The following is a 101,207-nucleotide window of genomic DNA, read 5'->3' as shown; positions in this document are numbered from 1 at the left end:
TGAATTGCCCATAGGCCCGCGCCCCCGGCGTCTGGTTTCTCCCGAAAGGGATCGAGACCGGGTCCGGCTAAGCCTCAACAGGGCTGCCCACCGGACGCTGGCGGAAAACGACCGCGCGGAGCGATCGGCTTCGTCGAAACGGTATTTATCAAAGAACTCCGGACGTCGTCCGGCGCTCCGCGTCCCTTTCCATCCGCTCAGCGGCCTGCCGCGTGAGGGCGAGAGATCGTGCCGGTTATCACTTGCCCCCACCTGGCGGCTTCGCCGCCTGTCCGCCCCCAGAGGGGGCGGAGCCTTCGCACCGGCGCTCTTCCCCCTCCGGGGGAAGACGACCGCGTAGCGGTCCGTAGGGGGCAAGTGCGCCGCCGTACAACGCTTCCGTTTCCAGGCCCCACCTTCTATATCCAACCGCTCCTCGACTCCCCCGGAAGACCCATGGCCCGCATCCTGATCACCTCCGCCCTGCCGTACATCAACGGCATCAAGCACCTGGGCAATCTGGCGGGATCGATGCTGCCGGCCGACGTCTACGCCCGCTTCCAGCGGGCTCGGGGTCACGACACCCTCTATATCTGCGCCACCGACGAGCACGGCACCCCGGCCGAACTGGCCGCCGCCGCCGCCGGCCAGGACGTGGCCACCTATTGCGCCGAGCAGCACGTGCTGCAGCACGACGTCGGCCGAGCCTTCGGCCTGTCGTGGGACCATTTCGGCCGCTCATCCTCGCCGCAGAACCATCGCCTGACCCAGCACTTCTGCGAGGTGCTGGAAGCGCGCGGCCTGATCGAGGAACGCGTCGACCAGATGGTCTATTCCATCGACGACAAGCGCTTCCTGCCCGACCGCTACATCGAGGGGACGTGCCCGCACTGCGGCTTCGAGAAGGCTCGGGGCGACCAGTGCGACAACTGCGGCAACCTGCTGGACCCCACCGAACTGAAGAACCCCTATTCGGTGATCTCCGGCTCGCGGAACCTGGAGGTGCGCGACACCCGCCACCTGTACCTGCTGCAGACCAAGATGGCCGACAGGATCCGCGCCTGGATCGACGGCCATCCGGATTGGCAACTGCTGGCCAAGTCGATCGCCTATAAGCACCTGGACGAGGGCCTGATCGACCGGGGCATCACCCGCGACCTGTCGTGGGGCATCCCGGTGACCCAGGGCGAGTTCCCGCGTCCGGGTTTCGAGGACAAGGTCTTCTACGTCTGGTTCGACGCGCCGATCGAATACATCGCCGCCACCCAGGAATGGGCCGAGGCCGGCCCGGACCGCGACTGGAAGTCGTGGTGGCGCACCGACGAGGGCGCGGACGACGTCCGCTACGTCCAGTTCATGGGCAAGGACAACGTCGCCTTCCACACGGTCAGCTTCCCGGCCACGATCCTGGGCTCGCAAGAGCCGTGGAAGAGCGTCGACATGCTCAAGGCGTTCAACTGGCTGAACTGGTACGGCGGCAAGTTCTCGACCTCGAACAAGCGCGGCGTGTTCATGGACGCGGCCCTGGAGATCCTGCCGCCCGACCTGTGGCGCTGGTACCTGACCTCCAATTCGCCCGAGAGCAGCGACACGGCCTTCACCTGGGAGCAGTTCGCCAGCGCCGTGAACCGCGACCTGGCCGACGTGCTGGGCAATTTCGTCAACCGCATCCTGAAGTTCACCGAGAGCAAGTTCGACGGCGTGATCCCCGACGGCGGCGCGCCCGGCCCGCTGGAGGAGAAGCTCTACGCCGACGTCTCCGCCCGCCTGGCCGACCTGACCGAGCAGATGGACGCCATCGAGGTGCGCAAGAGCGCCCAGGCCCTGCGGGCCCTGTGGGTGGTCGGCAACGAGTACCTGCAGGAAGCCGCCCCGTGGACGGCGATCAAGACCGATCGCGACCGCGCCGCCGTGATCGTCCGCACCGCCCTGAACCTGGCGGCGCTGTACGCCCGCATCTCCGCGCCGTTCATCCCGTTCGCCGCCGAGAAGATCAGCGAGGCCTTCAGCCAGGCCTATCCCGGCGCCTGGCCGACCACCGACGCCGCCGCCGAGCTTTCGACCCTGCCGGTCGGCCTGCCGGTCCGCGCGCCCGAGGTGCTGTTCAGGAAGATCGAGGACGAGCAGATCGCCGAATGGACCGCGCGGTTCGGCGGGGCGGAGTAGGGTGACGAACCCGGTGGGGGCAGGGCGTTTTTCCGCCCAAGCCCGCCTGGGCCTGTTCTACGTCGTCTCCTATCTCGGCACCGGCGTCAGCCTGCCGTACATCGCCACCTATTTCCGATCGCGCGGCCTGACCGGCGCGGAGATCGGGATCATCCTGGCCATCCCCCTGCTGGCGCGGCCGTTCCTGGGGCCGGGGCTGGCGGTGTGGGCCGACGGCTTCACCCTGCGCCGCACGCCCCTGGCGCTGCTGGCCCTGGGAGCGGCGGCCGGCTATCTGGCCATGCTGGTCGCCCCGGGGTTCTGGGGGCTGCTGGCGTGCTGGCTGATCGGCATGACCTGCCTGACCACCCTGACCCCGCTGATCGACGTGATCACCCTGCGGCGCTCGCGCGTGGACGGCTTCAACTACGGCGTGCCGCGCGGCGCGGGCTCGGCGGCGTTCATTGTTGCCAACCTGGCCATGGGCGCAATCCTGGCGGTCATGGCGCCCAGCGTCATTGTCGCCTGGATCGGCGCGGCGGCGATCGGGGTGGCCGCCGTCTCGATCCTGGTCCTGCCACCCGATCGCGTCCACGAACATGGCGTCGCCAAGCTCGGCCCCGCCGAGCGCTGGAAAGGCCTGGGCGGCCTGCTGCGCGACCGGACCTTCGTGCTGGCCGTGGTCACCGCCGGCCTGATCCAGGGGGCGCACGCCTTCTATTACGGCTTCTCGGCCCTGCTCTGGCGCAAGCAGGGCGTTCCGGACCCGATGATCGGCGTGCTGTGGGGCGTGGGCGTGGCCGTCGAGGTCGGCTTCATGTGGTTCGCCGAGCCGTGGCGACGCAAGGTCGGGCCCGAGAGGCTGCTGGTGCTGGGCGGGGCGGCGGCGTTGCTGCGCTGGACCGCCTACGCCTTTGCTCCGCCCCTGTGGCTGCTGTTCCCGCTGCAGGCCCTGCACGCCCTGACCTTCGCGGCCAGCTTCATGGCTTCGCTGAGGCTGATCGAGCGCCTGGCCCCGCCGCAGAGCGCCTCGGCCGCCCAGGCGATCAACTCGGCCCTGTCGGCCGGCTTCATGCTGGGCGTCGGCACCCTGGCCTCGGGTCCGCTGTTCGACGCCTTCGGGACCCGGGGCTACCTGGTCATGGCGGCGATGGGCGGGCTGGGGCTGGTCGGGGCCTTGAGGCTGGCCAAGCGGAGGGGGCGTTAGATGGCCGGGGACAGGCGCATGCGCCTGTCCCCGCGCCGTGCGTCGTCAGATCTCGTAGTCGATCTCGCCTTCCAGCCAGGCGACGATGCGCTCGGCGGCCTGGACGGGATCGAGCTTGGTCGTGTCGATCCGCAGCTCCGGATGCTCCGGGGCCTCGTAGGGGCTGTCGATGCCGGTGAAGTTCTTCAACTGGCCGGCCCGGGCCTTCCTGTAGAGGCCCTTGACGTCGCGCTGCTCGGCCACCGCCAGCGGGGTGTCGATGAAGACCTCGACGAACTCGCCGTCCTGCAGGATCTCGCGGGCCAGCCGGCGCTCGGCCCGGAACGGCGAGATGAAGGCGGTCAGCACGATCAGCCCGGCGTCGACCATCAGCTTGGCGACCTCGGCCACCCGGCGGATGTTCTCGACCCGGTCCTCCTCGGTGAAGCCGAGGTCCTTGTTGAGGCCGTGGCGGACATTGTCGCCGTCCAGCAGATAGGTGTGGCGGCCCAGGGCGTGCAGGCGCTTCTCGACCAGGTTGGCGATCGTCGACTTGCCCGCGCCCGACAGGCCCGTCAGCCAGACGACCCGGCCGCGCTGGCCCTTCAGGGCCGCCCGCGAGGCCTTGCTGACGTCGGTGTGCTGCCAGTGGATGTTATCGGCCCGGCGCAGGGCGAAGTTCAGCAGGCCCGCCCCGACCGTGCGGTTGCTGATCCGGTCGATCAGGATGAAGCCGCCCAGGTCGCGGTTCTCGGCGTAGGGTGCGAACGGGATGGCCTGGTCCAGCGACAGGTTGACCAAGCCGATCTCGTTCAGCTCCAGCTTCTTGGCGGCCAGGTGCTCCAGCGTGTTGACGTTCACCCGGTGCTTGATCTCGGTGACGCTGGCCCCGACCATCCGCGTCCCGATCTTCAGCAGGTACGACCGGCCCGGCGGCAGGGGCTCGTCGTCCATCCAGACCACGGTGGCCTCGAACTGGCCGGCCACGGCGACCGGATCGTCGGCGGCCACCAGGACGTCGCCGCGGCTGACGTCGATCTCGTCGGCCAGGGTGATCGTCACCGACTGGCCGGCATAGGCCTCGGCCAGGTCGTCGGGCTTGGTGACGATCCGGGCGACGGTGCTTTCGCGGCCCGAGGGCAGGGATTTGACGCGGTCGCCCGGCTTGACCGTGCCGGCGGCGATCTGGCCGGAAAAGCCCCTGAAGTCGAGGTTCGGCCGGTTGACCCATTGCACGGGCATGCGGAACGACTGGCTGCGCAGGTCGTCCTCGACCTCCACGCCCTCCAGCCAGTCCATCAGGATCGGGCCGGAATACCAGGGCGAGTCCTCGCCGCGGGCGGCCATGTTGGCGCCGGTCAGGCCCGAGATCGGGATCGGGGTGAAGGTGTCCAGGCCGATCTGGTCGGCGAAGCCGCGATAGTCGGCGACGATCGCGTCGAAGGTCGCCTGATCCCAGCCGACCAGGTCCATCTTGTTCACCGCCAGCACGACGTGGCGGATGCCCAGCAGCTTGACGAGGTAGCTGTGGCGGCGGGTCTGGGTCAGCACGCCCTTGCGGGCGTCGATCAGGATCACGGCCGCGTCGGCGGTCGAGGCGCCGGTGACCATGTTGCGCGTGTACTGCTCGTGGCCGGGGGTGTCGGCGACGATGAACTTGCGCTTATCGGTGGCGAAGAAGCGGTAGGCGACGTCGATGGTGATGCCTTGCTCGCGCTCGGCGGCCAGGCCGTCGACCAGCAGGGCGAAGTCGATCGCCCCGCCCTGGGTGCCCACCCGCTTGGAGTCGGCCTCGAGGGCCGCCATCTGGTCCTCGAAGATCATCTTGCTGTCGTAGAGCAGCCGGCCGATCAGGGTCGACTTGCCGTCGTCCACCGACCCGCAGGTGATGAAGCGCAGCAGCGACTTGTGCTGGTGGGCGACCAGATAGGCGTCGATGTCGTCGGCGATCAGGTCGGAGGGCTTGTAGACCGTGGTCTTGTCGGCCGTGATGGGGGCGGCGGCGGTCATCTAGAAATAGCCCTCCTGCTTCTTCTTCTCCATCGAGGCGGACTGGTCATGGTCGATGACCCGGCCCTGGCGCTCGCTGGTGGTGGTCAGCAGCATCTCCTGGATGACCTGCGGCAAGGTGGCGGCCGTGCTCTCGACCGCCCCGGTCAGCGGGTAGCAGCCCAGGGTGCGGAACCGCACGCTCTTCATCTGCGGAACCTCGCCGGGCCGCAGCCGGAAGCGGTCGTCGTCGACCATGATCAGGCTGCCGTCCCGCTCGACGACCGGCCGCTCGGCCGCGAAATACAGCGGCACGATCGGGATGTTCTCCAGGTGGATGTATTGCCAGACGTCCAGCTCGGTCCAGTTGGAGATCGGGAAGACCCGCAGGCTTTCGCCCGGGTGCTTGCGGGTGTTGTAGAGCTTCCACAGCTCGGGCCGCTGGTCCTTGGGATCCCAGCGCTGCTCGGCGGTGCGGAAGCTGAAGACCCGTTCCTTGGCCCGGCTCTTCTCCTCGTCGCGGCGGGCGCCGCCGAAGGCCGCGTCGAAGCCGTACTTGGTCAGGGCCTGCTTGAGGCCCTCGGTCTTCCACAGGTCGGTGTGCAGGGCGCTGCCGTGGTCGAACGGATTGATGCCGCGCGCCTCGGCCTCGGGGTTCTTGTAGACCAGCAGATCGAAGCCCAGCTGCTTGGCGATGGTGTCGCGCAGCTCGTACATGGCCCGGAACTTCCAGGTCGTGTCGACGTGCAGCAGGGGGAAGGGGGGCTTGGAGGGGTAGAACGCCTTGGCCGCCAGGTGCAGCATCACCGCGCTGTCCTTGCCGATCGAGTACAGCATGACCGGGTTTTCGCACTCGGCCGCCACTTCGCGCAGGATGTGGATGCTCTCGGCTTCGAGGCGCTGAAGGTGCGTCAGGCGAGCCGGAGTCAGCGCAGTCATGGACAGGTCCGCAAAGGCGTCGTGCGACAGCGAAGCGACTTGGGTAGGGGGCAAAACGCGTATCCGCAAATGGAAAGCTCCGCCGACGCACGAAAGCGCGACGACGGGGCGGTGATCCTGAGCGTGGACCTAGGTCTCGCGAGGCCGGTCGGCAAGGCGGGGAAATCTGCAGGCGCTGTGAGCTTCGATGGAGCCTCCTGGAGCGCGGGGCGTCGCGAGCGGCGCCGTTTCATGACCAAAAGTTCATTCGCGCGGGGCGGCGAAGCATTGCATAACGCCGCTATCGGAAAATGGGCTTCCCGATGTCATCCCTGGCTGAATTCATCGCCGCGATCCTGCTCTGGCTTTCGTCGATGGCGCTTTGCCAGTTCGGCATGGCCGTCGAGCATCAGGCCAAGGCCCCACCCAAGGTCGAGCGGGTCATCGCCCGCACGCCCCGTCAGCAGGCTGTCCAGACCATCGAGCGCTGCCCGCGCCTGCACAGGACCGAGGTCAGCGCTTAAAGCCTTGCCGGGCCAAGCCCCGCGCCAGATGGGAAAACCGGTGGAACCCGCTATGCGGGCCGGCTTTTCGCCGCTAGGTTTATGCGTTGCGTGCGAGAGGGGCGTCCGCGCGGCGATGTTCATCCGGCCCCAAGCCGTTTCGCCCTGGGACTATGGCTGCGTATGAAGCCTAAGAAGCGCCAACCGCTTGATTTCACCGGCATTCCCGTGGAGCCGCCGGTCGAGGACGCTGGTCGCCCGGTCGAGGCGGAAGCTCAGCCTGATGCGGACGCGCCGGTCAGCGAACCAGACCTGGATCTAGATATCGCCGCCGTTCCTGACGTGTCGGCTCCGCCGATTCTCGGCCGCGGTCCGCTGGATCTCGGCCCCGAACCCGCGCCCGAGCCGCCCCCCGCGCCGGTTTCCGAGACCCCTCGCGCCAGCGCGCGGCGCGGTTTCTTCGGCGTGTCGAAGCCTCATCCCCAGCCTGTCGCCGAGCCCGTCGAGCCTCCGAAGACCGAGATCGCGGCCTCCGAACCCGAGGCCGTGATCGAACCTGTCCCGCCGCCGAAGTCGGATTTCAAGCCGCTCGAACCGGACGCCGATCCCGCCCCGTTCACGCCGGTTCGCGGCCGACGCAGCGCCCCGGTCGAAGCCGAACCCCTGGCGCCGCTGCCGTCGTTCCTGACCGCGCCCGTTGCGGCTCAGGCGGCCCAGCCGCCGGCGCCGGTGGTCGAGCCCGAACCGCCGGCCCCGTCAAAGCGGTTCGAGGCGGCGGTCTCCAAGCCACGCGAGACTCCGCTGGCCGAGCCGGCCGTCACCCCGTTGTACACGCCCCGCGAAGGCAAGAAGCCGATGCCCGCGCCGCTATTCTGGAGCCTGGCGGTCGCCGCCGCGGCGCTCTGGACGCTGGGTCCGATCGCCTTCGCACTCGGCTACGGCTCCGGCGTGCCGGCCCTGAAGGTCGACCAATTCGCCCTGATGGTGTTCGCCGCCCTGGCCGTCGGTCCGGCCGCCTTCACCCTGCTGGGCGCCTACATGCTGCGCCAGGCCATGGGGGTCTCGGCCGAGCTGAAGCACACGCGGATCATGACTGACCGCCTGGTCACTCCGGCGGCCCTGGCGGCGGCCGGCGTCGACGGCGTGGTCGAGCGCATTCGCGATCAGATCGACGCTGCGACCGCCGCCGCCGAGGAGGCCCGCGTCCGGGTCCAGCAATTGCGCGAAGCTCTGGCCGAGGAAACCCTCGCCCTGGCCCAGACCACCAGCGAGTCCGCACGGATGGTCCAGCAGTTGTCCGAGGGCTTGGGCCACGAGCGCCAGGCGATGCACGCGCTGTCGACCACGCTGGACGCCCAATCCACGGCGGTGGTCGACGCCATTGGCAGCCAGGCCCGCATGGTCGCCGAGGCCTCTGATCTGGCCGAGACCCAGTTGCGCGAGGCGGAGGCGGCGCTGGCCGCTCGCGCCGCCGACCTGGCCGCCGCCGCCGCCGAGGCGTCCGACGCTGCGCGGGTGGGGGCCGAGGACCTGTCGCGCCAGATCGCCCGCCTGGAAACCGCCGGCCAGGGGGTCGGCGACCAGATGGGCGCCGTCGAACGCAACCTGGCCGCCCAGCGCGCCGCCCTGGTCGCCGCGAGCCAGTCGCTGCGCACCGATCAGGAGGATTTCGCCGCCGAGAGCGAGACCCGCACCGCCCAGCTGACCGAGTTCATCGGCCACACCCGGGCCGGCGCCACCGAGATGAGCGACATGGCGGCCATGGGGGCCGAGGTGCTGCGCGGCCTGATCGGGGCCGCGGCTCAGCAGCTGCGCGAGGTCGCCGAGACCGCCCGCGCCGAGCGCGAGGCCCTGGCGGCCGAGACCTCCAGCGCCATCGCCGCCCTGGCCAGCGCCGCCGGCGGCCAGCGCTCCGACCTGGAAGGGGCCCTGACCCAGGCCATGAACGCCATGGCCGAGGCCGCCCGCAAGGCCAACGAAGGCGTCGAGCAGCGCGTCGAGGCCGCGCGGGTCCGCGTCGACCAGCTCAACGAGATCGCCTTCGCCGCCGGCCAGAAGGCCGACACGGTGTTCGAGTCCCGCATGGACGAAGCCCGCGACCTGATCGAGCAGTCGGCTCAGGTGGTCGAGCAGGCCGGCGCCCGCACGGCTCAGAAACTGGCTGAGAGCGTCGAGACCGCCCGCGCCACAATCGCCGAGATGGAGGCCATGCTGGCCGATGTCGGCCGTCGTACGGCGGACCTGCCGGCCGAAGCCCTGGCTCGCGCCAACGAGGTCCGGACCCAGATCGAGCAGGGCATCGAGGACCTGCGCAACTCGGCCCGTCGGACGGCCGAGGAGACGGCCGCGATCGACCAGGCGTTCCAGGAACGCGTGCGCCGCAACTACGACATGCTCAGCGAGGCGGTGGGCCGCATGAACGCCGCCCCGGCCGCCGCGACGCCGTCCCGCGCGCCGCCGCCGCTGAGCCGTCAGGTCCAGGCCGCGCCGCCCCCGCCGCCCATGCCGCCGCCTGCGCCGCCGCCGGCTCCCAGGCCCGCCAACGAACCCAGCGCCGAGGAGCCGGGCCTGCGTCCGCGCCTGCGCCTGACGCCCACCGCGACGGACGACGAGTTCCGCTCGGTGTTCGACGCGGCCGGCGGCCGCCACGCCGCGCCCGCGCCGCCGCCCGGCGAAAGGGCCGAGCCGCAGCCGCAAGGCGGCGGCCTGTCGTGGCGCAACCTGCTGTCGGGCCTGGAAAGCGCCGCGCCGGGCGACGCGGCCCTGGGCGAAAAGATGGCCGGCGAGATCCTGGCCATGGGCATCGACCCGACGGCCCTGCTGCCCCGCGCCCGCATCGACGAGATCGCCGCCACGATCCAGACCCACGACGAGAGCGGCGCGCGCGAGGTGGTCAAGAAGCTGGCCCCAGCCGCCATCCGCCGGCTGGTCCGCCGCCTGTTCTCCGACGCCCCGCTGCGGGCCGACGCCGAACGCTTCCTGCGCCGCTACGCCAGCATGATGGACGAGGCGGCCGAGCAGGATCGCGAGGGCTTCCTGGTGGCGGCCCTGCTGTCCTCCGACGCCGGCCGCGCCTATCTGCTGCTGGACGCCGCCTTCGGGGACTTGGCTTAAGAGAATGGGCCTAGGGTGAAGCGCCTGTTCGATGCGGCGGCGTCCGGGGCGGCGCTGCTGCTGCTGGCGATCCCGCTGCTGATCGTGGCGGCGGTCGTGCGCCTGACCTCGCCGGGACCGGTCTTGCACTGGTCCAAGCGGGTGGGGCGGAACAACGTCCTGTTCGCCATGCCCAAGTTTCGCACCATGCGGATCGACACGCCCCAGGTCGCCACCCACCTGCTGGAGGACGCCGATCGCTGGCTGACGCCGCCAGGCGCCTTCCTGCGCAGGGCCAGCCTCGACGAGCTGCCGCAGCTGTGGAGCGTGCTGGTCGGCGACATGAGTCTGGTCGGTCCGCGTCCGGCGCTGTTCAACCAGGACGACCTAGTGGCGCTGCGCACGGCGGCCGGCGTCGAGACGCTGCGGCCCGGCGTCACCGGCTGGGCGCAGATCAACGGCCGCGACGAGGTGTCGATCCCCGAGAAGGTGGCCCTTGATGCCGAATACCTGCGGCGTCGCAGCTTCTGGCTCGACCTGACGATCCTGTTGGCGACCGTACTGCCGGTGATGACCGGCAAGGGCGTGACGCGCTAGGGACCCGTGCGTCGAGAGGGACACGCGTATGCGCGTGTCCCCCGGCCGGGATCCTAGGCCAGCCCGTCGTACGCCTGCTCCAGCGCCGTCACGAATGTCGCGTTCCCCGCCAGGTCGCGGCTGAACACCGGCTCCAGCTGCAGGAACTGGGCGACGTCGGCCTTGGCGTCGCCGGTGCAGGCGGCCGCCGTTTCGATCAGCCGATCGGCCAGAGGGTCGACGATCTTGACGCCCTCGGCCGCGCGACGGCGGACGAAGCGCATCCAGGCGGCCAGGGGCAGGGCCAGGCGGTCGATGGGACGGCCGGCTTCCAGGGCGTCGGCGACCGTGCCCAGGATGCGGAACGGCAGCTTCTGTGAGCCGTCCCAGGCGATCTGGCTCAGCAGGTGGCGGATCTCGGGGTTGCGGAACCGACCCAGGATCGCCTGGCCGTAGGCGACGAGGTCCAGGCCGCGCGGCGCGGTCAGGGTCGGGATGATGTCCTGGACCATCAGATCCTCGGCGATCCTGGCCAGGTCCGGATCGCTGATCGCCTCGAACACCGTCTCATGGCCCTTCAGCAGGCCGGCATAGGCGATGGTCGAGTGGACGCCGTTCAAGAGCCTGAGTTTGGCGCGCTCGAAGCCGCGCACGTCGTCGGTCAGGGTGACGCCGACGCTGGCCAGGTCCGGGGCGTCCGGCCCCAGCACGTCCTCGACCACCCACTGGGTGAAGGCCTCGCGCTGGATCGGCCAGGCGTCGGTCAGGCCGGTGGCCGCCTCGACCCGGGCGCGCAGGGCGTCGTCGGTGGCGGGGGTGATGCTGTCGACCATGGTGCGAGGGAAGCGGCCCTCGGCCTGGATCCAGGCGGCCAGGGCCGGATCAATGCTTTCGGCGAAGGCCACGACCGCCGCCTTCAGCCGCCAGCCGTTGTCGGCGAGATTGTCGCAGGCCACCACGGCGTAGGGCGGCAGGCCGGCCTGCTGGCGGCGACGCAGGCCTTCGACGATGTAGCCGACCGCGCTGACCGGTTCGCGCGGATGGGCAAGGTCATGGACGATGTCGGGGTGGGCGGCGTCCAGCTTGCCGTCGCCGGTCAGGCAGTAGCCCTTCTCGGTGACGGTCAGCGTGACCATGCGGGTGGCCGGGGCGGCCAGACGGGCGAAGACCGAGGGCGGATCCTCGGGCGCGACCAGCACCTCCAGGATCGAGCCGACCACGCGGAAGGTGGTCTCGGCGTCCAGCTGGGCCAGGGTGTAGAGGCCGTCCTGCGGCTGCAGGGCGTCCCGGACGCCCGGGCTCTTCAGCGAAACGGCGCACAGGCCCCAGCGCGGATCCCGGGCCAGAAGCTGGTCGAAATAGAAGGCCTGGTGCGCGCGATGGAAGGCCCCCGGGCCGAAATGCACCACGCCGACCATGACCTTGTCGCGGTCATAGGCGGGCAGGGCCACGCCGGGGAGGGCGGCCGGATAGCTGGCGGCGTTGAGACGGAGGGGGCGGGAGAGGGTGTCGGTCAAAGGGTAACGCCTTGTTTCCAGATGGCGATTTCACGCTCGCCGTTGAGTTCGGCCTTGGTGAGCTGGCCCGAGGCCGTGGCCACGACCAGATCCATCAAGGAGTCGGCCGCCGCGTCCATGGTCTGGCCCGACAGCACGACGCCGGCGTCGAAGTCGATCCAGCCCGGCTTGCGGGCGGCCAGGGCCGAGTTCGAGGCGATCTTCAGGGTCGGGGCCGGGAAGCCCAGCGGCGTGCCGCGGCCGGTGGTGAACAGAATCACCGTCGCCCCGGCCGCCGTCAGGGCGGTGGACGAGACGGCGTCGTTGCCGGGCGCTTCCAGCAGGGTCAGGCCGTGCGGGCCGACCTGCTCGCCGTAGCGCAGCACCTCGACCAGCGGCGCGCGGCCGCCCTTCTGCACCGCGCCCAGCGACTTTTCCTCCAGCGTGGTGATGCCGCCGGCGATGTTGCCGGGCGAGGGGTTCTCGTAGATCGGCTGGTGGTTGTCGATGAAGTAGCGCTTGAAGTCGTCGATCACCCCGACGGCCGCGTCGAACACCTCCCGGGTGACGGCGCGGGCCAGCAGCACGCCCTCGGCCCCGAACACCTCGGGGATCTCGGTCAGCACCGGAGTGCCGCCGGCGTCGGAGACCTTGTCGGCGATGCGGCCGACCAGCGGATTGGCGGTGACGCCCGAAAAGCCGTCCGAGCCGCCGCACTTCAGGCCGACCACCAGTTCCGACAGCGGGGCGGGCTCACGGCGGTCGCGCTCGGCGATGGCGACCAGCGCCTCGACGGCCTCCAGCCCGTCCTCCAGTTCGTCCTCGACCATCTGGGTGGTGAAGGCGCGCAGGCGTTCCGGATCCAGGCCCGGAGCCGAGTCCAGCAGGGCCTTCAGCTGGTTGTTCTCGCAGCCCAGGCCCAGGATCAGCACGCCGCCGGCGTTGGGGTGGGCGGCCAGGCCGGCGATCAGCTTGCGGGTATGGGCCAAGTCGTCGCCCAGCTGCGAGCAGCCGAACGGGTGGGGGAAGGCGAAGACGCCGTCGACGCGTCCGGCGAAGCGGGCGTTGGCCTTCTCGGCGATCCGCCGGGCGGTGTTGGCCACGCAACCGACGGTGCACAGCACCCAGATCTCGTTGCGCGTGCCGACCCTGCCATTCCCGCGGCGATAACCCAGGAAGGTCCCGGGCGGGGGCGCCTCGTGCTGTTCGGGATGGGCGTCGGCATAGGCGAAGTCCTCGACGCCCGACAAGCGAGTCTCGACATTGTGGACGTGCACGTGGTCGCCGACCGCGATGTCGGCGGTGGCCCGGCCGATCGGCCAGCCGTATTTGAGCACGTCCTCGCCCTTGGCCACGGCGCGCACGGCGATCTTGTGGCCCTTGGGGATGTCGGCGCGGGCGACGATCGCCTGGCCATGCAGGTCCAGCGTCTCGCCGGCGGCGAGGTCGCGCAGCGCCGTCGCCACATGGTCGCGCGGATCGACGCCGTGGATCGATTCGTATGGGCTGCAGGAGGGGTCGTCTATCAAAGCCTTGGCCATTCGAACTTTTCGTGTTGCCATCCCCCGTCTGTACGGCGGGGGAACCGGTGTCACCATGGGGTAATGGCGCTCGACGGCGCATTTGTAGCGACGTCGTCGCCGGTAGAGTATGACAAAACACGACAACGATCGCCGTATGGAAACGCTTTGACCTCGTCCAAGACCCCTTTGCCGGACGCCAATGGCGTGGATATCGAGGCCGGCCTCGAAGGTGGTCGCAAGCGCGCGACCATCAACGACATCGCCCGCCTGGCCGGCGTGTCGAAAAAGACCGTCTCGCGGGTGATCAACCAGTCGCCGTTCGTGCGCGACGAAACCCGCGAGCGCATCGAGGCGGTGATCGCCGAGTGGGGCTACGCGCCCGATCCGCAGGCCCGGGGCTTGGCGTTCCGCCGCTCGTTCCTGATCGGCATGATCTACGACAACCCCAACCCGCAATATGTCGTGAATATGCAGCTGGGCCTGCTGGACGGCATTCGCGGGTCGGGTTTCGAGCTTGTGGTGCACCCGTGCGACCGCGGCAGCCCGACCTTTCTGCAGGACATCCGCACCTTCATCGAACGCCAGAAGCTGTTCGGCGTGGTGCTGCCGCCGTCGGTGTCGGAGGACGAGCGGGTCGCCAAGCTGCTGCGCGAGATCGGCTGCCAATACATCCGCATCGCCTCGGTCGAGCTGGACAAGCCTGAGCACATGATCGTCGGCCACGACCGCCAAGGCAGCGAGGCCATGGGGGCCTATCTGGTCGAGCTGGGCCATCGCGAGATCGGTTTCATCACCGGCCTGCCCAGTTTCCGCTCGTCGCATGAGCGGCGAGGGGGCTTCGAGGACGCCCTGAACAAGGCCGGGCTGGAGCTGAAGGCGGATTATGTGGTCCAGGGCGCCTATACCTTCGAATCCGGCCTGGCCTGCGGCGAGCAGCTGCTGGCCAAGACGCCGCGCCCCACGGCGATCTTCGCCGGCAACGACGAAATGGCCGCCGGCGTGCTGCAGGCCGCCCGCCGCGCCGGGCTGCAGGTGCCGGCCGACGTGACCGTGGTCGGTTTCGACGACTTCCAGATCGCCCAGGCCGTCTGGCCGCCCCTGACCACGATCCACATCCCGACCCGCGAAGTGGGCCGGATCGCGGCCGAGAAGCTGATCGGCGGGGAAGCCCGCAACAAGCGCGACCCCGGCAGCACGATTCCCTACCTCGTCGTCCGGGAGTCGTCGGGCACCCCGCCGGCAGGCTAGGCGCGACGGCGCTTCGGCTTGCGTGGCGCCTTGACACCGGTTACCAAGCGCGTCGACAGCGGCCCGTGCAGGCCCTCGGCGGAGTAGGGAGTAAGAGACGCCATGACCCGGCCCCTGGTATTTTCCGACGATCGCCTGTTTCCGGCCGACGAGCGCACGCGAGGCATCGCCCGGGCGCTGTACGACCAGGTCAAGGGTCTGCCGATCATCAGTCCGCACGGCCACACCGACCCGGCCTGGTTCGCGACCAACGCCCCGTTCGAGGACGCCACCGACCTGCTGCTGGCGCCCGACCACTACCTGTTCCGCATGCTCTACAGCCAGGGGATCAGCCTGGACGCCCTGAAGGTGCGATCCAAGGCCGGCGTGCCCGCCACCGACCCGCGCGAGGCCTGGCGGCTGCTGGCGACCAACTTCCACCTGTTCCGCGGCACGCCGTCGTGGCTGTGGCTCAACCACGTGTTCAGCCAGGTGTTCGGCCTGACGGTGTTCCTGGGCGCCGAGACCTCGGACCTCTATTTCGACACCATCAACGAGGCCCTCGCCACCGAAGCCTTCCGCCCCCGGGCCCTGTTCGACCGCTTCAACATCGAGACCCTGGCCACCACCGAGGGGCCGCAGGACAGTCTTCAGCATCACAAGGTCATCCGCGACAGCGGCTGGGGCGGCCACGTCGTCACCTCCTATCGTCCCGACGCCGTCATCGACTTCGAGGACGAGCGCTTCGGCCGCTCGTTCGAGCGTTTCGCCGAGGCTTCGGGCCAGGACGTCACGACCTGGAAGGGTTATCTCGAAGGCCACCGCGTTCGCCGCCAGGCCTTCATCGCGGCCGGCGCCACCTCGTCCGACCACGGCCATCCCACCGCCGCCACCGCCGATCTCTCCGAAGCCGAGGCGGAGGCCCTGTTCCACAGCCTGCTGAAGGGCGAGGTCACCCCCGCCAAGGCCGAGCTGTTCCGGGCCCAGATGCTGACCGAGATGGCCAAGATGAGCCTGGACGACGGGCTGGTCATGCAGATCCACCCCGGCTCGCATCGCAACCACAATGTCGGGCTTCTCGCCAGCCATGGCCGCGACAAGGGCGCCGACATCCCGATGCGCACCGAATATGTCGAGGCGCTGAAGCCGCTGCTGACGAAGTTCGGCAACGATCCGCGCCTGTCGATCATCCTGTTCACGCTGGACGAGACCGTCTACAGCCGCGAACTGGCCCCGCTGGCCGGCCACTATCCGGTGCTGAAGCTGGGCCCGTCCTGGTGGTTCCACGACAGCCCCGAGGGCATGATGCGGTTCCGCGAGCAGGTCACCGAAACCGCCGGCTTCTACAACACCGTCGGCTTCAACGACGACACCCGGGCGTTCCTGTCGATCCCGGCCCGCCACGACGTGGCCCGCCGCGTCGATAGCGCCTTCCTGGCCCGCATGGTCGCCGAGCACCGCATGGACGAGGTCGAGGCGGCCGAACTGATCGTCGACCTGACGTACAACCTGCCTAAGAAGGCCTACAAGCTGGACCAGCGGCCCAGCTGGGCGCGGCCGGTCCAGCCGATCAAGCACGCCGCCGAATAGATTTTCCGGAGTCTCCCGATGTTCACCAAGATCTACCACGCCACCCACCCGGACATGATGTTCGCGGTCAGCAACGACGACCTGCGCGATCGCTACCTGATGGATGGCCTGTTCGCGGTCGACGACATCGTGCTGCACTACAACCACGCCGAACGCTTCGTGGTCGGGGGCGTCGCGCCGGTGTCCAAGGGCGTGAAGCTGCCCGACCAGACCGAGCCCGCCTCGGCCGCCGGCCACCCGTTCCTGGAGCGCCGCGAACTGGGCGCGATCAATGTCGGCGGCGGCAAGGGCAAGGTCACGGTCGACGGCGTCGCCTACGACATCGAGCCGCGCGACGGCGTCTATGTGACCATGGGCGCCAAGGAGGTGGTGTTCGAAAGCGTCGACGCCGCCAACCCGGCCCGCTTCTACATCACTAGCCTGCCGGCCCATGCGGCGTTCGAGACCAAGAAGCTGGTGTTCGCCGACGCTATCCCGCTGGAGCGCGGCGCGCTGGAGACCTCCAACGAGCGCACCATCTACCAGTACATCGTGCCGACCACCTGCAAGTCGGCCCAGCTGCTGCTGGGCATGACGGTGCTGAAGCCGGGCAGCGTCTGGAACACCATGCCGCCCCACCTGCACGACCGCCGCTCGGAGGCCTATTTCTACTTCGGCCTGGGCGAGAACGACCGGGTCTTCCACTACATGGGCGAGCCGGATGAGATGCGGCACATCGTAATCGCCAACGAGGAGGCCGTGATGAGCCCGCCGTGGTCGATCCACATGGGCTCGGGCACCTCGAACTATACCTTCATCTGGGCGATGGGCGGGGAGAACCTCGACTATACCGACATGAACGTGCTGGACATCTGCCAGCTGAAATAGGGGCGGGGACCGCTCCGGTTCTCTTCGGCTGTCATCCCGGCCGTAGCGAAGCGAAGAGCCGGGACCGCCGGAAGCGCATGCGTTTGCGGCGGTCCCGGACCGGCCTTGCAGGCCGTCCGGGATGACAAGATTCAGGATCAGGAAGCACGCACCATGGCCAATCCGTTCAGCCTCGAAGGCAAGGTCGTCCTCGTCACCGGCGCCAATACCGGCCTGGGCCAGGCCGTGGCCGTGGCCCTGGCCGAAGCCGGCGCGGACATCGCCGCCGCCGGCCGCAGCGCTCCGACCGAGACGCAAGGCCTCGTGGAGGCCGCCGGCCGCAGGTTCCTGTCGATCAAGGCCGACTTCGGCTCGATCGAGCCGGTCCAGCGCGTGGTCGACGAGACCGTCGCCGCCTTCGGCAAGGTCGACATCCTGGTCAACAACGCCGGCATCATCCGCCGCGCCGACAGCATCGAGTTCTCCGAGGCCGACTGGGACGCGGTGATGGACACCAACCTGAAGGTCGTGTTCTTCCTGACCCAGGCCTTCGCCAAGCAAGTGATCAAGCAGGGCGGCGACCCCGCCAGCATCGGCAAGATCATCAACATCGCCAGCCTGCTGTCCTTCCAGGGCGGCATCCGCGTGCCGTCCTACACGGCCAGCAAGAGCGGCCTGGCGGGCCTGACCAAGATCCTGGCCAACGAGTGGGCGTCCAAGGGCATCAACGTCAACGCCATCGCGCCGGGCTATTTCGACACCAACAACACCGAGGCCCTGCGCAACGACGCCGACCGCAACGCCTCGATCCTGGCCCGCATCCCGGCCGGCCGCTGGGGTCAGCCGGGCGATCTGGGCGGGGCCGCCGTGTTCCTGGCCTCGCGGGCCGCCGACTATGTCCAGGGCATTACCTTGCCTGTCGATGGCGGCTGGCTGGCCCGCTAGAGGCAGGAATCTGCGCAGAAGCGAATTTGGTACCGCAACCATTGCGCCGGCCGCCTTTTCGCGGTCGGCAAAGCGCGGTAGAGGCGCCGCTGCGTCGGCCAGGGCCCAACGTCCGGCCGGCGTTTCGTACGTTTCCTTCCTGATGAACCGTCGCGCCTTCGCGGCGGTCGCGGAGCCTCGCCCATGCCTCTGTCCCTCGACGGTGATCGCCCCACCAGCCGCCATGTGCGACAGAACGCCAACCTGCTCAGCGACCTGCTGAACGAGGCCATCGCCTATCTGGACGGCGAGGACGCCGCCAAGCTGGTGGCCACGGCGCGCGCCGCCGCCTCGCAGGAGACGCCGGACGGCGAGGCCGCGCGGCTGGATCACCTGTTCGCCGATCTCTCCAGCGAGCAGGCGATCTTCCTGGCCCGCGCCTTGGCCAGCCACTCGATGCTGGCCAATATCGGCGAGGACGTCGCCGGCCGCCGCCGCCACGCCGAGGGCGACGCCAGGCCCGGCGACGCACGGCCCCGCACCCTGGTCGACGCGGTCAAGGCCCTGGTCGCCGAAGGCAAGTCGCCCGAAGAGCTGACCAAGGTCCTGGCCGCCATGAACGTGGTGCCGGTGCTGACCGCCCACCCGACCGAGGTGCGCCGCCGCAGCATGGTCGACCGCGAGACCGAGATCTCGCGCCTGATGGCCCTGCGCCGTCACCACCTGCCGCCGGACTTGGACGCCGACATCCGCGAGCGGCTGTTCCGCGAGATCGCCCTGATGTGGCGCACGCGGCTGTACCGTCCCGAGCGGATCACCGTGAAGGACGAGATCCGCAACGCCTTGTCGATCGTCCGCACCTCGATCCTGCCGGCGGTCATCGACCTCTATGCCGACTGGTCGCAGCAGATCGACCAGCACGGCCAGATGGCCCCGCTGCTGAAGATGGGCTCGTGGCTGGGCGGCGACCGCGACGGCCATCCCGGCGTCAACGGCGACACCCTGAAGCTGGCCCTGGCCTCCCAGGCCCGGGTGATCCTGGACTGGTACGCCGGCGAGGTGCGCAAGCTGTGGTCCAACCTGGCAGTCTCCACCGCCTATACGCCGGTGTCCGAAGAGGTGCTGGCCCTGGCGGCCCAGACCAAGGACCCGTCGGTGCACCGCCTGGACGAGCCCTACCGCCTGGCCCTGGAGCTGGTGTTCGACCGCCTGACCGCCGTCTCGCAGAGGCTGACCGGCCAGCCGGTGGCCTTCGCCAACGGCGACACCGACGTCGAGCCCTACGGCCATCCAGACGCCTTCGTCGCCGACCTGAAGATCGTCATCGACAGCCTGGAACGCAACGGCGGCGAGCGCCTGGTCGGCTCGGCCCTGCGCACCCTGGTCGAGGTGGCCCAGGCCTGCGGCTTCCACCTGATGAGCCTGGACCTGCGCCAGAACGCCGACGTTCACGAGCGGACGCTGCACGAGCTGTTCCAGCGGGCCGGCACGGGCGTGAAGTACCTGGACCTCGACGAGGCGGCGCGCTGCAAGTTGCTGATCGACGAACTGTCGCACCAACGGCCCCTGGTCTCGCCGTTCACCGCCTATGGCGAGGAGACGACCCGGGAGCTGGCGACCATGGAGGCGGCCGCCCAGATGGTCCGCGACTATGGCCACGGCTGCCTCGGCGCCTATGTGATCTCCAAGTCCGCCACCCTGTCCGACATCCTGGAGCCGCTGGTCCTGCTCAAGCAGGTGGGCCTGGTCTGGGGCGGGGCGGCGCCGCGCGCCTCGGTCAAGATCAGCCCGCTGTTCGAGACCATCGGCGACCTGGAGAACGGCCCCCGCGTGCTGCGCCAGTGGCTGGAGCTGCCGCTCAGCCGCACCATCCTCGGCGACCGGCCAGTGCAGGAGATCATGCTCGGCTATTCCGACAGCAACAAGGACGGCGGCTACGTGGCCAGCCGCCGGGGCGTGGCGCGCGGCGCCTCGGCCCTGGCGTTCGAGGCCGAGCGGATGGGCGTGGGCCTGCAGCTGTTCCACGGCCGGGGCGGCAGCGTCGGGCGGGGCGGGGGACCGGCCGCCGAGGCCGTGCTGGCCCAGCCGGCCGGCACGGTCCAGGGCCGCATCCGCATGACCGAGCAGGGCGAGATGATCGCCCGCCGGTTCGGCGACCAGCCCACCGCCCGCCGCAACCTCGACGGCCTGGCCGCCGCGGTGTTGATGGCCAGCGAGCGCGAGGCTCATCGTCCCGACCCCAAGGCCGACGCGGCCATGACCGACTTGGCGCAGGCTTCGTTCCACGGCTTCCGGGCCCTGGTGTACGACGACCCGGCGTTCGAGGACTTCTTCTGGTCGGCCACGCCGATCGGCGAGATCGTGGGCCTGAACATCGGCAGCCGCCCGGCCAGCCGGACCGCCAGCCGCAAGATCGAGGACCTGCGGGCCATCCCCTGGGTGTTCAGCTGGTCGCAGGCCCGCTTCATGCTGCCCGGCTGGTACGGCTTCGCCTCGGGCGTCGAGCGGGCCGGGCTGTCCACCGGCCAACTGCAGGACCTGGCCGGCGGCTTCGACTTCTTCGGGGCTCTGCTGTCGAACATGGAGCTGGCCCTGGCCCAGAGCCACATGGGCATCGCGGCCCGGTACAAGGACCTTTCCCCGAACAAGGCGGACGCCCAGCGGATCTTTGACGCCATCCAGCGCGAGCACGACAGCGCCCGCCGGATCGCCCTGGCGATCCGCGGCGGTTCGGCCCTGCTGGACAACCAGCCGGAACTGGCCGAGTCGGTGGCCTTGGCCGGACTGTCGGTCGATCCGCTGAACCACCTGCAGCTGGAGCTGCTGGCCCGCCGCCGGGCTGGCGACCAGGACGAGAACGTGCGTCTGGCCATCCAGCTGACCGTGGCCGGAATCGCGGCGGGCCTGCGCAATACGGGGTGAGGCTCCTTCTCCTCCCCCGCGAAACGGGGGAGGGGGACCGCGAAGCGGTGGAGGGGGCGTCCGCCGCCGCGACGCCCCCTCCGTCACGGCGCGTATTCGCGCCGCGCCACCTCCCCCGCTTTGCGGGTGAGGAGCATCCATTTTCGCCACCCTCGCCGGAACCGGAACAGCGTTCCGACCCCGCTTGCACAGGGCGCCGCTTCGGAGTAGGCTTCAGAATGACACCGGTGGCAAAGTGGCCTGGCCACTTAATCCCCGGTCTCCCTGACGTTTCGGGCCGCCCTATCCGGTCCCGGGCGTTCGCGGCTCTTTCCGAGTTCGCTCCTGCGCAGACTTCCGGGCGTCGGGCCTTGGTCCCGGCGCCCTTTATTTTGAGAGCCCGCGCGCGGGCCCGGCATGGCCGGGCCGCGCCAAGAGGACGTGGATGGAAACGAAGGACGACAGCCCAGCCAACAGGCGAGAACGCGAATTGACGTCGGGGGAGCCCTCCGGTGTGGCGTCGGCCCGCAACGCGGTCTAAACGGTCGCCCAGCGCCGGATGCGGCGAAATCTTCCACGCCGAGGCCCGCCAACGGGGCCGCACGCAAGATCGATCCTTTGAGGAGCAGTACAGATGGTGAAAGACCGCATGGCCGTTCTGACGGCGCTGATGGACCAGGGCGTCATCCCGGTTTTCTATCACCCCGACGTCGAGGTCTGTAAGAAGGTGATCCAGGCCTGCGCCGACGGCGGCGCGCCCTGCATCGAGTTCACCAACCGCGGCGACTTCGCCAGCCACGTCTTCTACGAAGTCACCCGTCACTTCGCCTCGGCCGACCCGCGGGTGATCATGGGCGTGGGCTCGATCGTCGACGCCCCGACCGCCGGCATCTACATCGCCAACGGCGCCAAGTTCGTGGTCGGCCCGATCCTCAACGCCGACGTCGCCAAGGTCTGCAACCGCCGCAAGATCCCCTATTCGCCGGGCTGCGGCTCGGCCTCGGAGATCTCCTACGCCGAAGAGCTGGGCTGCGAGATCGTCAAGGTGTTCCCCGGCTCGTCGGTCGGCGGCCCGGACTTCGTCAAGGCGGTGCTGGGCCCGATGCCCTGGACCCGCATCATGCCGACCGGCGGCGTCGATCCGGACGAGGCCTCGGTCAAGAAGTGGTTCGGCGCGGGCATCGTCGCCGCCGGCATGGGCTCCAAGCTGATCACCCAGGAGCTGCTGGACGCGGGCGACTACGCCGGCATCACCGCCAAGGTCCGTGAGACCGTCGATCTGATCAAGAAGGTTCGTGGGAAGGCCTAAATGACCGACAACATCCTCAACATCCGCCCGGCTTCGGAAACCAAGTGGGACTGCGCCTCCTTCGGTGAAGTGATGCTGCGCTTCGATCCCGGCTTCGGCCGGGTTCGCAACGCCCGTCAGTTCAACGTCTGGGAAGGCGGCGGCGAATACAACGTCGCCCGCGCCTTCCGGAAGTGCTGGGGCAAGCGCTCGACCGCCGTCACCGCCTTGCCGGTGAACGACCTGGGCTGGCTGGTCGAGGATCTGATGATGCAGGGCGGCGTCGACACCTCCCACATCATCTGGCGCGACTTCGACGGCCTGGGCCGCAACACCCGCGTCGGCCTGAACTTCACCGAAAAGGGCTTCGGCGTCCGCCCGGCCCTGGGCTGCAGCGACCGGGGCCACTCGGCCGCCTCGCAGATCCGTCCCGGCGAAGTGAACTGGGAAAAGCTGTTCGGCGAGGAAGGCGTGCGCTGGTTCCACACCGGCGGCATCTTCGCGGCCCTGGCGTCCAACACCGCCGAAGCCGTGATCGAGGCCGTCGAGGTGGCCCGCAAGTACGGCACGGTGATCTCCTATGACCTCAACTACCGCGCCAGCCTGTGGAAGTCGCAGGGCGGCAAGGAGGGGGCCCAGAAGGTCAACCGCCACATCGCCCAGTACGTGGACGTGATGATCGGCAACGAAGAGGACTTCACCGCCTGCCTGGGCTTCGAGGTCGAGGGCCTGGACGAGCACATCTCGTCGATCGATCCGGCCAACTTCAAGAAGATGATCCAGACGGCGGTGAAGGAGTTCCCGAACTTCAAGGTCGCCGCCACCACCCTGCGCAACGCCAAGACCGCCTCGGTCAACGACTGGTCGGCGATCCTGTACGCCGGCGGCGAGTTCTACGCCTCGATGATGCGCGAGAACCTGGAGATCTACGACCGCGTCGGCGGCGGCGACGGCTTCGCCTCCGGTCTCGCGTTCGGCTTCATGGAAGGCAAGGGTCCCCAGGCCGCCGTCGAGTACGGCGCGGCTCACGGCGCCCTGGCCATGACCACGCCGGGCGACACCTCGATGGTGCGCCAGGCCGAGGTCGAGGCCGTGATGAAGGGCAAGGGCGCGCGGGTCATCCGCTAGTCTTCCAAGCCGTCTGGCGCCTCATCGGCTGAACGAGCAGAGCCCCCGGTCGCAAGGCCGGGGGCTCTTTTCATGCTGAGGCCCAGGCGGCGTAAGTGGAGAGCCTCGAGCCTTCGGATGATTTCGCGTTCGAGCTTGTATCGCTGGCGGTAGGTGCCGCGGTCCTCCGGCGGAAGATAGGGGCGTGGCGTGCCTGGAGGGGGCGACGAGGACGATGGCGGCGGCGCGGGACGGGGTTGGCGAGGTCTGGGCATCGGGACTCCTGTCGGCTAATTGAGGGACGACCAAGCGCGCACGGCTTTGCCGCCACGCGCTTCCATCGCGAGGGTGGGGGAGGGCTGCGGAGCGCCGGGCCAGGCCCGGAAGCTTTGTAGTGAATACCGTTTCGACCAGGACCGACGCTCCGCGCGACCGTTTTCCGGGAGCGTCCGGCGGGTGGCCCTCTTAAGGCCTTACCGGACGAAGCCCCTGGCGGGCGGGCCAGGCCAACGAAGCCTGGTCCCGGACCGCGTGCGTATCCCCCGCACGCCTGTCGTTCTCGTCAGCCCTTCGGTCACACCGTTTCTGTCATCCATGCCCGGCAAGGCTCGAGACCGAAGATCGCGGCCGGCCTTGAGAGCCAACCGCCGCCGACGAGCGCTTCCCGCTCGACCGCACCCCAAGGCCGCGAAGGTCGCAGGCCTTAGCGCCCTCCCCATCGCCTCAAGGTGAGTTGATCATACGGGCGGCGCGGGAGGGGGAGGATAAGTGATTTCGAAGCGTTGTTTTTGTTGGGGAAACACGCCGGGAGCGATGGGGAGAAGTTTTTCGCCTGGCCTGAACCTCGATCTTCCTCGGCCCAGAGTCTTCGGTGCTCTTCCCTGGGCGTCACCGATTGCGGCCGAGGGGTTCCGCCAGTCCGATGAGAAGGCCTTCGGGGCCGCGGATGTAGCAGAGTCGATACACGTCCTCGTACTGCACCACTTGGCCGACCAGCTGCGCACCGTGCTGGCGGAGTCTGGCGAGGGTTTCGTCGATGTCGCTCACCGTGAACATGGCGCGCAGATAACCGAGGGCGTTCACCGGGGCGTTCCGGTGATCGGCGACCACGGACGGGGCGAGAAAACGCGAGAGTTCGAGGCGGCCGTGGCCGTCGGGCGTGACCATCATGGCGATCTCGACACGCTGATCGCCCAGTCCGGTGATGCGTCCGGCCCACTCTCCTTCGACCATGCCTCGCCCTTCGAGCGTCAGGCCAAGCTCGGTGAAGAAAGCGACGGTGTCATCGAGAGACTCCACCACGACGCCGACATTGTCCATTCGCAGCAACTTGCTCCTGGTCATGGTTCGGTCGTCTCCCTGGTGATGACGCCGCCGCCCGAGGCGCCCATACGCCCGATGGAAGGAGGGCGATCGCATGTGGGTTCGCTGCCAAAGAAGCTGTCATCCCGGACAAGCCCGGCGAAGCCGGGCGCAGATCCGGGACCACCGGAAGCGCTGAGGTCACGCCCCGGTCCCGGATCTTCGCGCTGCGCGCCACCCGCCGCCAGGCGGGTCGCTTGCGCGCCCCGAGGCCGGGATGACAGTCGTATTTAGACCTACGCGATAGCCCTGCCCGATGCAGGGAGGGCGGCTCCAATCCTGAGCGGGGAGGGGCGTCCATCTACCCGTCCTCCGCCGGCAATACGGATCTGGGGACGAATGAGTTGAGTTCAAGAATTGGCGAACGCCGTTTTATGGCTAGCTTCCTGAACCCTCACCGAAGAGGGCCTCAAGCCATGTCGTCATCGAACACCCCGCTCGCCACCGCGAGCGCGACCGAACTTGCCTGCGCCGTCCGCGCGAAGTCCGTCAGCGCCCTGGACCTGGCCGACGCGGCGATCGCCAGGATCGAGGCCCTGGACGGGCCGATCAACGCGGTGGTCGTGCGCGACTTCGACCGCGCCCGCGACCAGGCCCGGCGGGTCGACCAAGCGGTGGCGAACGGCGCCGACCTGCCGCTGGCCGGCGTGCCGATGACCGTCAAGGAGTGCTTCAACATCGCCGGCTTGCCGACCACGTTCGGCCGGGAGTCCGCGCGCCACTACCGGCCGACGCGGGACGCCGCGGCGGTCCGCCGCCTGAAGGACGCGGGGGCAGTCATCCTGGGCAAGACCAATGTCGCGGCCGGCCTGGCCGACTACCAGGTCGACAACCCGATCTATGGCCGGACCCGCAATCCCCACGACCTGGCGCGCTCGCCGGGCGGCTCGTCGGGCGGGTCCGCCGCCGCCCTGGCGGCGGGCATGGTGCCGCTGGAGCTGGGCGGCGACGCCGGCGGCTCGATCCGCATCCCGGCGGCGTTCTGCGGCGTCTACGGACACCTGTCGTCGTTCCCGCTGATCTCATTGGAGGGTCATGGGCCGCCTGGCGGCGGGATCGTCGTGGGACGGGCCTGGGCGGCCGCCGGACCGATGGCGCGCACCGCCGCCGACCTTGAGTTGGCGCTGAAGGTGCTGGCCGGTCCCGAGGGGCGCGACGCCGCGGCCTACCGCCTGGCCCTGCCGGCGCCGCGGCATGACCGGCTCTCGGGCTATCGCGTGTTCGTCCTGACCCGGCACCCGACGGCGGTCGCCGACGACGAGATCGTCGCCGCCATCGACGACCTGGCGACGGCGTTGGAAAAGGCCGGGGCCTCGGTGTCCCGCCAGAGCGAACTGCTGCCGTCCCTGGCCGACTCCCAGGCCCTGGTCGAAAAGTTCGCCTGGACCTACAAGACCGGCATGATCCCCGACGCGCCGGAGCCCCGGGCGACGATCAAGGACTATTACGACTGCCTGATCGCCCAGGAGGTCCTGCGTCGCGAGTGGGACGTTTTCTTCCGGTCCTTCGACCTGGTGATCGCGCCCTGCTACGCGACGGCGGCCTTTCCCCCGTTCCCGGAGTCCAACCCCTGGCCGGGGGCGAACCGGACGCTGCGGGTCAACGGCGCCGACGTGGCCTTCACGCCGCAGACCGCCTGGCCGTTGATCGCCGGCATGCCGCACCTGCCGGTCACCGCCGCCCCGATCGGCCGCACTCGCGACGGCCTGCCGATCGGCGCGCAGTTCATCGGGCCGTTCCTGGAGGACCTGACCCCGATCGCCTTCGCCGGCCAGGTGGCGGCGGCGTTTGGAATCACGGCGCAGATCGCCGCCCCGCGATGAGTCCGATTTCGAGAGTTGTTCGATAATCTCTCACAAAAGTTGTGAAGCGCCCATTTCCGTGGCAAGGTTCGACGGCAACAAGGAAAGGGCGTTTTCATGCGTATCTTCCTGTACATCCTGGGCTTTCTCGTCGCGGCGGCCGTGGCCGTGCTTCCCTGGATCCTGATCCAGCCGATCACCTTCATCACCGTCCTGGTCTCGCTGGCTGGCGTGGCGATGATCGTCCTGCTGATCGTCGGACTGGTGAAGGGCTGGGGCATCGGCCTCCAGGTCGGCGGCAGCACCTGATCGACCCTCCCCTCGCGGGGAGTCCCATATGCCCAGAACGGTTGTCATCCCGGCCTCGGGGCGCGCAAGCAGCCCGCCTAGCGGCGGGCGGCGCGCAGTGCGAAGATCCGGGATCGGGGCGTGAGCTCAGCACTTCCGGCGGTCCCGGATCCGCGCTTCTCTTGTCCGGGATGACAACCGTTTTTGGTCATATGCGTTAGCCATCCCCATCGGGGCGCCGCGCTTGAGCCTTCGAGCGTGCGAACCCTCGCCTCAGCCGCCAAACCGTCCTGGAGGAACGCGTGAAGTCTCTCACCCTGGCGCGGAACGCGATGAACCTGATCGTCGCCTATCTTCCCGCCAAGACCCTGAGCTACACCTCGTACTGCGCGGCCGTCGTCAAGCTGCAGAACGGCAACCGCGCGGTCCTGGTGACCGAGGCCGGCGCCAGCGCCAGCGGCATCAACGGCAAGATCATCGACCACCTGGAAAACACGCTGCACGTCCCCGTGTTCGGGGGCGCGGCGCCGACGCCCGGCCAGGGCACCTGGCACATGAACGACGCCGAACAGCAGGCGCTGACGACGCTCGCCGCCTCGGTCCAGGACGGGGGCGTCTGGCAGGGGGCCGTGCTCAAGGCGGTGGTCGCCAACCGGGCCATCTGCCCCAGCTGCACCTATACGCTGCAGCAAAGGGGCTTCGCCGTGAACGGGGCCGAGGCGGTGGCGCCGTAGGGCGGATCGGTATCCAGCTCCCGGGGGGGGCGAAAACCTCGTCCCTCGACAAGCTCCGGATGAGGTTTTCGACTGACGGGACCTGTCAACGGTCCTCATCCTGAGCCTGTCGAAGGACGAGGACCACGCGCGGCCTTGGATGCCGATCAGTCATAGGCGTCGTCGCTCTGAAGCCAAGGTCTCCGCACCGCCGATAGACCGGCCCCGCCGGCGGTCCGGAATTATTTTCAGCGACCCGGGCCAGACCCTTGACGACGGCCGGGGCGGGGCCACTCTGGGCGCAGATCAACTCCAGCGCGCGGCCATCCCCATCCCATGAATCTCCTGGCCGCCGCGACCTCGTCGCGCCGTCGAACGACGTCGCCTGACGCCGTCCCGCCGTCCGTCCCCGGGGCGGCGCGATGAGCGAGCCGGCGATCTTCTTTTCCGAGGTCAACGAGCGGCAGGGCATGTTCCACCGCCGCGCGTTCCTGATGGGCGGGCTGGCCGGGGCGGGCCTGCTGGCCTTGGGCGGCCGCCTGGCCCAGCTGCAGCTGATCGAGGCCCGGCGCTACCAGAAGCTTTCGGCCGGCAACCAATTCAACTATCGCCTGGTGTCGCCGCCGCGCGGGGTGATCTACGACCGCAACGGCGTGGCCCTGGCCTCCAACCGGCCGAACTTCCGGCTGCTGGTGACCAAGGACACGGGGTTCGACGCCGCGGCGACCCTGGACGAGCTGGCCCAACTGGTGCCCATCGACCCGGCCCGCCGCGCGCGCCTGCTCAAGGACCTGGCCCACGCGCCCAAGAAGGCCCCGGTGGCGGTGATGGAGGACATGACCTGGGAGGAGTTCTCGCGCGTCAACATTCGCGCGCCGGAACTGCCGGGCGTGACGGCGGACATGGGCGAGGTGCGGGTCTATCCGTTCGGCGGGGCCTTCGCCCACGTGATCGGCTACGTGGCCAAGGTCTCGGACCGCGACCTGGAGAAGGCCAAGGGCGATCCGACCCAGGACCAGGACCTGCTGCACCACCCCGGCTTCCGGATCGGCAAGCTGGGGGTCGAGAAAGCCTTCGACGGCGCTCTGCGCGGCCAGGCGGGGGCCAACAAGGCCGAGGTCGACGCCCAGGGCCGCACGGTGCGCCTGGACCCGGAGGGCGACATCCCGGCCAAGGCCGGGGCCGACATCCGCCTGACCCTGGACGCCGACATCCAGAACCGCGCCCTGGAGGTGATGGGCGATGAGAGCGGGGCGATCGTGGTCATGGACTGCCGCACCGGCGACCTGCTGGCCATGGCCTCGGCTCCCAGCTTCGACGCCAACCGCTTCGTCAAGGGCCTGTCGGGGCCGGAGTACAAGGCCCTGGCCGAGTACGAGCGCAAGCCGCTGCTGGACAAGGTGATGACCGGGACCTATCCGCCCGGCTCGACCTTCAAGCCGACCGTGGCCATGGCCGCCCTGACGGCGGGGGTGGATCCGAGCGAGCGGGTGGTCTGCACTGGCGGCTGGGCGTTCGGCGGCCGGGTCTGGCACTGCCACAAGAAGGGCGGCCACGGCGCGCAGGACATGCACGCCGCCATCAAGAACAGCTGCGACGTCTATTTCTACCAGATGGCCCTGCGCATCGGGCCGGATCCCATCGCCGCCGCGGCCAGGGCTTTCGGCTATGGCGGGACCTTCGACATCGGCATACCGGGCCAGAAGAAGGGCCTGGTCGGCTCGCGCGAGTGGAAGAAGACCGCCTTCAGGCGCGACCCGGTCTGGCATCCGGGCGACAGCGTGCCGTACGGGATCGGCCAGGGCTATATCAACGTCAACGCCCTGCAGCTGGCGGTGATGACCGCGCGGCTGGCCAATGGCAGGAAGGCGCTCAATCCGCGCCTCGTGAAGTCCGTGGGCGGGATCGAGCAGCCGCACGGCGACGCCGTGCCCGACCTGCCGTTCAGCCAGGCGCACCTGGAGATCGTGCGGGCCGGCATGGCGGCGGTGGCCAACGACCCGACCGGCGGGGCCTTCAAGCAGAGCCAGCTGGGCCTGGGCGACGTCAAGATGGCCGGAAAGACCGGCACCGCCCAGGTCCGCCAGTACGCGGCCGGGGCCTCGCGCAGCAACCAGGGGATCGCCTGGCGGCTGAAGGACCACAACCTGTTCATCGCCTTCGCGCCCTATGACGACCCCCGCTACGCCCTGTCGGTGATCATCGAGCACGGCGGCCAGTTCGGCTCCAGCGCCGCCGCGCCGCGGGCGCGCGAGGTGATGCGGGTGGCTTTGCTGAAGGACCCGGAGATCCGAGCGCGGATCGAGCGGCCGACGCCGCTGCCGGAGGCGTCGGACGAGGGGGAAGGGGATGTGGGAGCGGCTGATGCTCCGGTGGCGGAGGGGGATGCTGAGGGCTGAACCTGTCCTTTTTCACCGCTCATCCCGGCGAATGCCGGGATGAGCGGATTCCTCGACGGATTGCTAGCCCTTGAGCACCCGTTCCAGCACCTCGACCACCAGCCCATGATCCTCCACCTGCGGCAGGCCCGAGACCGTGATCGCGCCGATGCAGCCCAGGCCCGCCAGCGTCAGCGGGAACCCGCCGCCGTGGGCCGCGTGGTCGCGGGGCGAGAGGCCGTAGCGCTGCTCCAGGGTCTCGCCCGAGGCCTTCAGCTTCAGGCCGACGGCCAGGGTGCTGGTCGCCAGGGTCAGGACGGTGTTGCGCTTGCGGCGGACCCAGTCGGCGTTGTCGGGACCCGCGCCCGGCAGGGCGGCGTGGAACAGCGGGCGCTCGCGCAGGCTGATGTCGATGGCCACCGGCGCGGCCCGGGCCAGGGCGGCGTCGCGCAGGGCGGTTCCCAGGGTCCAGGCGTCCTCCAGGGTGAAGCGCGGGAACACCAGGGCCTTTTCCTGGGCGGCGATGGCGGCCAGCCGTTCCGCGTCGGTCACAGCGACAGCTCCCGGCCCTCGGCCGCGCTGCGCTGGGCCAGGTCGATCAGTTCCATGACCGCCAGGGCCTCCTCCGGCGGGACGGGATTGGCGCCGTGTCCCGACAGGGCGTCGCGGATGGCGGCGTAGTAGGCCAGGTAGTCGCCCGGGACGCCCGCGACCGCGCGGCTGGCGGTTCCCTCGCCGTCGGGGACGGTCAGGGTCCCCGGACGCGGATCGGCCCCCCAGCCCTCCGAGCCCGGGACGATGCCGGCCCTCAGGGCGTTCTCCTGCTCGTCCAGCCCCTGCTTGACGAAGCTGCCCCGGGTTCCGTGCACGGCCATTCGCAGGCGCGAGTCGAGGGTCATCTGGCTGGCGTGCAGCAGCACCCGCAGGCGCGGATAGCGCAGCACCAGGTGGAAATAGTCCGGGGCCTGGCCGCCGTCCTTCTGCACGGCGAGGTCGGCGTACACAGCTTGGGGCGAACCGAACAGCTGTAAAGCCTGGTCGATCAGGTGCGGGCCCAGGTCCAGCAGGGCGCCGGCCCCGGGCTTCTCGCGCCAGCGGTCGCGGACCACCGGGCGGAAGCGGTCGAAATGGCTCTCGTACTGCACCACCTCGCCCAGCGAGCCGTCGGCGATCAGGGCCTTGAGCGTGAGAAAGTCGCTGTCCCAGCGGCGGTTGTGGAAGATGCTGAGCAGCTTGCCGGCCCGCCGGGCGTGGTCGGCGACGGCGCGAGCCTCGTCCAGCGTGGCGGCGAACGGCTTGTCGATCACCACGGCCTTGCCGGCGTCCAGGGCCGCGTGGGCCTGGGACGCGTGCAGCGGGTCGGGGGTGGCGATCACCACCAGGTCGATCTCGGCGTCGGCCAGGGCGGCGGCGAGGTCGGGCGCGACCTTGACGCCCGGATGGTCGGCCAGGACCTTGGCGGGGTCGCTGGAGACCACCGTGTGCAGCAGCAGGCCGGGCGTGGCGACGATCAGCGGCGCGTGGAAGGTCTTGCCGACGAAGCCGTAGCCGACCAGGGCGACCTTGAAGGGGAGGGGGGAGGACATGGCGCGCTTATAGCCCTCTCCCGGCGGGAGAGGGAGGGTCTGCACCCGCCCAAAGAAAAAGCCCCCGATCTTTCGACCCGGGGGCTCTTCCCTAGTCAATTGTCCTCACGGTTGTCATCCCGGCCGAAGCGAAGCGTAGAGCCGGGATCCAGGTGAACCGCACCGTATCAGCCCAGTCCCCTGGGTCCCGGACAGCCTCTGCGAGGCTTCCGGGATGACAACTAGTTCTAGGCCGCTGATATCCTTTAGATAATCACCCCCAGGCGCTCGACGAAGACCTAGATCTTAACCGGCTCCATCTTGGGGCTCAGCAGGTGGATGACCAGCAGGGCGGTCAGATAGACGCTGCCGGCGACGATGAAGATCGGGGTGTAGGTGCCGATCGTCTCCAGCACCTGGCCGACATATTTGGAGAACACCATGCCGCCCACCGCGCCCAGCATGCCGCCGATGCCGACCACCGAGCCGACCGCGCCGCGCGGGAACACGTCCGACGGCAGGGTGTAGAGGTTGGCCGAGAAGCCCTGGTGGGCGGCGGTGGCGACGCCGATGATCAGCACCGCGCTCCATAGGTTGGAGACATTGGCCGCGAAGACCACGGGCAGGGCCAGCAGGGCGCAGACCAGCAGGGTGGTCTTGCGAGCCTTGTTGATGCTCCAGCCCCGCTTCATCAGGCTGGACGACAGCCAGCCGCCGCCCACGCTGCCGACGTCGCTCATCAGATAGACGACCACGATCGGCGGGCCGAAGGTCTTCAGGTCCAGGCCGTAGCGCTTGCCCAGGAAGTCGGGCAGCCAGAACAGGAACATCCACCAGATCGGATCGATCAGGAACTTGCCCAGGGCGAAGGCCCAGGTCTCCTTCTTGCCCAGCAGCTTGAGCCAGCCGATCTTCTCGACGGGATCGGCCGGGTCCTGCTCGATATGGGCCAGCTCGGCGGCCGACAGGCGCGTCTGCTCGCGCGGGCGGCGATAGACGATCAGCCACAGCGGCAGCCACAGCAGGCCGACCACGCCGGTGACGATGAAGGCCATCTGCCAGCCGAAGGTCAGGGCGATGCCCGGCACGACCAGCGGGGTGACGATGGCGCCGATATTGGTGCCGGCGTTGAAGATGCCGGTGGCCAGGGCGCGCTCGTTCTTGGGGAACCATTCGGCCACGGCCTTGATGCCGCCCGGGAAGCCGCCTGCCTCGCCGACGCCCAGGCCCATGCGGGCCAGCATGAAGCCGCGCAGGTGGCCGGCGCAGGCCGTGGCGATGTGGGCGATCTGCCAGATCAGGAAGGCGACGCCGAAGCCCCAGCGGGCCCCGATCTTGTCCATGATCTTGCCCCAGGCCAGGTAGGCGAGGGCGTAGGTCATCTGGAAATAGAACACCAGGTCGGCGTAGTCGGTCTCGGACCAGCCGAACTGCTTGCTCAGGTTGGGCTTGAGCAGGCTGATGGTCTGGCGGTCGACATAGTTGATCACCATCGCCAGGAACAGCAGGCCGACAATGACCCACCTGTACCGCCCGATCTTCGCAGACGGAGCCGGCATCGTTGGAGCGTCCATGGACGTCACATCCTCACCCTTGGGCTTGTAATTATTCCGACGCCCCCGCCGGTTTTCGATCTCTAGAGCGTTTTCGGGCGAAGGGGATACCGGTTCGCTCGAAGAAACGCGTCAAAACTCAAGTTTCCCGCAGCGCGTTCTCGCCCAAGGCCGGAACGGCGACGCAGGCGACGCTCCCCAGCGGGCCGAAGTCCACGCGGGCCGTCTCGCCGGCGGCGATGTCGTGGATCCCGGTGCTGGCCCCGGTGGTCACCAGCATGCCCTTCTTCAGCGGACGGCCGCGCGCGGCGACGTGGCCCAGCAGGAAGGCCAGGGCCGCCAGGGGCGAGCCGGGGATCGAGGCCGCGCCGCCCTTGCCGACGGACACGCCGTTGATGAAGGTCTCGGCCGGCATGTCCTCCCAGGCGATGTCGCGCCAGTTCTCGACCACGGGACCCAGGATCTGGCCGTCGTTGTTGCCGAAGTCCGAGGCGACGATGGGCGGACCCAGGGCGTTGATGGCGGCCAGCGGGCTGCCGGCGATCTCGATGCCCACCATCAACTCGCCCACATAGTCGGCGGCTTCCTCGGCGGTCCATTCGGTCTTGCCGGCCGGGGCGTCCTTGCCCAGGCGGATGACGAACTCGGCCTCGACGGCGGTGAAGCCGCCGGCGATGGCGCGGAACGGCGTGGGCGCCTCGTCCGCGTTCCAGATCTTGGTCCTGAAGATGCAGCCGGCCAGGCGCTCGGCGCCCAGGCGTTCGCGGTGCTGGGGGGGAACCAGGCCGACCTTCCAGCCCGCCAATTCGTCGGGCCACAGGTCGATGGCCAGGTCCTGGACCGCGTAGCCTTCGGCCATGGAGCTCGGCAGCACGCCGCCCGGATAGTCGGGAACCGACACGCCCTTCAGACGCGCCTCGACGAACTGGAATGCGATGGACGCCGGTGCGAACACCTCGCTCTCGGCCTCGGAAACGGTCACGCCGCGAATCCTCCCTCGCACTCAACTGTCCCGCTTGACGGGTTTCAATCGTGCATAATGGAAACCGGTGTCATTGACAATCGGCGCCAGGATGCCGGTGACGGGGGATTGTCATGCCCGTGTCGCGGGGTTTTCAGTGACGGTCATGGTCGATCTTGCCGAAATCCGGCGCGCGATGCTGGCCCTGCCCGAGGTCGAGGCGGGCGAAGCCGAGGATTCGCTGACGTTTTCGGTGCGCGGCAAGGGCCTGTCCTGGCCCTATCTGGCGCGCGCGACGCCCAGGGGACGGCGGGCGCCCGTGCCCGGCGTGCTGGCCGTGCGCTGCCGGCTGGAGCGGAAGGAACTGCTGCTGGAGGCGGCGCCCGAGGTCTTCTTGGACGACGACCACTATCGCGGCTATCCGGCCGTGCTGGTGCGGCTGGAGGCGATCGGGACGGCGGAACTGAGCGATCTCCTTCAAGACGCCTGGCGTCTGGTGGCGCCCAAAAGTCTGGTCAAGCGCGCGGAAGGCTAGGGAACCGCCCGCCCGCCGCGCGCCTTCATCCAGGCACGATACGGAGGCCCGCCATGGCCCAGGGACAGCTCGCCGAATACCGTCGCAAGCGCGACTTCAAAAAGACCGCCGAGCCCAGCGGCGACGCCGCCGTCGCGCCGGCGCCGCACGCCCGGTTCGTGATCCAAAAGCACGACGCCACCCGCCTGCACTACGACTTCCGGCTGGAGGTCGACGGGGTGCTGAAGTCGTGGGCGGTGACCAAGGGGCCGTCGCTGGATCCGGCCGACAAGCGGCTGTCGGTCGAGGTCGAGGACCATCCGCTGGACTATGGCGACTTCGAGGGGACGATCCCCCAGGGCCAGTACGGCGGCGGCACGGTGCAGCTGTGGGATCGCGGCTACTGGTCGCCCGAGCCCGGCTTCGAGGACGTGGCCAAGGCCTTGAAGAAGGGCGAGCTGAAGTTCGTGCTGGAGGGCGATCGGCTGCACGGCTCGTGGGTGTTGGTGCGGATGAACTGGGACCGCAACGCCAAGGACGGCCCCAAGCGACAAGAAGGGGGCAAGAGGTCCAACTGGCTGCTGATCAAGCACAACGACGAGGCGGCGCGGCCGGGCGAGGGGACGGCGGTGCTGGACGAGGACGCCTCGATCGCCTCGGGCCGCACCATGGCCGACATCGCGGCCGGCAAGGGCAAGGGGCCAAAGCCGTTCATCCTCAAGGCCAAGGGCAAGGGCGACGCGGTGTGGAGCTCGCGGACCAGGGCCGAGCGGGAGGCGCTGCAGCGGGAGGCCGAGGAGACGCGGACGTTCGCCCCCGCCGTGTCATCCCGGCCGAAGCGAAGCGCAGACCCGGGACCGACGCCTGAGCGCCGCGCTTCCGGAGGTCCCGGATCTTCGCGCTCCGCGCTCGTCCGGGATGACAGCAGGAAGGGCAAGGGAAAGCCCGCCGTCCTGCCCGACTTCATCGAACCCCAGCTGTGCAAGTCCCTGGACCGCCCGCCCGCCGGCCCCGGCTGGGCGCACGAGATCAAGTTCGACGGCTATCGCATGCAGCTGCGCGTCGAGGGCGGCCGCGCGACCCTGCGCACCCGCAAGGGCCTGGACTGGACCGAGAAGTTCGCGGCGATCGCCGAGGCCGCCGCCGACCTGCCCGACAGCATCCTGGACGGCGAGGTCGTGGTCCTGGACGCGGCCGGCCAGCCCGACTTCGCCGGCCTGCAGGCGGCCCTGTCGGACGGCGACAGCGGCGACCTGATCTTCTTCGCCTTCGACCTGCTGGCCCAGGAGGGCGAGGACCTGCGCGGCCTGCCGCTGCGCGAGCGCAAGGCGCGGCTGAAGGCGATGATGGGCGAGGACGAACCACGGCTGCGCTTCGTCGACCATTTCGAGACGGCCGGCGACGCGGTGCTGCTGTCGGCTTGCAAGCTGGAGCTGGAGGGGATCATCTCCAAGCGTCTGGACGCGCCCTACCGGTCGGGCCGCAGCGACACCTGGACCAAGGCCAAGTGCCGGGCGGGGCACGACGTGGTGATCGGCGGCTATACGACGACCGGCTCGGCGTTCCGCTCGCTGATCGCCGGCGTCATGCGCGACGGCAAACTGACCCATGTCGGCCGCATCGGCACGGGCTTCGGACGCGACAAGGTCGCCCAGCTGCTGCCGAGGCTGAAGGCCCTGGAGACCGACGTCTCGCCGTTCGAGGGCGAGGGCGCGCCGCGCAAGACGGCCAACATCCGTTGGGTCAGGCCGCAGCTGGTGGCCGAGATCGAATATGCCGGCTTCACCGGCGACGGCTCGATCCGCCAGGCGGCGTTCAAGGGCCTGCGCGAGGACATTCCCGCCGGCGAAGTCGCCGCCGAGGTCCCGGCCAAGGCCGAGACCGCCGAACTGGCGACGCCGACCCCGAAGGCCGGCGCCAAGGTCTCGCGGACGATCGTCACCGCCAAGGCGGACAGCGTCGTGCTAGGCGTGACGATCTCCAAGCCGGACAAGCCGCTGTGGCCCGACGTCGACGGCGCGCCGGCCAGCAAGATCGACCTGGCTCGCTACATGGCGGCGGTGGGCGAATGGATGCTGCCGCACGTCAAGGGCCGGCCGGCCTCGATCATCCGGGTTCCGGAGGGCGTCGGCGGCGAGACCTTCTTCCAGCGCCACGCCATGCGCGGGATGTCGTCGCTGATCACGCTGGTCAGCGTGAAGGGCGACAAGCAGCCCTACATCCAGTTCGACCGGGTCGAGGCCCTGGTCGCCGCCGCCCAGATCGCCGCCGTCGAAATCCATCCCTGGAACGGCCAGCCGGGCGATCCCGAGGTCGCGGGCCGCCTGGTGTTCGACCTGGACCCCGCGCCGGGCGTCACCTTCGAGGACGTGATCGCCGGGGCCCGCGAGGTCCGCGACCGGCTGGAGGAGCTGGGCCTGGCCAGCTTCTGCAAGACCACCGGCGGCAAGGGGCTGCACGTGGTCACGCCGCTGTCGGACAAGGTCCCGTGGGACGCCGCCAAGGCCTTCGCCCGCGAGGTCTGCGCCCGGATGGCCGCCGACGCGCCCGACCGCTATCTGATCACCATGAGCAAGGCGGCGCGGGAGGGGCGGATCTTCCTGGACTATCTGCGCAACGACCGCACCTCGACCGCCGTCGCGCCGCTGTCGGCCCGGGCGAGACCGGGGGCGACGGTGTCGATGCCGCTGAACTGGAGCCAAGTGAAGGCGGGGCTGGATCCTGCGACGTACACGATCCGCACCGCCCCCGCCCTGATCGCCAAAAGCTCGGCCTGGGAAGGCTATTTCGACGCCGCCAAGCCCCTGAAGGCGGCGATCAAGCGGCTGGGGTGAGGCCCAATTCACGTTGTCCTCCCGGAAAGCGCGCAGCGCTTGTCCGGGATGACAACGGATATTGAGCGACGGACAGATCTTCGATCCTAGGTCGGCCGTCGGGCCTCCTGGGCCAGGCGGTCGGCCTGGCGGTCCAGCTCGTCGGCCTGGGCCGGCAGGCGGCCGGCCAGGTCGCGCAGCTCGGCGTCGGTGACGACGTTGCCCCGGCCGCGGTTTTCCTCGATCCGCCGGGCGCGATAGGCGGGATCGCGCAGACGGGCGGCTTCCTCGCGCATCTCCTGAGCGCCCTCGCGCATCTGCACCGCGCCCTGGGCCATCTGGGCGCGGGCCTTGACCATCTGGCGGGCGGCCTCCTGGCGGGCCTGTTCGCCGATCCGGCGGGCCCATTCGCCGTCGGCCATGGCCCGGTCGGCCTCGGCGCGCGCCTGGTCGGCGGCGCGGCGGGCCTGGGCGCGCGCCTCATGGGCCTGGCGACGGGCCTCGGCGGCTTGAGCCCGAGCTTCGGCGGCCTGCGCCCGGGCCTCGATGGCCGCCTTGGCCTCCTCGGGCGTCGCGGACCGGAAAGAGCTGTAACCAAAGCCGACAGAAGGCTCGGGCAGCGGAGGCGGAGGCGGCGGTTCGGGCGGAGGCGGCGGTGCAGGGGGAGGCGGGGGCGGTGGCGGGACGAGCGCGGCCATCGCGATCGCTTCCGGCGCTGGAGGCGCTGGAGGCGCGGGGGGCGCTGGTGGAGCCGGGGGAGCCGGGGGAGCGGCCAGCGCCGGGACGGCGGGCGGCGCAGGCGGGACCGGCGGCGCGACCCAATCCTGCTGGGGGGCGGCTTGGCGGGTGACGGCCAGGGCGGCCAGGGGCGTGGCGACGGCGGCCAGGGCGGCGATGGCCAGGGCCACGGTGAGCGGCCGGCGGCGGGCGGAGGTGTCGGTCATGATGCAGGCGATCCTTGTCTTCAGCGTCCGGGCGTCGGCGGCCATGGCGGTCGCGGCGCCCAGGACGGGACGGGCGGGAGAGGCGGCCAGGCCGATCAGGGCCCGGGCGTAGAGGGCGCGGTCGACGGTCTGGACCGCGGCGGCGTCGGCGGCTTCCTCCGAGCGCTCGGCGAGCACGGCGTGCAGGCGCCAGACCAGCGGGTTGAACCAGAAGATCGCCAGGGCCAGCCGCGACAGGACCAGGAAGATCCAGTCGTGACGCCGCAGGTGGGCCAGTTCGTGGGCCAGGATGGCCGGGGCGGCGCGGGTCTGCACCAGGCTGGCCGGGTCGACGAGGATGGCGCCGGGCGCTACGCCCCAACTGAGCGGGCTGGCGATCCGGTCGCTGGACACCAGGACGGGGCGATCCTCCGGAGGCAGGGCTTCGAGCGGCGCCAGCCAGTCGCCGTCGGTCACCGGGCGTCCCTTGCGGGTCCAGCGGTCGAGGGTGCGCAGTCCCAGCAGCAGCCGGCCGGCGATGACGACGAAGCCGAGCCCCCACAGGCCGCCGACCAGGCCGAGCGGAGGCCAGGACGATGCGGGCGCCGTCGCCAGGCCGGGCGCCGGCTCGGCTGTCAGGGCGGGAAGCGGGGCGGGCGGCGGCGTCGCCGGCAGCAGGGCCAGGTCCAGAGCGGGCAGGACGTTCATGATCACCGGCAGGGCCAGCAGCAGGCAAACCGTGGCGCGCAGGATGTCCACCCGCTCGACCGGACGCCGGGTCAGGAACCGGGCGCAGGCCAGGCCGGCGCCGGCCACCAGGCTGGATTTGGCCAGCAGGGCGGCGAGCAAGGCCCAGGTCATGGCTTGCGCTCCACGGCTTGGTCGATCATCCGTTCGAGGGCGGCGGCCTCCTCGGGGGTCAGGCGCTGGCCCAGGCCCAGCAGGGCGGTGGCGGCGCTGGCCGCCGAGCCGGCGAAGAAAGTGTCGATCATCCGTCGCAGGGCCCCGGCGGCGACGGCCTCGGTGCGCTGCACGGGGCTGTAGAGGAAGCCGTCGGGACCAGGGGTCCGCTCGACCAGGTCCTTGGCCTCCAGGCGAGACAGCAGGGTGCGGACGGCGGAGTCGCTGAGCGGGTCGGACAGGGCGGCGCGGACGCCGGCGGCGGTGCCGGCCTCCAGGCGGCACAGGGTTTCGAACACCTCGCGTTCGCGTCTGGGCAGGGATTCGATCACGGCGGCCTCGGCTGAGAATGGCGTTACATTTGTAGCGTTACATGTGTAGCGAGCCAGGCGAAATGAATTCGCCGTAACCTCGCCATCGCCGCCCCGAAAGCCGTCCCGGCGCCCCACCTTCGCCCCGCCATGGTCAAGATTGGGGAGGATAGGAAAAGCATGAGCCCGCGCGCCCGCCTGCTGACCCTCGCCGCCGTCCTCGGCCTGGCCTTTGCCGGGGTCGCCGAGGCCGCCGTGGTCGCGCCGCGCCTGATCGAGACGCCGGCCGCCGCCCCGGGCGACGCCCTGGCCGTACTCTATTCGGGCGACGGGGGCTGGGGTCCTCTGGACGAGGGCGTGGCCAAGGTGCTGGCCGCCGACGGCGTGCCGGTGCTGGGCGTCAATTCGCTGCGCTATTTCCTGGCCAGGCGCCCGCCCCAGGCCGTGGCCGACGACCTGGCCGACCAGCTGCGCCGGCATCAGGCCCAGTGGGGCCGGCAGAAGATCGTGCTGATCGGCTATTCGTTCGGGGCCGACGCCCTGCCGGCCATCGTGCCGTTGCTGCCGGCCGACCTGCGCGGCCAAATCAAGGGGCTGGTGCTGATCGGGACCGGCCCGCACGGCGACCTGACCTTCCATCCCGCCAGCTGGCTGAACCGCGCGACGGCCGACTCTTTCGCCGTGGCCCCGGCGGTCGAGGCGCTGAAGGGCCTGCCGATGACCTGCATCTATGGCGACAAGGAGCGGCTGGACATCTGTCCGACCCTGCCGGCGGCCACGATCCGCCAGGTCCGGCTGCACGGCGGCCACCATTTCGACGGTGACTATGCGGGTCTGGGCCAGGCGGTGCTGAAGGCCGCCGCGCTCTAAGATTTTCAAGGGCGGCAGGCGTCCACGCACATCCGCGTGAGCGCATCGTGACTCCGCCCGGCCGCTTTCCAGGGGATCGAAACCCCGCCAACGCGCGTTTCAAAGGCCTGTAATCATCGGAGAGGGCCTTCTCGCCATGACCGCGTTCGGGTCAGTCGTTCGGCATGCGCCGAGCGATTTGCCGCCACCACCAGCCGCCTTGCCGCCTCGCGCGGCGCTGTTTCTCGATCTTGACGGAACCCTGGCCCCCATCATGCCCCGCCCCGAACAGGTGGGGCCCGACGCTCGCCGCGCGGCGCTGCTCGACGCCCTGTCGCGTGTGCTGGACGGCCGGCTGGCGGTGGTCAGCGGCCGCGCGCTGGAGGATGTCGACCGCATCCTGGAAGAGCGGGTGAAGTTCATCGCCGCCGTCCACGGCCTGGTGCGCCGCGGCGGCCATGGCGTCGACCGCGTCCAGCCGCATCCCGACCTCGACCACGCCCGCGACGTGCTGCGCGACCTGGCGCGCGGCGACAGGGGCCTGCTGTTCGAGGACAAGACCCTCAGCGTCGCCCTGCACTATCGCAACGCGCCCTCGGCCGCCGACGCGGTGATCGAGGCGGCCGAGCGGCTGGCGCGGTCCTCGGACCTGGCGCTGCAGCTGGGCGACATGGTCGCTGAGCTGCGCACGCCCGGCCAGGACAAGGGCAAGGCGGTTTCGGCCTTCCTGCGCGAGCCGCCGTTCGACGGCGCGATCCCGGTGTTCGTCGGCGACGACCTGACCGACGAGGACGGCTTCGCCGCCGCCGCCCGCCTGGGCGGCTACGGCGTGCTGGTCGGCCCGCCCCACCGTCCCACCCAGGCGTCCTATCGCCTGAACGACTGCAACGCCGTGCTCGACTGGTTGAGCGCCTCAATCGGAAGGGCCGCCGCATGAGTCGCCTGATCGTCGTCTCCAACCGCGTCAATCCGCCCACCGGCAAGGGCGAGGAGAGCGTCGGGGGCCTGGCCATGGCCCTGGCCGCCGCCCTGCGGGAATATTCCGGCATCTGGTTCGGCTGGAGCGGTAGGACCACCACCGAGTTCACCGGCCAGCTGAACATGCAGAAGGCCGACGGCGTCACCGTGGCCACGGTCGACCTCGAGGAGGGCGACTACCAGGAATATTACAACGGCTACGCCAACAAGACCCTGTGGCCGCTGTTCCACTATCGCGTCGATCTGACCGCCTACGACCGCTCGTTCGGCGAGGGCTACGACCGGGTCAACAGACGCTTCGCCGAGACCCTGCTGCCGCTGATCGAGCCCGACGACATCATCTGGGTGCACGACTACCACCTGATCCCGATGGCGCGGGAGCTGCGGCGGCTGGGCGTGACCAACCGCATCGGCTTCTTCCTGCACATCCCCTGGCCGGCCCACCAACTGGTCGTGACCCTGCCGCGCCACCGGCCCCTGGTCGAGGCGCTGTTCCACTACGATCTGGTCGGCTTCCAGACCGAGGAAAGCGTCCAGGCCTTCGAGGGCTATGTGTTCAACGAGGTGGGCGGCGAGCGCACCGAGGACGGGCGGCTGACCGCCTTCGGCCAGGTCACCAAGGTCGCGGCCTTCCCGATCGGCATCGACGCCGAGGACTTCGCCCGCATCAAGGACAGCGCCCGCGCCACCCGCGTCTATGACCGGCTGATGGCCCACAGCGTGTTCCGCAAGATGGTCGTGGGCGTCGACCGCCTGGACTATTCCAAGGGGCTGGAGGAGCGGCTGATCGGCTTCGAGCGCTTCCTGCACGACAATCCCGACGCGCGTCGCGAGGTCATGCTGCTGCAGATCGCTCCGATCTCGCGCGACGAGGTCGAGGCCTACCAGGACCTGCGCGCGCGGCTGGACGGCCTGATCGGCCGGATCAACGGCGCCTATGCCGACATGGACTACAACCCGATCCGCTACCTCAATCGCAGCTATCGCCGCGACGAGCTGGCCGGGGTCTATCGCGCCTCCAAGGCCGCCCTGGTCACGCCCCTGCGCGACGGCATGAACCTGGTGGCCAAGGAGTATGTCGCCTCGCAGGCCCCCTGGGATCCCGGCGTGCTGATCCTGTCGCGCTTCGCCGGCGCCGCGCGGCAGATGAAGGAGGCGCTGATCATCAACCCCAACAGCCCCGAAGAGATCTCCGACGCCCTGACCCGGGCGCTGAACATGGATGTCGACGAACGCCGGCGGCGCTTCGAGAGCCTGATCGACAACGTCACCCGCCAGGACGTCACGGCCTGGCGCGACGACTTCGTGGCCCACCTGCGCGAACCGACCCCGGCCCCGGCGCTGGCCCGGCCGACGTTCACCCTCCCGCCCGCCCTGACGGTTCGGGCCGGCGGGAGGGGGTAGGACTGGGCGGTTTTTAGGAAAGGGCATTCCCATGGCGGCGCGTCCCACTTGGCAAGGCCACTTGCGGCTGTCGCTCGTCACCTGCCCGGTGGCGATGTACACGGCCGTCAGTCCCGGCGGCGAGGTGCGGTTCAACCTGCTGCACCCCAAGACCCACAACCGCATCAAGATGGTGGCCACCGACCCGGACCTGGGTCCGGTCGACCGCGCCGACCTGGTCAAGGGCTACGAGTACGAGAAGGACCACTACGTGATCCTGACGCCCGAGGAGATCGAGAGCGTGCGGCTGGAAAGCACCCGCACCATCGACATCGAGCGCTTCGTCGACGCTGACGACATCGACCGATTGTACTGGGACAATCCCTATTTCCTGGTGCCGGACGGCAAGCTGGCGGTGGACGCCTACACCGTGATCCGCGACGCCATGGCCGGGGCGGGCAAGATCGCCCTGGGCCGGGTGGTCATGCACACGCGCGAGCGGCTGCTGGCCATCGAACCGCGCGACAACGGCCTGGTCGCCTACACCCTGCGCAGCCACGACGAGGTGCGCGACGCGGCCGAGCTGTTCGACGACATCCCCGACAGGAAGGCCGACCCGCAGATGGTGGCCATCGCCGAGAAGATCATCGAGCAGCAGGAAGGCCCGTTCGACCCCAGCCAGTTCAAGGACCGCTACGAGGACGCCCTGCGAGCCCTGATCAAGCAGAAGGAAAAGGGCGGCAAGGCCAAGGTGACGGTCGAGGAGCCGGAGAACACCAACGTCGTCGACCTGATGGAGGCCCTGCGCAAGAGCCTGGGCCACAGGCCGGGCGCGGCCAAGAAGCCGCCCACCAAGAAGCCCGCGGCGCGCAAGAAGGCGTCGTAGGGGAGGCAGTCGCGAGCGGGAACCGCCCTGCGTCCTTCGAGGCCTCCCGCGGAGGCGTCTCAGGATGAGGATTTCAGCAACAAAGCGCCTCATCCTGAGGTGCGAGCCAAGAGCGAGCCTCAAAGGACGCACCGCGTAGGCCGAAAACGGTCCTTAATGTCTGCCGCCCCCGAATGCCAGGAGCAGGCCGGTCCCCGTCTTCTAGGCCTTCGTGCAGGCCAGGGTGTCGCCCAGGACGATCGGCGCACCGGCCCGCGAGATCATCCAGTCCACGGTCATCCGCGCCGGCGCGGTGCGGCTGTAGACGAACTGCTCGGCCGGCTCGCCCGCCCCCTGGCGGCTCCAGGTCCAGCGATCGCCTTCCCAGCCCGGCGAGGCGTACCAGCGCAGGCCGTTGTAGCCGTCGGCGACGGTGGCGCGGAAACCGCCGGCGACCCGGGAGAAGCTCCAGGTCTCGGCCGCCTTGTAGATTCCGGGCGCCGCGTCGCGATGCTGCTTCAGCAGGGCGCCGGTGTCGGGATCGCGGCGGAAGACCATCTCCGAGGCCAGGGGTTTCTTCGACGGCTCGAAGTGGCCGGCGCAGGTCCAGGCGCCTTCGAAATAGGCCAGCGGATCGGGGGCGGCGGGTTCGGGCGAGGCGGCGGCCAGCAGGCCGGTGATCAGAAGGCTTGTCGGCATGGATCCTCGCGACGTGTCGGCGGGCAACAGAGCATTATCGGCCCGGTTCGTCACGCCGGGTTCGACGGGCGAAACCGCTTACATTTTCGCCCGACCGCAACTAGGAACGCCTGATGAAACCGAAGACCGTCCTGTTGGCGGCCCTGCTGCTGCTGCTGGCCGGATGCGCGACACGGGGCGGGCTGGATGCGGCCGGCGTCGCCGGCGGCGGGCTGGAGTGCCAGGGCCGGAAGACCGCGCGCCCGACCGTGATCCTCGAGGCCGGGGCGTTCGGCGGGGCGGCCGACTGGTCGCTGGTGGCCGGCGACCTGGCGACGAAAGGCAAGGTCTGCGCCTATGACCGCGACGGCATCGGCCTGGCGGCGATGCACGACCTGGACCGCTCCCCGGTCGCCGTCGCCAGGCGGCTGGGCGCCTTGGTGGCGGCGGAGGAGGGCGACGCGCCGGTGATCCTGGGCGGACATTCGAACGGCGGGCTCTATGTCGAGGCCTTCGCCCGCCTGTGGCCCGCGCGGACGGCGGGGCTGGTGCTGGTCGACGCGGTGGGGACCGACGTCCAGGACCAGCCGCTGGCCATGGCCGACCTGAAGCGCGAGGCGCGGTTGGCCGGCTTCACGCCGTTCGCCCGCGCCGTCGGCCTGACCCGCCTGGTCCCGCTGATGGACGACATCTCGCCGGCCGCCGAGGCGGAGGCCCGACGACGCAGGGCCTGGACGGGGCGGAACAGCATCCGGGCGGGGCTGGAGGAGGAGCGGGCCTTCCTGCCGGGCCTGGCCGCCGTCGACGCCCTGCCGCCGCTGAGCCCGGCCATCCCGGTGGCGGCGGTCGTCGCCACTCGGACGCCCGACAAGCCCCTGGCCCGCGCCTGGCGCGCCGCCGAGGTCGCTCCGGCCGCTCGCGCCTGCCGCGCGCTGGTCGTCGACGTCGCGGCCAGCCACACCTCGATCCTCGACGCCCAGCGCGGCGAGGTGGTCGCGGCGGTGGACTGGCTGGCCGGCGAGCGTCCGGAAACGGGGGTGACGCGGTGCTGAAGGGACCTCAGGCGCGGCGCCGCAACCACCGCCGCACTGGCGCGTCGTAGAGCCGGAACGCGACCCAGGCCACGGCCGGCGCGACGACCACGGCCAGCGCGGCGAACCACACCGGCAGCACGCTCCGCCAGCCGTCGGGATAGAGCCGCAACATCACCGCCCAGGTCGCCCAGTGCAGCGCGTAGAGCGGGTAGGAGACGTCGCCCGTCGTCCGGCACAGGGCGCCGGCCGCGCCCTTGGGGTCGTGGGCGCCGACCAGCACCAGCAGAGGGAACAGCACCGCCACGCAGGCGAAGTCGTAGAGCCCGTTCCAGGGCCGGACCGGCGCCAGCGGCATGACCAGCACCGCCAGCAGGACGGCGGCCGGCAGCCACAGGCGCGGCCGCGGCGCCAGGGCCCGGTAGCGCCAGCCCAGCCAGCCCAGGCCGAAGCTGAAGGTCGCCCGCACCACGCCCAGCCAGAAGGTCGCCTGGTCCCAGCCGGTCTCGACCCCGTTCAGGCCCAGGGCGACCCAGGCCATGACCGCGCCGCCGCAGAAGACGATCCCCGCCGCCACCAGGTCGGGCGCCCGCCGCAGCGGGAACCACAGGGCGCTGACAATCACTTCCAGGCACAGCGACCAGGCCGGCGGATTGAACGGGAAGAGGGTGGGAAAGGTCCATTCGGCCGGATGGCCCAGGCGGGGGATCAGCAGCAGGCCGCGCGCCAGGTTGGGCCAGAAGGGCGGGCTGTGGCGAGAGGTCAGGACCGCGCCGATCAGCGTCGACAGCACCAGCAGCGGCCAGATCCGCACGATCCGGATCCACAGATAGGCCGGCCAGCCGATCTCGCGCCGCTCGAACGCGTGGGCCAGGACGAAGCCGCTGAGGCAGAAGAAGAAATCCACCGCCAGATAGCCGTGCGCGAAGCGGCCCGGCCGGCCCGACCAGTCGGCGACGTGGTACAGCAGCACCCCCAGCGCCGCCACCGCCCGCAGGCCGTCCAGGGCGGCGAGGCGTTGTGTCCTGTGTTCCGTCACGCCTCGGTTCTTTCAGGATCGCGGCGGGTTCCGCAAGTCTGAACCCCTTTCCCGCTGGGAGAGGCCTAACGCACCGACGTCCACGGCCGGCTCAGCAGCACCGCGCAGTTGATCAGCCCGACCAGCGAATAGGTCTGCGGATAGTTGCCCCACAGCTCGCCGTCCGCGAAGCCGATGTCCTCCGACAGCAGGCCGGCGGTGGTGCGGCGCTCCAGCATCTCTTCGAACAGCGCGCGCGCCTCCTCGATCCGGCCGGCCAGGTATAGCGCCTCGACCAGCCAGAAGGTGCAGATGTTGAACGCCGTCTGCGGGGCGCCGAAGTCGTCGGGGATGGCGTAGCGCAGCAGGTAGGAGCCCTTGCGCAGGCCGGCCTCGATCGCGGCGACGGTGGCGACGTTGCGCGGGTCCTTGGCCTCGATGAAGCGCAGGTCGACCAGCTGCAGCAGGCTGGCGTCCAGCTCGTCGCCCTCGAAGGTGGCGGCGAAGCGGCCCAGGTCCTCGTTCCAGGCCCGCTTGTCGATGGTCTGCCGCACCCGGGCGGCGCGCTCGTTCCAGAAGTCGGCGCGGTCGTCCAGGCCCAGGCGGGCGGCGGCGTTGCCCAGTCGGTCGCAGGCCGCCCAGCACATCACCGCCGAATAGGTGTGGACATTGGCCCGGCCGCGGAACTCCCACAGGCTGGCGTCGGGCTGGTCGTGCAGTTGGAAGGCTCGCTCGCCGACCGGCTCCAGGCTGTGGAAGTCCTCGACCGTGCCGGGCCGCAGCAGGCGCTCGTCGAAGAAGGCCTGGACGGTCGACAGGATGATCTGGCCGTAGACGTCGTGCTGCTGGTGCTCGAACGCCTGGTTGCCGATCCGCACCGGCCCCATGCCGCGATAGCCGGCCAGGGCGGGGGCGAAGCGCTCGGTCAGCTGCGGCTCGAACCCCACCCCGAACAGCGGCTGGATATGCCCGCCCGCCGCCCGGTCGACGATGTTGCGCAGATAGCCCAGATAGTTCTCCAGGATGTCGACCGCGCCCAGGCGGTTCAGGGCCTGGACCACGTAATAGGCGTCGCGCAGCCAGCAGTAGCGGTAGTCCCAGTTGCGGCCGCTGTCGGCGTGCTCGGGGATCGAGGTGGTCATGGCCGCGACGATGGCCCCGGTCTCCTCATGCATGCAGAGCTTCAGGGTGATGGCCGAGCGGATCACCGCGCTCTGGTAGTCCAGCGGCACGGCCAGGCCCCGCACCCAGTCCATCCAGTATTCCAGGGTCTGCTGGAGCATGCGGTTGCAGGTGGCCCCGATGTCGGCGTTGAAGCCCTCGTCGGCGCCCAGATACATGGCGATCGGCTTTTCCAGCCGGAACGTGCGTTCCTCCAGCACATGCGACACCGGCCCGTCGGTGGACAGGCGCAGGGTCATGTCCGAGCACACGAAGCGGATGTGGTTGGAGCCGTGCGTGGTCTCGGCCGCCCGCGCGCCCCAGTCGGCGGTGGGGCGCAGGCGGATGGTGATCCGCGCCACGCTGGCCAGCGGGCGGATCAGGCGGATGAAGGCGGTGGGCCGGAAGCTGCGCCCGTACTGCTGGTAGCGGGGGGCGAAGTCGATGACCTCGACGCTGGCCCCGTCGCCGTCGGTGATCACCGTGCGCAGGATCGGGGTGTTGCGCAGATAGTCCTGTTCGACGGTCGCGGCCCCGTCGACCACGACCTCCCAGGTCCCCTTGGCGGCGGGATCGCCGGGCTCCAACCCGCCCAGCAGCGCGCTGAACACCGGGTCGGAATCGATGCGGGGCGCGCAGGCCCAGACGAACCGCCCGCAGCGGTCGATCAGGGCGCTGACGGCGCAGTTTCCGATCGGGAAGAGGTCGAGGTTCTGCGGCATTGCGTATTTCTCCGCGTTCAATTCTAGACCCGCTCATCCCGGCGAATGCCGGGACCCAGATCCCAGAGCCGAGAGGCTGGCTGGAGGAGCGCCGAGTTCATGGAACCGACGCTCGGCCTTGCCATCTGGGTCCCGGCATTCGCCGGGATGAGCGGTATGAAAGTCACCGCCTGATCAGGATCGGCACCGGCGAGTGCTTGCTGGTGTGGGCCGCCACATTGGCGCCGACGTGTTCGAAGGTGATGTCCGTGCACGCCTCGCCGATCTTCAGGCCGTCGACCTGCAGATGGTCGATGCCGATCGGCAGGCGCGGGTCGGACAGGTGCACCTCGCCGCGCCAGCCGTCGATGGTGATCCCCAGGCAGGCCTGCAGCATCATGAAGGCCGAGCCGGCCGCCCAGGCCTGGGGCAGGCACGCCACCGGATAGGCCACCGGCGGCTCGCCCGGCTGGCGCGGGAAGCCGCAGAACAGCTCGGGCAGGCGCATCTCGTAGTGGGCGGCGGTCTCGAACAGGCCCGAGGTCATATCGACCACCCCGTCGCGATGGCCGTAGCGGGCCAGGCCCATGGCGCAGATCGCCGTGTCGTGCGGCCAGACCGAACCGTTGTGATAGCTCATCGGATTGAAGCGCGGCTCGCCCTGGGCCAGGGTCCGCACCCCGAAACCGTTGTGGAACGCGGCCGACAGCAGGGCGTCGGCCACCTTTTCGGCGCGCTCGGGCGTGGGCAGGCCGCAGAACAGCAGGTGGCCGGGATTGGAGCCGCGCACCCGGCAGGGCTGGCCGTGGCCGTCGACGGCCATGGCGTAGAAGCCCTTGTCCTCCATCCAGAACTTGGTCTCGACCTCGATGCGCAGGTGCTCGGCCTTGGCGCGCCAGCGCTCGGCGTTCTCGGGATCGCCGCGCCGCTCGGCCAGGTCCGCCATGCCCTTGAAGGCGGCGAAGGCGTAGCCCTGGACCTCGACCACGGCGATCGGACCGTCGGGGAACTTGCCGTCCTCGTGGAAGACGCTGTCCTCACTGTCCTTCCAGTTCTGGTTCGACAGGCCGGAGTCCAGGCCGCGGGCGTAGTCGATCAGGCCGTCGCCGTCGCTGTCGCCGAAATGCTCGATCCAGGCGATGGCCGCCATCAGCGGCTCCCACAGGCTTTCGATGAAGTCGAGGTCGCCGGTGCGTTCGGCGTAGGCGCAGGCCAGGGCCACGAACAGCGGCGTGGTGTCGACCCCGCCGTAGTAGCGGCCGAACGGCAGCTCGCCCAGGGCGGTCATCTCGCCCTTGCGCGTCTCGTGCATGATCTTGCCCGGCGCGCTGTCGCGGAAGGCGCTGACCTCCGCGGCCTGGTGTTCGGCCAGGTAGCCCAGCACGCCCTTGGCCAAGCCAGGCTCGATCCACAGCACCTGCCAGGCGGTGATGATCGCGTCGCGGCCGAACGGCGTCGAGAACCAGGGGATGCCGGCATAGGGGTAGGGGCCGGTGGCGAACTGGGTGGTCAGCAGGGCAAGGTCGGCCCGCGACTTCTCCAGCCAGTCGTTGAACAGCCGGCCCGAGCTATGCAGCCGCGCGCCGCGCCGTCGGCGGTTGCGCATGTCGATCCGGGCCCGCGCCGCCGCCGCCCGCCACCGCTCGCGCGTCGGCGGCTGGGCGGGCTCGCCCCCCACCTCGATATAGAGGTCGAAATGGGTCTCGGGCGTCAGCATGAACATGAAGTCGGCGCGCTGTGGACCCAGGCGTCCGGGCGGCTCGGAGAACGAGATGATGCTGTTGCGGCGCACGCCGTCCAAGCCGTCATAGGCGTAGGTCACCGAGCGGCCGTTGGTCTCGGCGGGTAGGACCCGGCCGCGGGCCGGGCGCTTGGAGCCGCGCACTTCGAACATGTCGTGGAAATCGGCGTCGTATTCCAGGCCGACCGGCAGGATCACCATGTCGCGGCTGTAGTTGACGAAGCGCAGGCGCTCGTAGAGCCGCTGGTCCCACAGGAACCGCTTGCGCTCGACATGGATCGCGCCGTGCGGCGCCGCCGCCCCGCCCAGGGCGGGCAGGGGCTCGTTGGTCGAGTGCGAGGTGAAGAACACGTTGTCCTGCGACACCGCCGCGCTCAGCAGGGCCGGCGAGCGGTTGCCGAGCAGCAGGCGCAGCCGCGACAGCAGGCGGGTGTCGTCGTGGAACAGGCCATCGGCCGCGCCCAGCACGTCGCCGAACGCGTCGGCCACCAGGAAGGTGTCCTTGTCCTTCAGCGCGAACAGCCGGTAGGGGACGCGCGGCTCGCCGGTTTCGCCCTGTTCGACGGCGCCGCTCGGGGTCGGGCCTAGTGTGAGATCGTCCATGTCGTTCGGCCCCTTGCGCTGAGGTCCCTCGCAAACTCGCCGCGTCGCGCATCCGCGGCGGGCGGGTCCCAGACTTCTTACGGCCTGATCATGTCCGCGACGCGGCCGTCGCGCGCGGGGCCGCGGTCAGGCGCTTTGGGCCAGCGTCAGGCGCGGCGGCGCGGACGCGTTCTCCAGCCGATCATAGAGCGCCAGATAGCGACGCGCCATGGCGACCGCCGAGAACCGGGTCTCGAACCGGCGGCGGATCTGAAGGCGGTCGAGCTCGCCCAGGCGCCGCGCCGCGGCCACCGCCTCGTCCTCGCCCCGGACGATGAAGCCCGTCAGACCGTCCTCGATCACTTCGGGCACCGAGCCGTAGTTGTAGGCGATCACCGGCGTGCCGCAGGCCATGGCCTCGATCATCACCAGGCCGAACGGCTCGGGCCAGGCGATGGGGAACAGCAGGGCGTCGGCGCCGCCCAGGAAGTCGGACTTCTGGTGGTCGCCGATCTCGCCGATGAACTCGATCAGCGGATGGTCCATCAGATGCTCGACCTCTTCATGGAAATAGGCGCGGTCGGCGGCGTCGATCTTGGCGGCGATCTTCAGCCTCTTGCCCAGGCGCTTGGCGATGGCGATGGCGCGGTCGGGGCCCTTCTCGGGCGAGATGCGGCCGAGGAAAGCCAGGTAACCCTCGGATTTCGGACGGAAATCGTAGATCTCCTCGGCCATGCCGTGCAGCACCGTGCCGGCCCAATTGGCGAAGGGCAGGGGACGTCTCTGATCGTCCGAGATCGAGACCAGCGGAAACTGCGGCCAGCGGCGATAGACGCCCGCCAGGTCCTTCAGATCCAGCCGCCCGTGCAGGGTGGTCAGGGTCTTGCCGGCCATGTCCTCGAACATCGGGAACTGGATCATGTCGGTGTGGAAGTGGAGGACGTCGAAGCGATGGGCCTGGCGACGGACCTCGGCCAGCATGGCCAGGTGGGCGGCCAGGTCCGACTTGAGCGGGGCCGGATCGAGGCGCATGGCCTGGTCGCGCACGACCACCAGCTCGGCCTTGGTGCGGGCGTCGCCGGAGGCGAACAGGGTGACGTCATGGCCCAGGTCGACCAGGGCGTCGGTGAGGTGGGCGACGACTCGTTCGGTGCCGCCGTAGAACCGCGGCGGGACGGCTTCGTACAGGGGCGGAACCTGGGCGATCCTCATCGACGAAATCCTGACGCTGAAAGGGCGTGACAGCACGCCCCGACGTCGGATCAAACCGCCAGTGTGGCGTTAAGGTTCCGCATCCGAAATAAAGAACCATAAGTACTCTGAACCGTTGGCCTTCCACGACACGGGCGTTGACGAGCCCGGATCGCAACGGCCATTTGAGGGCGCGCGGACTGGCCGCGCGCGAACGTGCGGCGAGACCTTTCGACGGTGATCAAGTCCTGGACCAAACGTGACGCACTGCTTGGCGGCGCGGTCTCTCTTCTCTCGGTTTCCTCGGCCGTCGCGCAGATCCAGAATCCGCCCCTGGTGCGGGCCCCGCAGCGGGCGCCGCAGCAGCCGGCCCCGCCGTCGCCGACCAGCGTGGTGCTGCGGTCCGACCAGGTCGAGCTGCTGCTGCGGACCCTGGGGCAGGCCTACACCCACGGCTTCGAGGCCGACGCCTTCGCGCCCGACGCGCTGCTGCCGTCGCTGAGCGCCCGAGACGCCCCCACGCGCCAAGGCGCCCAGGCCCGGCTGATCGACCTGACCCTGCGCTACGCCAGGGCCGTGCGCACCGGCCGCCTGGCGCCGGACGCCTTCCTCGGCGACTGGGGTCTGCGCCCCGGGCCCTACGATCCGGGCCCCGACTTCGTTCAGGCCGCCGCCCAGGACCGCCTGGGGCCGTGGCTGGACAGCCTGCCGCCGCCCTATACCGGCTACCAGACCTTGCGAAAGGGCCTGGCGACCTATCGCGACATCGCCGCGGTCGGCGGCTGGAAGGCCTTGCCGCCAGGCGCGCCGCTGAAGCTGGGCGCGACCGGTGATCCGCGCATCGCGGCCCTTGAGGCCCGGCTGGCGGTCGAGGACACGACGGTGGCCGTCGATCGGGCCTCGGTGTTCGACGCGGCCCTGCAGCAGGCCCTGATGCGCGCCCAGAAGCGCTTCGGCCTCAATCCCGACGGCGGCCTGGGCCCGGCCACCCTGGCGGCGCTGAACGTGCCCGTGGAGCGCCGGATCGACCAGATCCTGGCCAATATGGAGCGCTGGCGCTGGCTGCCCCAGGAGTTGCCGGCCGACCGCATCCAGGTCAACATCGCCGCCGCGGTGATGAGCGTCTTCCACAACGACGCCCCGAACCTGACCATGCGGGCGGTGACCGGCCGACCGGGCGACGAGACGCCGATGCTGCAGTCGACGATCCACTCGATCGTGCTCAATCCGCCGTGGAACGTGCCGTCGTCGATCGCCGCCAAGGAGCTGTGGCCCAAGGAACGGGCCCACCCCGGCTATCTGGCCCGCAACGACTTCATCGTCATCTCGACGGGCGAGGGGACCTCGCGGCTGCAGCAGAAGGCCGGGCCCAAGGCCGCCCTGGGCCTGGTGAAGTTCGACTTCGACAATCCCTACGGCGTCTATCTGCACGACACGCCCAGCCGCTCGAAGTTCGCCAGCTTCAGCCGCCTGGCCAGCCACGGCTGCGTGCGGCTGGAAAAGCCGATCCCCCTGGCCAAGCAGCTCCTGGCCTCCAGCCCCGATTGGCAGCCAGACGTGGTCGACGCCATCCTGGCGGCGGGCAAGACCGTGCGCGCGCCGCTGGCCCAGCCCATCGCCGTATTTCTGCTCTACTGGACGGCCTATATGACCCCAGACGGGCAGATGAACTTCCGCGACGACCCGTACGGCTGGGACACGGTGCTGGTGCAGCGTATCGCCGCAGGAGCCCCTAGCTCAGCTTGACCCACGGCGCCGCGTAAGGCCTCTTTCCGGGCAGCAGCCTTTCGTTTCGGCTGGTCTTCCGTTCGGAAGACCGTGGCCGTTTCGTAAAGACTCTGGCGTTTTAGTGCTCGCGAGAGGGTCGCCAAGTGCGGCGGTCCGGCCTTCCGGCGTCTCGCAAGGTCAGTCCGGGGAAGCGTAACGATGATCGAACGACGCAAGCTGTTGGGGCTTGGCCTCGGCGTGCTCGGCGCCAGCGCGGTCGGGCCGATGGCGGCCTTCGCGCAGTCGAAACTGGGAGTCTCCGATCCGATCGGCGATCTTCTCCAGAGTCAGTCCGACCTTCCCGAAGGCTTGCCCGCGGAAGGCCTCCCGGCCGCGGCCGCCCCGCCCGTCGCGGCGCCGATCGCCCGGACCTCCGCCGTCTCCCATGCCCCCCGCTGGCTGAAGCTGCACAACGTCCATACCCAGGAAAAGCTGGAAGCGGTCTATTTCGACAAGGGCGAATACGTGCCCGACGCCGTCCAGGCCCTGGACAAGGTGCTGCGCGATTACCGCACCGGCGACGTCTATTCGATGCATCCGGAGCTGTTCGACACCCTGTCGGCCCTGGCCCAGAAGACCGAGACCAAGGCGCACTTCCAGGTGATCTCCGGCTACCGCTCGCCCACGACCAACGCCATGTTGCACGAACGCAGCGGCCAGGTCGCCAAACGCAGCCTGCACATGGACGGCAAGGCCATGGATGTCTATCTGGAGGACGTCGCTCTGGATCGACTGCGGGCCGCGGCCCTGGATCTCGGACGCGGCGGCGTGGGTTATTACCCCGTCAGCAACTTCGTCCACGTCGACGTCGGACCCGTCCGACGTTGGGTCGGCTCCTAAGAGGGCCGAAGATCAGAGGAAAGCCCGGATGGCCAAGGCCGAACGCCACAGCAACCCGTTCGGATGGATTCTCCTGGGGGCCCTGGTCGGGGCCATCGCCACCGCCGGCGTGCTGCTGATGGCGTCCACCATGAATTTCGACCGCGGCTACGAACAGGGGCCGGCCGAGATCCGCACGGCCGCCGACGACGCGGCCGCCACGGCCGCCGCCCGGCGCACCCCGGTCGCCGCCGCGCCCAGGCCCGAAGCGCCGCCGCCGGTCGCCACCGTCCCGGCCCCCGCCGCCGCCGTTGAACCCCCGCCGGTCGACGCCCAGATGGCCGACGACGCCGCCGCCGCGGGCATGACCTCGCGGGCGGGCGACGAGCATCCGACGAACTGATTTCACCCTATGGCAATGAAAAACGGCCCCAGATCGCTCCGGGGCCGTTTCCATGTGCCCTGACCGAAAGCCCTACGACTTCGGCGCGGCCATCGGCGGCAGCTTGCCGGCGGCGGCCTTCATGGCCTCGTGCTGGGCCGGGGGCAGGGGGATCAGGCCGCGGCCCTGCAGGTAGCCGCCCCGGCCGGTCGCGGAGTCGGACACGAACTCGGCGATGAACTCCTTTAGGCCCGGGGTCACCCCGACCTGGTCCTTCTTGACGTAGATGTAGAGCGAGCGCGACAGCGGGTACTGGCCGCTGGCGATCGTCTGGGCCGAGGGTTTCACGCCGTTGACGGCCGCGCCCTTGATACGGTTGCCGTTCTCCTCGAGGAAGCTGTAGCCGAACACGCCCAGGGCGCCCGGGGTCTTCTCGATGGTGCCGACGATGGCGTTGTCGTTCTCGCCGGCGTCGACCCAGGCGCCGTCGGTGCGCAGCGGGTCGACCTTGGCCTTGAAGCCCTTCTCGTCCTTCTCGGCCAGGGCCTTGGCGGTCGGGAACTTCTTGGCGCCGGCCTCGATGGCCAGCTCGACGAAGGCGTCGCGGGTGCCCGAGGTGGGCGGCGGCCCGTAGACCAGGATGCGGTTGGCCGGCAGGCCGGCGCCGACGTCCTTCCAGGTCTTGTAGGGATTGGCCACGAACTGACCGCCGCGCAGCACGGTCTGGCCCAGGCCCAGAAACAGGTGCTCGACCTTGAAGCTGTAGTCCGGCGAGGACTTGTCCATGGCCACGACGATGCCGTCGAAGCCGACCTTCAGCTCGACGATGTTGTTGACGCCCTTGGCCTTGCAGGCCTCGAACTCGGACTTCTTCATCGGGCGCGAGGCGTTGGCGATGTCGGGGAACTTCTCGCCCATGCCGCCGCAGAACATCTTGATGCCGCCGCCAGTGCCCAGGCTCTCGATCTTGGGCGACTTCTTGCCGGTCTTCTTGGCGAAGTTCTCGGCGGTGCGGGTGGCGAACGGGAACACGGTCGACGAGCCGGCGGCCCAGACATAGTCGCGGGCGGCGTGGGCGCTGGACGCGCCGGCCAGCAGGCCGAGCGCTGCGGTGGCTCCGAGCAGGGTCTTCATGGGGGACATTCCTACTTTCGAAGGGACGAGAACGAGGGAGCGAACGAACTGTACGTCCTGTGCCGCCGTCATTTGTCACAGTTTGGCGACAGATTTGCGACAGAATCCGTCCACGGACGATCGCTGGCTCTCATCCCCGCCAAGCCCGGCGCCCGCTCCCATGGCCGGCGCCGGGCCTTCGGGGCGCGTCAGACGGTCGCGCCGCCGGTCATGGCCCGGTCAACCAAGCGGCAACCCTCGGCCCCGCATCATTCCAGGCGGGAGGTGTCGTTTCATGTCCGCTTTCGCCAAGCTCCGCAGCCTGGCCTTCCTGTGCGTCGTCACCGGCGGCCTGATCACCGCCGCCTGGGACGCCGCCAAGGCCGTGCCCTGGCTCCGCGACCGGGATCGCGGCGACGTCGTCTGGATCGACACCAGCGCGCGCTGACCGCCCCGCGCCCGACGCTTTTGGCGGCGCCTTGTGCGCGGTGGATCAAGTTTCTTGACCCCCGCCGGGCGAAAGGGGCCGGCGACTGAGCAAGAACCGGGCGGCTGAGACATTTCGTTCAAAATGTCAGAGACCGATCCGGCCAGCCGGCGGCGACTGGGCGATGCTGGTTCTCAAGAGGCGTCGTCCTGGGGATAATCACCGCGGGTGATGGGCGCGACGGCCTCGAACGAGGACGTCATGTCGAACCAACGGCTTTTGATGGCGGGATCTTCCGTCGCTGTTCTGCTCGCCCTGTCCGTCGCCGCGTCGCCCGCCTTCGCCGCCGATCCGGCCGACGCCTCGACCGCCGTCGACGAGATCGTGGTCAAGGCGCGCGACAAGGCGGGACTGCTGGAGACCCGGCCCAACAACACCGTGTTCGGCCTCGACAAGCCGCTGCTGGAGACGCCGCGCTCGGCCAGCTTCGTCAGCGACACCACCCTGCAGCGCTACGGCATCGAGACCATCGACGGCCTGACCGCCGTGTCTCCAGGCACCTACACCGCCAGCTTCTACGGCGTGCCCGGCGCGCTGAACATCCGCGGCACCCTGGCCGAGAACTATTTCCGTGGCTTCAAGCGCATCGAGAACCGCGGCACCTATTCCACCCCGATCGGCGCGGCCGACCAGATCCAGATCGTGCGCGGCCCGCCGACCCCGATCTACGGCTCGGGCAAGGTGGGCGGCATGCTCAACTTCATCCCCAAGTCGGGCAAGAACGAGGGCGGCTATCTCAGCGAGCCGACCGGCGAGGTCACCGCCACCTACGGCTCGTACAATCGCAAGAACGCCACGGCCCAGATCGGCCTGCCGGTGAACCTGGGTCCCGTGACCGGCGGCGTCTACGCCTATGGCGAGGTCGAGGACAGCCACAGCTTCTACAAGGGGATCTATCCGCGCCGCCAGACCGGCGAGCTCTCGGCCGACTTCGACCTGGGCGGCGGCTGGACCACGGCGTTCGGCGGCATGAAGTACCACTCGGACGGCGACGTGCAGACGCCGGGCTGGAACCGCCTGACCCAGGGCCTGATCGATCACGGGACCTACACCACCGGTCGCGACACCACCTTGGTCGACAGCGACGGCAACGGCCGCATGACCCTGAACGAGATCAGCGGCAACGGCGCCAATCCGTACTATTACGACCCGACCTTCAACCCGCTCTACATCCCGTACTACGGCTTCTACAACACCAACGCCGCCCACGTGCTGGACGCCGGGGTGGGCACGGTGAAGCTGTCGCCGCGCACGGTCTATATCAGCCCGGCCGACTTCTCTAAGACCGACACCAACACCCTGTATTTCGACCTGGCCAAGGCCCTGTCGCCCGACAGCACGATCAAGGCCCAGCTGTTCTACGACGACCAGGAGAACAAGCGCTTCGTCTCGTACGGCTATCCGGCCTGGTTCAAGAGCTCGGTCTGGGAAGCCCGCGTCACCTACGACTTCGCCAACGAATTCATGGACGGCGCGGTCAAGGCCAAGTCGTTCGTCGGCGCCTCGTACCGCGACTTCTCGGGCCGCCGGCGCGAAAGCTACAACAGCGGCGTGATCGCCCTGGACCGCCGCGACATCAGCTTCGGGGCCACGGCCACCGACATCATCGACAGCCCGTTCTCGACCGAGACCGGCTCAGGCGTGCTGGGCCTGGCATGGGAGAACGACAACAAGTCCGACTGGAGCCAGAAGGGCCTGTTCTTCATGACCGACGTCACGGTCGCCGAGAAGCTGAACCTGATGCTGGGCGGCCGCTGGGACGACTACGACGTCACTTCGCACGACACCGGCGCGCTCAGCTACCAGGTCGCCGGCGAGCAGAAGGCCGGCAAGGACAAGTTCACCTACACCGCCAGCGCCACCTACAAGGCCCCGGGCGGGGTGATGCCCTACATCACCTACGCCAAGGCCTCGGCGCTGGAGATGAGCCAGGCCGGCGACGTGGCCGCCAGCCTGGTGGCCGACGCCAGCGACGCCTGGCTGTCGAACAGCGACCTGGCCGAGGCCGGGGTCAAGTTCCAGTGGCTGAAGGGTACGCTGGTCGGCTCGCTGGCCGGCTACCGCCAGAACCGCACCCAGCTGACCGGCATCACCGGCACGCCGACCGGCACCCGCGCCAAGGGCGTGGAGCTGGAGGTTCGCTGGCTGGCCAGCGAGAACTTCAGCTTCACCTTCTCGGGCAACAGCCAGCACACCACGGTCAAGGGGCCGGACAACTCGTTCCAGTACATCCCGGCCTACACCGCCGGCGTGCCGGGCTCGCAGGCGTTCGGCGGCACCTATGTGGTCTGGGCGTTCAGCGGCCTGCCGGGTCGGGCCGGCGACTACGACTACACTCTGATCCCGAAATCGGTGGTCAGCCTGTACGGCGCCTACACCAGCGACGACCACGACTGGGGCAAGGTCGGCGCCACGCTGGGCGTCACCCACGTGACCAAGACCGCGGGCACGGTGCAGAACGCCGTGACCTATCCGGCCTACTATGTCGCCAACGCCTCGGCCTACTACGAGTACGGGCCGTACACGGTGACGGCCAACATCGATAACCTGTTCGACAAGCTCTACTTCACGCCCGACGCCGACAGCTACGCCAACCTCGGCGCGCTGCCCAGCAAGGGCCGCGAGTGGCGCGTGACCCTGTCGCGCAAGTTCTAGTTCCTGTTTCCCGCGCCGCCGGAAACGGCGGCGCGGGGGCTTCGCCTATGCATGGAGGCTCCCATGTCGAAGACGATCCCCTGGCGGTCCTGGCTGCTGCTGGCCGCGCTCAGCCTGGTGCTGTTCACGATCACGGCCTCGACCTTCTCGTCGCTGGGCGTGGTGCTGCCGGCGATGATCAAGGAGCTGAAGTGGAGCTTCGGCTGGGCCTTCTTCGGCTTCACCCTGCTGGGCGCGTTCTGCGGGGCTTCGTCGTGGCTGCCGGCCATCCTGGTCCGCAAGGTCGGGGTGAGGGGAACGATCGTCGCCGGCTCGGCGGTGATGGTCGCCGGCTTCGCCTGCCTGGCCGCGGCCCATGGGCTGGCGGTCTATCTGGTCGGCACGGCCCTGCTGGGCGTCGGCTACCAGATGATGGCCCTGATCCCCGGCACCCACGTGCTGTCGATGCTGTTCAGGAAGCGGGCCCTGCCGTTCGGCATCTATTTCACCATCGGCTCGCTGGGCGGGGTGGCCGGACCGTGGATGGCCCTGACCGGCATGGAGATGGCCCACGGCGGCTGGCGGCCCTATTGGTGGGCCCAGGCGATCGCCTCGGTCGTGGTCGGCGCCCTGTGCGCGGCCCTGGTCGGCGGGCGGGCCTGGCTGGCCGCCGCCGCCGTCGACACCGACAAGGCCGTGGCCGAGGCGGCCAAGACCGCGCCGGCCGACGCCCGGGTCTATCGCACCACCAGCGACTGGACGGTGCGGGAGGCCCTGGCCACCCCGCAGTTCTGGGTGATCCTGGCCGCCTATTTCGCCCACCTGCTGGGCGGGGTGACCGCCGTCAGCCTGGCCCCGACCCACTTCTCCGAGATCGGCGTGGCCTCGGCGGTGGCGGTCACGGCCATCAGCCTGGAATCCCTGATGCAGGTGGCCGCCCGACTGGGCGGCGGCCTGATCGGCGACCGGGTCGACCCGCGCTGGCTGCTGGCTGGCGCGCAAGGGATGATGGCCGTCGGCCTGCTGGCCCTGACCCACGCCACGACCTGGCCGGTGATGATGCTGTTCGCCGTCGGCGTGGGCGTCGGGTTCGGCCTGACGGTGCTGGCGGTCAGCATCCTTTTGCTCAACTATTATGGCCGGAAGAACAATCTGGAGATCTTCTCGCTGGTCTGCCTGGCGGGCGCGGTCTCGGCCCTGGGTCCGGTGATCGGCGGCCTGATGCGCGACCGCCTCGGCGGCTTCGCCCCGACCTTCCAGCTGTTCGCCGCGGTGATCGGCGTCATCTTCCTGGCGGCGCTGTTCATGCGGCCGCCGCGCAAGGCCGTCCTGCAGGATCCCGTCGCCGAGCCGATCCCTGATATGCTTCAAGACGCCGCGTAAGGAGGATCCGCCATGTTCCACAGTCCATCCAAGCACAAGGACTTCGGGGTCTTCCTGCCGGTCGCCAACGGCGGCTGGATCATCTCCAAGACCACCCCGGTCCTCGATGGCCTCTACCAGCAGAACCGGGCCGCGGCGGTCACCGCCGACCAGGTCGGCATGGACTTCGTGATGTCCATGGGCAAGTTCCGCGGCTTCGGCGGCGAGACCGACCACTGGGGCACGGCCCTGGAGTCGGTGACGATGATGGCCGGAATCGCCGAGGCCACCAAGAACGTCCGGATCTGGGCCACCATCCATCCGCTGCTGCAGAACCCGGCCGTGGCCGCCAAGATGATCGCCACGCTCGACCACATCAGCGGCGGCCGGGCGGGCCTGAACATCGTGGCCGGCGCCTACAAGGGCGAGTTCGACCAGATGGGGGCCTGGGACGACAGCCTGAGCCACGACGACCGCTACGCCCTGACCGAGGAATGGACGACGGTGGTCAAGCGCCTGTGGGCCGAGGACAGCGTCGACTTCGCCGGCAAGTTCTTCACGATGAAGGACTGCCAGTCCAAGCCCAAGCCGCTGTCGCGGCCGCGCCCCGAGATCGTCTGCGCCGGCATGTCCGACCGCGGCTTCCAGTTCTCGGTGCGCGAGGCCGACGCCTGCTTCATCGGCGGCCGCACGGCCGACGAGCGCCGCGACGCCTCGCTGCGGGCCAAGAAGACCGCCGAGGCCATGGGCAAGACCATCAAGACCTACGCCATGTGCACGGTGGTGCACGGCGACACCGACGCCAAGGCCGCGGCCATGGTCGAGCACTACAAGGACGGCGCCGACATGGGCGCGATCCTGGCCATGCTGGCCAGCTGGGGCGTGCCAGCCGAGAAGCTGGACACCGTCGCCAGGCAGCAGGGCGCCTTCATGACCCACACGGTGGTCGGCGCGCCCTCCACCTGCGCCGAGCAGATCGAGGAGTTCGTCACCTCCTGCGAGCTGGACGGCCTGATGCTGATCTTCCCCGACTATGTGGAGGGCCTGACCATGTTCGGCGCCGACATCCTGCCGGGCCTGCGGGCGGTCTATTCGTGAACGCCGTGAGCCCGACCGGAGAGACCGCGGACGGCCTGGCCGCCTGGATCGCGCCCGGGCGCACGGCGGTGCTGGTGATCGACATGCAGGTCGACTTCGCCTCGCCCGACGGGGTGCTGGGCGCGTTCATCGACATGGGCGTGGTCCAGCCCGCCCTGGCGGCGGCCGAGACGCTGGTCGCGCAGGCCCGCGCGGCGGGCGTGCCGGTGGTGTTCGTGGGCCTGTCGACCACGCCCGAGACCGACTCCGCGGCCTGGAACGAGCGCCTGCGCCGGCGCGGCGGCGATCCCGACGTCGACGCGGCCCTGTGCCGGGCGGGGCAGGTCGGTTCGGAGTTCTACGGCCCCAAGCCGGCGCCGGGCGAGCTGGTGGTGCACAAGACCCGCTACAGCGGCTTCGTCGGCACCGATCTCGACATGCAGCTGACCAAGATGGGCGTCGACACTCTGGTGGTGGCGGGCCTGACCACCGAATGCTGCGTCGACAGCACCGTCCGCGACGCTTTCGACCTGGACTACCACGTGTTCGTCGCCGCCGACGCCTGCGCCGCCTACGAGGCGGACATCCATGCCGCGTCGCTGAAGGTGATGGAGCTGAACAGCGCGATCCTCACCGACACGGCCGCGATCGCCGACGCCTGGAAAGGGGCTGCCTGAACATGGCCGACGGATTTCCGCCGCCGGGCGCCGCCGCGCCCTACCAGGTCACCGACGCCGACCGCGCCACCATCGCCGCCGCGATCAGCCAGGACGAGATCGTCGAGCTGGCCCTGACCCTGGGCAACATCCCCGCGCCGTCCGGCAAGGAGCTGGAGGTCGCCAACTACGTCCACGACTGGATGGCCCGCGAGGGCTTCTCGCCGCGCAAGGTCGGGGCGACGCCGGAGCGGCCCAACATCATCGGCGTGCACGGCGGCAAGGGGATCGGCAAGAACCTGCTGTTCACCGCCCATCTCGACACCGAGGCGCCGACCTGGAACCCCGACCTGGACGCCTACAAGTATGCGCCGGAGACGATCGCCAATCCCGAATGGGAGAAGTGCTGGCTGGAAGACGGCAAGCTGTACGGCTATCCGATCGCCAACGATCGCGGCCCGATGAGCTGCTTCCTGATCGCCGCCAAGGCGCTGAAGACCGCCGGCTACGAGCTGGCCGGCAAGATGTACCTGACCGCCTGTCCCGGCGAGATCGGCCCCGAGCCGATCGAGGAGCACCGCGGCGTCGCCTATATGGGCAAGGACATCGGCGCCCACTACCTGTTCCACCACGGCGGGGTCGCCCCCGACTACGCCATCGCCGCCGAGGGCTGCGACTTCGGTCTGACCTGGGTGGGCTGCGGCTATGCGGTGTTCCGCTTTCAGGTGTGGGGGGAGGGGGTGTTCACCCCGCTGCTCGACCATCCGGCCACGGCCGCCCAGCATCCGAACCCGATCTACAAGATCGGCCGGCTCACCGACGCCATCCACGCTTGGAGCGGCGAATACGAGAAGGCCAGCCGCTACGACAGCCCCGGCGGCGTGGCCCAGCCCAAGTCGCAGATCGCCTCGATCCGCGGCGGCATCCCGTTCGCCTTCGGGGCGGGCACCGAGCTGGTGAACCTCTATCTGGAGGTCGGCCTGACCCCGAAGCAGCGCGTGGCCGACGTCCAGCATTCGCTGGAGGCCATGGTCCGCGACAACGGCCTGGGCCGTATCGACATCGAGCCGGTGGTGGTGCGCCACGGCTTCGAGGCCGACGCCCGCGAGGTGGCGCCTCTGGTCGCCGCCGTCGACGACGCCACCAGGCTGAGCCTGGGTCACCCGGTCGCCCTGGCCAACCCGGTCTATTCCAGCATGTGGCGCGACCACAACGTCTTCAACATGCACCGCATCCCGGCCATCACCACCGGCTTCAAGCGCTGGCGGCCGACCCCGCAGGACCTGGTCGACAGCGCCCTGGTCTACGCCCTGACCGCCCTGGCGGTCTGCGGCCGGGCCAGTCCCGAGGACAGCGGGAAGCGCCCCGCCTCGGCGGTCTATCCCGACAACCCGTTCGGAAACGAAGGATGAGCGCCGTCGCCAAGGACATGGCGCCCGAGCCGCACGACTTCCGCAAGGCCATGGGCAGCTTCGCGGCGGGGGTGACCGTGGTCACCGTCTGTCACGACGGCCGGCTGGTCGGGACCACGGTCAGCGCCTTCAGCTCGGTGTCGCTGGATCCGCCGCTGGTCATGGTCTGCCTCAAGCGCGACAGTCGCACCCTGGCGGCCCTGGGCCAGGCCAGGAGCTTCTGCGTCAACATCCTGGCCAGCGACCAGGGCGACCTGGCCCATCGCTTCGCCAAGAGCGGGGCCGACGACCGCTTCGCCCTGACCGCCGTCGAGGCCGGGGTCTGTGGCGCGCCGCTGCTGGCCGGCGCGGTCGCCTGCGTCGAATGCGACCTGCACGCCGCCCACGACGGCGGCGATCACGAGATCCTGGTCGGCCGTGTCCTGCGCGTCGCGGTCGACGAAGCCAAGGCCCCGCTCGTCTATGTGCGCGGCGGTTTCCTGAACGTTTAGTGGGAGTTGCGCCGCATGACCTACGACGTGCTCGATGTGAGGCCGATGACCCGCCGGATCGGCGCGGAAATCTTCGGCGTCGACCTGGGCAAGCCGCTGACCAATCGCCAGTTCGAGGAGCTGCACCGGGCCCTGACCCAGTACCAGGTGGTGTTCTTCCGCGACCAGCAGATGGACCACGAGGCCCACAAGGACCTGGGCCGCAAGTTCGGGAACCTGGCCATCCATTCCGGCGTGCCCGGCCTGCCCGACCATCCGGAGATCGTGGCCATCCACGCCGACGCCAGTTCCAAGTTCGTGGCGGGCGAGAACTGGCACTCGGACCTGACCTGCGACCCCGAGCCGCCGCTGGGCAGCATCCTTTACATGAAGGTCCTGCCCGAGGACGGCGGCGACACCTGCTTCGCCAGCATGTACGCGGCCTACGACACCCTGTCGGACCGGATGAAGGCCTATCTGGAGGGGCTGTCGGCCGAACACGACGCCAATCCGGTCTACAAGGCGATCTTCCCGGACATCGACCGCAAGTACAATTGCTCGGTCCACCCGATCGTCCGCACCCATCCGGTCAGCGGCCGCAAGAGCCTGTTCGTCAATCCGTCTTACACCACCCGCGTCATGGGCGTGTCCAAGGCCGAGAGCGCGGCGATCCTGAGCTACCTCTATCAGCACGCCAGTAATCCGGACTTCCAGGTGCGCTTCCGCTGGCGGAAGAACTCAGTGGCCTTCTGGGACAACCGCTGCACCTGGCACCAGGCGATCTGGGACTATTTCCCCGACACCCGCACGGGCTACCGGGTGACGGTGGCGGGCGACCGGCCTTTCTAGCCCGTTCGCGGGGGTCCTGTAGATGAGCCCGCTGAACCGCCGCATCCTCCTGCTCGGCGCGGCCGGCGGCATCGGTTCGGCGATCCGCCTGGGCCTCGCCGGCCGGTACGGCCTGATGCGCCTGGCCGACATCACGCCGCTGGCGCCCGCGAGATCGGGAGAGGAAACGGTTCACGCCGACTTGCTGGACCTCCCGACCCTGGTCGCCGCGATGGCCGGAATCGACACCGTCATCCACATGGCCGGCGTGCCCGTCGAGCCCGAGACCAACGCCTGGGACCAGGTCCTGCCGGCCAACATCGTCGGCGTCCACAACCTGTTCGAAGCCGCGCGGCGGGCTGGGGTGAAGCGGGTGCTGTTCGCCTCGTCGCACCACGCCGCCGGCTTTCATCGCCGCGACACGCCGACGGCGGAGACGATGGTCCCGCGTCCTGACAGCTACTATGGCGTCAGCAAGGTGTTCGGCGAGGCCATGGGCCGGATGTACGCCGACAAGTTCGGGCTGCAGGTGCTGTCCCTGCGGATCGGCGCCTATCGCGACCGGCCGTTCGACATTCGCCAACTGTCGGTCTGGATCAGCCCGCGCGACATGGTCGAGCTGGTGCGCTGCGGGATCGAGGCCGCCGATTTCGGCTATGCGACCGTGTACGGAGTCTCAGGCAACACACGGAGTTTCTGGGATAATTCCGACGTGGCGTTCCTAGGTTATGCACCGAGGGACAACGCCGAGGACTGGGCGGTGGAGGTGCTGGCCGGGCCGGGGGAGGACGCGCTCGCCGCGCCGTTCCAGGGCGGCTGGTACTGCGCCAAGGGCTTCGTGGGCGCGCCGGAACGCGTCGACGACGACCGGCAGGCTCCAGCGCCGAAGGTCCTGGTTTGACAAGCCGACGGGGCGCCTTTCAAACAGGGGAAGCAGTCGGGGAGCGGTGTCGTTGAAGTCGTGTCGGTTTCTCGCCTGGCTGGGCGCGGCGCTCCTGGGCCTGCTTGCGGCGTCGCACGCCGGGGGCGCGATCGCCTCTCCCGCCCAGGTCTTCGCCCAGGCTCCCGTCGAGGTTCGAGTTCCGGCGCCGCCCCGGCCGACGGTCGGCAGCGATGGCGTGACGCACCTGGCCTATGAGCTGCATGTCGGCAATTTCTACAAGGACACCGGGACGCTGACCCTGCGGCGGGTAAGCGTTTATGCCGACGACGAGACCACGCCGCTGGCCAGCTTCGTCGACGCCCAGGTCAACGACCTGCTGGCCCATCCCGCCGACGTGGCGCGCGCCGGCGTGCCCGTCGAGGGCGGCGGGCAGGTGGTGCTGTTCCTGTGGCTCGACCTGCCGGCCGGCGCCAGGCCGCCCAAGGTCCTGCGCCACCAGCTGGAATTTCGGCCCCCGGCCGGACCCGAGCAGTTGGTCGACGGCGTCCGCACGGCCGTTGACGCCGCGCCGCCGATCGTCATCGGCCCACCGCTGGGCGAAGGGCGCTGGCTGGCTCACGAGGGGCCGGGCAATCACCTGTCCCATCACTGGGGAAGCCTGGTGGCGGCCAACGGCCGGGTCACCATCCCGCAGCGCTACGCCGTCGATTTCTTCGGGCTGGACCAGGCGGGGCACGCCGTGCGCGCCGCCCTCGACAAGCTGACCGAGTCGACCGACGCCGACTGGGCGGGCTTCGGCGCGCCGGTGCTGGCGGTGGCCGACGGCGTGGTGCGCGACGCCCGCGACGGCCAGCCCGACAACAGGCCGATGACCAGTCCGCCCGCGCCCGCCGAGCTGACCGCCCGGTCGCTGATGGGCAATTTCGTGGTGCTGGAGATCGCGCCCAGGGTCTTCGTGTCCTACGCTCACCTTCAGCCCGGCAGCCTGACCGTCAAGGCCGGTGATCGGGTGAAGCGCGGCGCCGTGATCGGGCTGCTGGGCCAGTCGGGCGCCGCCAACGCGCCCCACCTGCATTTCCAGGTCACCGACGCGGCGACCTTCGAGGAGTCGGAAGGCCTGCCGTTCGTCATCGACCGCTTCGACCGCCTGGGCGCGGTGAGCATCAGCGACGCGCTGGATCGGACGGCCAAGGTCTCGCTCGGCCCGCCGTCGGCGCGGCGGGAGCAGACGCCGCTGGACGGAGACGTGTTGCAGTTCCGGTGAGCAGGCCTTCGGTGTCCCGGAGCGGCGCCGAGCCTACTCCCGCGTGAACTCCGCTGGAACCTGCGGGTTCGCCCCGGCCTTGCCCCACAGGACGATCTCGTTGCCCCACGGGTCGCGGAAGGCGTGATTGTAGCCGTTGAACTCGGCCCAATAGTGATCGCGCCACAGCAGGACCGCGCCCAGCTTTTCGGCGGTCGACAGGATGCGGTCGGCGCTGTCGTCGTCGCCGATCAGCACCCAGACGCGCGGCTTGCGGCCGTCAGTCGATAGGTGGCGGGGCTCGACGCCGGCCGGTTCGGGGTGGGGGCGGGCGTTGGCGGCCTTGAAGATGCCCAGGTGCAGGTTACCGATCTCGCTGTCGGTCCCGTCGCTCTTCTTGAAGAAGCCGCCGGGCACCATGCGGTGGTACTCGCCCTGGGGTCGGGCGTCGTTCTCCCAGCCGAACACCTGCGCGTAGAACCGGCCGGCGGCGTCCGGGTCTTCCGAGGCCAGGTCGACGAAGATCAGGGTGTTGGTCACGGGCGGTCCCTTATTTGGCGAAGCCGATCGACAGGGTGAGGTCTTTCCAGGCGTCGATGTCGGCCTGGAGGCCGGCGGCGGCGTAGCCGGCGTATTTCAGGGCGTCCTCGCCCAGCAGAAGGTGCAGGGGCGGGGCGGGCTCGTCGGCGATGCGCAGGATGGCCTGGGCCGCCCTGGCCGGGTCGCCCGGCTCGTGGCCGGCGTGGTCGGCCATGATCCGCTCAGCGTCGCGGGCCAGGCCGTCATAGTCGGCGATCTTGCTGGCGACGACGGTCTTGGAGCCGCCGGCGAAGTTGGTGCGCAGGCCGCCGGGGGCGACGTTGACGACCTTGATCCCCAACTCGGCCACCTCGGCGGCCAGGGTCTGGGTCAGGCCCTCCAGCGCCCACTTGCTGGCGCAGTAGACGCCCGTGCCGGCCCAGACCGCCAGACCCGAGACCGAGGTGATGTTGATGATCCGCCCGGCGCGGCGCGCGCGCATGGCCGGCAGCACCGCCTTCAGCATCGCCAGCGGGCCGATGACATTGGTCTCGAACTGGGCGCGGACCTCGTCGAGCGAGGCCTCCTCCACCGCCCCGACCAGGCCGTAGCCGGCGTTGTTGACCAGAATGTCGATCGCTCCCGCCGCTTCCGCCTGGGCGACTCCCGTGCGCACGGCGGCCTCGTCGGTGACGTCCAGCACCAGGGCGCGGCCGCCCAGCCGCTCGAAGGCGTCGGCGGCCGCGGCGCCGCGCACCGTGCCGAACACGACGTCGCCGCGGGCGACGGCCGCCAGGGCGATCTCGCGTCCGAGACCGCCGGACACGCCGGTGATCAGCCAGGTCTGGGTCATGGATCTTCTCAACTCATCACAAAGGTTGTCATCCCGGCCGTAGCGTAGCGGAGAGCCGGGACCCAGGGGACTGGGCGAAGGCGGTGCGGCGGCCCCTGGGTCCCGGACAAGCGCTGCGCGCTTTCCGGGATGACAACGAAAGGGGCCCTGCGAAAGACCTAGTACGGCTTGTCGCCCTTCACCCACAGCCGGTGCATGGTCCGGAAATACTTGGTGTCGTCGTACAGCGTGCCGGTGTGCAGGGTGCAGCGGTTGTCCCACATCAGCAGGTCGCCCTTGGCCCATTTGTGGCGATAGACGAACGGCTCGCTGGTCATGAATTCCACGAGCTCGCCGATCAGGGCCAGACCCTCGGGGCCGGGCTTGCCGATCACCTCGGTCACCGTACCGGTCGAGGGCCACAGCGCCTTGCGGCCGTCGGCCGGATGGGTGCGGATCAGCGGATGCTCGACGTCGGGATTGGCCGCCTCCAACTCGGGCGACAGGGTCTGCTGCTGGCCGAACTGGCGGGTGGCCATGAAGTGCTTGTAGCTGTGGTGCAGGCGCAGCGGCAGCAGCTCGGCCTGCTTCTCGGGGCTCAGGGCGTTCCAGGCGGCGCAGCCGTCGGCCAGCAGGGTGTCAGAGCCCTCGTCCGGCACCTCCACCGCATAGAGCATGGTCAGCATCACCGGCTCGGGCTTGTAGCTGTAGTCGGTGTGCCAACCGACCCCGTCGTTGTGGGCCCCGATCGGCTGGCCGTCGACCACCCGGTTGCTGAGGATGAAGATCTTCGGATAGCCGGGCAGGGTGAAGCGGGTCTGGGTATGGTCCTCGGCCTCGCCGAACCGACCGATGAAGCGCATCAGGTCGTCCGGCGTCATCGTCTGTCCGGGGACCACGACGGCGCCGTGGCGGTGGAAGGCGGCCACCACCTTGTCGATCTGGGCGTCCGAGGCGGACGGCAGGTCGATGTCGTGGATCCGGGCGCCGAAGCCGGGCTTCAGGTCCGAGATCGTCAGGTCGTCGGCGAGCGTCATGTCCACGGGCGTGGTCCTCTGGAAGCGGTCTGGACCCGAGGCTAGGCATCGCCCGGGGAGGCGTCTTTCCCCAGCGCGCCCGATCGCTTTCCGTGCGCGTCCCGCAAAGTCGGCGATGCGCGCGTCTTGCGCGACTTTTGCTCATTTCCGCCCGAGAACCCGGCGAAGCCGCCCGCGCGCCGGGCGACGGCCAAGTTATCGTGCGCGCTGGTGCAAGACCGACAGGCGCGCCGCGCCTAGCCTTCGTATCGATCTATCGAAGGAGCGCACTCGCCATGGGCCTCACGCCCGCCGCCCCCCACCTGGACGACGCCTTCTTCGACGGCCTGTCGCGATCGACCCTCGATGTCGATGCGGCCGAGACCCTGCCGCCCGCCTGCTACACCGACGCGGCCTTCTACGCCTTCGAGAAGGAGGCGCTGTTCAATCACGAATGGCTGTGCGTGGGCCGCGTCGACTGGGTCAAGGAACAGGGCGACTACTTCACCACCACGATCATCGGCGAGCCGATCATCGTGACCCGCAACCGCGCGGGCGAGATCAAGGCGATGTCGGCCGTGTGTCAGCACCGCGCCATGCTGGTGGCCGAGGGCCGCGGCAACGCCCGCGGCTTCGTCTGCCCCTATCACCACTGGGTCTATTCGCTGAACGGCGACCTGGTGAACGCCCCGGCCATGGAGCGGGCCTGCGGCTTCGACAAGAAGGCCGTCAGGCTGCCGACCTTCAAGGTCGAGATCTGGCTGGGCTTCATCTTCATCAATTTCGACGCCGAGGCGCCGCCGCTGGCGCCGCGCCTGAAGGCGGTCGAGGAGGCCATCGCCAACTACGATCTGTCGAACGCCGAGGGCCTGACGCCCCCCATGACCGGCCAGTTCGCCTGGAACTGGAAGGTGATGTTCGAGAACAACAACGACGGCTACCACGCCAACAAGCTGCATCGCGGCCCGCTGCACGACTTCATCCCCAGCGAGCTGTGCAGCTTTCCGGAAGCGGCCGAGGGCGACGCCGGCTTCCTGCGCTACAACGGCACCACCCATCCGGACGTCAGCTTCAACCCGACCCAGAAGGCGGTCCTGCCGATCTTTCCCAAGCTGACGGACGAAGACCGCAACCGCGCCACCTTCGCCAACATCCCGCCGACCCTGTCGTTGGTGATGACCAGCGACATGGTCATCTACCTGATCCTGCGGCCGACCGGCCCAGAGACCATGGAGCAGGACACCGGCCTGCTGGTCGCGCCCGGGGCCACCGAGACCCCCGGCTTCGAGGAGCGGCTGGAGATGATCATGACCTCGGCGGGCAAGATCATCGCCCAGGACATGCATGTCGACGAACTGGTGCAGGTGGGGCTGCGCTCGCGGTTCGCGGCGCGCGGCCGCTATTCCTGGCAGGAGGGGGCGCAGGTGCAGTTCAACCGCTGGCTTACGCCTCGCTACCAGAAGGCCTGGGCCACCCTGAAAGCTGCCAAGCCGGAGGCCGCCGCATGAGCCGCATGCCCGTCGTCTTCTTCGGTCACGGCAGCCCGATGATCGCGCTTGAGACCAACGACACCACCAAGACCTGGAAGGCGATGGGCGCGGCGTTCGGCAAGCCCAGGGCCATCCTTTGCGTCTCGGCCCACTGGCTGACCCAGGGCGTGGGCGTCACCGCCATGATCGCGCCGAGGACGATCCACGATTTCGGAGCCTCATTCCCTCAGGCCTTGTTCGACGTGCGGTATCCGGCCCCGGGCTCGCCCGAGCTGGCGGCGCGGGTGAGGGACCTGCTGGCGCCGCAGCCGGTGGTCCTGGACCAGCAGGCCTGGGGCCTGGACCACGGAACCTGGTCGGTGCTGAGCAAGGTCTATCCCGACGCCGACGTGCCGGTCGTGCAGCTCAGCATGGACGCGACCAGGCCGCCGGAATGGCACTTCGAACTGGCCCGGCGCCTGGCGCCGCTGCGGGACGAGGGCGTGCTGATCGTCGGCACCGGCAACATCGTCCACAACCTGCCGGCCATGAACTGGGGCGAGCGCCATTGCGCGCCCTACGACTGGTCGCAGCGGTTCAACGACTACGTCAAGCAGGCGATCGTCGACGACGCGCCCGAGCGGGCCGTGAACTTCGCCTCGCAGGGCCAGGACGCCGCCCGTTCGGTGCCGACGCCGGACCACTATTGGCCGCTGCTCTACGTGCTGGGCGCGCGCCTGCCCGGCGACGTGGCCAGCTTCGCCCCCGACCACATCGAGCACGGCTCGCTGAGCATGACGTCCGTCACGCTCGCCGCCGCCGCGGCCTGACCGGAGACACCCGATGCCCTTCATCTGCGAACCCGGCCAGACCCGCCCCGACGTCCTGCCCGGCGCCCTGCACACCCTGAAGGCCACGCCCGCCACCGTGCACTGGGGCTATTTCGACCCGTCGATCAGGCCGGCCCTGCGCGTCAAGAGCGGCGACCTGGTCAGCGCCGAGGCCATCACCCATCATGCCGGCGACGCCCCCGACCTGATGATGGACGAGGCGGTCACCCGCATCTTCACCGAGATCCCCGAGGACGACCGCAATCCCGGCGTCCACATCATGACCGGCCCGATCTATGTCGAGGACGCCAAGCCGGGCGACGTGCTGGAGGTGCGCTACCTGCGGATGGTCCCGCGCAACAACTACGGCTCCAACCTCGCGGCCAACTGGGGCTATCTCTACAAGGAGTTCGGCGAGAAGGAGCGGGTGACGATCTACGAGCTGGATCAGAACACCAACACCGCCAGCGCCCTCTACGCCTACGATTTCGAGGGCAAGTACCTGATCCCCGGGACGATCACCCATTGCCCCGAATGCGACCGCCAGCCGGCCCTGGGCGGGGTGCGGGTGGCGGCCCGTCCGCACCTGGGCACCGCCGGGGTGGCGCCCGCCGTCGACGGCCGGGTCAGCACCATTCCGCCGGGGGCCCACGGCGGCAACATCGACAACTGGCGGATCGGGGCGGGGGCGACGATGTACTATCCCGTCCAGGTGGAGGGCGGGCTGTTCTCGATCGGCGATCCCCATGTCAGCCAGGGCGACGGCGAGATCTCCGGCACGGCCATCGAGAGCTCGCTGAACGTCCTGATGCAGATCGTCCTGCGCAAGGACTTCGTCTCGCCCGGACCTCTGCTGGAGACCCCGAAATGGTGGATCGTCCATGGCTTCGACGAGGATCTTAACGTGGCCATGCGCGACGCCTCGCTGAATATGCTGACCCTTCTGTCCGATCACGTCGGACTGTCGAAGAACGACGCCTACTCACTGATGAGCGTGGCCTCGGACTTCGGCGTCACCCAGGTGGTCGACGGCAAGCAGGGCTGCCACGTGCGCATTCCGCGCGACATCTTCCCCCGGATGAAAGGCTAGAGGAGCCGCCGATGAAGGCCTGGTCGTTCAGCACCGACAGTCACCCCCGCGCCGAACGGGCCGAGGCCTGGCGCGAGGCGATGAACCGGCTGGGACTGCCGATCGAGGGCCTGTCCGACGCCGAGCCGGCCAGCGCCTCGGTGGTCTGCCTGACCTCGCCGCTGGGCATCGAGTTCGCCCTGGTCGAGGCCGGGGCCCAGGCGATCTCGGGACGCCTGAGCGGCCAGCCGGCGGCGGTCTGGCTGGCGGTTCTGCTGAGCGGCGCGGCCACCCTGGTCACCGACGACCTGGCCGAGGAACTGGTCCCCGGCGACATCGCCTACGGCCCGACCGGCCAGGCCGCGGCTCTGCGGCTGGAGACCCGCTGCCGGCTGATGTTCGTCCGCGCCCCGCGCGTGGCCCTCGACCACCGGCTGATCACCCCGGTCAGCCTGCGGGTGGGGCGGCTGCAGGCGGCGACCGGGGTCGCCCACATCCTGTCGGGCCTGCTGCGGGCCACGGCCGAGGGGCTGGAGGACCTGACCGTCGACCAACTGCGTCCGGTCGAGCTGGCCCTGACCGAGTTCCTGGCCATCTGTCTGGCCGAGGGCGGGGCGAGGGCCGACGTGCTGGGCCTGGGGGCCGGCGCGCCCACCGCCCACCTCCAGCGCCTGTGCCAGACCATCGAGACCCTGCTGCCCGACCCGGACCTGTCGCTGCGCCGCGTGGCCGACGAGGAGGGGGTCTCGCCCCGCTACGTCCAGAAGCTGTTCGCCAGCGCCGACGAGACCTTCAGCCACTATCTGCGCACCCGCCGACTGGAGCGCTGCCGCACCGACCTGGCCAGCCCCCAGCACGCGCGGCTGTCGATCTCGGAGATCTGTTTCCGCTGGGGCTTCAACGGCTCGGCCCATTTCAGCCGGGCGTTCCGCGACCAGTACGGCCTGTCGCCGCGAGAGTTCCGGCAGGCGGCGGCGGCCTGAGGTTAATCTTGGGGGGCTGCCCCGAACCGGAACTCCGTCGTCTGACTGAACGTCTCACCCGGCCGCAGCACCGTCGTCGGGAAGTTCGGATGGTTGGGACTGTCGGCGAAGTGCTGGGTCTCGATGGCCAGGCCCGCGCCCTTCTCGAGCGGACGCCCGTCGGGGGTCTTCAGGGTTCCATTGAAGCTGTTGGCGGCGAACAGCTGGACGCCCGGCTGGGTGGTGGCGACCTCCAGGGTGCGGCCGCTGGCCGGGTCGGCGAGGCGCACCGCCGGGACCAGCCCGCCGCGCCCGCCGCCGTCGACGACGAAGTTGTGGTCCAGGCCGTTGGCGAACCGGATCTGCGGATCGTCGGCCGCGACCCGGTCGCCCAGGCGCACGGGGCGGCGTAGGTCCAGGGCCGTGCCGGCCACAGGCGCGATCTCGCCGGTCGGCAGCTTGCGGGCGTCGATCGGGGTGAAGCGGCTGGCCAGCGCCTGGATCGTGTGGTCGTAGACCGTCCCGCCGCCCGCCAGGTTGAAATAGACATGGTGGCTGAGATTGATCACCGTCGGCTTGTCGGTCGTGGCGCGGTAGTCGATGCGCAGGACGTTCTTGCGGGTGACCGTGTAGGTCACGGCGACCTTCAGCGTTCCCGGATAGCCGCCTTCGCCGTCCGCGGCCGTGTAGGCCAGGGTCACGCCGGCCTCGCCGCGGCGCTGGAACGGCGTTGCGGTCCACAGTCGGGTGGAGAAGCCGGTCGGGCCGCCGTGCGAGGAGACGCCCTCGGCGCCGCTGGGCAGGTCGTGGCGGACGCCGTCCAAAGTGAAGCCGCCGTTCGAGATCCGGTTGGCGTAGCGGCCCAGCAGCGAACTGAAATTGGCCCGCGCTTCGTAGGCCTTCAGGTCGGCCAGCTCCAGGACGACGTTCCGGACCTCGCCCTTGCGGTCTGGGACGTTCACCTGGGTGATCACGCCGCCGTAGGACAGCACCTTCACGTTCATGCCGCGGTCGTTCGTCAGGGTGAAGACTTCGACTGGCGCGCCGGCGGCGGTGGCGCCGTAGGGCGCGCGGGCCGCCGTGGCGGCGAGGGCCGGCGTGGCGGCGAACACCAGGGCCGTGGAGACGAACGTGGCCCTGGTCAGCGTCACTGTGACGGCCATGGTTTCCATCCCAAGATCGCTCGCGCCGAGCTGTTATGGAAACCGGTGTCAGTCAAATGGCGAGCGAGATCAAGAGGCCGCTTCCGACGGATCGGAAACGGCCTCCCGATTTCAGGTTTGGGGGGCGGGGCCTAGAACTGCCAGTCGAAGCCCAGGCGCACCGAACGCGGCGCCTGGTAGGTCCTGACCTTGCCATAGGTCAGGCTGGGCGCGCCGCCGGCCGTCTCGCCGAACTCGTCGTAGTCGGTGCCGCCCTGCAGGTTGAAGAGGTTGAAGATGTCGGCCCGCAGCACAAGGTTGCTGTCGGCCTTGCTGCCCGCCATCGGGATCAGGGGGACAAACCTGGCCGGCACGGTGTAGCGCATCGAGACGTCGAACCGGGTGATCCAGTCGCTCTCGAACGAGGTCCCGCGATTGACCAGTTTTCCGCCGCAGAAGCGTGCGTTGGCCCCGTCGCCGTTGGCGTCCGCGGCGTCGGGCGCGGCGTTCGGCGGCGCCACGCCGATGCAGCCGTACTTGCGCGGCGACAGCACCGACAGGTTGCCGCCCAGCATCAGGTCCTCGAACACGGCGTAGGAGCCGAACAGCTTGATCTGGTGTCCCCGGTGGTTGGGCAGCAGGCCGTAAGTCCCGGGGATGTAGGTCAGGCGGTCGAAATCGACGGTGATGCCGGCGTCGGTCTGGCCGTTGTCCGAGCGGGCCGCCCCCTCGAAGTTGCCTTTGGATTCCGACAGCACGTAGGAGCCGCGCAGGCCCCACTTACCGTCGAACTCGCGATCGAAGTTGAACTCCACGCCCAGATACTCGCGCTTGGCCTTGGGATAGCGCATCTGGTCGGCGGTGATGGTGATCGTTCGTTCCGTGGTTTCGCCGGGCAGGGGGTCCGACAGCTTGATCTTCACGTCGCTGCCCGGATTGACGATCAGGAACTGGTGCGTGCCGTTCCAGACGTCCGTGCAGCCGGTCTTGGCCGCGTTGGTCTGGGCGTAGCCGTTGGCCGAGCACCACAGACGGATGCCCTGGTCCATGACCACGTCCTCGCTGACCCGCCCGAGCGAGCGATAGGTCAGGTTCACCCCGACCTTCCACAGGGCGTTGATGCGGTGCTCGTAGCCGGCGATGTACTCGTCCTGATAGGTCGATTTCAGGTTCAGGGCCGAGACCTCGTCGGGCTGCGGCGAGACGCCGTTGTTGCGGATGACGCAGGCGATCGTTCCCACGGCCGCGATGCTCTTGAGCAGCGCGGTGCAGGGGTCGAGGTTGGTGCTCTGGTCCGCGGCGGTGATCTGCGCCCCGCGCCCGCCGATCGGCTTTCCGGTCAGGGGATCGTAGGTGAAGGTCGCGCCCGCCCCGCCGACCGGCAGGAAGAACTCGGACACGTCGATCGCCGCCGAGGCCGCGCGGAAGGCGGTGTTGGACGCCACCGGCAGGTAGGTCCGACCGTAGGAGCCGTACAGCTTGTCGGTGCGTGCGCCGAACAGGTCGTAGGCGAAGCCCAGGCGCAGGGCGATCTCGTTGTCGAACGACGAGAACGGTATGCCGTCCGGATTGGACACCGAGAACTGGTCCTTGCGGACGCCCAGGTTCAGGGTCAGGCGATCCGTCACGTCCCAGGCGTCCTGGATGTAGTAGGCCCGGTTCTTGCCGTTGTAGGCGCCGCCGGTCTCGAAGCGCCGCAGCTCGAGATATTCCTGGTTCGGCGCGATGGCCCCGCCCTGGGCGCCGTTGGCCCCGGCCTTGCGGTAGATCCAGTTGCGCTCGCCGTTGCGGACGATGAACTGGGTCAGCAGGGTCTTTTCCTCGTCGAAGCCGCCCCGGATGTGATGGCTGCCGACGAGGTTGAAATAGAGGTCGGCGTCGGCGCGATAGAACTCGCGGTTGGCCAGGGAGGGCACGGTCGCCGAGGCGGAGGTCTGGCGGCTGACGATGGTGGCCGTTCCGGTTCGGGCGTCCTGGACCATCGACTCGCCCGGCAGGTCGCCGACGACCTTGTTGTCGACTTCGCTGCGACCGTAGGCGGCCGAAAGCGTCAGCCAGTCGGTGAAGGTCCCGGTGTAACGCGCCACGTAGTTCTCGCCGCCCTGGTAGAGGCTGTCGGCGCTGGACCGCGCGGGCAGGATCTCGTCGTTGGCCAGCAGGAACTGGTAGCTGTCGCGCTTACGCTTGCGGCTGGTGTCGAAGTAGGTGAACTCCAGATGCTGGCTGTCGGTGATGTAGCCGTCCAGCTTGAAGGCGTAGAACGGGTCGGCCGTGCGGTCCCTGGTCAGCGAACTGCGGGTGGCGGTCGGCGAGGTGCTGTTGGCGGCCGCCTGCACCTTCAGGTCCTGGAACGTGGCCAGGCCGTAGAAGAACAGCCGATCGCGGATGATCGGGCCGCCGGCCTCGACGGTGAAGTTTTTGTCCGTGCGCTTGGCCAGCGAATTGCGGGCGTTGGTGGTGTTGGGCATCTGCGCGCGCAGACTGTCCGGCTCGTAGTTGCCGTGCAGCGCGAAGGTGAAGTCGTTGGAGCCCGACTTGGTCACGGCGTTGACCATGGCGCCGGTGCCGCGGCCGAACTCGGCGGGGTAGCCGCCGGTCTTGACCTCGACCGACTTGTAGAACTCGAACGGCACGACGGCCGCGCCGATGCCGTTGACAAAGTTGGTGATGTTCAAGCCGTTGATATAGAAGACGTTCTCGCCGACCGAGGCGCCGCCGACGGCCGGTTGTGACTGGCCCTGGACCACGAAGTTGTTGCTGGAGTCGCCGGGAATCGCCGACGGGGCCAGCAGGACCAGGGAGGTGACGTTGCGGGCGATCGGCACCTGCTTGGTCAGGGTTTCGACATCGACCACCAGGCCGGTGGTGGTGCCGGCGAAGTCCAGCTGCGGATTGGCCGCGCCGGTGACCACGACCTCGGAGACGCTCGCGCCTTCCTCGTTGATCGTGAAGCCGAAGTTGGCGGTCGAGCCGACGGTGACGCGGACGTTGGGATTGTTGACCGTCTGGTAGCCGGCCTTGCTGATCGACACCGAATAGCCGCCCGACGGGATCAGGGCGATGCGAAAGCGGCCGTCGCTGTCGGTGACAAGATCGCGCTCGAAGCCCTGGGCCAGCGACTTGACCTTGACCGCGGCGCCGGCCACCGGCGTTCCGCTGGCGTCGGCCACCGTGCCCGCCAGGGCGCCGGAGCTGTAGTCCTGGGCCAGGGCCTGGTGCGGCGCCAGGCCGACCAGGACCGCCAGACTGGCAGGCGTGGCGACCGAGGCCAGGCCGGCCGCCACGGTCGTGGCCAGAAGCCGTCCGCGTCGGGTGACGGATCGTCGATCTTGCGAATTCGAATGGGTGGACATGTAACCCCCTGCATGTGAAGCGCGAAGAGATTTCGCGTTATCTCAAACAGCGAATTACGGCGGTCTTGGTCAATATATCTAGGGTAAATTATTAAAATACCGAAATGTTGTCACTGTATAGGCACGGTGAAATCTACATACTGGATGGTAAGTTGATTTATCTAATGTTGTATATGTGGTTGTGAATTCTGAACGCACGAAAACCCGCACCAGCGGCGCCGGTGCGGGCGGTTGTCGGGCGGGCGAGGCGGCTCAGCCGACGGGGGCCTGGACGATGCCCGGGGTCGAGGGGCGGCGCCCGGCCGCGCGGGCGGCGAACAGGGCGATTGGCAGGCCCACGCCGAACATGTGGATGGCCAGACCGCCGATCAGCACGTCCAGGTGGGGCGTGGGGCGAGGGCCGAAGCGCAGCAGCAGGACCACGTAGTTCATCACGACGTAGCAGCCGATGCCGTACAGCGGTCCCCAGAACCACGGACGACGGTTCAGGGCGGGAAGGACCCGGCCGGCGGCGACATAGACCAACGCCATGACCAGGGCGATGCCGACGTGCAGCGCCCCGCCCAGGATCGCCGAGACCGCGCCGCCGCCGTAGCTGGCCTTGCCCAGGATCCCGCTGGCGATCGAGTGCAGGATCTTCACGGGACTGGTCCCGCGCGTCAGGCCGAAGAAGGTGAAGGCGTAGACGATGTCCAGCAGGGCGGCCGTCAGTCCGCCGGCCAGGACGGCGAGCACAGGGCTGAGCTCGGTCTTCGAAGAGGATGGGGCCATGGTCGGTCTCAGTTGGAGCGCGTGGAACGGTGGAGGGCGGGGCCGGGCGCCGGATCCGGGACCGCGACGATCGGCGCCTGAATCGGGGTCTGGGCGGCGATCAGCTGCTCGATGCGCGCGGCCAGGGCCTGGCCGCGGGGCGAAAGCCACAGCAGGCGCTCGCGCGGGTCGACGGCGCTGGTCACGCACTCCAGCAGGTCCAGGGACGGGGGCAGGGGCCGCTCGATGCTGCGTCCCGCCAAGGCGCGCGCCACGCGAGAGGCCCCGGCGTCGGTCAGGCCGCAGGCCAGGGCCAGTTCGGTGATGTTGATGCCGGGGTTCTCGGCGACATAGAGGAAGGCCCGCACGCTGGTCAGGCTGATGGCGGGATGGATCCGCCGGAAGGTCTCCAGCGCCGCCAGCACGGCGTCGCGGCGGCGGATGCGGACGACCTCAGCTGTCATGATAGACCGCCAGCACGCGGGGGCGGGTCTTGTAGCGGCGCGGCGGGGTCGCTTCGCCGGCCTTCTTGGTCTCGTCCGCCAGCCTGGGCCGCAGGTGGTGGAAGGTGAAGGCGGCCGAGGCGTATTCGGCGCGGACCACCTCGAGCAGGGCCTCGGCCCGTCGCTGGTGCTCGGCGGCCTCGACATAGTCCAGCGCCGAGACCTCGATGGTGATCTGCGCCCGCAGGGTCAGCATCGGGATGTCCTTGGAGCGCGCGGTCATCGGGCCTTTCTCCGTGGGGATCGACTCTTGCCCGTCGATCTTGCCAGCGAGGGCCGTCGTGTCAGGCGCCGGGAGACCAACGGTCGGCGTCCTGCTGCGAGCGACGAGGACGTCTGCCAACGGCGCCGCTCCGTCTGCGAACGGCGCTTTGCGCGCGGGCCGCCAGCGGCGACAATGGCCCATGACGTCGACGCCGGCCGCCCAGCAGCAGACCCGGACCATCCTGATCGCCACGGCGGGGGTCTGGCTGCTGGCCTATGCCGCCCTGACCCTCAGCTGGGTCACCGCCAAGGCGCCCCATTTCTGGGACGGGTCGGTTCGGCGGGCGATCATCTGCGTGTTCGGGGCCCTGCTATGCCTGGCCATGCGACCGCTGCTGCTGCGCTCGACGCCGTGGCCGTTCAGTCTGCGCTTGGCGCTGATCGCGGGCCTGTCGCTGATCGGCGCGCTGATCTTCGGCGTGGTCGACTACGTGATCTATTGCGAGATCCTGCCGCGCTGGCCGGAGTCGACCTTCTGGGGCGTGATGCTGATCGGCCGGACGGTGTTCTGGTTCTTCGCGGCCTGGGCGGCGATCTTCACGGCCGTGCACGCCGACCTCGCCGCGCGCGAGGCCCGCTTCAAGCTGGAGGCGGCGCGGGTCCTGGCCACCGAGACCCAGAACCGCATGCTGCGCTACCAGATCAGCCCGCACTTTCTGTTCAACACCCTCAACGCCCTGGCCACCCTGGTGATGGAACGCCAGAACGACCGGGCCGAGCAGATGATCCTGGGCCTGTCGGGCTTCCTGCGCCGCTCGCTGGAGCGCGACGTGCGCGAGATGGTCACCCTGGTCGAGGAGTTGGACGGCGAGCGGCAGTACGTGGCCATCGAACAGATCCGCTTCGGCGAGCGCCTGCGCTATGTCGAGCGCGGGGCCGAGGGCCTGGTCGACGCCCTGGTCCCCAACCTGATCCTGCAGCCGATCATTGAGAACGCCGTCAAGCACGGCCTGGCCCGGAGCAGCGAACCGCTGGTCATCGAGGTGGTCGTGGCCGCCCAGCGCGACGGCATGATGTCGATCACCATCAGCGACGACGGCGTCGGCGGCGTGGGCGCGCCGCCGGGATTGGGCGTGGGGTTGGAGAACGTCCGCCGCCGCTTGGAGACCCGCTACGGCGAACGCGCGCGCCTGACCTGCGGCGCCCGCGAGCCGCGGGGCTTCCAGGTGCGCCTGGATCTTCCCTTGGAGCGCGCATGAGCGAGGAAGCCCTGACCGTCCTGCTGGCCGACGACGAGCCCCTGGCGTTGCGCCGGCTGCGTCGCCTGGCGGCCGAGGTCGAGGACGTGCGGATCGTCGGCGCCGCCGTCGATGGCGAGCAGGCCCTGGCCCTGGCCCGCGAGACCGCCGCCCAGGTGGTGATCATCGACGTCAAGATGCCGGGGCTGGACGGGGTCAGCGTGGCCCGCGCCCTGGCCGGACCTGAAGGCCCGGTGGTGATCTTCGCCACCGCCTTCGACCGTTACGCCGTCCAGGCCTTCGACCTGGCGGCGGTGGACTATCTGCTCAAGCCGTTCGACGGGACGCGGGTCGCCGAGGCCCTGGCCCGGGCCCGCGCCCAGATCCGGGCGCGCGACGCCGAGCAGCGGATCGACGAGCTGCGGACGATCGTCCAGGATCTGCGGGCCGACGGACGGAGCGCCGCGGGTGATTTCGAGACCGAGCTATGGATCGACGGCAGGGGCGGGGCCCAGCGGGTGCTGGTGCGCGACCTCGACTGGATCGAGGCCGAGCGCGACTATGTCCGCCTGCATGTCGGCGCCCGCAGTTTCCTGGTCCGGGATTCGATCCGCGGCCTGGTGGAGCGGCTGGACCCCGAGGCGTTCGTGCGCATCCATCGTTCGGCCGTGGTGCGGCGCGACCGGGTGGCCCAGCTGGCGCCGCGCCCGGGCGGCGGCCTGACGGCGGTCCTGTCGACGGGCGCCCGGCCGCCGGTGGGCCGCAGCCACGCCGCCGCCGTGCGACGGCTGTTTCGCAACCCGTCAGGACGGGCGCGGACGTCCAAGCCGCTGTAGATCTGAAATGTCCTGGGAGAAGAGGGCGGGGCGGAGCCGCCGCGTCGGACGCCTGGGGCCGTCCGGAAAAGCCGCATCGGTCGAACCAGACGAGGCGGGCGCTTCAGGCTCTGGAGTCAGAAGTTCAGAGCGCCTGAAGGCCGGATGAGCGGCCGGTGGTGAGACCGGCCGCTCGCCGAGGGATCAGCCGTTGACGGCGTCCTTCAGTTGCTTGGCCGGCGTGAAGGCGACCTTCTTGCTGGCCGCGATCTCGATCGCGGCGCCCGTCGAGGGGTTGCGGCCGGTGCGGGCCGGCTTGGCCTGGACCTTGAACTTGCCGAAGCCCGGGATCGAGGCTTCTTCGCCCTTCACGGCGGCGTCGGTCAGCGACTTGAAGACGCCGTCGATGATGGCCTTGGCTTGGGCCTTGGTCAGCTTGTCGTCGGCGGCCACGGCGGCGTCGACCAGATCCGAAACGTTCATAAATCAGCTCATCTGCTGGGAATCAAAAGAGAGCCAACCCTGCCGGGCCAAACGCGCTTTGTCACCTCATCATGAGAACGAGGGTTAACGCGCCTGTCCAACGGGGGCGGGCCGGCGCCAGGTTGCGGAAAATCGCCGTCCTATCAACCCACTAAAGGAAACAGGCGAACCCGGCAGCCGCTGGCGACGAGGCGCTTGTGCAAGCGCGAACCGATTGTGCGCCTGCGAAGAAGGGCGGCGAATCCCGAGAATCGGCGCCGAAGGCCGCCGCGGCCGGGCCCCGCCGCCAAGGCCGTCCGCAACGCGCCGACGCCGGTCCGGCGTCATGCCGCGCGGGCCAGCAAGCGTTCGTAGCGCTGCAGGATGCGCTCGAGCGTCGAGCGCTTGATCGGCTTGCCGTCGCGCAGCTTGGTCCAGGTGGTTTCGCTGATCGCGTAGCAGTCGAACAGGTGCTCGCGCGTCACGGCGGGCAGCCGGGCGCGCAGGCGTTGGACGAGGTCGCGGGGTACGGTGAGGGTTTCGGCCATGGGTGAGCAAACGCCCCCGGAGCGCGTCGGCTCCGGGGTCTCCAAGCTAAATCAGGGGGCGATGACGGTGTTGTTGAACGGGGTGATCTCCGGCGCGCCGGCCGGGACGAGGATGCGGACGCGATAACCGGTCTTGCCGGCCTCGACGTGCAACCCGGTCATCGCCGCGCGCAGCGGCCGGCCGGTCGGGTTGTAACCGGTGACCTTGAAGCTTTTCTGTCCGCCGGCGATCAGGACGCCGACAGCCTCGGCGGCGGTCGGTCGGCCTGGGACGCGAACCTGGAGGCGCCCGTCGAGATCCGGGTCGCCCGTCCGATCCGGCGGCCGAGGCGTTCTGGAGCGCGCCGAAAAAGGATGGACGCCGAGGGGGAAAATCGGCGCCCATCCAGATCAAGGGGGGGTCATGGAACGTCGAAATGCGACGTTCGGTTGTGATGCTAGCGCCACAACCCCGCTCATGACCAATGCCGATTTTGTTACTCGTCATGCGCGTTCGACATGGATCTCAATCTTGGATGGTTCCGGGTCCGGCGGCGGGCGTCAGCGCGTGAACAGCTCCAGCGGCACGGCGTCGGCCATGGCCTTGTAGCCGGCCAGGGACGGATGCAGGCCGTCGCCGGAGTCGTAGGCCGGCGCCAGCTTGCCGGGATTGGCCGGGTCGCGCATCAGCCGGTCGAAGTCGATCACCGCGTCGAAGCGGCCGGGCGTCCGGATCCAGGCGTTGACCGCCTGGCGGTCCTGCTCGTTGGCTGCGTCGGGGTGATAGTAGCCCGATCCGCCGAAGGGCATGATGGTGGCGCCGTAGACCTTGATCCCGCGCTCGCGGGCGCGGCGGATCATCTGGTCGTACGAGGCGGTCATCCGGTTCACCAGGGCGGCGTGGGCCTCGGGGCTGGCCGGCTGTTCGCGGGTCAGGGTCCCCAGGTCGTTCACGCCCTCCAGCAGGATGACGTACCTGACGCCGGCCTGGTTCAGCACGTCGCGGTCGAAGCGGGCCATGGCGTTGGGGCCCAGGCCGTCCAGCACCAGCCGATTGCCGCCGATGCCGGCGTTCAGCACGCCCACGCCCCGGGTGCGCGGATCGGCCTGCAGCCGGGCGGCTAGGATGTCGGGCCAGCGGTTGTTCCCGTTGGTGGTGACGCCGTAGCCGTCGGTGATCGAGTCGCCGAAGGTCACTAGGCTGGCGCCGGCCGGTCGCAGCACATCGACGCCCGCGATCACGAACCAGTGGTCAAGCGACTTGCCGCCGGTCAGCTCCGCGGCCGCCAGCTGGTCGCCGGCCCCGAACCACGAGGTGGTGCGCGAGCCCGGATGGCTGGTCTGTTGGGCCGGGGGCGGGCCGTCGAAGCGGATCGTGACGGCTAGATTCGCCAGGGGCGCGGCCGGGAAGTCGATCGGGTCGGACAGGTATTCGGCGCCGGCGGGAATCGTGACCTCGGGACGGCCGGAGAAGGCCAGGGCCCGGTCGCTGGCCAGGTCGATGCGGGCCGAGCCGGGCGCGGCGGCCAGGGCGACATGGACGCCCGACAGCTTCAGCGGCTCGGTCCCGAAGGCGTTGGACAGCCGCACGCGGATCTTGCCGCCGCCGGTGCTGAGCCGCAGGGTCTGGCGCAGCGCGCCGTCGACGACCTCGGCGGCGGGCAGGGCGTCCTTGGCCGCGGGGATCATCTGGGCCGAGGCCCAGGAGGCCACCCAGCGCTCGGTCTTCGCCGCCCGAGTCGGCGCGGCGGAAGCCATCGTGACGGGACCGGCGCTGATCGAAAGCGCGATCGCCAGCCCGACCAGGGCGCGTTTTCCGATATCCAAGGCTTCCTCCAGCTCCGGCCCGTTCGACGATGGGCCCTTTTTGCTCACCCGATCCCAGGCAAGGGAATGAGACCGGTACCATAAAAAACTTGAGTGGTCAGATCTCTGCTTCCATACTGCCCTTCAACGTCGGCGAGCAACGCCGCCACCGTCCGTTCGACGGTTTGTTCCATCGTGGGGAAACGAAAGAGATCATGAGCCAGACCGTCACCCGCCGCACGCTCGGCGTCAGCCTGGCCGCCTTGGCCGCCGCGTCCTCGACCCTTGCCCGCGCCGCCGCCCCGGCCGCCGGCAAGCCGCTGTACAAGGACCCGGCCCAGCCGGTCGAACTGCGGGTCCGCGACCTGCTCTCGCGCATGACGCTGGAGGAGAAGGCCGCCCAGCTGATCGGCATCTGGCTGACCAAGGCCAAGATCCAGACCCCCGAGGGCGAGTTCTCGCCGCAGGAGGCCAGCAAGAATTTCCCCAACGGCCTGGGCCAGATTTCGCGCCCGAGCGACCGCAAGGGCCTCAAGCCCGCGACGGTGGTCGACGCCGCCGCCGGCGCCGACGACGGCTCGGTCAACCGCAACGCCAAGGAAACCGCCCGCTACGTCAACGCCGCCCAGAAGTGGGCGATGGAGCAGACGCGCCTGGGCATTCCGATGCTGATGCACGACGAGGCCCTGCACGGCTACGTCGCGCGCGACGCCACCAGCTTTCCGCAGGCCATCGCCCTGGCCTCGACCTTCGATCCGGACATCGTCGAGAAGAGCTTCGCCGTCGCCGCCCGCGAGATGCGGGCCCGCGGCTCCAACATCGCCCTGGCCCCGGTGGTCGACGTGGCCCGCGACCCGCGCTGGGGCCGCATCGAGGAAACCTACGGCGAGGACCCGCACCTGTGCGCCGAGATCGGCCTGGCGGCGATCCGCGGCTTCCAGGGCAAGACCCTGCCGCTGGCCAAGGACAAGGTGTTCGTCACCCTCAAGCACATGACCGGCCACGGCCAGCCGGAGAACGGCACCAATGTCGGCCCGGCCCAGATCGCCGAACGGACCCTGCGCGAGAACTTCTTCCCGCCGTTCGAACGGGCGGTGAAGGAGCTGCCGGTGCGCTCGGTCATGCCGTCGTACAACGAGATCGACGGGGTGCCCTCGCACGCCAACCGCTGGCTGCTGCACGACGTGCTGCGCGGCGAGTGGGGCTTCAAGGGCGCGACGATGAGCGACTATTTCGCCATCAAGGAACTGGCCGGCCGCCACAAGCTGACCGACAGCCTGGCCGACACCGCCGTGATGGCGATGAACGCCACGGTCGACATCGAGCTGCCCGACGGCGAGGCCTACGCCCTGCTGCCCGAGCTGGTGAAGGCCGGCCGCATCCAGCAGAGCCAGGTCGACGAGGCGGTGGCCCGGGTGCTGGCCATCAAGTTCGAGGGCGGGCTGTTCGAGAACCCCTACGCCGACGAGAAGACGGCCGACGCCAAGACCGCCGCGCCCGACGCCGTCGCCCTGGCCCGCGAAGCCGCACGCAAGGCGGTGGTGCTGCTGAAGAACGACAAGGGCGTGTTGCCGCTCGATCCGTCGAAGTTCAAGCGCCTGGCCCTGCTGGGCACGCACGCCAAGGACACGCCGATCGGCGGCTACAGCGACGTGCCGCGCCATGTGGTGTCGATCTACGAGGGACTGCAGGCCGAGGCCAAGAAGAGCGGCTTCACGCTGGACTACGCCGAGGCCGTGCGGATCACCGAAAGCCACGTCTGGGCCCAGGACGAGGTCAAGCTGGTCGACCCGGCCGTCAACGCCAAGCTGATCGCCGAGGCCGTCGAGGTGGCCAGGAAGGCCGACGTGGTCGTCATGGTGCTGGGCGACAACGAGCAGACCAGCCGCGAGGCCTGGGCCGACAATCACCTGGGCGATCGCGACAGCCTGGACCTGATCGGCCAGCAGAACGACCTGGCCAAGGCGATCTTCGACCTGGGCAAGCCCACGGTCGTCTTCCTGCTGAACGGTCGCCCGCTGTCGGTGAACCTCTTGGCCGAACGGGCCGACGCCCTGGTCGAGGGCTGGTACCTGGGCCAGGAGACCGGCAACGCCGCCGCCGACATCCTGTTCGGCCGCGCCAACCCGGGCGGCAAGCTGCCGGTCAGCATCGCCCGCGACGTCGGCCAGCTGCCGATCTACTACAACCGCAAGCCCACGGCCCGCCGCGGCTATCTGCTGGGCGACACCTCGCCGCTCTACCCGTTCGGCTTCGGCCTGTCCTACACCACCTTCGACATCTCGGCCCCGCGCCCGGCCAAGGCGCAGATCGGCGCTGGCGAGACCGTCAAGGTCGAGGTCGACGTGACCAACACCGGCAAGGTCGCCGGCGACGAGGTGGTGCAGCTCTACATCCACGATGAGGCGGCTTCCGTGACCCGTCCGCTGCTGGAGCTGAAGCACTTCAAGCGCGTGACCCTGGCGCCCGGGGCCAAGCAGACGGTGACCTTCGAGGTCTCGCCGCTGGACCTGTCGCTGTGGAACCTGGAGATGAAGCGCGTGGTCGAGCCGGGCCAGTTCACCCTGCTGTCGGGCCCGAACTCGGCCCAGCTGAAGCCGGCGACGCTGACGGTCACGGGCTAGAGCGACGCCGCGGCTGGGGACAGGCGCGTGCGCCCGTCCCCACGGCGGTCCGGGAGGCCGCTCGGCGTGCGGCGCCAGAACCTTGCTTCGGTCCGGGGCGGCGATAGTCTGGGCGCGACGTGGAGGCTGAAGATGCGCCCTTCCATCCGGTGGTTCGCGATCCTGGCCGCGGGCCTTGTCATCTCGCTGGCCGGCGTCGCCCAGGCGCAGCCCGCGCCTGGTCGCCAGAGCTGGGGCAAGCCGGGCGTCTCGTTCCTGCAGTACCGCACCGACGCGGTCGAGTGCGCCTGGCTCGCGGGCAGCGCCACGCCGGTTTCCGTGCCGCCGGTCGACCAGATGTTCGCCATGGAAGGCCAGGACGTCTTCGAGGTGACGGAAAGCGCCAAGCGCGGCCAGCACCGGATCCGCAACAACGTCGCCGATCAGTTGGCGCCGGCGCTGGAGACCTGCCTTCGTCGTCGCGGCTACCGGCCGTTCAGGCTGACGGACGACCAGAACGCCCAACTGAAGGGGCTGAAGCGCGGTTCGGCCTCGCGCCACCGCTATCTCTACGGCCTGGCGATCGATCCCGAGGTGCTGAAGGGGCAGGGGCTCTAGGTCGCCGCGGCAAGCGTGGTCCTCGTTCTTCGACAGGCTTAGGATGAGGACCATCTACAGGCCCAGTCCGTCGAAAACCTCATCCTGAGCTTGTCGAAGGACAAGGTTTTCGTCCCCGGAGCTAAATGTCGATCCGCTCTGGCCCTTACAGGCACGCATCCCGCACGATCGTGGCGTCGAAGGTGTCGGGCTCGGGCGCGGTCCAGGCCGCTTCGGTGAAGCCCAGCGCCTGGGCCTGGCCCTCCAAGTTGTTGTCGCTGTGGCGGTAGGCCTTGAGCCGCCGGAACAACTGCCTGGCGCAGTCCACTTCCTCGACCAGCTTTTCCGAACGGTAGGGCGCCAGGGCGACCCCGTCGGCGGCGTCGGTCTGCACGGCCTTGTATTCGTGGCGGATCCAGACCTGCTGATAGGGCGATCCGGCCGGCGTGGCGGCGGTCTTGGCGAACACCAGGATCGAGCGGTCCTCGACGCCGCCGATGAACGGCCAGTCGCGCGGCTGAACCTTTTCGGCCCACAGCGGCATCGGCTTGGTCGCCGGCTTCTCGGGAGAGACCGTCACCGGATCGACCGGCGAGGGCGCGTCCTGGATCGGGGCCGTCTGCAGCATCAGGATCAAGGCGAGCATGACGGTCTCCAGATCGGCGCGGGCGCCGTCAGATGGCGACGCGCTTGGCGATCGCCGAGCGCCGGGCGCCGGTTTCCTGCTTGGCCCGCTCGACCGCCTCGGTCTCGGTGGCGTGCAGCAGGTGGTCGATGACCCGCTCCAGGTGGTCGCGCATGGCTTGCCGGGCGGCGGCGGGATCGCGGGCCTTCAGGGCCTCGAACACCCGGCGGTGCTCGACGATGCGCGGCTCCAGCCCCATGCCGCGGGCCCGGGTCAGGATGTTGCGGGCCAGGGGCGAGCGGTTGCGCCAGTCCCACAGGTTCTCGATCGTGGCGATGATCGCGCCGTTCCCCGAGGCGCGGGCGATGACCATGTGGAACTCGCGGTCGGCGTCCTCGCCCTGGATTTCCTCCTCGCGGGCCATGCGCTCCATCAGCGCCTCCAGCTCCTGGATCTGCTCGTCGGTGATGGCGGTGGCGGCCAGGGCGGCGGCCTCGCCCTCGAACAGGCGGCGGGCCTCGATCAGCTCGAACGCGCCGATCTCCAAGGCGGGCTCGGTGCTGGCCGGGGCGACGGGGCGGACCTCGCCGGTGACATAGATGCCCAGGCCGTGGCGGGCCTCGATCATGCCCAGCATTTCCAGAGCGATCATCGCCTCGCGCAGGGTGGGTCGGCTGACCCCGAACTGCTCGGCCAGCTCGCGTTCGGTGGGCAGGCGGTCGCCAAGCTTGTATTGGCCGCCCTCGATGGCGTCGGCGATCGAGTCGGCGATGCGACGGTAGAGCTTGACGTTCTCGGCCATGGGTCTGCGTCAGTTCCTCGGCGGCGGCCCCGAAAGGCCCTTCGAACTCCGCGATAGCATAGCCCACCTGGCCCGCGCGGGCTATTTTTGGCGCCGGTCCCTAAAGCTTGGCGATCGCCGGAAAACCCTGGGGTACAGACCGGGTTTCGACGACCTCACCAGTCGTGCATGGAGCCGTCCTCGCGGCGGGCGATCGGCAGGTAGGCGCGCTTGTACGGGTGTTTGGCGGCCTGCGCCTCGTCGATGTCGACGCCCAGGCCGATCGCTTCGCCGGGGTGCAGCATGCCGTCCGCGAAGCTGTAGGCGTGGGGGAACACCGCGTCGGTCGCCTCGGTGTGGCGCATGTATTCCTGGATGCCGAAATTGGGGATCGACAGGTCGAAGTGCAGGGCTGCGGCCATGCAGACCGGCGACAGGTCGGTGGCGCCGTGGCAGCCGGTGCGCACGTGGTGCAGGTCGGCGAAGCCGGCGATCCTGCGCAGGTGGGTGATCCCGCCGGCATGGACCACGGTGGCGCGGATATAGTCGATCAGCTGTTCCTCGATCAGCTGCTTGCAGTCCCAGATCGAATTGAACACCTCGCCCACGGCCAGGGGCGTGGTGGTGTGCTGGCGGATGATGCGGAAGCTGGCCTGGTTCTCGGCGGGGACGGCGTCCTCCAGCCAGAAGGGGCGGTAGGGCTCCAGGTCCTTGCCGAGGCGGGCGGCCTCGATCGGGGTCAGGCGATGGTGGACGTCGTGCAGCAGGTGCAGGTCCCAGCCTAGCGTGTCGCGAGCCGCCGCGAACAGGCCGGGCGCGCTGCGCAGGTACTTTTCGGTCGACCACAGGCTTTCGGTCGGCAGGTCGCCGTCGGCCGGTTCGTAGAAGAACCTGTCCTTGGAGACGCCGTAGACGCCCTTCAGTCCGGGCACGCCCGACTGCAGGCGGATGGCCTTGTAGCCCTGGGCCGCATAGGCCGCCGCGTTCTCCAGGGTCTCCTCGACCGTCGCGCCGTTGGCGTGGCCGTAGACCATCACGCCGGTGCGGCAGGCCCCGCCCAGCAGCTGGTACAGCGGCAGGCCGGCGATCTTGGCCTTGATGTCCCACAGGGCCATGTCGACCGCGGCGATGGCGGCCATGGTCACCGGGCCGCGCCGCCAGTAGGCGCCCCTGTACAGGTACTGCCAGATGTCCTCGATCTGGTGGGCGTCGCGGCCGATCAGGCAGGGGATGACGTGGTCGGCCAGGTAGCTGGCCACGGCCAGCTCGCGGCCGTTCAGCGTGGCGTCGCCGACGCCGTGGACGCCGTCGCTGGTCTCGATCTTCAGGGTGACGAAGTTGCGCCCCGGACAGGTGACGATGACTCTGGCGGCGGTGATCTTCGGCATGGGGCGCTTTCGTTGATCCGACAGTGATCCAATTGGCGAAGGTCGGATGGTAGCGGTATCGGTCTAAATCAGGCGCGGCGGTTGTCAACCTATTGGTCTGACCAATAATGCCATGGTGTCTCGACCTTTGTTCAAGGTAGCGGTATCAGAAGGTCAAGACCGTCGCGCCCCTCGCATCGCGTGGCAGAGTGTCGCCAGGGAGAAAACATGCGTCCTGTGTCCTTCGTGCGTGGGCTTTGCCTGGCGGCCGGCCTGATCTCGGCGACCTTCTGGGGCTCCGTGGCCCAGGCCGAGGACGGCTATGACCTGTGGCTGCGCTATCGGCCGCTGCCGGCGGCCCAGCGGCCGCAGCCTCGCGCGATCGCGCCCTGCGCCGATACGCCGACCCTGAAGGTCGCGCGCGCCGAACTGCAGCGCGGGCTGGACGGCCTGGTCGGCGGCGCGCCGGCGCCGGACGCTCCCTCGATCCTGCTGGGCACGCCCGCCGGCTCGCCCGCCGTCGCCGCCCTGAACCTGCCGCTGCAGGGCGCTGGCGAGGAGGGTTACCTGATCCGAACCGTGGGTAAGACCACGGTCATCGCCGCCAACCGCGACATCGGCGTGCTGTACGGCGTCTTCGCCTATCTGCGTCTGGTCCAGACGGGGCAGGGCGTCGACAAGCTCGACATCCTGTCGGCCCCCAAGGTCAATCACCGCCTGCTGAACCACTGGGACAATCTCAATGGCAGTGTCGAGCGCGGCTATGCCGGGGCCTCGCTGTGGGACTGGTGGAAGCTGCCCGACTACAAGGATCCGCGCTATGTCGACTACGCCCGCGCCAACGCCTCGATCGGCATCAACGGCGCGGTGCTGAACAACGTCAACGCCAAGGCCGACAGCCTGACCGCCCCCTATATCGCCAAGGCCGCGGCCCTGGCCGAGGTGTTCCGGCCGTATGGGATCAAGGTCTATCTGTCGGCGCGCTTCTCGGCCCCGATCGAGATCGGCGGACTGAAGACCGCCGACCCGCTGGACCCGGCCGTCCGCGCCTTCTGGAAGGCCAAGGCCGACGAGATCTACCAGGCTATTCCCGACTTTGGCGGCTTCCTGGTCAAGGCCAATTCGGAAGGCCAGCCGGGACCGCAGGACTATGGCCGCACCCATGTCGACGGGGCCAACATGCTGGCCGACGCCGTGGGGCCGCACGGCGGGATCGTGATGTGGCGGGCCTTCGTCTATTCGCACGAGCAGCCGGACGACCGCGCCAAGCAGGGCTACGGCGAGTTCAAGCCGTTCGACGGCCAGTTCCGCGACAACGTCGTCGTCCAGGTCAAGAACGGGGCGATCGACTTCCAGCCGCGCGAGCCGTTCCACCCGCTGTTCGGGGCCATGCCCAAGACCAACCTCGGCATGGAGTTCCAGATCACCAAGGAATATCTCGGCTTCGCCACCCACCTGGTCTATCTGGGCCCGCTCTACGAAGAGACCCTGAAGTCCGACACCTACGCCAAGGGGCAGGGTTCGACCGTGGCCAAGGTGGTGGACGGCGCGCTCGATAATCGGCCCCTGACCCTGATGGCCGGGGTTTCCAACATCGGCCGCGACCGAAACTGGTCGGGCTCGCAGTTCGACCAGGCCAACTGGTACGTCTTTGGCCGTCTGGCCTGGGATCCCGAGGCCTCGACCCGGGACATCGCCGCCGACTGGGCGAAGATGACCTTCTCCACCGACCCGCGCTTCGTCGCGCCGGCCGTGGCGATGATGATGGGCTCGCGCGAGGCGGCGGTCGACTACATGACGCCACTGGGCCTGCACCACCAGATGGGCCGCAGCCACCACTACGGTCCCGGCCCGTGGGTGAGCGGCGGCGAGCGCGCCGACTGGACCAGCGTCTACTACGCCAAGGCCGGCAAGGACGGGATCGGCTTCGACCGCACCGCCGCCGGCAGCAACGCCGCGGCCCAGTACGCCCCGCCGGTGGCCCGGCGCTTCTCGGACCTGAAGACGATCGACGAAAAGGACCTGCTGTGGTTCCACCACCTGCCGTGGACCTATCGCCTGAAGTCGGGCCAGACCCTGTGGGACGGGCTGGTCACCCACTATTCGCGCGGCGTGTCCTATGTGGACGGCATGGAGCGCACCTGGGCCGATTTGGCGCCCTATGTGGATCCCGAGCGCCACGCCCAGGTCGCCGACTTCCTGACGATCCAGCGCCGGGAGGCCCAGTGGTGGCGCGACGCCTCGATCGCCTATTTCCAGGCCTTTTCGGGCCTGCCGCTGCCGGCCGGCGAGGCGCCCCCGGCCCATTCTCTGGACTATTACGAGAAGCTCAGCTTCCCCTACGCACCGGGGATCTAGGGGGCGAAAACCTCGTCCTTCGACAAGCTCAGGACGAGGACCACGCACGGCCCTCGAACGCCGATCCGCCTCAGGCCGCCGCGCAGTTGTCGGCGATGAACCGCATGTGGTCGGGCATGACCTGGGCCGACCTGGCGATGACGGCGTGGATGTCGGCCATCCGGGCGCGCAGCTCGTCGTCCGCCATCACGTCCGCCATCGGATCATGGCCTCGGGGCTCAAGGCCCTGGCCGACCATCACCGCGAACCAGCTGGTGTCGGTGAACAGCTCCTCGTTCTCGCGGAACACCCGGCCGTAGCTCTGGAACACGGCCATCTTGTCGGCCAGGTAGTCGGGGATCGGCATTTCCCGCAGATAGTCCCAGTACGGCGTGTCGTTCCGTCGGGTGGCGTGGAAGTGCAGGATCAGGAAGTCGCGGATCGTCTCGTACTCGAACTTCATCACCCGATTGTAGCGGTCGATGTCGGGGGTCTCGAACCGCTTGTCGGGGAACATGGCCAGCAGGCGCGAGATGCCCACCTGGATCAGGTGGATGCTCTGGCTCTCCAGCGGCTCCATGAAGCCGGCCGACAGGCCGATGGCCACGACGTTCTTGTTCCAGCTCTTCTTGCGCCGTCCCGCCTTGAACCGCAAGGTGAACGGGTCGATCAGCGGCTCGCCGTCCAGATGGGCCAGCAGATAGGCGGTCGCCTCGTCCTCGCTGATGTGCTGACTGGAATAGGCGTAGCCGTTGCCCAGGCGGTGCTGCAGCGGGATGCGCCATTGCCAGCCAGCGGGGCGCGCGGTGGCGCGGGTCACGGGCTGGGTCGAGCCGCCCAGGGCGCAGGGCACGGCCACGGCGCGGTCGTTCAGCAACCACTGCGACCAGTCCTCGAAGCCGGTCTTCAGGGTCTGCTCGATCAGCAGGCCGCGGAAGCCCGAGCAGTCGATGAACAGGTCGCCCTCGACCCGCTGGCCGTTCTGCAGGGTCACGGCCTCGATGAAGCCGTCTTCGGTCCGCTGGTGGACGTCGACGATCCGGCCTTCCTGGCGGCGCACCCCGCGCTCTTCGGCATAGCCGCGCAGGAACCGGGCGTAGAGGCCGGCGTCGATATGGTAGGCGTGGTCGATCCTCGCCAGCGGCGAGTTGCGCTGCTGGTTGGGGCGCATGAACTTGCCCTGGGCCGAGGCCACGGCCTGCAACGAATATTCGCCCAGATCGGCGGCCTCGCCCATGGCCTTCAGCCGCAGCCAGTAGGCGTGGAACGAGACTCCCTCCATGTCGACTCCGTAGGGGCCGAACGGGTGGTGGTACTGGTGGCCGATCGTCTTCCAGTCGACGAAGTCGATGCCCAGCTTGAAGGTCGCCTTGGTGCGGCGGACGAAGTCGAACTCGTCCAGCCCCAGCATACGGTTGAAGATCTTGATCTGCGGGATCGTGGATTCGCCGACCCCGACCGTGCCGATCTCCTCGGACTCCACCAGCGTCACCTGGGTGTGGCCGTCCTTGAGGAAGCGGCCCAGCGCCGCGGCCGTCATCCAGCCGGCCGTGCCGCCGCCGACGATGACGATCTTGCGCAGGCGTTGGTCGGTCACGCGGGGACTCCGGCGGCGGCCGCGTCGGCGGCGCAATAGCGGGCGATAAAGGCGGCGTGGTCGGGCATGGCCTGGGCGGTCTGGCCGATCAGGGCCGACATCCGTTGCAGGCGCTGGACCAGTGCGGCCTGCGGCAGGCTGTCGACCAGGGCGTCGTACTGGCGCGGCACGATCCCCTGGCCCATCAGCACCGCGATCCAGCTGGGCTCGGCGAACAGGTCGTAGTCGGACTGGAAGATGCGCCCGCGCCCGGCGAACAGGTCGATCTTGCGCTGCAGGCTCTCGGGGATCTCCATGGTGCGGACATAGTCCCAGTACGGCGTATCCGACCGCTCCGTGGCCTTGAAGTGCAGGATGATGAAGTCGCGGACCAGCTCGACCTGCAGGGCGGTCAGGCGGTTGTACTCGTCGATCTCCAGCGGATCGAAGCCCTTGTCCGGGAACAGGGCCAGGAGCTTGGTGATTCCGGCCTGGATCAGATGGATGCTGGTGCTCTCCAACGGCTCCAGGAAGCCGGACGACAGGCCGATGGCGACGCAGTTCTTGATCCAGGCCCGGTCGCGGCGGCCGGCCTGGAAGCGCAGAAAGTTCGGTTCGGCGTCCGTCGGACCGTCCAGGCCGGCCAGCAGCCCGGCCAGGGCCTCGTCGTCGCCGATATGGGCGCTGGAATAGACGTAGCCGTTGCCGGTGCGGTGCTGCAGCGGGATGCGCCAGCGCCAGCCGGCCTTGTCGGCGGTGGCGCGGGTGTAGGGCGTCAGGCCGTCGCCGCCGGTGGCGCAGGGCAGGGCCACGGCCCGGTCGTTGGGCAGCCAATGGCTCCAGTCGACATGGCGTCCGCCCAGGGCCTGGCCGATCAACAGGGCGCGAAAGCCGGTGCAGTCGATGAACAGGTCGGCCTCGAAGGTCCGCCCGTCCTCCAGGGTGACCGACTGGATGAAGCCGTCCTCGCCGCGCAGGCCGACATCGGCGACCTTGCCCTCGATCCGCCTGGCGCCCCGCGCCTCGGCGAAGCCGCGCAGGAAGCGGGCATAGAGGCCGGCGTCGAAGTGAAAGGCGTATTTCAGGCTCGACAGCACCTTGGCCGGATCCGGATCGGGCAGGGTGAAGCGGTTCTGGCGCGCGGCGACGGCCGCCAGGTTGAAGTCCTCGAGCGGCCCGACCTGGTCGCGCACCTTGCGCCAGACCTGGTGGAACTTGATGGCCTCGATATCCAGGCCGAAGCTTCCGAACGGGTGGATGTAGCGGTCGCCCAGGCGGGTCCAGTCGCGGAACTCGATGCCCAGCTTGAAGGTCGCGCGGGTGGCCCGCATGAAGTCGCGCTCGTCGATCCCCAGCATGGCGTTGAAGGTCAGGATCGGCGGAATCGTGGCCTCGCCGACGCCGACCGTGCCGATCTGCTCGGACTCGATCAGAGTCACCTCGACCTGGTCGCCCAGCACCTTGGACAGGGCCGCCGCCGTCATCCAGCCGGCCGTGCCGCCGCCTAGGACCAGAACCTTGCGGATGGGGGAGGGGCTCATGGACGGTCCTTCAGGGCGTCGGCGTGAAGCGGCATGGCCTGGGCGGCCTGGCGGATCAGGCCGCGCAGCCGGGCCAGGGCCGCGTCGGCCTGGTCGGCGGGCAGGCGGTCGGCCAGGCGGTCGTGGCGGCGGGGCAGGATCCCGTGGCCAAGGAACGCCGCGACCCAGGCACCCTCCACGAAGGTCTCCTCGTCGTACAGCACCACACGGCCTCGGCTTTCGAACTGGGCCTGCTTGTAGGCCAGGGCCGGCGAGGGCGCGGCTTGCCGGGACCGGGCCCAGAGCGGGTCGCTCCGCGCGGCGGCGACGTAGCGGAAGACGGCCATGTCGCGGGCCCGGTCATGTTCCTCGGCCATCAGGCGATTGTATTCCATCGCCGCCAGGGGCGAGCCGTCGGCGGTGGGCAGCAGGGCGATCAGCCGGCCGACGCCGCTCTGGACGCTTTGCGCATCGTCGCCGTTCAGCGGCTCCAGCTGGCTCGCCGCCGGTCCGATGGCCACGCAGTTGCCGGTCCAGACCCTCTCGCGGCGGCCGTTGCGCAGCCGGACGATCGCCGCCTCGCCGCCCAGGATCTCGCGCGCCGCCTCGTCGGACGTCAGGTTGCCAGCATAGGCCAGGGCCACCGCGTCGCCGCCGCGCAGGGGGACGCGCCGCAGCCAGCCCTCGGCGATCGCTTCGAACTCGGTCAGCGGCGGGGGATTGGCGCGGGGCGCGACCTCGCGCAGGGCCAGGCGGTCGCAGGGCAGGGCGGTCGACTCGTCGATCCAGCCCGCGTCCGGCGTCGCGCCGATCAGGCGGCCGTCCGGGGTGGTGTCGACGAACAGGTCGGCGGCGATCCGCTCGCCGTCGGCCAGGATCACGGCCGCGATTCGGCCGTCCGGCGCCAGGGCGACCTGCGCGATCTCGCCGCTCCGCGCCTCGACTCGGCCCGCCGTCGCGCGCAGGGCCGCGACATAGCCGGCCGCGTCCAGGTGCTGGCCGTAGGACAGGGTCGACAGCACCGATCGGGGGTCCTCGCTGGGCGGCGCGAACCGGCCCAGCCGCGCGGCCACGGCGGCCAGGCTGTAGTCCTCGTAGCGGCCGGCCTCGCCGCGCTCGCGGACTCGCAGCCAGTGATGATGGAAGGCCACGCCGTCGAGATTGGCGCCGGCGTCGCTGAAGCCCTCGACGTGGTCCTCGTCCGTCCAGCCGCTGTATCGCGCGCCGAGCTTGAAGGTCCCGCGCGCGGCCCGCATCAGGGCGGGCTCATTCAAGCCGAGCAGGCCATGGAAGCCGCGCAGGGCGGGCAGGGTGGACAGGGCTCCGCGCGGCGCGCCGTCGGCGGTGTCGACCACCCGGATCGCGCAGGCGCCGGGCAGGACCCGCGCCAGGGCGGCGGCGGTCATCCAGCCGGCGACGCCGCCGCCCAGGACCGCGACGCTGTTCAGGGGCGAACGGCTCATGCCCTCACCGCCTGGGCGGCGTTGACGGGCGCGGCGGCGCAGAAGCGGGCGACCCAGTCGTCGTGGGCCGGCATCGCGCCCGCCGTGTCGGCGACGGAGTCGCGAATGGCCTTCAGCCTTTGCGCTAGGACGGCGTCGGGCACGCTGTCGCTGACCGGGTCATAGGCCCGCGGCACGACGTTTTGGCCCAGATAGACCGCCAGCCAGCTGGGCTCGAGGAAGAAGCCGTCCTTGTACTTCACGACCACCCCGCGATCGCGGAACAGGTCCATCTTGTAGGCCAGGCTGTCGGGGATGGGCAGGTTGCGGCGGTCGTCCCAGAACGGCGAGCCGGTCCGCTGGTTGGCGTGATAGTGCAGCACCAGGAAGTCGCGGATGCGTTCGAACTCCAGGTTCATGACGCGGTTGTATTCGTCCTGGTCGGCCGGGTCGCAGCCCCGGTCGGGAAACAGTTCCAGCAGGGTGGTGACGGCCACCTGGATCAGGTGGATGCTGGTGCTTTCCAGCGGCTCCAGGAAGCCGCTGGCCAGGCCCACGGCCACGCAGTTCCGGCTCCACTGCTTCCGGCGGTGGCCGGCCGTGAACCGCAGGAAGCGCGGATCCGCCTGGGCCTTGCCCTCCAGGCCCGCCAGCAGGGCGGCGGCGGCGTCGTCGTCGCTGATGTGGGCGCTGGAATAGACATAGCCGTTGCCCACCCGGTGCTGCAGCGGGATGCGCCAGCGCCAGCCGGCGGTGTCGGCCGTGCAGCGCGTATAGGGGGTGGAGATCTCAACCGTCTCGCAGGGCACGGCGGCGGCCCGGTCGCAGGGCAGCCAGCGGGTCCAGTCCTCGTAGCCGGCCTTCAGGGCCTGTTCGATCAGCAGGCCGCGGAAGCCCGAGCAGTCGATGAACAGGTCGGCTTCGATTCGCTCGCCGCTCTCCATCGTGACCGCCTCGATGAAGCCGTCCCCGCCGCGCAGGGCGACGTCGGCGACCTTGCCCTCGGTGCGGACCACGCCGCGCGCTTCGGCATAGGCGCGCAGATAGGCCGCGTAGAGCCCGGCGTCGAACTGGTAGGCGTAGTTGTAGGTCGAGGCCACCGAGCTCAGGTCGGGCGAGGGCGGGGCGAATCGCCCCTGGCGCGCGGCCATGATCGGCAGGGAATAGGCCTCCAGCGGCGTGGCGTCGCCGCCCTGGCGGGCCCGCAGCCAGTGATGGTGAAAGCCGACGCCGGCGATCGCCGCGCCATAAGCGCCGAACGGGTGGATGTAGCTGTCGCCCGGCTTGCCCCAGTCGCGGAACTCGATGCCCAGCTTGTAGGTCGCCTGGGTCCTGCGCATGAAATCGGCCTCGTCCAGGCCCAGGGCGGCGTTGAAATGGCGAATGTGCGGCACGGTCGCCTCGCCGACGCCAACCGTGCCGATCTCGGCCGATTCGACCAGGCGGATGGCGATCGGCAGGCCGGCCAGCTTGGCCGACAGGGCCGCGGCCGTCATCCAGCCGGCCGTGCCGCCGCCGACGATTAGAATGTTCCGGACGGCCTGATCCGTCATGCGTTCCCCCCGCTGTGACCGTACCCCGCCTTCTACGGGCGGTCATCCTGTGTGGCCCGCCGGGACCAGGATGTCCAAGCAGGATTGGTCGGACAACGCACTTCCCCTCTTGCGTGGGACAGCGCTGTCTGTACTTTGCCCTCCATTGAGCGGCGCCTTGGGGGCGCTTCCAATTGTTATGACAAAACAGAAGGCTGGGTAGGGCCAGCTTTCTTCTTCGTGGGCCAAGGTAGCGTTCCTTGACGCCTGCGGGCTTTGCCATATCATCTGACCACAATGGTCGAAGCAATAGGCCAATGGTAGCGGTAACGAGCTGCCATGAAGAATAACTGGGGAGGCAGATAAAATGGATCACGTCGAACGTGCGCCCGTGCGCGCAGGCGCAACTTCAACTTCAAAACTCAGGTATGGAGCTTCGGCCCTGGCGTTGGGCGCCATGCTGGTCGCCGCGCCGGCCTGGGCCCAGACCAAGCCGGCCGACGAGGTGTCGACGGTCGACGAGGTGGTCGTCACCAGCATCCGTCAAAGCTTGAAGAGCTCGCAGCAGCTGAAGCAAAGCTCCGAGATCATCGGCGACTCGATCACCGCCGAGGACATCGGCGCCCTGCCGGACCGCTCGGTGACCGAGGCGCTGCAGCGCATCCCGGGCGTGGCCATCAACCGGTTCGCCGCCGGCGTCGACCCCGACCACTTCTCGACCGAAGGCAGCGGCGTCGTCGTGCGCGGCCTGAACTTCGTGCGTTCCGAACTGAACGGCCGCGACACCTTCTCGGCCAACAACGGCCGCGCCCTGAGCTTCGCGGACGTGCCGTCCGAGCTGATGGGCGGCGTCGACGTGTTCAAGAGCCCCTCGGCCGACATGATCGAGGGCGGCATTTCGGGCACGGTGAACCTGCGCACCCGCCTGCCGTTCGACAGCACCAAGCGGCTGCTGTCGGTGTCGGCGGAGGCCAGCTACGGCGACTTCGTCAAGCGTTGGGCGCCGACCTACACGGCCCTCTACAGCGACCAGTGGGACACCGAGGCCGGCACGTTCGGCCTGCTGCTGAGCGCCGTCGACTCCAAGCTGTTCACCCGCGCCGACGGCACCCAAGTGTCGAACTTCGGCTGCCGCACCGGCTTCACCAGCGCCCAGACCGCCAATCCGCAAGCCGTGGATTGCCCCCAGGGCGGCAAGGGCGTGTGGTTCCCGCGCGGCGCGGCCTTCCGCAGCACCGAGACCGAGCGTGAGCGCACGGGCTATGCGGCGGCCGGCCAATGGCGCAGCAACGACGACACCATGCTGGCGACCTTCCAGTACCTGCGCTCGGAATCGACGCAGTCCTGGACCGAGCACGCGATGGAGATCGCCACCGACAACGTGACCTCGAACGGCGACTCCCGCCCGATCGACGGCACGACCTTCGGCGTCGACAGCGACGGCATCTTCACCAACGGGATCATCACCGGCACCACCGGCTGGCGCGACGACCAGAACGGTCCGGACCCGCGCACGCCGACCTTCGGCCTGCAGAGCAACAACATCAGCCGCAGCGTCGAGCAGACCTACGTCACCTCGGACTACGGCTTCAATTTCAAGTGGACGCCGAACGATCGCCTGGGCGTGGCCTTCGACTATCAGCACGTCGACTCGACGGTCGACAACCTGGACGTCGGCATCTGGGGCTCGAGCTTCCAGAACCTGGACCTGAAGCTCAACGGCTCGGACATGCCGGTGTTCACGTTCATTCCGCCGGCCAGCGGCGCGTCGATCCCGGCCTGCTCGCCGCCCAGCGGCAGCTGCTCGACCTACTTCACCGGCGCGCACAACAGCTTCCAGGACCCGTACAACAGCTTCTGGCGTTCGGCGATGGACCACATCGAGCAGAGCGAAGGCAAGGAAGACGCCGCCAAGATCGACGTCGATTACCGCTTCGCCGAGAACAGCTGGCTGGACTCCGCGCGGGTCGGGGTGCGCTGGGCCGAGCGCGACCAGACCACGCGCTTCTCGACCTATAACTGGGGCGTGCTGAGCGAAATCTGGGGCGCCGGCGGCCCGGTCTGGTTCGACGATCCGATCAACGGCAATCCGGCCACGCCCGGCGGTTCGACCAGCTCGGCCCACACCGAACTCTATCCGTTCACCGACTTCATGCGCGGCCAGGTTCCGGTTCCGACCGGCCTGGACGCCCGCCCGTTCTACAACGGCAACGCCGCTAAGGACTACGCGGCGATGTCGGCCTTCGCCCTCAGCGTCGGCGACGAATGGCGGGCCCGCAACGGCGCCAATGGTTGCGCGCAGAACTGGGTTCCCCTGGCTCAGCGATGCAATGTGATCGCCGGCACGCCGTTCCTTCCGCAGGAAATCAACCCCGTCAACGAGACGACCAAGTCGGCCTACGGCATGCTGCGCTTCAAGCATGACGCAGGAAACGATGTCCGGATCACCGGCAACATCGGCCTGCGCTACACCGAGACCACGCGCGAGGCTTCGGGATTCAGAACCTTCCCGTTGACCAACTTCAGCACCGACGCGGAATGCGCCTCCGTCCCGGCGGGCCAGACGCCGACCCCGTTCTGCCAGCTCACGCCGGCGATCCGGGCCCAGGCCCGCCTGTGGGCCAACGGCGCGGTGGTGCCGGACA

Annotated in this window: 81 protein-coding genes and 2 pseudogenes (1 of these 83 only partly in view); 47 read left to right on the top strand and 36 right to left on the bottom strand. The window is 69.4% G+C overall.

Features of this window, described 5'->3' with window-relative positions:
• Window positions 1–92 precede the first annotated feature (92 nt).
• Window positions 93–193 (bottom strand): annotated as a pseudogene (locus tag BM066_RS26905) (hypothetical protein); the annotation flags it as partial.
• Between the two features lie 242 nt (window positions 194–435).
• Here BM066_RS26905 and metG point away from each other — a divergent pair.
• Complete coding sequence (gene metG / locus BM066_RS07130) at window positions 436–2,145, top strand: methionine--tRNA ligase (RefSeq protein ID WP_089925865.1); 1,710 nt, start codon at window positions 436–438, stop codon at window positions 2,143–2,145.
• Between the two features lies 1 nt (window position 2,146).
• Window positions 2,147–3,331: an MFS transporter gene (locus tag BM066_RS07125; RefSeq protein WP_255367506.1), complete on the top strand. Its 1,185-nt coding sequence runs from the start codon at window positions 2,147–2,149 to the stop codon at window positions 3,329–3,331.
• 45 nt (window positions 3,332–3,376) lie between these two features.
• On the opposite strand, the gene cysN is transcribed toward BM066_RS07125, so the two are convergent.
• On the bottom strand, window positions 3,377–5,320 hold the full coding sequence (gene cysN / locus BM066_RS07120) for a sulfate adenylyltransferase subunit CysN (RefSeq protein ID WP_089925862.1): 1,944 nt from the start codon (window positions 5,318–5,320) through the stop codon (window positions 3,377–3,379).
• The gene (gene cysD, locus BM066_RS07115) at window positions 5,321–6,238 is read right to left on the bottom strand and encodes a sulfate adenylyltransferase subunit CysD (protein ID WP_255367505.1); all 918 of its coding nucleotides are present in this window, start codon (window positions 6,236–6,238) and stop codon (window positions 5,321–5,323) included.
• Between the two features lie 302 nt (window positions 6,239–6,540).
• Between cysD and BM066_RS07110 the strand changes: the two genes are divergently transcribed.
• The 3 genes from BM066_RS07110 to BM066_RS07100 all read left to right on the top strand — a co-directional run bounded on the left by BM066_RS07110 (window position 6,541) and on the right by BM066_RS07100 (window position 10,410).
• Window positions 6,541–6,741, top strand: coding sequence for a hypothetical protein (locus BM066_RS07110; protein WP_143093672.1), 201 nt, complete (start codon window positions 6,541–6,543; stop codon window positions 6,739–6,741).
• Between the two features lie 162 nt (window positions 6,742–6,903).
• Window positions 6,904–9,834: a coiled-coil domain-containing protein gene (locus BM066_RS07105; protein WP_089925855.1), complete on the top strand. Its 2,931-nt coding sequence runs from the start codon at window positions 6,904–6,906 to the stop codon at window positions 9,832–9,834.
• 15 nt (window positions 9,835–9,849) lie between these two features.
• Window positions 9,850–10,410 carry a sugar transferase gene (locus tag BM066_RS07100; RefSeq protein ID WP_018113099.1) on the top strand — a complete coding sequence of 187 codons (561 nt, stop codon included), beginning with the start codon at window positions 9,850–9,852 and terminating at the stop codon, window positions 10,408–10,410.
• A 53-nt stretch (window positions 10,411–10,463) separates the two neighbouring features.
• Here the strand turns inward: BM066_RS07100 and BM066_RS07095 are convergent, their stop codons facing one another.
• Together BM066_RS07095 and BM066_RS07090 are read right to left on the bottom strand one after the other, a co-directional pair.
• A complete protein-coding gene (locus BM066_RS07095) occupies window positions 10,464–11,906 on the bottom strand; it encodes a mannitol dehydrogenase family protein (RefSeq protein ID WP_018113100.1) in 1,443 nt (480 codons plus the stop codon).
• A complete protein-coding gene (locus BM066_RS07090) occupies window positions 11,903–13,426 on the bottom strand; it encodes a UxaA family hydrolase (RefSeq protein ID WP_018113101.1) in 1,524 nt (507 codons plus the stop codon). Before BM066_RS07090 ends, BM066_RS07095 begins: the two co-directional genes overlap by 4 nt.
• Window positions 13,427–13,573: 147 nt before the next feature.
• On the opposite strand from BM066_RS07090, the gene BM066_RS07085 reads away from it, so the two are divergent.
• The 8 genes and pseudogenes from BM066_RS07085 to BM066_RS07050 all read left to right on the top strand — a co-directional run bounded on the left by BM066_RS07085 (window position 13,574) and on the right by BM066_RS07050 (window position 23,312).
• The gene (locus BM066_RS07085; protein WP_029589440.1) at window positions 13,574–14,656 is read left to right on the top strand and encodes a LacI family DNA-binding transcriptional regulator; all 1,083 of its coding nucleotides are present in this window, start codon (window positions 13,574–13,576) and stop codon (window positions 14,654–14,656) included.
• Between the two features lie 102 nt (window positions 14,657–14,758).
• The gene (gene uxaC, locus BM066_RS07080) at window positions 14,759–16,225 is read left to right on the top strand and encodes a glucuronate isomerase (RefSeq protein ID WP_018113103.1); all 1,467 of its coding nucleotides are present in this window, start codon (window positions 14,759–14,761) and stop codon (window positions 16,223–16,225) included.
• An 18-nt stretch (window positions 16,226–16,243) separates the two neighbouring features.
• Complete coding sequence (gene kduI, locus BM066_RS07075; protein WP_018113104.1) at window positions 16,244–17,092, top strand: 5-dehydro-4-deoxy-D-glucuronate isomerase; 849 nt, start codon at window positions 16,244–16,246, stop codon at window positions 17,090–17,092.
• Between the two features lie 153 nt (window positions 17,093–17,245).
• Window positions 17,246–18,016, top strand: a complete 771-nt coding sequence (gene kduD, locus BM066_RS07070) for a 2-dehydro-3-deoxy-D-gluconate 5-dehydrogenase KduD (RefSeq protein WP_029589441.1) — start codon at window positions 17,246–17,248, stop codon at window positions 18,014–18,016.
• A 183-nt stretch (window positions 18,017–18,199) separates the two neighbouring features.
• Window positions 18,200–20,917: a phosphoenolpyruvate carboxylase gene (gene ppc, locus BM066_RS07065; protein WP_018113106.1), complete on the top strand. Its 2,718-nt coding sequence runs from the start codon at window positions 18,200–18,202 to the stop codon at window positions 20,915–20,917.
• Window positions 20,914–21,051, top strand: a pseudogene (locus BM066_RS25885) (hypothetical protein); the annotation flags it as partial. The gene ppc and the pseudogene BM066_RS25885, both read left to right, overlap by 4 nt.
• Window positions 21,052–21,530: 479 nt before the next feature.
• Window positions 21,531–22,205: a bifunctional 4-hydroxy-2-oxoglutarate aldolase/2-dehydro-3-deoxy-phosphogluconate aldolase gene (locus BM066_RS07055; protein ID WP_018113188.1), complete on the top strand. Its 675-nt coding sequence runs from the start codon at window positions 21,531–21,533 to the stop codon at window positions 22,203–22,205.
• On the top strand, window positions 22,206–23,312 hold the full coding sequence (locus BM066_RS07050; protein WP_018113189.1) for a sugar kinase: 1,107 nt from the start codon (window positions 22,206–22,208) through the stop codon (window positions 23,310–23,312).
• 867 nt (window positions 23,313–24,179) lie between these two features.
• Here BM066_RS07050 and BM066_RS07045 read toward each other — a convergent pair.
• The gene (locus BM066_RS07045; RefSeq protein ID WP_018113190.1) at window positions 24,180–24,635 is read right to left on the bottom strand and encodes a VOC family protein; all 456 of its coding nucleotides are present in this window, start codon (window positions 24,633–24,635) and stop codon (window positions 24,180–24,182) included.
• Between the two features lie 434 nt (window positions 24,636–25,069).
• On the opposite strand from BM066_RS07045, the gene BM066_RS07035 reads away from it, so the two are divergent.
• The 4 genes from BM066_RS07035 (at window position 25,070) to mrdA (ending at window position 29,855) form a co-directional block, all read left to right on the top strand.
• A complete protein-coding gene (locus BM066_RS07035) occupies window positions 25,070–26,476 on the top strand; it encodes an amidase family protein (protein WP_018113191.1) in 1,407 nt (468 codons plus the stop codon).
• A gap of 96 nt (window positions 26,477–26,572) precedes the next feature.
• Window positions 26,573–26,764 (top strand): hypothetical protein, encoded by a 192-nt coding sequence (locus tag BM066_RS07030; protein WP_018113192.1) that lies wholly within the window; start codon window positions 26,573–26,575, stop codon window positions 26,762–26,764.
• A 281-nt stretch (window positions 26,765–27,045) separates the two neighbouring features.
• Complete coding sequence (locus BM066_RS07025) at window positions 27,046–27,477, top strand: hypothetical protein (protein ID WP_143093671.1); 432 nt, start codon at window positions 27,046–27,048, stop codon at window positions 27,475–27,477.
• A gap of 401 nt (window positions 27,478–27,878) precedes the next feature.
• Window positions 27,879–29,855, top strand: a complete 1,977-nt coding sequence (gene mrdA, locus BM066_RS07020) for a penicillin-binding protein 2 (protein WP_018113194.1) — start codon at window positions 27,879–27,881, stop codon at window positions 29,853–29,855.
• A 63-nt stretch (window positions 29,856–29,918) separates the two neighbouring features.
• Here mrdA and BM066_RS07015 read toward each other — a convergent pair whose 3' ends face one another.
• The 4 genes from BM066_RS07015 to BM066_RS07000 form a co-directional block, all read right to left on the bottom strand.
• Window positions 29,919–30,386 carry a heme-degrading domain-containing protein gene (locus BM066_RS07015; RefSeq protein ID WP_018113195.1) on the bottom strand — a complete coding sequence of 156 codons (468 nt, stop codon included), beginning with the start codon at window positions 30,384–30,386 and terminating at the stop codon, window positions 29,919–29,921.
• The gene (locus BM066_RS07010) at window positions 30,383–31,420 is read right to left on the bottom strand and encodes an oxidoreductase (RefSeq protein ID WP_018113196.1); all 1,038 of its coding nucleotides are present in this window, start codon (window positions 31,418–31,420) and stop codon (window positions 30,383–30,385) included. Before BM066_RS07010 ends, BM066_RS07015 begins: the two co-directional genes overlap by 4 nt.
• Before the next feature lie 278 nt (window positions 31,421–31,698).
• Entirely contained in the window at window positions 31,699–32,973 is a 1,275-nt protein-coding gene (locus BM066_RS07005) for an MFS transporter (protein WP_029589458.1), read from the bottom strand.
• A 118-nt stretch (window positions 32,974–33,091) separates the two neighbouring features.
• Entirely contained in the window at window positions 33,092–33,934 is an 843-nt protein-coding gene (locus BM066_RS07000; RefSeq protein WP_018113199.1) for a 2-keto-4-pentenoate hydratase, read from the bottom strand.
• Window positions 33,935–34,079: 145 nt separating this feature from the next.
• Here BM066_RS07000 and BM066_RS06995 point away from each other — a divergent pair, with 145 nt between their 5' ends.
• Both BM066_RS06995 and ligD read left to right on the top strand, forming a co-directional pair.
• Entirely contained in the window at window positions 34,080–34,448 is a 369-nt protein-coding gene (locus tag BM066_RS06995) for an MmcQ/YjbR family DNA-binding protein (protein ID WP_018113198.1), read from the top strand.
• A 53-nt stretch (window positions 34,449–34,501) separates the two neighbouring features.
• Complete coding sequence (gene ligD / locus BM066_RS06990; RefSeq protein WP_089925846.1) at window positions 34,502–37,261, top strand: DNA ligase D; 2,760 nt, start codon at window positions 34,502–34,504, stop codon at window positions 37,259–37,261.
• 86 nt (window positions 37,262–37,347) lie between these two features.
• On the opposite strand, the gene BM066_RS27265 is transcribed toward ligD, so the two are convergent.
• Both BM066_RS27265 and BM066_RS06980 read right to left on the bottom strand, forming a co-directional pair.
• On the bottom strand, window positions 37,348–39,024 hold the full coding sequence (locus tag BM066_RS27265) for a M56 family metallopeptidase (RefSeq protein ID WP_089925843.1): 1,677 nt from the start codon (window positions 39,022–39,024) through the stop codon (window positions 37,348–37,350).
• Window positions 39,021–39,395, bottom strand: coding sequence for a BlaI/MecI/CopY family transcriptional regulator (locus BM066_RS06980; RefSeq protein ID WP_089925840.1), 375 nt, complete (start codon window positions 39,393–39,395; stop codon window positions 39,021–39,023). Before BM066_RS06980 ends, BM066_RS27265 begins: the two co-directional genes overlap by 4 nt.
• Window positions 39,396–39,554: 159 nt before the next feature.
• On the opposite strand from BM066_RS06980, the gene BM066_RS06975 reads away from it, so the two are divergent.
• The 4 genes from BM066_RS06975 (at window position 39,555) to BM066_RS06960 (ending at window position 43,470) form a co-directional block, all read left to right on the top strand.
• Window positions 39,555–40,244: a virulence factor gene (locus BM066_RS06975; RefSeq protein ID WP_255367504.1), complete on the top strand. Its 690-nt coding sequence runs from the start codon at window positions 39,555–39,557 to the stop codon at window positions 40,242–40,244.
• Between the two features lie 136 nt (window positions 40,245–40,380).
• A complete protein-coding gene (otsB, locus tag BM066_RS06970) occupies window positions 40,381–41,160 on the top strand; it encodes a trehalose-phosphatase (protein ID WP_026176398.1) in 780 nt (259 codons plus the stop codon).
• Entirely contained in the window at window positions 41,157–42,605 is a 1,449-nt protein-coding gene (locus BM066_RS06965; RefSeq protein ID WP_089925833.1) for an alpha,alpha-trehalose-phosphate synthase (UDP-forming), read from the top strand. Before otsB ends, BM066_RS06965 begins: the two co-directional genes overlap by 4 nt.
• A gap of 31 nt (window positions 42,606–42,636) precedes the next feature.
• Window positions 42,637–43,470, top strand: coding sequence for a non-homologous end joining protein Ku (locus BM066_RS06960; protein ID WP_089925829.1), 834 nt, complete (start codon window positions 42,637–42,639; stop codon window positions 43,468–43,470).
• 201 nt (window positions 43,471–43,671) lie between these two features.
• Here BM066_RS06960 and BM066_RS06955 read toward each other — a convergent pair whose 3' ends face one another.
• Entirely contained in the window at window positions 43,672–44,148 is a 477-nt protein-coding gene (locus BM066_RS06955) for a hypothetical protein (RefSeq protein ID WP_089925824.1), read from the bottom strand.
• 113 nt (window positions 44,149–44,261) lie between these two features.
• Here BM066_RS06955 and BM066_RS06950 point away from each other — a divergent pair, with 113 nt between their 5' ends.
• Window positions 44,262–45,179 (top strand): alpha/beta fold hydrolase, encoded by a 918-nt coding sequence (locus tag BM066_RS06950; protein WP_089925821.1) that lies wholly within the window; start codon window positions 44,262–44,264, stop codon window positions 45,177–45,179.
• Between the two features lie 7 nt (window positions 45,180–45,186).
• Here the strand turns inward: BM066_RS06950 and BM066_RS06945 are convergent, their stop codons facing one another.
• From BM066_RS06945 to BM066_RS06930, 4 genes are all read right to left on the bottom strand, one after another.
• Window positions 45,187–46,197 carry an acyltransferase family protein gene (locus BM066_RS06945; protein WP_089925818.1) on the bottom strand — a complete coding sequence of 337 codons (1,011 nt, stop codon included), beginning with the start codon at window positions 46,195–46,197 and terminating at the stop codon, window positions 45,187–45,189.
• A gap of 65 nt (window positions 46,198–46,262) precedes the next feature.
• Window positions 46,263–48,059, bottom strand: a complete 1,797-nt coding sequence (locus BM066_RS06940; RefSeq protein WP_089925815.1) for a glycoside hydrolase family 15 protein — start codon at window positions 48,057–48,059, stop codon at window positions 46,263–46,265.
• A gap of 163 nt (window positions 48,060–48,222) precedes the next feature.
• Complete coding sequence (locus tag BM066_RS06935) at window positions 48,223–50,382, bottom strand: amylo-alpha-1,6-glucosidase (protein WP_089925812.1); 2,160 nt, start codon at window positions 50,380–50,382, stop codon at window positions 48,223–48,225.
• A gap of 126 nt (window positions 50,383–50,508) precedes the next feature.
• A complete protein-coding gene (locus BM066_RS06930) occupies window positions 50,509–51,573 on the bottom strand; it encodes a glycosyltransferase family 4 protein (RefSeq protein WP_089925809.1) in 1,065 nt (354 codons plus the stop codon).
• Between the two features lie 219 nt (window positions 51,574–51,792).
• On the opposite strand from BM066_RS06930, the gene BM066_RS06925 reads away from it, so the two are divergent.
• The 3 genes from BM066_RS06925 (at window position 51,793) to BM066_RS06915 (ending at window position 54,541) form a co-directional block, all read left to right on the top strand.
• Window positions 51,793–53,298 carry a L,D-transpeptidase family protein gene (locus BM066_RS06925; protein WP_089925907.1) on the top strand — a complete coding sequence of 502 codons (1,506 nt, stop codon included), beginning with the start codon at window positions 51,793–51,795 and terminating at the stop codon, window positions 53,296–53,298.
• A gap of 180 nt (window positions 53,299–53,478) precedes the next feature.
• Entirely contained in the window at window positions 53,479–54,159 is a 681-nt protein-coding gene (locus tag BM066_RS06920) for a peptidoglycan L,D-endopeptidase MepK (protein WP_089925806.1), read from the top strand.
• Between the two features lie 28 nt (window positions 54,160–54,187).
• Entirely contained in the window at window positions 54,188–54,541 is a 354-nt protein-coding gene (locus BM066_RS06915) for a hypothetical protein (RefSeq protein WP_089925802.1), read from the top strand.
• 72 nt (window positions 54,542–54,613) lie between these two features.
• On the opposite strand, the gene BM066_RS06910 is transcribed toward BM066_RS06915, so the two are convergent.
• Complete coding sequence (locus BM066_RS06910) at window positions 54,614–55,654, bottom strand: substrate-binding domain-containing protein (RefSeq protein WP_089925796.1); 1,041 nt, start codon at window positions 55,652–55,654, stop codon at window positions 54,614–54,616.
• Between the two features lie 274 nt (window positions 55,655–55,928).
• On the opposite strand from BM066_RS06910, the gene BM066_RS26380 reads away from it, so the two are divergent.
• The 10 genes from BM066_RS26380 to BM066_RS06865 all read left to right on the top strand — a co-directional run bounded on the left by BM066_RS26380 (window position 55,929) and on the right by BM066_RS06865 (window position 66,706).
• A complete protein-coding gene (locus BM066_RS26380) occupies window positions 55,929–56,081 on the top strand; it encodes a hypothetical protein (RefSeq protein ID WP_177218397.1) in 153 nt (50 codons plus the stop codon).
• Between the two features lie 240 nt (window positions 56,082–56,321).
• On the top strand, window positions 56,322–58,775 hold the full coding sequence (locus BM066_RS06905) for a TonB-dependent siderophore receptor (RefSeq protein ID WP_089925904.1): 2,454 nt from the start codon (window positions 56,322–56,324) through the stop codon (window positions 58,773–58,775).
• A gap of 63 nt (window positions 58,776–58,838) precedes the next feature.
• Window positions 58,839–60,137, top strand: coding sequence for an MFS transporter (locus BM066_RS06900; RefSeq protein WP_089925791.1), 1,299 nt, complete (start codon window positions 58,839–58,841; stop codon window positions 60,135–60,137).
• 12 nt (window positions 60,138–60,149) lie between these two features.
• The gene (locus tag BM066_RS06895) at window positions 60,150–61,214 is read left to right on the top strand and encodes an LLM class flavin-dependent oxidoreductase (RefSeq protein WP_089925788.1); all 1,065 of its coding nucleotides are present in this window, start codon (window positions 60,150–60,152) and stop codon (window positions 61,212–61,214) included.
• Entirely contained in the window at window positions 61,211–61,870 is a 660-nt protein-coding gene (locus tag BM066_RS06890; protein WP_089925785.1) for a cysteine hydrolase family protein, read from the top strand. The genes BM066_RS06895 and BM066_RS06890 overlap by 4 nt, the downstream gene beginning before the upstream one ends.
• A gap of 2 nt (window positions 61,871–61,872) precedes the next feature.
• Window positions 61,873–63,261 (top strand): zinc-binding metallopeptidase family protein, encoded by a 1,389-nt coding sequence (locus tag BM066_RS06885; protein WP_089925782.1) that lies wholly within the window; start codon window positions 61,873–61,875, stop codon window positions 63,259–63,261.
• A complete protein-coding gene (locus BM066_RS06880) occupies window positions 63,258–63,752 on the top strand; it encodes a flavin reductase family protein (RefSeq protein ID WP_089925779.1) in 495 nt (164 codons plus the stop codon). The genes BM066_RS06885 and BM066_RS06880 overlap by 4 nt, the downstream gene beginning before the upstream one ends.
• 15 nt (window positions 63,753–63,767) lie before the next feature.
• Window positions 63,768–64,580 carry a TauD/TfdA dioxygenase family protein gene (locus tag BM066_RS06875; RefSeq protein WP_089925776.1) on the top strand — a complete coding sequence of 271 codons (813 nt, stop codon included), beginning with the start codon at window positions 63,768–63,770 and terminating at the stop codon, window positions 64,578–64,580.
• 22 nt (window positions 64,581–64,602) lie between these two features.
• The gene (locus BM066_RS06870; protein ID WP_089925772.1) at window positions 64,603–65,460 is read left to right on the top strand and encodes an NAD-dependent epimerase/dehydratase family protein; all 858 of its coding nucleotides are present in this window, start codon (window positions 64,603–64,605) and stop codon (window positions 65,458–65,460) included.
• A 52-nt stretch (window positions 65,461–65,512) separates the two neighbouring features.
• Window positions 65,513–66,706, top strand: a complete 1,194-nt coding sequence (locus BM066_RS06865; protein WP_143093670.1) for a M23 family metallopeptidase — start codon at window positions 65,513–65,515, stop codon at window positions 66,704–66,706.
• 33 nt (window positions 66,707–66,739) lie between these two features.
• Here BM066_RS06865 and BM066_RS06860 read toward each other — a convergent pair whose 3' ends face one another.
• From BM066_RS06860 to BM066_RS06850, 3 genes are all read right to left on the bottom strand, one after another.
• Window positions 66,740–67,225 carry a VOC family protein gene (locus tag BM066_RS06860; RefSeq protein WP_089925766.1) on the bottom strand — a complete coding sequence of 162 codons (486 nt, stop codon included), beginning with the start codon at window positions 67,223–67,225 and terminating at the stop codon, window positions 66,740–66,742.
• A gap of 10 nt (window positions 67,226–67,235) precedes the next feature.
• Window positions 67,236–68,057, bottom strand: a complete 822-nt coding sequence (locus tag BM066_RS06855) for an oxidoreductase (protein ID WP_089925763.1) — start codon at window positions 68,055–68,057, stop codon at window positions 67,236–67,238.
• 158 nt (window positions 68,058–68,215) lie between these two features.
• Window positions 68,216–69,073 carry a TauD/TfdA dioxygenase family protein gene (locus tag BM066_RS06850; protein WP_089925901.1) on the bottom strand — a complete coding sequence of 286 codons (858 nt, stop codon included), beginning with the start codon at window positions 69,071–69,073 and terminating at the stop codon, window positions 68,216–68,218.
• 275 nt (window positions 69,074–69,348) lie between these two features.
• On the opposite strand from BM066_RS06850, the gene BM066_RS06845 reads away from it, so the two are divergent.
• From BM066_RS06845 to BM066_RS06830, 4 genes are read left to right on the top strand one after another with little or no spacing between them, the layout of a single operon-like run.
• Entirely contained in the window at window positions 69,349–70,560 is a 1,212-nt protein-coding gene (locus tag BM066_RS06845; RefSeq protein WP_089925760.1) for an aromatic ring-hydroxylating oxygenase subunit alpha, read from the top strand.
• A complete protein-coding gene (ygiD, locus tag BM066_RS06840) occupies window positions 70,557–71,351 on the top strand; it encodes a 4,5-DOPA-extradiol-dioxygenase (protein ID WP_089925757.1) in 795 nt (264 codons plus the stop codon). Before BM066_RS06845 ends, ygiD begins: the two co-directional genes overlap by 4 nt.
• A 13-nt stretch (window positions 71,352–71,364) precedes the next feature.
• On the top strand, window positions 71,365–72,441 hold the full coding sequence (locus BM066_RS06835; RefSeq protein WP_089925754.1) for an acetamidase/formamidase family protein: 1,077 nt from the start codon (window positions 71,365–71,367) through the stop codon (window positions 72,439–72,441).
• A gap of 11 nt (window positions 72,442–72,452) precedes the next feature.
• The gene (locus BM066_RS06830) at window positions 72,453–73,403 is read left to right on the top strand and encodes a helix-turn-helix domain-containing protein (protein ID WP_089925752.1); all 951 of its coding nucleotides are present in this window, start codon (window positions 72,453–72,455) and stop codon (window positions 73,401–73,403) included.
• A gap of 2 nt (window positions 73,404–73,405) precedes the next feature.
• On the opposite strand, the gene BM066_RS06825 is transcribed toward BM066_RS06830, so the two are convergent.
• The 5 genes from BM066_RS06825 to BM066_RS06805 form a co-directional block, all read right to left on the bottom strand.
• A complete protein-coding gene (locus BM066_RS06825) occupies window positions 73,406–74,545 on the bottom strand; it encodes an aldose epimerase family protein (protein ID WP_089925898.1) in 1,140 nt (379 codons plus the stop codon).
• Between the two features lie 131 nt (window positions 74,546–74,676).
• Window positions 74,677–77,877 (bottom strand): TonB-dependent receptor, encoded by a 3,201-nt coding sequence (locus BM066_RS06820; protein WP_089925749.1) that lies wholly within the window; start codon window positions 77,875–77,877, stop codon window positions 74,677–74,679.
• A 252-nt stretch (window positions 77,878–78,129) separates the two neighbouring features.
• Window positions 78,130–78,648, bottom strand: a complete 519-nt coding sequence (locus BM066_RS06815) for a DUF1440 domain-containing protein (protein ID WP_143093669.1) — start codon at window positions 78,646–78,648, stop codon at window positions 78,130–78,132.
• Between the two features lie 8 nt (window positions 78,649–78,656).
• Window positions 78,657–79,091 (bottom strand): helix-turn-helix domain-containing protein, encoded by a 435-nt coding sequence (locus tag BM066_RS06810; protein ID WP_089925744.1) that lies wholly within the window; start codon window positions 79,089–79,091, stop codon window positions 78,657–78,659.
• Window positions 79,081–79,353 carry a hypothetical protein gene (locus BM066_RS06805; protein ID WP_089925741.1) on the bottom strand — a complete coding sequence of 91 codons (273 nt, stop codon included), beginning with the start codon at window positions 79,351–79,353 and terminating at the stop codon, window positions 79,081–79,083. The genes BM066_RS06810 and BM066_RS06805 overlap by 11 nt, the downstream gene beginning before the upstream one ends.
• Before the next feature lie 181 nt (window positions 79,354–79,534).
• Here BM066_RS06805 and BM066_RS06800 point away from each other — a divergent pair, with 181 nt between their 5' ends.
• Both BM066_RS06800 and BM066_RS06795 read left to right on the top strand, forming a co-directional pair.
• Complete coding sequence (locus tag BM066_RS06800; protein WP_089925738.1) at window positions 79,535–80,593, top strand: sensor histidine kinase; 1,059 nt, start codon at window positions 79,535–79,537, stop codon at window positions 80,591–80,593.
• Entirely contained in the window at window positions 80,590–81,408 is an 819-nt protein-coding gene (locus BM066_RS06795) for a LytR/AlgR family response regulator transcription factor (protein ID WP_089925733.1), read from the top strand. The genes BM066_RS06800 and BM066_RS06795 overlap by 4 nt, the downstream gene beginning before the upstream one ends.
• A 183-nt stretch (window positions 81,409–81,591) precedes the next feature.
• Here BM066_RS06795 and BM066_RS06790 read toward each other — a convergent pair whose 3' ends face one another.
• The 3 genes from BM066_RS06790 to BM066_RS06780 all read right to left on the bottom strand — a co-directional run bounded on the left by BM066_RS06790 (window position 81,592) and on the right by BM066_RS06780 (window position 84,203).
• Window positions 81,592–81,870: an HU family DNA-binding protein gene (locus tag BM066_RS06790; protein ID WP_007665420.1), complete on the bottom strand. Its 279-nt coding sequence runs from the start codon at window positions 81,868–81,870 to the stop codon at window positions 81,592–81,594.
• Between the two features lie 323 nt (window positions 81,871–82,193).
• Window positions 82,194–82,397, bottom strand: coding sequence for a hypothetical protein (locus BM066_RS06785; protein WP_018060960.1), 204 nt, complete (start codon window positions 82,395–82,397; stop codon window positions 82,194–82,196).
• Between the two features lie 540 nt (window positions 82,398–82,937).
• Window positions 82,938–84,203, bottom strand: coding sequence for an SGNH/GDSL hydrolase family protein (locus BM066_RS06780; RefSeq protein WP_255367503.1), 1,266 nt, complete (start codon window positions 84,201–84,203; stop codon window positions 82,938–82,940).
• 194 nt (window positions 84,204–84,397) lie between these two features.
• Here BM066_RS06780 and BM066_RS06775 point away from each other — a divergent pair, with 194 nt between their 5' ends.
• Window positions 84,398–86,806: a glycoside hydrolase family 3 N-terminal domain-containing protein gene (locus tag BM066_RS06775; RefSeq protein WP_089925730.1), complete on the top strand. Its 2,409-nt coding sequence runs from the start codon at window positions 84,398–84,400 to the stop codon at window positions 86,804–86,806.
• Between the two features lie 132 nt (window positions 86,807–86,938).
• Window positions 86,939–87,403 (top strand): hypothetical protein, encoded by a 465-nt coding sequence (locus BM066_RS06770; RefSeq protein WP_089925727.1) that lies wholly within the window; start codon window positions 86,939–86,941, stop codon window positions 87,401–87,403.
• Window positions 87,404–87,548: 145 nt separating this feature from the next.
• Here the strand turns inward: BM066_RS06770 and BM066_RS06765 are convergent, their stop codons facing one another.
• The 3 genes from BM066_RS06765 to manD form a co-directional block, all read right to left on the bottom strand.
• Window positions 87,549–88,028 (bottom strand): surface-adhesin E family protein, encoded by a 480-nt coding sequence (locus BM066_RS06765; protein ID WP_089925724.1) that lies wholly within the window; start codon window positions 88,026–88,028, stop codon window positions 87,549–87,551.
• Between the two features lie 28 nt (window positions 88,029–88,056).
• On the bottom strand, window positions 88,057–88,809 hold the full coding sequence (locus tag BM066_RS06760; protein ID WP_089925721.1) for a FadR/GntR family transcriptional regulator: 753 nt from the start codon (window positions 88,807–88,809) through the stop codon (window positions 88,057–88,059).
• A 155-nt stretch (window positions 88,810–88,964) separates the two neighbouring features.
• A complete protein-coding gene (gene manD, locus BM066_RS06755) occupies window positions 88,965–90,176 on the bottom strand; it encodes a D-mannonate dehydratase ManD (RefSeq protein WP_089925718.1) in 1,212 nt (403 codons plus the stop codon).
• 225 nt (window positions 90,177–90,401) lie between these two features.
• Between manD and BM066_RS06750 the strand changes: the two genes are divergently transcribed.
• The gene (locus tag BM066_RS06750) at window positions 90,402–92,513 is read left to right on the top strand and encodes an alpha-glucuronidase family glycosyl hydrolase (RefSeq protein WP_369823231.1); all 2,112 of its coding nucleotides are present in this window, start codon (window positions 90,402–90,404) and stop codon (window positions 92,511–92,513) included.
• 70 nt (window positions 92,514–92,583) lie between these two features.
• Here BM066_RS06750 and BM066_RS06745 read toward each other — a convergent pair whose 3' ends face one another.
• The 4 genes from BM066_RS06745 to BM066_RS06730 are packed head-to-tail and all read right to left on the bottom strand — an operon-like array spanning window position 92,584 to window position 98,583.
• A complete protein-coding gene (locus tag BM066_RS06745; protein WP_089925711.1) occupies window positions 92,584–94,089 on the bottom strand; it encodes a tryptophan halogenase family protein in 1,506 nt (501 codons plus the stop codon).
• A complete protein-coding gene (locus tag BM066_RS06740; RefSeq protein WP_089925708.1) occupies window positions 94,086–95,609 on the bottom strand; it encodes a tryptophan halogenase family protein in 1,524 nt (507 codons plus the stop codon). Before BM066_RS06740 ends, BM066_RS06745 begins: the two co-directional genes overlap by 4 nt.
• Complete coding sequence (locus BM066_RS06735; RefSeq protein ID WP_089925704.1) at window positions 95,606–97,051, bottom strand: tryptophan halogenase family protein; 1,446 nt, start codon at window positions 97,049–97,051, stop codon at window positions 95,606–95,608. Before BM066_RS06735 ends, BM066_RS06740 begins: the two co-directional genes overlap by 4 nt.
• Window positions 97,048–98,583 (bottom strand): tryptophan halogenase family protein, encoded by a 1,536-nt coding sequence (locus BM066_RS06730; RefSeq protein ID WP_018061262.1) that lies wholly within the window; start codon window positions 98,581–98,583, stop codon window positions 97,048–97,050. The genes BM066_RS06735 and BM066_RS06730 overlap by 4 nt, the downstream gene beginning before the upstream one ends.
• 436 nt (window positions 98,584–99,019) lie before the next feature.
• Here BM066_RS06730 and BM066_RS06725 point away from each other — a divergent pair, with 436 nt between their 5' ends.
• A protein-coding gene (locus BM066_RS06725; RefSeq protein ID WP_255367502.1) for a TonB-dependent receptor crosses the window boundary here: on the top strand, window positions 99,020–101,207 show its 5' portion. The gene runs 938 nt beyond the window's last position; only the first 2,188 of its 3,126 coding nucleotides appear in the window; it begins with the start codon at window positions 99,020–99,022; its stop codon lies off the right edge, out of view.

The sequence above is a fragment of the Caulobacter sp. UNC279MFTsu5.1 genome, from assembly GCF_900114015.1.
Taxonomy (GTDB): domain Bacteria; phylum Pseudomonadota; class Alphaproteobacteria; order Caulobacterales; family Caulobacteraceae; genus Caulobacter.
This window is presented reverse-complemented; position numbering and strand designations above follow the sequence as displayed.

Coding starts and splice junctions, on each gene's coding strand:
- BM066_RS06825 (WP_089925898.1), bottom strand. CDS start 74,545: ATGGCCGTCACAGTGACGCTGACCAGGGCCACGTTCGTCTCCACGGCC.
- kduI (WP_018113104.1), top strand. CDS start 16,244: ATGTTCACCAAGATCTACCACGCCACCCACCCGGACATGATGTTCGCG.
- BM066_RS06790 (WP_007665420.1), bottom strand. CDS start 81,870: ATGAACGTTTCGGATCTGGTCGACGCCGCCGTGGCCGCCGACGACAAG.
- BM066_RS06830 (WP_089925752.1), top strand. CDS start 72,453: ATGAAGGCCTGGTCGTTCAGCACCGACAGTCACCCCCGCGCCGAACGG.
- BM066_RS06820 (WP_089925749.1), bottom strand. CDS start 77,877: ATGTCCACCCATTCGAATTCGCAAGATCGACGATCCGTCACCCGACGC.
- BM066_RS06920 (WP_089925806.1), top strand. CDS start 53,479: ATGATCGAACGACGCAAGCTGTTGGGGCTTGGCCTCGGCGTGCTCGGC.
- BM066_RS06975 (WP_255367504.1), top strand. CDS start 39,555: ATGAGCCCGCGCGCCCGCCTGCTGACCCTCGCCGCCGTCCTCGGCCTG.
- kduD (WP_029589441.1), top strand. CDS start 17,246: ATGGCCAATCCGTTCAGCCTCGAAGGCAAGGTCGTCCTCGTCACCGGC.
- BM066_RS07010 (WP_018113196.1), bottom strand. CDS start 31,420: ATGTCCTCCCCCCTCCCCTTCAAGGTCGCCCTGGTCGGCTACGGCTTC.
- BM066_RS06785 (WP_018060960.1), bottom strand. CDS start 82,397: ATGGCCGAAACCCTCACCGTACCCCGCGACCTCGTCCAACGCCTGCGC.
- BM066_RS07030 (WP_018113192.1), top strand. CDS start 26,573: ATGCGTATCTTCCTGTACATCCTGGGCTTTCTCGTCGCGGCGGCCGTG.
- BM066_RS06815 (WP_143093669.1), bottom strand. CDS start 78,648: ATGGCCCCATCCTCTTCGAAGACCGAGCTCAGCCCTGTGCTCGCCGTC.
- BM066_RS06870 (WP_089925772.1), top strand. CDS start 64,603: ATGAGCCCGCTGAACCGCCGCATCCTCCTGCTCGGCGCGGCCGGCGGC.
- BM066_RS07045 (WP_018113190.1), bottom strand. CDS start 24,635: ATGACCAGGAGCAAGTTGCTGCGAATGGACAATGTCGGCGTCGTGGTG.
- BM066_RS06965 (WP_089925833.1), top strand. CDS start 41,157: ATGAGTCGCCTGATCGTCGTCTCCAACCGCGTCAATCCGCCCACCGGC.
- BM066_RS06845 (WP_089925760.1), top strand. CDS start 69,349: ATGGGCCTCACGCCCGCCGCCCCCCACCTGGACGACGCCTTCTTCGAC.
- BM066_RS07055 (WP_018113188.1), top strand. CDS start 21,531: ATGGTGAAAGACCGCATGGCCGTTCTGACGGCGCTGATGGACCAGGGC.
- BM066_RS06770 (WP_089925727.1), top strand. CDS start 86,939: ATGCGCCCTTCCATCCGGTGGTTCGCGATCCTGGCCGCGGGCCTTGTC.
- BM066_RS07035 (WP_018113191.1), top strand. CDS start 25,070: ATGTCGTCATCGAACACCCCGCTCGCCACCGCGAGCGCGACCGAACTT.
- BM066_RS07090 (WP_018113101.1), bottom strand. CDS start 13,426: ATGGCCAAGGCTTTGATAGACGACCCCTCCTGCAGCCCATACGAATCG.
- BM066_RS06760 (WP_089925721.1), bottom strand. CDS start 88,809: ATGGCCGAGAACGTCAAGCTCTACCGTCGCATCGCCGACTCGATCGCC.
- manD (WP_089925718.1), bottom strand. CDS start 90,176: ATGCCGAAGATCACCGCCGCCAGAGTCATCGTCACCTGTCCGGGGCGC.
- BM066_RS06950 (WP_089925821.1), top strand. CDS start 44,262: ATGAAACCGAAGACCGTCCTGTTGGCGGCCCTGCTGCTGCTGCTGGCC.
- BM066_RS06935 (WP_089925812.1), bottom strand. CDS start 50,382: ATGGACGATCTCACACTAGGCCCGACCCCGAGCGGCGCCGTCGAACAG.
- BM066_RS06910 (WP_089925796.1), bottom strand. CDS start 55,654: ATGAAGACCCTGCTCGGAGCCACCGCAGCGCTCGGCCTGCTGGCCGGC.
- otsB (WP_026176398.1), top strand. CDS start 40,381: ATGACCGCGTTCGGGTCAGTCGTTCGGCATGCGCCGAGCGATTTGCCG.
- BM066_RS06880 (WP_089925779.1), top strand. CDS start 63,258: ATGAGCGCCGTCGCCAAGGACATGGCGCCCGAGCCGCACGACTTCCGC.
- ygiD (WP_089925757.1), top strand. CDS start 70,557: ATGAGCCGCATGCCCGTCGTCTTCTTCGGTCACGGCAGCCCGATGATC.
- BM066_RS26380 (WP_177218397.1), top strand. CDS start 55,929: ATGTCCGCTTTCGCCAAGCTCCGCAGCCTGGCCTTCCTGTGCGTCGTC.
- BM066_RS06905 (WP_089925904.1), top strand. CDS start 56,322: ATGTCGAACCAACGGCTTTTGATGGCGGGATCTTCCGTCGCTGTTCTG.
- BM066_RS06740 (WP_089925708.1), bottom strand. CDS start 95,609: ATGAGCCCCTCCCCCATCCGCAAGGTTCTGGTCCTAGGCGGCGGCACG.
- BM066_RS07110 (WP_143093672.1), top strand. CDS start 6,541: ATGTCATCCCTGGCTGAATTCATCGCCGCGATCCTGCTCTGGCTTTCG.
- BM066_RS06895 (WP_089925788.1), top strand. CDS start 60,150: ATGTTCCACAGTCCATCCAAGCACAAGGACTTCGGGGTCTTCCTGCCG.
- BM066_RS06960 (WP_089925829.1), top strand. CDS start 42,637: ATGGCGGCGCGTCCCACTTGGCAAGGCCACTTGCGGCTGTCGCTCGTC.
- BM066_RS07105 (WP_089925855.1), top strand. CDS start 6,904: ATGAAGCCTAAGAAGCGCCAACCGCTTGATTTCACCGGCATTCCCGTG.
- BM066_RS06835 (WP_089925754.1), top strand. CDS start 71,365: ATGCCCTTCATCTGCGAACCCGGCCAGACCCGCCCCGACGTCCTGCCC.
- metG (WP_089925865.1), top strand. CDS start 436: ATGGCCCGCATCCTGATCACCTCCGCCCTGCCGTACATCAACGGCATC.
- uxaC (WP_018113103.1), top strand. CDS start 14,759: ATGACCCGGCCCCTGGTATTTTCCGACGATCGCCTGTTTCCGGCCGAC.
- BM066_RS06855 (WP_089925763.1), bottom strand. CDS start 68,057: ATGACCCAGACCTGGCTGATCACCGGCGTGTCCGGCGGTCTCGGACGC.
- BM066_RS06955 (WP_089925824.1), bottom strand. CDS start 44,148: ATGCCGACAAGCCTTCTGATCACCGGCCTGCTGGCCGCCGCCTCGCCC.
- BM066_RS06930 (WP_089925809.1), bottom strand. CDS start 51,573: ATGAGGATCGCCCAGGTTCCGCCCCTGTACGAAGCCGTCCCGCCGCGG.
- BM066_RS07005 (WP_029589458.1), bottom strand. CDS start 32,973: ATGGACGCTCCAACGATGCCGGCTCCGTCTGCGAAGATCGGGCGGTAC.
- cysD (WP_255367505.1), bottom strand. CDS start 6,238: ATGACTGCGCTGACTCCGGCTCGCCTGACGCACCTTCAGCGCCTCGAA.
- BM066_RS06850 (WP_089925901.1), bottom strand. CDS start 69,073: ATGACGCTCGCCGACGACCTGACGATCTCGGACCTGAAGCCCGGCTTC.
- BM066_RS06730 (WP_018061262.1), bottom strand. CDS start 98,583: ATGACGGATCAGGCCGTCCGGAACATTCTAATCGTCGGCGGCGGCACG.
- BM066_RS06995 (WP_018113198.1), top strand. CDS start 34,080: ATGGTCGATCTTGCCGAAATCCGGCGCGCGATGCTGGCCCTGCCCGAG.
- ligD (WP_089925846.1), top strand. CDS start 34,502: ATGGCCCAGGGACAGCTCGCCGAATACCGTCGCAAGCGCGACTTCAAA.
- BM066_RS06735 (WP_089925704.1), bottom strand. CDS start 97,051: ATGAGCCGTTCGCCCCTGAACAGCGTCGCGGTCCTGGGCGGCGGCGTC.
- cysN (WP_089925862.1), bottom strand. CDS start 5,320: ATGACCGCCGCCGCCCCCATCACGGCCGACAAGACCACGGTCTACAAG.
- BM066_RS06765 (WP_089925724.1), bottom strand. CDS start 88,028: ATGCTCGCCTTGATCCTGATGCTGCAGACGGCCCCGATCCAGGACGCG.
- BM066_RS06940 (WP_089925815.1), bottom strand. CDS start 48,059: ATGCCGCAGAACCTCGACCTCTTCCCGATCGGAAACTGCGCCGTCAGC.
- BM066_RS07050 (WP_018113189.1), top strand. CDS start 22,206: ATGACCGACAACATCCTCAACATCCGCCCGGCTTCGGAAACCAAGTGG.
- mrdA (WP_018113194.1), top strand. CDS start 27,879: ATGAGCGAGCCGGCGATCTTCTTTTCCGAGGTCAACGAGCGGCAGGGC.
- ppc (WP_018113106.1), top strand. CDS start 18,200: ATGCCTCTGTCCCTCGACGGTGATCGCCCCACCAGCCGCCATGTGCGA.
- BM066_RS06775 (WP_089925730.1), top strand. CDS start 84,398: ATGAGCCAGACCGTCACCCGCCGCACGCTCGGCGTCAGCCTGGCCGCC.
- BM066_RS06805 (WP_089925741.1), bottom strand. CDS start 79,353: ATGACCGCGCGCTCCAAGGACATCCCGATGCTGACCCTGCGGGCGCAG.
- BM066_RS06900 (WP_089925791.1), top strand. CDS start 58,839: ATGTCGAAGACGATCCCCTGGCGGTCCTGGCTGCTGCTGGCCGCGCTC.
- BM066_RS06875 (WP_089925776.1), top strand. CDS start 63,768: ATGACCTACGACGTGCTCGATGTGAGGCCGATGACCCGCCGGATCGGC.
- BM066_RS06800 (WP_089925738.1), top strand. CDS start 79,535: ATGACGTCGACGCCGGCCGCCCAGCAGCAGACCCGGACCATCCTGATC.
- BM066_RS06810 (WP_089925744.1), bottom strand. CDS start 79,091: ATGACAGCTGAGGTCGTCCGCATCCGCCGCCGCGACGCCGTGCTGGCG.
- BM066_RS06885 (WP_089925782.1), top strand. CDS start 61,873: ATGGCCGACGGATTTCCGCCGCCGGGCGCCGCCGCGCCCTACCAGGTC.
- BM066_RS06795 (WP_089925733.1), top strand. CDS start 80,590: ATGAGCGAGGAAGCCCTGACCGTCCTGCTGGCCGACGACGAGCCCCTG.
- BM066_RS06915 (WP_089925802.1), top strand. CDS start 54,188: ATGGCCAAGGCCGAACGCCACAGCAACCCGTTCGGATGGATTCTCCTG.
- BM066_RS27265 (WP_089925843.1), bottom strand. CDS start 39,024: ATGACCTGGGCCTTGCTCGCCGCCCTGCTGGCCAAATCCAGCCTGGTG.